The organism is Methylobacterium sp. BI1, assembly GCF_056680125.1.
Genome location: NZ_CM155267.1, coordinates 3812445 through 3924066, shown reverse-complemented (window position 1 = coordinate 3924066; position 111622 = coordinate 3812445). Strand labels below are relative to the sequence as shown.

The window sequence follows — 111622 nt, the reverse complement described above, 5'->3', positions numbered from 1 at the left end:
AGGCGGTCGAAGATGCCGAGGATCAGCAGAGCGGCGATGCCCTGGGTGGGCGGCGGGAAGTTGTAGAGCGTCGCATCGCGCCGGCGGATCGAGAGCGGCGCGCGCTCGCGCGGCGCGTAGGCTTCGAGGTCGGCCCGGGTCATCGGCGTCCCCAGGCGGTCGAGGTCCGTGGCGATCTCGCGCCCGAGGTCCCCCTTGTAGAAGTCGTCGAGGCCCGCATGGGCGAGCTGCTCCAGGGTGCCGGCGAGCGCCGGCAGCTTGCGCAGGGCGCCGGCCGCGAACGGCTCGCCACCGTCGAGGAAGGTTTCCGCGAAGTTGGGCTGGTCGTGGAGCGTATCGAGTTCCTTCGGGACGTAGCGGGCCTCCGAAGGCGAGACCGCGACACCGTCCCGGGCATGGCGGATCGCGTCGGCGAGCAGGGTGGAGAGGGGCAGGCGACCGCCCAAAGCCTTCGACAGGTCGAGGGCGAGGCGCCAGCCGCCGATGGCACCCGCTACGGTGAGCGCCGCGTCCGGTCCCCGCGACGGCAGAACCTCGTAGCCTTTCTCACGGTAGCGCTGGATCGTCGCGTTCCGCCCGGCCGGGCCGCAGGCCTCGATGCCGCGCACCCGCCCGCCGCGCTCGCGCACCAGCCAGAAGCCGTCGCCGCCGATCCCGTTCATGTGCGGGTAGACCACCGCGATGGTGGCGGCCATGGCCGTCATCGCCTCGATGGCGTTGCCCCCCTGCGCCAGGACATGCTGCCCGGCCTGAGCCGCGAGGCGGTGGGGCGCCGCGACCGCGGCCGAGGCGAAGACGGGGGTGTTGGACATCGTGATCTCTGCGTGAGGTTGAGCCGAAGAATAATGTATTTTCGCGTGGCGTCGATCGATCCTGGACAGACAGGACGGCCGGCCCGCCGCCATGAACGGACGCAGCGGCTCCTCCGCACCGCCTGTCGTTCTAGAGGATTACGGACCAGCGCCGCGCTCGATTCGTATTAATTTCGCCACACTGTTGTGGCGACGCATCAGCGATGCCGTGGCTCCGCTCGTCCCACATTTCCAAGCCCTCCTGGGAGGGTTCAGGCTCCGCCGATCCGGCGGAAACAGACGGGGCCGAGCCAACACCTGCCTCTGTGCGTTCCCCACCGCGCGGCCCGGGTCTACTCGGTGCGCTGGTGGTGATCACGGCTCTGGTCTCCGCCATCACCACCTTCCTGATCCTGGCCGGTGTGATCCGGGTCACGCCGACACCGACGGTGGGCCTGACTCTTCTCGGCATCAACGTCTTCCTCGTCCTCGGCCTCGTCGTGATCATTGCCTGGGAGGCACGGGTCTTTCTCTATGCCCGGCGGACGAATGCCGCGGTGGCTCGGTTGCACACCCGCATCGTCGGGCTGTTCAGCCTGATCGCCATCCTTCCGACCGTGCTCCTGGCGGTTGTGGCGGCAGTGACCATCGATCGCGGCTTGTCGCTCGGCTTCACCGACCGAGTCCGAGACGTGGTGCTTAAATCGGTGGAGGTCGCCGACGCCTACCAGGAGAACCAGTGCCAGAGCCTCGCCCGCGAGATCCGCATCCTCGCTGACGACCTGACACGGGCGCGGCCGAACTTCGACGTGAACCGTGCCTGGTTCGAAAGCTTCCTCACCACCCGTGCCACGGCCCTCGGCCTGCCGGTGGCCGAGATCATGCGCGGTCCCAACGAGGTGGTGGCGCGCGCCAGTATCGACGCCCTGAAAGAACGGCGCCTGCCCTCGGCGGCCGCCTTCGAGGACGCGGCAAAATCGACGGATCCGATCTGCCTCGTGCCGAGCGAGGGGCGCATCTTCGCCGCACTTTTCCGGATGACCGCCTATGACGGTGCCGTGCTGCTGGTGCAGCGCGAGGTGAGCCAGCTTGCCGTCGAGTTTCCGGGTGTGTCGCGGGCCGCCGCCGCCGAGTACCTGACCTACGACTCGCTGAAGCGCTCGATCCAGATCAGCTTCGCCTCGGTCTTCGTGCTGATCGCCCTGATCGCCCTGCTCTCCGCGGTGTGGTTCGGCCTGAACTTCGCCAACCGCTTCGTTGCGCCGATCCGACGCCTGATCAACGCCGCCGATCAGGTCGCCTCGGGGAACTTCTACGCCCAGGTCCCGGCCCGGAAGAGCGACGGCGACCTCGCGCACCTGTCCGAGAGCTTCAACAAGATGACACAGGAGCTGCGCCGCCAGCATGACGGGCTGACGGCGGCCAGCGACCTCATCGACCGGCGCCGTCGGTTCACCGAGGCCGTGCTGGCCGGCGTCTCGCCCGGCGTCCTCGGCGTCGACGCGGCGGGGCACGTCACGATCGCCAATCCGTCGGTGGAGCGCACCCTCGGGCTCTCGGCCGACGAGATCGTCGGCAAACCCCTGACTCAGGTGGTGCCCGAGTTGCAGGCCTTGTTCCCGGAAGGCGGCGAGGCGCGACTGCGCACGATGCAGCAGCAGATCCAGCTTACGCGGGACGGCCGCGAGCGCACCGTGACCGTGCGGGTCACCAGCGAGCAGGCCCAGGGCGGCGCCCGCGGCTTCGTCGTCACCCTCGACGACATCACCGACCTCGTCTCGGCCCAGCGCACCTCGGCCTGGGCTGATGTGGCCCGGCGCATCGCCCACGAGATCAAGAATCCGCTGACCCCGATCCAGCTCTCCGCCGAACGCATCCGGCGCAAGTACGGCAAGGTTATCACCACCGACAAGGAGGTGTTCGACCAGTGCACGGCGACGATCGTGCGCCAGGTCGACGAGATCAAGCGCATGGTCGACGAGTTCTCGTCCTTCGCGCGGATGCCCAAGCCGGCGATCGCGCAGAACGACCTCAGCGAAATCACCCGCCAGAATCTGTTCATGATGCGCGTCGCGCATCCCGACATGGACTTCTCGTTCGGCGAGGACGGCGACCAGCCGATCCTGGCAGCCTTCGACATCCGCCTGCTGTCCCAGGCGATCACCAACATCCTGAAGAACGCCGTCGAGGCAGTACAGGCCGTGCCGGAGGCCGAGCTCGGGCAGGGCAAGGTCGACGTACGCCTCGTCCTCGAAGAGGGGTTCGTGGTCATCGAAGTCACGGATAACGGCAAGGGATTTCCCACCGAGGGGCGTCAGCGGCTCTTGGAGCCCTATATGACCACCCGCGAGGGTGGCACCGGCCTGGGGCTGGCCATCGTCAGCAAAGTCCTCGAAGAGCATGGCGGCGGGATCGAATTGAACGACAATCCGGAAGGTCGGGGAGGGCGCGTGCGCCTGCGCGTCCCACGCGACACCAGCGTCGCCCCCGTCCGTGACTCAGCCAACCACACGCCGCCGGAGGGCAAACCCTCCGCGCAGGATGAGAAGGGCGCCGCGCGGACGGCCCCCCCAATCGCGGAGATCCAGTCATGAGCGCCGATATCCTGATCGTCGACGACGAAGCCGACATCCGCGACCTCGTGGCCGGTATCCTCGACGACGAAGGCCATCGCACCCGCACCGCCGGCGGTTCGGACGAAGCCCTGGCGGCGATCGAGTCGCGCCGGCCCCACCTCGTTTTCCTCGATATCTGGCTGCAGGGCTCGCGCCTCGACGGCCTCCAGGTGCTTGACCAGATCAAGGCCGGCCATCCGGACCTGCCGGTGGTGATGATCTCGGGCCACGGCAACATCGAGACGGCCGTCGCGGCGATCAAGGCCGGCGCCTACGACTTCATCGAGAAGCCGTTCAAGGCCGACCGCCTGATCCTCGTGGCCGAGCGCGCCCTCGAAGCCTCCCGCCTCAAGCGCGAGGTCCGCGACCTCAAGGCCCGGTCGGGCCAGGCGAGCCGGCTCGTCGGCGCCTCGGTGGTGGTCAACCAGCTGCGCCAGACCGTGGAGCGAGTGGCGCCGACCAATGCCCGCGTGATGATCCTCGGAGCGCCGGGCTCGGGCAAGGAGCTCTCGGCGCGCACCCTGCACGCCATGTCGGCCCGGGCGAACGGACCCTTCGTGGTCATCAACGCCGCCACCATCACGCCGGACACGATGGAGGCCGAGCTGTTCGGCGTCGAAGCCGGGGAGGGCCGGGCGCGCCGGGTCGGTGCTCTCGAGGAGGCCCATGGCGGCTCGCTCTACATCGACGAAGTCGCCGACATGCCGCGCGAGACCCAGAACCGCATCCTGCGTGTCCTCGTCGATCAGAACTTCCAGCGCGTCGGCGGCACCACGCGGGTACACGTGGACGTGCGCATCATCTCGTCCTCGTCGCGCGATCTCGCCGAGGAGATCGCCGGGGGCCGGTTCCGCGAGGACCTGTTCCACCGCCTCTCGGTCGTGCCGATCCGGGTGCCGTCCCTGTCGGAGCGACGCGAGGACGTTCCTGAGCTGATCACCTTCTTCATGGAGCAGATTTCGGGGGCCACGGGACTGCCGCGCCGGCGCATCGCCGAGGACGCCATGGCGGTCCTCCAGTCGCACGACTGGCCCGGCAACGTCCGCCAGCTGCGCAACAACGTCGAGCGCCTGATGATCCTGACCCACACGGATCCGGATCAGGAGGTGACCTCCGAGATGCTGCCCACCGAGATCGGCGCCTTGGTGCCGACCACGCCGAACGGCTCGGGCGGCGAGAAGCTGATGAGCCTGGCGCTGCGCGAGGCGCGCGAGATCTTCGAGCGCGAGTACCTGATCGCGCAGATCGCCCGGTTCTCCGGCAACATTTCTCGCACGGCAGAGTTCATCGGCATGGAGCGCTCCGCGCTCCACCGAAAACTCAAGTCGCTCGGCATCGGCCCCTGAGAACGCGACGGCGATGCACTTGCATCGTAGCCGCGATACACGTGTAATGTTCCTGCACCGGTGCTCTGCTGCGCAGCGCGTCGGGGCACGCGAGACCAACGGACGAGAACCCGTCATCACGGCGGGCGGCGATGCGAACCAAGGATAAGAAAAAATGGCGGGCGAGCGCGCTCAGAACCTCCAGGACACGTTCCTGAACCATGTTCGCAAGAACAAGATTCCGCTCACGATCTTCCTCGTCAACGGCGTCAAGCTCCAGGGCGTAGTGACGTGGTTCGACAACTTTTGCGTGCTCCTGCGGCGGGACGGTCATTCGCAGCTTGTCTACAAGCACGCGATCTCCACGATCATGCCGGGGCATCCGGTTCAGCTGTTCGAACCGGACGAGACGGCGCCGGACAAGGCCTGAGCGCATAGGAAACTGCGTCCGGCCGACCGGAAAGGTTTGCCGCGCCCTTGTCTGGGGCCGGCAAACGCCCATTGTCCTGAAGACACGCAGGACAGGGTTGAACAAAGAACTTCATGACTGAACCGATGACGCCCGGCGAAGCCCGGCTCCAGGCGATGGCCGCCCCCGAGGGTGACATCGCGGCGGCAACCCACACCCTCGTCGTCGGACCCTATCTCGGCCGCGTCGCCGCCGCGGCCCGGGGCAACGCAAACGGTAGCCCCGAGGCCTTGCGCTCCACCGAGGCGCGGCTTGACGAGGCCGCAGGCCTCGCGGCCGCCATCGAACTCGATGTGGTCGAGGCCATCGTAGCGCCGGTGCAGCGGATCCGCCCCTCAACCTATCTCGGCAAGGGACGCGTCGAGGAGCTGGCCGGCGTGATTCGTGCCCGTGAGATCGGTCTTGTCGTGATGGACTGCGCCCTGTCGCCGGTGCAGCAGCGCAATCTCGAGAAGGCCTTCGGCTGCAAGGTCATCGACCGTACCGGCCTGATTCTGGAGATCTTCGGCCGCCGCGCCTCGACTCGCGAGGGCACGCTGCAGGTCGAGCACGCCCATCTCGCCTACCAGAAAAGTCGGCTGGTCCGGTCCTGGACTCACTTGGAGCGCCAGCGCGGCGGATTCGGCTTCCTCGGCGGTCCCGGCGAGACGCAGATCGAGGCCGACCGCCGCATGATCCAGGAACGGATGACCAAGATCGAGCGCGAACTCGACAGCGTGACCCGGACCCGCGGCCTGCACCGGCAGAGCCGCGCCCGGGTGCCGTACCCGATCGTCGCCCTCGTGGGCTACACCAATGCCGGCAAGTCGACGCTGTTCAACACCCTCACCAAGGCGCAGGTGATGGCGCAGGACATGCTGTTCGCGACCCTGGACCCGACGGCGCGGGCCACGAAGCTGCCACATGGCGAGACGGTGATCCTCTCCGACACGGTGGGCTTCATCTCGGAACTGCCGACCTCCCTGATCGCGGCCTTCCGGGCGACCCTGGAGGACGTGATCCACGCAGACATCCTGCTCCACGTTCGCGACGTCTCCCACGTCGACAGTGCCGCGCAAGCGGAGGATGTGAGCTCGGTGCTGCGCGAACTCGGGATCGAGACCTCGGCCTCGCGCATCATCGAAGTCTGGAACAAGGCCGACCTTCTGGATGCAGACGAGCGGACACGCCTGCTGAATCTCAGCGGGCATGGGCGCAGCGATCGGGACAGCGATGCCCCGGTCCTGGTCTCGGCGCTCACGGGCGAAGGGCTCGGCGTCCTGACGGCGCGCATCGAGGCACGAATCGCGCGCCAGCGCTCGACCTTCGCGGTGATCCTGCCGCCGGAGGACGGCGCTGCCCTTCACTGGCTCTACGAGAATGCCGAGGTGCTCGACCGGCGTGAGGAGGAGGGTGGCACGATGCACCTCGCCATTCGCATCGCTCCGGAGAAGGAGCCGCGGTTCCTGAACCGTTTCGAGGGCGCACGCCGCCTGAACCGGGTGAGCTGACGCTCCCTCGTTTCGTCCAATCTGAAAAGGGTGACGCCCGCGATCCTTCCGGATCGCGGGCGTTTCCGTCAGTCGCGCGACGGGCCCGGAACGATCAGGGCTGGAGCACACCGTTGATGACGTGGATGACGCCGTTCGACTGCATCACGTTGGCGGTGGTGACGGTGGCGGTGCTGCCCTTGGCATCGGTCACGTAGACCTTCTTGCCCTTGGTCTGAACGATCAGCGGCTCGCCCTCGACCGTCTTCAGCTGCGCTTCGCCACCGCCGTCCTTGGCGAGCTTCATCAGGTCCTTGGCGGTGTAGGTGCCGGGGACCACGTGGTAGGTCAGGATCTTGGTGAGGGTCGCCTTGTTCTCGGGCTTCACCAGGGTCTCGACGGTGCCGGCCGGCAGCTTGGCGAAGGCGGCGTTGGTGGGCGCGAACACCGTGAACGGGCCGGGGCCGGCCAGCGTATCGACGAGGCCGGCAGCCTTCACGGCGGCGACCAGGGTGGTGTGATCCTTCGAGTTCACCGCGTTCTCGACGATGTTCTTCGAAGCGTACATCGGCGCACCGCCGACCATCGGGTTCTTGGCGGAGGCCGCAACCGGGAAGGCGGCGCCGACGGAGAAGGCGAGCACGACGGCGGCGATCTTGGAAGCCACCGGGCGATGGGCGTGACGAGTGATCATGAAGCGTATCCTCTCAAACGATTGCCCCTTTCGTGGGGGTCGTCGTTCGGTACGGAGGACGGCCGGGAAAAGTTTCAGAGACGGGCGGATTGCATGGCCGACCGGTTGGGGTCGCGCTCGGGAACAAGGCTCCGGCTCGAATTCGCGCTCGGAATGTCGCCACCGCCGAAAAAGCGAAAGCCCGCCCGACAGGTGTCGGACGGGCTTTGCCTGATCCTATCGGCGGCGGAGCCAGGCCCCGCCGCAAAAGATCGGATCAGTACTTGCGGATGATCGGCGCGGGAGCGGCGGCGACCGGGGTCGGCGAGTACAGCGGCACGATCAGGCGGCCCGAGATCTCGGTGCTGTCGAAGCTGGTGGTCGCGACGGTGCGGGCGACGTAGACCTGCGCGGTGACGGGCCCGAAGTCGTAGCCGACGAGGCCGCCCATGAGGAACCGGCCGCGATCGTTGAAGGCGGCGTTGACGGTGCCGACGCGACCGAGGCTGGTGTCGAAGTTGACGGTGCCGTAGGCGATGGCGCCGATCTCGAACTTGCCGAACTTCTTAGTCGCGGTCAGGTCGAGGTTGAGCGAGTCGGACAGGGTGTAGACGGTCCCGAAGTTCCGGCCACCACCGAAGGACGACGGCGAGTCGTAGAAGTTGGCGGTCAGGTTGGCGGTGATGTTCCAGCCATCAGCCGTGTAGCTGCCTGCGATGCCGGCGCGGTAGGTGTTCGAGGAGAGCTGGGGGAGCACAGCGCCGGCGCCGAGGACACCGTTGTTCTGCACCAGAACGCCGCGATCGCCGTTCAGCTCGTTCAGGTAGACACCGCCGAGCAAGCTGACGCCGAAGCCGCCGCCCAGATCGAAGGCCCAGATACCGCCGACGAAGGTACCGACGTTGATCGACAGATCACGCACGCCGGTGGGGCCACCGCGCTTGCCGAACGCGAACACGGTCGGGGGAGCGACGAGGAGCTCGACACGGCCGCCAAAGGGGACGAACGGGGTCGACCAGACCAGCACCGGGATGTTCACACCGACGTCGACGGCCGACGGATTGTCACGCGACTGGAAGACGAAAGTGTTCAGCGCGTAGATGCCCTCGGGCAGCGGAGCGCCGGTGGCCAAGCCGACCTGCTCACCCGGAACCGTCGTGGTCTGCGCGTAGGATGCGGTGGCGGTCATGCCGACCGTGAGCGCGAGCGCTCCGGCAACGAGCCAGTTCTTCGACATTTTTACTCTTCCTTCCCAAGGATTTCAGGCGTCCGCCACGCAGCCGTCCGAACCATTCTGCCGATGCGCCGCTTGTTCGCAGCTTGTTTGCAGTTGGTTCGGCGGCCCCCCTTGCGGCCCGTTCTCAAGTCTCAACGTCGAGAACTATTCTACAGGACGCCGCGGAAGGACAGAGGAATGCTTGGAAACGGGGCAGTTCGGATCCGACCGTTGCGCAAAAGTCGCATTTTCGATGCAGTGCAGCGGAAGGATTTGTTAACCTTTTGAGCAGGTTGGCGGAAGTTTCTGCGCCCCTGAAAGGACCCGGAACGGCAAAATACCGCTGATCACTCAAGCTGTTATGGTTACGGTTCCGCCTCAGGACGATCCGGCAAACGCCTTCGGACCATTGCGCAGACGGCGGCCTCTGCCGGACCGGATCGGGCTTCCGACCGCCGGTTTGGTGCGCCGCGCCGCCCGCCCGGATCGGTCGATTCAGCGAATCGCCGGGCATCACGGCTGCGCGACGTGCTATTCGGCGGCGGCCCGGCCCTTGGCAGGCGCCGCGGCCGGCCGTCGCGCGAGGACGTCGCGCAGGAATCGGCCCGTATGGCTGGCCCGTGACTTGGCGATCTGCTCCGGGGTTCCTTCGGCTACGACGACGCCACCGCCGTCGCCCCCTTCGGGGCCCATATCGATGACCCAGTCGGCGGTCTTGATGACTTCGAGGTTGTGCTCGATCACCACAACGGTGTTGCCCTGGTCGACGAGCTCGTGGAGCACCTCCATCAGCTTGGCGACGTCGTGGAAGTGAAGCCCGGTGGTTGGCTCGTCGAGGATGTAGAGCGTCCGGCCGGTGGCACGCTTGGACAGCTCCTTCGAGAGCTTCACCCGCTGCGCTTCGCCACCCGACAGGGTAGTCGCCTGCTGCCCGACCTTGACGTAGCCGAGGCCGACCCGGGCCAGGGTCTCCATCTTCTCGCGGATGGTAGGCACAGCCTTGAACAGGTCGGCAGCCTCCTCGACGGTCATGTCGAGGACGTCGGCGATGGAATGTTCGCGGTACTTCACCTCGAGGGTCTCGCGGTCGTAGCGACGGCCCTTGCACACGTCGCAAGTGACGTAGACGTCCGGCAGGAAGTGCATCTCGATCTTGATGACGCCATCACCGGAACAGGCCTCGCAGCGCCCGCCCTTCACGTTGAAGGAGAACCGACCGGCCTGATAGCCACGGGCCTTGGCCTCGGGCAGCCCGGCGAACCAGTCGCGGATCGGCGTGAAGGCCCCGGTGTAGGTGGCGGGGTTCGAGCGCGGCGTGCGACCGATCGGCGACTGGTCGATGTCGATGACCTTGTCGAGGTGCTCCAGCCCTTCGAGCCGCTCGAAGGGCGCCGGATGCTCCAGGGCGCCGTTCAGGGATTTCGCCACCGCCTTGTAGAGCGTGTCGATGATCAGGGTCGACTTGCCGCCGCCGGAGACGCCGGAAATGCAGGTGAAGGTGCCCAGCGGAATGTCGACCGAGACGTTCTTCAGATTGTTGCCGCGGGCGCCGACGAGGCTGAGCTTGCCCTTGCGGCCCTTCCGCCGCGCGGTCGGAACCCGAACGCTCATCTCCCCGGTGAGGTACTTGGCTGTGAGCGAGGCCGGGTTCTTCAGCACCTCCTCAGGCGTCCCCTGGGCGATGATCTGCCCGCCATGGATGCCCGCGCCGGGGCCGACATCGACGACGTAGTCGGCTTGGAGAATGGCGTCTTCGTCGTGCTCGACCACGATCACCGAGTTGCCGAGGTCGCGCAGGCGCTTCAGCGTGCCGAGCAGACGCTCGTTGTCGCGCTGGTGCAGGCCGATGGACGGTTCGTCGAGGACGTAGAGCACGCCGGTGAGGCCGGAGCCGATCTGCGAGGCAAGGCGGATGCGCTGGCTCTCGCCCCCCGAGAGCGAGCCGGAGCCGCGCGCGAGGGTCAGGTATTCGAGCCCGACATCGATCAGGAAGGTCAGCCGGTCGCGGATCTCCTTGAGGATGCGGTAGGCGATCTCGTTCTGCTTGTCGGTGAGCTTGCCCGGCAGCTCCGAGAACCACGCATGGGCGTCGCGCACCGAGAGGGCGGTGATCTCGCCCACGTCCTGCATGGCGACCTTCACCGAGAGCGCTTCGAGCTTCAGGCGCTTGCCGCCGCAGGTGGCGCAGGGCGTCTCGCTCATGAAGCGCGCGATCTCCTCGCGGGAGCTGTCGCTCTCCGTCTCCTTGTAGCGCCGCTCCAGGTTCGGGACGACGCCCTCGAAGGGCTTGTTCACCTCGTAGGCGCGCATGCCGTCGTCGTAGGCGAAGCGGACCGCTTCGGAGCCGGTGCCGAACAGGACCACATCCCGGGCCTTCGCCGGCAGGTCGGCCCAGGCGACGGTGGTCTTGAATCCGAAGTGGCGCGCCAGGGCGTCGAGGGTCTGGCCATAATACGGGGAGGTCGATTTCGCCCAGGGGCCGACGGCACCGCGCTTCAGGCTGAGCTTGGCATCCGAGATCACGAGTTCGGGGTCGATCCGCATCTCGTGGCCGATGCCGCCGCAGGTCGGGCAGGCGCCGAAAGGATTGTTGAACGAGAACAGCCGCGGCTCGATCTCCGCGATGGTGAAGCCGGAGACGGGACAGGCGAACCGCGACGAGAAGGTGATGGCCTCCCGCGGCGCCTCGCCGTCGAGCGTGTCGGCGAACTCGATCAGGGCGATGCCGTCGGCGAGTTCCAGCGCCGTCTCGAAGGAATCGGCCAGCCGCGCCGCGATGTCCGCCCGCACGACGATCCGGTCCACCACCACGTCGATGTCGTGCTTCAGCTTCTTGTCGAGCTTCGGCACGTCGTCGATGGCATAGTACACGCCGTCGATCCGCAGGCGCTGGAAGCCCTTCTTCTGGAACTCCGCGATTTCCTTGCGGTACTCGCCCTTCCGGCCGCGGATCACCGGCGCCAGGAGGTAGAGCCGGCTCTTCTCCGGCAGTGCCAGGACGCGGTCCACCATCTGGCTTACGGTCTGGCTCTCGATCGGCAGCCCGGTCGCGGGCGAGTATGGGATGCCGACCCGCGCCCAGAGCAGGCGCATGTAGTCGTAGATCTCGGTAACGGTGCCGACCGTCGAGCGCGGGTTCTTCGAGGTGGTCTTCTGCTCGATGGAGATCGCCGGCGAGAGACCGTCGATCTGGTCGACGTCGGGCTTCGACATCATTTCAAGGAACTGGCGCGCATAAGCCGAGAGGGACTCGACGTAGCGGCGCTGGCCTTCCGCGTAGATGGTATCGAAGGCGAGCGACGACTTGCCGGAGCCGGACAGACCCGTGAAGACCACGAGGCGATCGCGCGGAATCGTCAGGTCAATGTTCTTCAGATTGTGCTCGCGCGCGCCGCGCACCGATATGACGCGCGCATCACGCGCGCCATCGAACAGTGCCTCGATCTTGGCTTCGACCCGCTCGGCCTCGGCTTGCGATTTCTTGGCAGCGGCTTTGGCTTTGGCCATGGAGTCTCTTCGGAACGTCTTCGGCGCGGATCTCGGTGGGACTCGATGAAAGCCCCTGCGGGATGTCGGGCGCACCACCGCGTCGGGCAAGGCGCACACCACGCATAGCCGCTCCTCAGCTAGAACAAAAAGCGTACGCGGACAATATCGCGGACGACCGGCGGCGTCCTGAACCGTTGTAGCCCCACCGGACGGCACCCGGGGACTTCGACGCCGATGCGCTACAGGTAACGAATCCGCGCAGATCTTCCTCGGGGTCGGGCCTGGAGACGCTACCCACGTGGATGCCGAGGTGGCTTCGCGGTCCGCCGGACGAGCGAGCCGGAGTTCCAAAGCAATCGGATGAACTGGGACAGCTCCCTATCCATCCTGCCTAAAAGTTGAAACGACCGACTAAAAATCGATCAAAGGCTAAATCGGAAATCAAACCTTTACCCGCCGCTTCGACAGTGCCGAAACGTTTCGAAGCAGGTTTCATGTGATGTCCGCCGGTCTTTTCTCATCGTTGCGCATTCGGATTCTTTTAGTTGCGTTGGCGCCCTGCCTTGCATTTGCGATGGTCGTTGGACTTGCCATCACGGAGCGAATGAATGCTCGGACCCGGATGGTCCAGGTGCAGGACCTCGTCGGCATGGCCGGCCAAGTCAGCGCCCTGGTGCACGAGGCCCAGCGCGAGCGCGGGGCGTCGAGCCTCTATCTCGGCGCCAAGGGCACCAAGTTTCGGGCCGAACTCGACGCGCAGCGCGTGAGGACCGATGCCGCCCGGGCGGCCCTGGACGCCGGCCGGGCCGGCCTCGATCTCGCCGCCTTCGGGCCCGGCGTCGCACGTCGCGATGCGGCGCTGACCGGGCAGTTGGCGGCCATCGCCCCGCACCGGACGGCAGTGGATGGCCTCGGTCGCACACCGGCCCAGAACATGGCCCTGTATTCGGGCGTGATCGCCAATGCGCTCGACCTGGTGCGCGAGGTCTCCCAGGTCGCCGCCAGTGCGGATCTCGCCGCCCGCATCAGTTCCTACTCGTCGTTCCTCGCCCTGAAGGAGCTCGCGGGCCAGGAGCGCGCCACCGCCTCGGCGATCTTCGGGGCCGGCCAGATCGACCTGGCCGGCCACGAGCGTCTGGCGGGTCTGAGCGCGGGCCAAAGCACCTATGAATCACTGTTCCGCCTCGGGGCCGAGCCGGCCCAGGCGGCACTCCTCGATGCCGGCAAGGCTGCGCCCGCGGCCCGGGAGGTCGACCGCCTCCGCCGCCTCGTTCTCGACACGCCTCCCGGGACCCCGCTCGCCTTCACCGATGCGCCCGCCTGGTTCGGCCTCGCCACCCAGCGCATCGATACGCTGAAGACGATCGAGGACCACCTTACCGCGGATCTCGGCGCTGCCGCCGGTGCCGCCCGTGCCGACGCCGAGCGGAGCGTCATAGTCTGGATGGCCGTCGGCCTCGCGACCCTTGGCCTGTCCTGCGGCCTCGCCTTCGCCTTCGGCACCGCCATCGCCCGTCCGCTCACCCGCATCGCCGCCTCGCTTACGGCCATCGGGCGGGGCGAGGAAACCGGCCCGATCCCGCAGAACGGCGCCCGCGAGGTCCGCGCCATCGCGGCGGCGGCGGTCGACTTCCAGGCCAGCGTCACCGAGCGTCGGCGCATCGCCGCCGAGGCCGACCATCTCACCGCCCATGCCGCCGCGGCCCGTCGCGCCGAAATGGTGGCGCTGGCCGATCGCTTCGAATCCCAGGCCAGCGGAATCGTCGAGGCGGTCTCGGCCGCCGCGAGCCAACTCGAGACGGCGGCCTATGCCCTGACCCAGGCCGCGAGCGACACGTCATCCCTCAGCGGGTCCGTGGCCGCAGCCTCGGCGGAAACCGCCGCCACCGCCGACACCGTGGCGGCGGCCACGGAGGAGCTCAGCGCCTCGGTGCGGGAGATCGGCAACCGGGTCGAGGCCTCGACCGCGGTGGCCGGCGAGGCGGAGCGTGACGCGGCGCGAATGGCGGAGGACGTCCAACGCCTCGCCCAGGCCGCGAACAGCATCGGCGAGATCGTCGGCCTGATCACCAGCATTGCGGCCCAGACCAATCTGCTCGCGCTGAACGCCACCATCGAGGCGGCCCGGGCGGGCGAGGCCGGGCGCGGGTTCGCTGTGGTCGCCGCGGAGGTGAAGAGCCTGGCGACCCAGACCGCCAAGGCAACGGAAGAGATCGCCGCGAAGGTCGGGGAGATCGCTCACTCCACCGACGCATCCGTGACGGCGATCGGCGGCATCACCGACGTCATCCAGCGCCTGAGCCGGATCTCGGGGGATATCTCGGCGGCCGTCGACCAGCAGGAGGCAGCGACGCAGGAGATCGCCCGGAACACCGTCCTGACGTCCGAAGGCACCCGAGCAGTTTCCGGCCACATCGTCGGTGTTCGCGAGGCAGCGGAAGCCGCCCGCAGCGGATCGGCTCAGGTGCTCTCTGCAGCGAGCGACCTCGCCCGTCAGGCCACGGCCCTACGCCGGGAAGTCGACGGCTTCCTGGTCACGGTTCGGGCGGCCTGACCTCGGGCTCCTGACCCGGGCTACGGGTTGGTCTTCCAGGGATTGATGACGCGCATCGCCGTCAGCTCCGGCTTCACGGACTGGTCGACGCTGGCGGGCATCACCTTGCGCGCCTGCGCCATCAGCTTGCGGGCCTGATCGGCCGGTAGGGCGCCGATCGGCAGCATCATCGCGGCGAGTTGGTTGCGGGTGCGCCGATCGACGAAGTCGGAGCGGCCGACGCTCTCGAAGTCGCGGGCGGTGTGCCGGTCGTCCGGCCGCCCGGTGAAGACCTTCGCACCGTCCTTCATCACCACGATATCGCCGGGTCGAAGGGTCTCGTCCTTCATGAAGGCGGCCGCGGGCCCGGCCTTCATGTCGAGCGGAGTCTGGCGATCCGTGACCTTGATCTGCAGGGGTTCGGATTTCGGAAGCGCGGCGTAGCGGATCTTCGGGCGCTGGCGGGTGGCCTTCCGGATCGAGCGACGGGCCTGCTGGTAGTCGAAGCCCGGATCGGCCATGGGCGCGGGCGCCACTTGCTGGGCCGGTCGTGCGGGCGCAAAGAGCAGATCGAACAGGCCGCCATCGGCGCTCTGGGCACTCGCCGGCAGCGTGAGCAACATCAGTCCGATCACGGGGGCGGCCACGGCGCGCGAGGCTGCGGAGAGCGGGATCGTCGGCATCGATGTCTCCGAATGGGGCGCCCGACTGCGCGCCGAGATGACCCCTTAACAAAAGCACAACCTGAACAGTTCCAAGGTTTTCAAAAGATGGTGAGGGCTGTGCCAAGACTTCGCGAGCATGCTTTCGGAGCCCGGAAGAGAATAAAGTCCGTCGCGCACTGCGTCCTCGGACCGATCGCCTGATGGTCGCCGGCGATCCTCTCGTTCCGCGCCCGCATCAGCGTTCGGCGCGCGACGCGATTCTGGCCGCGCGCGCGGCCGGACGTACTGGATTTCTGCTCGGTGACACGACCGGTCTCGGCAAGACCCTGTCGGTCTGGAGCGCGGTCGCGGCGATGCCGGAGCGCGAGGTCCTCATCGTCTGCCCCAAGGGCGCGATGCCCCAGTGGCGGCGCACGATCGCGCTGTCGGGTCTCGGCGCGAAGGCGGTGACGCTCACCAACTACGAGCGGACGAAGGCGCTGATGGCACCGCCCCCCGCCGGCAACCGGCGCTCGATCCGCGCGAAGAACAACGCGCTCGCCCGGCACGGCACCCCGAAGCGGACCTGGCCCCTGGTGATCTTCGACGAGAGCCACCGCATCCGGAATCCGTACGCCCAGCAGAGCCTGGTCTGCCGGCAGATCGCCGAGGCGGCCGCCTTCACGATCTATCTCAGCGCCACCGCCGGCCAGGCCCCGCACGAGCTCTCCTATCTCGGACGCCTGCTGGGCGAGGCCGCGGGCCAGCCCAGCGAAACCCTGGCGGAATTCCGGACCCTGATGCAGCGGCTCGGGATCGGGCGGGCCAAGGGCCGGTGGACCAACTGGTCTTGGGACGCGAACCCCCGCGACTGCACGGTGATGGCCGATCTGCTGTTCAAGGGAGAGCGGGCGATCGGTCTGCGTCGGCGTCCCGGCGACATCGCAGGCTGGCCCGAGGTGCAGCGCGCCCTCAGCGCCGTCGCCCTCACGCCGTCCGAGCGCCGCCTCTACGATGCGACCTGGCGCGAATTCCGCTGGGAATGGGGCCTTCTCGGCGGCAGCACCCGCAAGCCGGCCGGTTGGGCGGCGGACCTGCGCTTCCGCCAGAAAGCGAGCCTGCTCCGGGTCTCGGGCACCACTGCCTTCGCTGATCTCCTGGTGGAGGACGGCCACGCGGTGGCGATCTCGGTGGCCTTCCTGGAGACGGCCGCCGCTCTCGTAGAGACCCTGCGCGCGGCGGGCTGGCGGGCTGAGGCGATCACCGGCACCCAATCGGGCGAGGCGAACGAGGCGGTGCGCCTCGCTTTCCAGACCGGCGGTCTCGACGCCGTCGTGTTCACGGTCACGGAATCGATCTCCCTGCATGCCCACGAATTACCCGGGGGCGAGAAGCCCCGCGCGCTCATCGTCCACGATCTGCGCCACAGCGCGATCCAGCTGACGCAGATCGAGGGCCGCTGCCATCGGGACGGACAACAGGCGACGATCTACTACGCCCTCGCCGAGGGCACGGTGGAGGAGAGCGTCGCCGCCACCGTGGTCGGCCGCATGGCCGCGATGGACGCGATGGCCGGCGAGGACACCACGCTGATCGACGCGATCGCCAGGGCCATCGCCGAGGTGCAGGCGGCCTAGCCGAATCGCGTCGGCCTGGAACGGGATCGTACCGCCACGGTTGTGGCCATCAGGGTCCCATCGAGCGGACGACCCGGACGCGATGAGAAGAGGACCGCCCCGATGGCACGACCGACGCCGAGCCTTGCCCGCCTGATCAGCGAGGGCCTGCGCCATGGCGGCGATCTCGTCGGCCAGGAACTCGAGCTGATGCGGCGGGAGACGGACGGCAACATCCGCGCGATCCTCGGCCTCGTTGCCCGGTTCGGAACCGCGCTCACCCTCGTGGTCGCCGCCCTGGTGATGCTATTCGTGGCGCTGGTGAAGGGGATCGCCGCCCTGATCGGATCGGAGATCCTAGCGGCGCTGATCGTGGGGGCGCCCTTCGCCGGGATCGCCCTCCTTCTTATGGTCCTGGGCCTGCGCCGGATGGACCGCTCCAACCTGCTGCCCCGCCGCTTCGAGCGTCAGGTGGAAAAGGACGCCGCCCTGGTGACGGGCCGCGTCGCCGACTAAGCCTCAGGTCCTCCGGACGGTGCCGAGCAGCGCGTCCTTGTCGACGCCGAGCGCCGCGGCGATCTCGGCCAGGGCGGCATGCTCCGGCTCGCTGATCCCGGCCTGGTCAGCCACGTCGGCGGCGATGAGGAACACGCTGGTGCGCTGGGCGATCTCGCGCTCCGCGATGGCGGCGACGAACTGCAGGTTCTCGGCGCGGCCGGCACGGGTGCGGGCGCGGGCGATGCCTTCGAACAGCTCGGCTTCCAGCTTCAAGGTGTCGTAGCCCCGCTCGAGGATCGGATTGGCGCGCATGCCGGCGAGTGCCACCTCGATCTCTTCCTCGTCGATCTCGTAATCCGCCAGGATCACGTTGGCCGAGGCCGAGACCGCCGCCTCCATCAGGGGCCGGTCGCCGAGATAGGCGCCCATGGTCTGGGAAAAGCGCCCGACGAACTCCTGAAATACACCCATCCGGTTCCCCGACGACTTTCAAAGTGAGTGGCACCCGGAATCGACCGGGCGATCCCGCGACAACGCTTTCGTATCAAAAGCTTGGCGCCGGAGGCGTGTCAACGCACCCGGCGCCTCACGGCTGCCGAGGCTTGGGCGGATAGTCATGGACCGCCCCCTGGGGGTCGGTCACCCGCCACCCGGCATCGGCTTCGGCAAGGTAGTCGGGCCCGACCGGGACCTTGCCGTGGCCGCCCGGAATGTCGAGCACGTAGAGGGGCTGAGCGAGGCCCGAGAGGCGACCGCGCAGGGACCGGACGAGGTCGCGGCCCGCGCCGAGATCCGTGCGCAGGTGGCTGGTCCCGGGCGCGAGATCGCCGTGATGCAGGTAGTAGGGCTTGATCCGGTTCTCCACGAAGCGCCGCATCAGCAGGGCCAGGGTCTCCGGATCGTCGTTGATCCCGGCGAGCAGGACCGTCTGGCTCACCATCGGGATGCCGGCATCGACGAGGCGCGCCACCGCCGCGCAGGCGGCCGGGGTGAACTCGCGCGGGTGGTTGGCATGCAGGGCGACGAAGACCGCCCCCTCGAAGCGCTTGAGGGCGGCGACAAGGTCCGCGCCGACAGCGCCCGGGTCCACGACAGGGACCCGGGTGTGGAATCGCAGTACTCGCACGTGCGGGATCGCCGCGAGGGAGGTCGCGATCTGGGCGAGCCGGCGCGGTGCCAGGGCGAAGGGGTCTCCCCCGGTGACCACCACCTCCCAGATTTCGGGCCGTCCGGCGATGTAGGCGAAGGCCCGGGCGAGATCGGCCTCGCTCAAGGTGCCGAGGCCCTCCGGCCCGACCATCTCGCGCCGGAAGCAGAAACGGCAATAGACCGGACAGACATGCAGCGGCTTCAGGAGCACCCGATCGGGATAGCGGTGGACCAGGCCGGGCAGGGGACTATGGGCCCCGTCGCCGATCGGGTCGGCCTCCTCCAGATCCCGGGTCTGCAACTCCTCGACGCGGGGCAGGAACTGGCGAGCGATCGGATCCGCTGGATCGTGGTGGTCGATCAGCTCGGCCATGTCCGCGGTGACCGAGACGGCATAGCGCGCCGCCACCGCCTCCAGGGCCGGAAGGTCGGCAGGGGCGACCAGTCCGGCGCGGACGAGGTCGGCAGGTCGGCGCAGGGACGCGCTCATCGTCCCGACCCCGCCACTGGCGTCCAGAGTACGTCCTCGATGTGGCGGGCATCGGTCGCCAGCATGACGAGGCGGTCGAGGCCGAGGGCGATGCCGCTCGCTTCCGGCATAATCGCCAGGGCGTCGAGGAAATCCTCGTCGATCGGGTAGGTCTCGCCGTAGACCCGGGCCTTCTCGGCCATCTCGAGCGTGAAGCGCCGGCGCTGCTCCTCCGCATCGGTGAGCTCGCCGAAGGCGTTGGCGAGTTCGACGCCGCAGGCATAGAGCTCGAAGCGCTCGGCCACGCGCGGGTCGCGCGGGCTGGGCCGGGCCAGGGCCGCCTCGCTCACGGGGTACTCACACAGGATCGTCGGACGCCCGAGCCCGAGATGCGGCTCGATCCGCGCCACCAGCACACGGCTGAACAGGTCGGCCCAGGTGTCGTCCTCGGCGACCCGCAGCCCCGCACCGGACACGGCGGCCGCGAGCGCCGCACGATCGGTGGTCCCATCGGCGGCGATGGTGGCGAGGAGGTCGATGCCGGCCCGCGTGGCGAAGGCCTGCGCCAGGGTCACCCGCTCGGGCTCCGCGAAGGGGTCGGCCGTGCGACCGCGATGGCTCAGCATGGACACGCCGGCCGTCTCGGCGGCGAGCGCCAGGAGCTCGGCCCCGTCGCGCATCAGGGCGGTGTAGTCGGCCCCCGCCCGGTACCATTCGAGCATGGTGAATTCCGGATGATGCAGGGGGCCCCGCTCGCGGTTGCGATAGACGCGGGCGAAGCTGACGAGGCGCGGCTCGCCGGCGGCCAGGAGCTTCTTGCAGGCGAATTCCGGCGAGGTGTGGAGATACAGCGCTTGGCGCGTGCCGTCGGGACGAAGGGCCTCGGTGCTGAAGGCCGAGAGGTGGGCTTCGTTGCCGGGCGACACCTGCAGCGCGGCGGCCTCGACCTCGACGAAGTCGGCTGCCGCGAAATGCGCCCGGAACGCTGCGATAATACGGTTGCGCACCATCAGGGCCGGCCGGCGGTCGGCATGGCGATGGGGCGCCCACCAGGGGGAGGGGGTGTTCATGCGGCGAGCTTTGCGACCTGCTTCAGACCTGAATTCGACGTCCCGATCGACGGCGTGGACGTGCCGTCTCGCGGTGCGACTGGCAACGGTGGCGCGGATAGGTTAGTGGCGGGGCCAAGATGTCGCTCCCGCGGAGAGATCCGCGTCGGGGCGCCGAGTCCGTTTCTACCAACGAACACAGCAGGACCAGACCCCGTGAAGGTGATCGCCTCTACGCTCCGCAAGGGCAACGTCGTCGACAAGGATGGCAAGCTCTACGTCATCCTGACGGTCGAGAACATCCATCCCGGCAAGGGCACCCCGGTGACCCAGCTCGACATGCGTCGCATCACCGACGGCGTGAAGGTGTCCGAGCGCTACCGCACCACCGAATCGGTCGAGCGCGCCTTCGTCGAGGACCGCGAGCACACCTTCCTCTACGAGGACGGCGAGGGCTTCCACTTCATGAACCCCGAGAACTACGACCAGGTCGCGATCCCCAAGGACGTCGTCGGCAGTGCCGCGCCGTACCTGCAGGAGGGCATGGCCGTGATGGTCTCGACCCATAACGGCGTGGCGCTCACCCTCGAGCTGCCGCAGCGCGTTGTCCTCGAAGTCACCGAGACCGAGCCGGCGATGAAGGGCCAGACGGCCTCTTCGTCCTACAAGCCCGCGATCCTCTCCAACGGTGTCCGCACCGCCGTGCCGCCGCACATCGCCGTCGGCACCCGCGTGGTGATCATGACCGAGGACGGCTCCTACGTGGAGCGCGCCAAGGACTGAGCGTACCCCGGGATCGCGCGTCCGGCCTCACGGAGCCGGCGCCGTTCCCTCCGCCGCCGCGTAGCAGCCCTGGGACAGGCCCTGGGCCCGCAGGCGCTCCTCGGCGGTGAAGCTTCGCGGGCGATCCGCCCAGAGGTTTTCCCGGCGGAACGCATCCGAGACGCAGGCCGCCGCCCGGGTACAGGCCGCGGTCTCGCCCCCCGTCGCGACACAGTTGCGCACGTAGAGCGCCCGGAACTCGGCCACCCCCGCCTCCGGATGCGGGCCCGTCAGGCTGACGAGGCCCGTGAACAGTCCGATCAGGATCGGCTGGTGGATCAGGTAGATCGCCAGGCTGTGACGGCCGGCCCAGGCCAGCCCGCGCGCGAAGCGGCCGGTGGCGGTCCAGTTCGCGAGCCGCGAACGGCGAAAGGCGGCGAGGCCATACAGCGCCATCGCAACCCCGGCGAGAACCATCCCGAACCAGGGAAACAGCGGCACGTAGTCGTTGGTCTGGGGAACGGCGCGGCCGAGCCCCAGGAAGGACAGCGTCGGCGCATCGAGGAGCCCGCCCGAGACCAGGTACGGCCCGGCCAGGACGAATACCGCGGCGAGGCCGGAGGCCCAGCGCGGCAGGACCCGTACGAAGGGCAGGGCCAGCACGCTCGAGACGGCGATGCAGTGCAGGATGCCGAAGAAGATGTAGCTCGACGGATCGGTGACGACCGTTGCAGCGGTCACCAGCAACGCCGCCCCGGCGATCCGGGCCAGCCGAAGGGCGAACGGCCCCGCCGCGAAGCGCTCACCGTTCATCAGCACGAGTCCGATCCCGACGAGGATCAGGAAGCATCCAGCGATTCCGTGCGCGGCGAGGCGGCCCGAAGGCGTCAGCGCGTAGTTCTCGGGCGTGAGCCGCAGGGCGCCGAGATCCCAGGTGGCGTGGTAGAGCGCCATCGCCACGAGAGCGAGCCCGCGGGCGACATCGAGGGCGGCGTACCGGAAGCGGGACTCGGCGGGGGCGGGGAACGGGCGGATCATCGCGCAGGCCCTAGCATCGATCCGGCGACGTCGCGACGTCCGTGCTCCGCGCGTAGAATTCGCGGCTTTCCGCACCGTTGGCTAACAAATTTTGACCGCCGTCAATTTGAGCCCAAAAATACTAAAGCTTGACCGGAGCTTGCGGCACGATCGCGGGAGGCAGGCTGTTGCCGCCGCACCGCCCTGCCGAACAATGCGGCATCGAAGTCCGGCACGGATCGCCAAACGGGCTTCCGCCGAGTCATGACTTTGTTAATCTCTGGTGCGGGTCGCGAGACGTGATTCGGTGTGGGTTGCTTACATGTCTGACGATTTCGGTTCAGGCCCCTTCGGGCAGCGTTCGTCGGGAGAGCAGGACGACACCCGCGCCGTCGAGGGCCAGGGCGCCGAGGCGCAGCGCCCCCTCGACCTCACGGAGGTGTCGGGTCGGATCAAATGGTTCGACGTGGCGAAAGGCTTCGGCTTTATCGTGCCGGACGATGGCTCGGCCGACGTGCTCCTTCACATCACCTGCCTGCGCCGGGACGGGCATCAGAGCGCCAGCGAAGGAGCCCGCGTGGTGGTGGAGGCCACGGAACGGCCCCGGGGCTGGCAGGCCTTCCGCGTCATCTCCCTCGATCAGTCGACCGCCCTGCATCCGTCCGAACTGCCCCTGCCGCGCACCCACGTCACCGTCACGCCGACCAGCGGCCTCGAAACCGCCGTGGTGAAGTGGTTCAACCGCCTGCGCGGCTTCGGATTCCTCAGCCGCGGCGACGGGACGCCGGACATCTTCGTTCACATGGAGACGCTCCGCCGCTACGGAATCGCTGAGCTCAAGCCGGGCGAGACGGTTCTCGTCCGCTACGGCGATGGTTCCAAGGGCAAGATGGCCGCCGAAGTCCGGCTGCTCGACGGTGCGCTGCCCGCCTCACACTGACGGATGGTCCGGTGGTCACGCGACGTTTGATCGATTGGCGCGATGGGTTTCGCGCGCTCCTCGCCCTCGCCCTGTTCGGGCTGATCCTCGGCCAGGCAACGGCGCAGGATGCGGCCTCCGGGCCGACCGAGGAGCTCAGCATCGTTGGCCGGGAGGGACGCCACGTCTTCGCCGTCGAGGTGATGCGCACCGATGCGGAGCGCTCGCGCGGCCTGATGTACCGGCGCGCCATGGCGCCCGACCACGGCATGCTGTTCGACTTCCAGGCCTCCGCGCCGGTGGCCATGTGGATGAAGAACACCTACCTGCCGCTCGACATGCTGTTCATCCGGGCCAACGGCACGATTGCCAAGATCGCTGCCGATACGGAACCGTTGTCCACCAAGGTGATCCCCTCGAACGAACCGGTCCTCTCCGTGCTGGAACTGAACGCCGGCACCGCCGCGCGCCTCCGGATCCACACGGGCGACCGCGTGGAGCATGCCCTGTTCGAGAGCAAGCCGCGCTGACCGCTCTTCCAGCGTTCTCGAACACACCGAGAACAAAGGCTTGACGCTCACGCGATTTGTCCCCACTGTTCCCTCAATGTTCTGATCCATTTCGGGACGGCCATTCGGCGGTACCGAAGCTGGCGACGAGGGGACATCATGTTCGACCTGCATCCGGACGACTTGCCTCTAGACGATCTGCATCAGGACGAGGTGTCCGCCCGCGCTGGGTGCTGTGCACCCGCCATCCTGTTCGAGAATGCCGACTGGCGTGTCGCTGCGGACGGCCTAGAGCATCGTGAGACCGGCTACTTCATCGCACGGGACACGATCGCCCAACGGCGGGGTGATCTCTGGGAATGGCCGATGCATCTGGCCGAGAAGAGCTGGTGCACGCCGCGCAGCTTCCGGGACGCGTTTCTTGCTGCCGTAGCGGCCTTCGGGGTCGAGCTGGATTCCGGCCTCTCCCAGTCCTTCGCGGTCGCCTTCGGGCTGGTCGCCGGTGCCGGGACGCGACGGGGCGACGCGGGCTTCGTGGCCCTGGGCGATCTCGTTCGTCCGAAGCCAGTGAGTTCCGGTGCCGCCCGGAAGCGCAATCCGGCCGCCGAAGCCCGGCCGACAAAGCGGCGCCTGGGCTTGCCCGTCGAGGCACGGACGGGCGAAGCGGTACGCCAGCGCGTTGCCCTCTGAGACTGTTCGGCGCGGAACCGAGCCCTAACTTCCCGGCTGCGATCCAGGACGTCTTCGTCCCGCGAGATCGCTCCTGACAGATCGCCCCCGGGAACGTCATGTCGAACACGTCGGATCACCGCGCTGATACCACACCGCTCGAAGGCCTCGACGGCCTCCTGACGCCGCCCTTTTCCCGGCGGGGCTTCGTCATGACGAGCCTCATGACGGGGCTGACGCTGGCGACGAGTTCCGTCGAGGCTCAGGTGATCCGAACCGATTCCGACGGCATCGAGGCCGGCGAGGTGAAGATTCCCGCTGCCGACGGCCCGATGCCCGGATATCGGGCCATGCCGAAAGGGGCAGGACCGTTTCCGATCATCCTCGTCATCGAGGAAATCTTCGGGGTGCACGACTACATCAAGGATATCTGCCGCCGGCTCGCCAAGACCGGATACTGTGCGGTGGCACCCGAGCTCTATGCTCGCCAGGGCGATCTCTCGACGATGACGGACGCGAAGGTGATCATCCGCGACATCATCTCGAAGACTCCGGATGCCCAGTGGATTGCGGATCTGGATGCCGCCGCGGGTTGGGCGGTCTCGGCCTCGCACGGAGATCCGTCGCGCATCGGAACGATGGGCTGGTGCCGTGGCGGGCGCGGCGTCTGGCTCTATGCCGCGCACCGGAAGGACCTGAAGGCGGGTGTCGCGTGGTATGGGCCCGTCGGCGGGGAGCGGACCGACATTCAGCCGCGCACGGCCACGGATCTGGCGGCCGACCTCAACGCCCCGCTCCTGTGTCTCTATGGCGGCGCCGATACCGGCATCCCCGTCCCGGACGTGGAAGCGGCGCGCGACAAGGCCAAGGCCGCCGGTAAATCGGTGGAGCTCGTCGTGTATCCGGAGGCTCCGCACGGATTTCACGCGGACTACCGGCCAAGCTACCGTGAAGCCGACGCGAAGGATGGTTGGGCGCGGGCCCTAGCCTTTCTGAAATCTCACGGTGTTGGCTAAAAATCTCGCGAAAGCGTGGCGCTGAAAGCACAACGCGCCTGTCCGGAGCTCATCCGGGGCTATTGGTCGGTTCCGCCACATTGACAGCTTCGCGCCTCCGTGGCGCAAGATTGCACTTGGCCCGCCGTTCTGGCCCGAAGAGCGTACCGGACCCATGAGTGCTGTGACTCCATCTGACGCACGTCCCGTGATCCTCGTCGTCGAGGACGAGCCAGATGAGCGGTTCCTCGCGGCCGAACTCCTCGAAGAGACCGGCTTCCGGGTGATCGAGGCGGAGACCGCCGAACGCGCCCTGGCGATCCTCAACGACCGGGGCGACGAAGTCAGCGTCGTGTTCTCCGATGTGCGCACGCCGGGGCCGATCGGCGGCTTCGAGCTGGCCCGCATCATCGGCGTCACCTGGCCGCGCGTGCGAGTCCTGCTCACCTCCGGCGACGCCGGCGACCAGCCGAGCGATCTGCGGGTGTCGGCGACCTTCATTCCGAAGCCCTGGCGCGCCGCCGATATCCTGGCCTGGGTCGAGGAAGCTGCCGGACGGGCCGACGGCACGCCCTCCGGACCGGACGTCATCGGCTCGCCCCTGCGCGGCAATTAAAATTATCATAGATCAGCGGAAACATCGGGTCGCGAGTCCGTTGACGGGGTTCACGCAATCGAGAGGCCGCGCGATGGCCCGGAAGACGACGATGAACTTTGCCCCATCGGTCCGCGCCCAGCGTCCGGACGAAGCGTGGTCGTCCCTGACCGGCTTGCCCGAGGATCGCCTGCTGGCGACACTCGGAAGCAACCTTCGCGACGTCTACCAAGCCGTCACCGAGGCAGTTCAGCCCAACGATCTGATGCGGCTCGCCGCAATGATCGACGAGCGGCGCGGCCAGTCGAAGCACTGAGGCACACATTCCGCTCGCCCAGTGCGGCGGGAATACCGCACTCAGCCGCGCCGGATTGCCGTATGGTTCGGCGCAGAATTGATCCGTGCTTCGCGAGGACTGGCCTTCGAAGCTCACGGGCTGCGTCATCGGACTGTCCATGCGTTTCACACTGAGCCTCGGCGTCGCCGCTCTGGGCCTCGCCGCGCTGATGGCGGCGGCTGCGCCGGCCATTGCCGCCGCCCCGCCGAACCAGCCCGCGGAAGGGCCTGGCGGAATCGGCGATCGCGCCGCGACCATCGTGAAGCGTGGGCTCGGCAAGGCCGGCTCAGGCAGCTTCGTCTTCTACAAAGCGGGCGCCGCACCGGCCGAAGGCCGCCCCGTGGTGGTCTTCCTCCACGCCTGGGGGGCGCCCAATCCGCAGGCCTACGGGAGCTGGATCGACCATCTCGCCCGCAACGGCTCGCTCGTCATCTTCCCGCGCTTCCAGGACCTCAACCGGACCCGCCCCTCGGAGGCGAGCGCGATCGCGGAGCGTATCCTCAAGTCGACGCTGTCCGATCTCGCAAGCGATGCCGATGCCAAGCCGGACCTGAAGCGAGTCGCCGTGATCGGTCACCTCGCCGGCGCCCCGATCGCTGCCAACATCGCCGCCGACGCGGCCGAGCAGGGTCTGCCGATCCCTCGCCTCGTCTTCGGGATCATGCCGGGCGGCATCGCCAGCGACGCCCGCGCCCGCGGGATCGTCCTGCACGATCTCGGCCGCATCGCCCCCGAGACCCTGGTCATCACCGTAATCGGGGACCGCGACGCGCGGGCTGCCGACCTCGCCGGGCGACGCCTTCTGCGGGAAGCCAGCGCCGTGCCGAGCGAGCGCAAGCTGTTCGTGCGCGCCCTCTCGGACGACCATGGGTTTCCCGCCCTGGCCGCGACGCTGACGTCGCCGGCCGGTGTGGACGCCGCCTATGACGGATCGGCGATCAAGCTGCCGCCGGAGCCGCCGCGAGACCCGAAGCAGCCGGCCCCGCCCTTCAAGTGGTCGCCCGACATGGCCCTGACGGGCGAGCAGACCACCCTGGTCTCGCAGATCAACAATTCTCGCGCCGACAGCCTCGACTATCTCGCCTATTGGAAGACCTTCGACCTCGCGGCCGCGGCGGCTTTCGGCGGAACGGACGCCGCGGGCCTGAAAGCCAATCCGCGCTTCAGCGACATGGAGCGTTGGGCCGACGGCTGGCCGGTCAAGCGCCTCGTGGTGGAAACGCCGCGCCCGCCCGCGGCCCAACCCGCCGTCGCCGCGCCGACCCCGGCGGCTGCCCCCCGCCCCAAGCCGGCCGCGTCGCGCCGTCCCTGACGCCCGCTCATCCTCCGGCTTTCCAAGTTCAAGGCAAGACAATCGGCGGTGATCCCTGGTCGATGGGCTGGCGCAAGCTTTGCGTGATGCCATCCGGGTCAACCGGATCGCCGCCATGCCCGACTTCATCGCGTTCCTTGCCGCATCAGCGTTGTTCTGCGCCGCCGTCATCGTACTGAACGGCCTGACGCGACTTCTGCTGCAGCTCAGCGGGTCGTTCGGCGATCTCGCCGAGAACGGCTTTGCCCAATACGGGCTCGCCCTCGCCGTTGCGTGTCTCGTCTGGCGCCGCGCCATCCGCCGTAATGCTCTGTGACGCCGGCCCGAGTCTCCGTGACCCTGCGTCACCGAAGAGCCGAATGAAAAGCCCTGACCGTCGCCGGGGGAAAACGTGGCGAAGCTGTGACGAGCCCAGGAACCGTCCCGCTAACTTGGCGTTATGCTGTCATGAGGTCGCAGCCGATGCTGCACCGTACTTGATGAAGGGTTGAGTCACATGCTCGGATGGGCCGTTACGTTCCTGGTCGTCGCCCTCGTCGCGGCGCTGCTTGGTTTTGGTGGCATTGCCGGCACGGCAATGGAAGCCGCGAAGCTCGTGTTCTTCGTCGCCATCGTCCTGTTCGCCATCTCGGCCGTGATCGGCCTGATGCGCGGCCGTTCGCCGACGCTCTAAGGCCCCTCGGCGCCAAGGCGCCAGGCAACTGAGCCTACGAAAAGGGCCGCTCGCGATGAGCGGCCCTTTTCTATTGACACGCGGGATGTTGCCGGCCGGATATCCTTGCAAGATGGACCGCCGAGGCGAGGCCGCTCACGTCAATCCTGTGGATCGGACTTCCCGGTCGAGGCGTCGAGCTGAGCGATAAGGTCTCGGAATCGATCCGGCACCGGCTGCTGTACGATGGTGTCGTACATTGCCCGGAGGTGAAGTCCGATCCGCTTCTGGGTATGGTCACTCAGGCCCTGTCCGGACACAGCGTCGCCTGTCTTCGGGTCGGCGCCCTCGGGTGAGGGGCCGGCACCCGGTCCGTTTTCGTCCATACGTCGGTCCCCTTGGATGTCGACAAGCGACATCGCCGCGATTGTTTTGCGGCTTCACATAGGCCATGGCTGCACCTGCAACGCTGGTGTGAACAATCGGTTCCCGCCCAGCGGAACGGAGCCCTGCATTCCGCGTTGTGGCGGAGGCGCCCGATAGAACGGCAAAGCCAAGGGGATATAATGTCGACAGCTCAACTCGTCGTTCAGCATCTGCCGTACCTGCGCCGTTACGCGCGGGCGCTGACCGGCAGCCAGGTTGCTGGCGACGCCTACGTGGCGGCCACCCTGGAAACCCTCGTGAACGAGCCGGAGACGCTCGGCCGCAGCTCCAACGTGAAGGCTGACCTGTTTCGCGTCTTCACCCGGATCTGGAATTCACTGTCGGTGAATGGACAGAGCGAGCAGGTCCAGCATGATCTGCCGGCGGAGGTCCGCCTCGGCCAGATCACGCCGCTGCCGCGCCAGGCCTTCCTGCTTTCCTGCCTCGAGGGCTTCTCGGAGGAGGACGCCGCGATCATCCTCGACGTCGATGTCAGCCAGGTCCGTGACCTGGTGGACGAAGCCGGGCGCGAGCTCGCGGCCGACATGGCGACCGAGATCCTCATCATCGAGGACGAGCCGCTGATCGCGATGGATCTCGAAGCCCTCGTGGAAGGCCTCGGCCACAACGTGATCGGTGTCGCACGCACTCGCACCGAAGCGATCAAGATCGCCTCCGGTGGCACCCGCCCGGGCCTGATCCTGGCCGACATCCAGCTCGCCGACGGCAGCTCCGGCCTCGACGCCGTGAACGACCTCCTGAAGACCTTCGAAGTTCCGGTGATCTTCATCACGGCCTACCCTGAGCGCTTCCTCACCGGCGAGCGCCCTGAGCCGGCCTTCCTCATCGCCAAGCCGTTCCAGCCCGCCAACGTCTCGGCGGTGATTAGTCAGGCCCTGTTCTTTCAGCAGAGTGCCCGTCGACGCGAGGCGAAGTCCGCCTGATCGTCTCTCTGCAGGGGCGCCCGCCGCGCACCACGATCGACTTCCAAATGTCGAAACGAACCCCGGTCCAACGGCCGGGGATTTTTTTCATGCCGATGGATTTGAAGCCCCTCAGCTTACGGTGCGCGCACAAAAAAAACGGGTCGGAGAAACTCCGACCCGTCGAAAGGTTCCGGCCAATGCACAAGGGGAATGCGGGGGAGGACCAGGCGGCCGGGTGCAGGAACAACGACGGGCATTCCGGTCGGTTCCGATGGTACGATCCGAGGAGTGATTTTTCTCTTGTCCGATGCAGATTTGCCACGGGACCCGAGTGAACGGCGGCCCAACCCGACCGATCAAGAGAATGCGATGCATTGCCTTAAGGACTGGATATCCAGATCAAAAGGGTTAAGGAACCGTTGTTTTCGGTCTGCGTTGAACTGACAACCTGTCAAGCTCTGCGCGGAGATTACGACGATGTCTCGGTCTGGCTTCCTTCTCAGCGTGACTGGACCCGCCGCGATATTGACGTTGCTGATTCATCCGACCATCCGCCAAGCTGCTGATCAGTGGGCGCCGGTGGCAAAGCCCGCAATCTCACTCGCTCAGCAGGACATCCCTGACGTTCGTGTACTTCCGGCCACAGTCGGCCACGTCCATCTCGCGTCCGTTCCGAGCGCCGCACCGCGTTCGGAGCCGGTCACTCCGGCCTTGGGTCGGACGGCCAGCGACAAGGACATGCCGCGGATGCGCAAGCCGCTGCAGGAAGGTTGCGAGCGTGCCATCAGTTCCCTTGCCGGCCCGGAAGCTCGGCGCATGGTGCCGGGCCGCTGCATGACCTGAGCCGCCCGCGGCGGATCGAGGACGATAACGAAAACGCCCCGCTCCATTAGCGTCCGGACCCATAACGGTGGCGCGGACGGCGTAGGTGTGATTCACGGCTCCCATGGGAGGGGCCGATGGATCAGTTCTGGCTGACGGACGAGCCGTTTGCGCGGATCGCACCGCACCTGCCCACCGACACGCGGGGCAAGGAGCGCGTGGACGACCGGCGGGTGATCAGTGGTATCGTCCACGTGCTCAAGTCCGGCGGCCGTTGGACGGACGCGCCGCGGGACGTCTACGGGCCGAAGAAGACGCTCTACAACCGCTTCGTGCGCTGGGCGGCCAAGGGGGTCTGGGTCGGGTTATTCGAGACGCTGTCCCAGGCCGGCGGGCCGCCCTCCCAGGTGCTGATCGACTCCACCGCCGTGAAAGCCCACCGCTGCGCCGCCGGGGGTAAAGGGGGGAGCAAAACCAGGCCATCGGCCGCTCGCGGGGCGGGCGCACGACCAAGATCCATGCTCTCACCGACCGCGCCTGCCGCCCGCTCGCCTTCCTGCTGACTGGCGGGCAGGTCGCCGACTGCAAGGCCGGTGCGCTGCTGCTCGAACGCCTGCCCGCCTGCCGCGTCGTGCTGGCTGACAAGGGCTACGACAGCGATGCCATCCGCCGACAAATCGAGGCGGCCGGAGCCGCGCCCAACATCCCGCCCAAGGTCAACCGGCGCTGGAAGCCGTGCTTCTCGCCTGTGCTCTATCGGGGCCGCAACAGCATCGAGCGGATGTTCGGTCGCCTGAAAGACTTCCGCCAGATCGCCACGCGCTACGACCGCTCGGCGATCAACTTCCTCGCCGCCGTCTGTCTCGCCGCGACCGTCAGCTACTGGTTATGAGTCCGGACGCTAGGACGGGGCGTTTTCGTTAGTTCGAAGCAAAAAAGGAAGGCGCGCAGCCCATGAGGGCTACGCGCCGAACGACAGTCACTCGTCGCCGGGACGGCCCGAGCCGCTCGACTGTCCGCCCTTGCGGCCCGCATTCGAGGCCAACTCGCGATCCTGCGAGAACGAGCGCTTCTCGGCTGGCACGCTGCGGCCACCCTTGCTCGCGATCTCCCGCTGCCGTTCGAGGTCCATCGATGCGAAACCTCGCTTCGAGGTGGAATTTCCTGATGCCATCAGCGCCTCCTCAGCTTTGCGTTCACTGCCAAGACAACCTTTGCCAATATCGATGGTTCCTCATCTGATCGCTGAGCGAGCAGTCCAGGCCCCGACGATTGGCGATTAATTTAAGCTTAACCGTTAGATCTGGTGGCTGTTCTGGGGAGCCGGGACGCGCGGCGAATCGCTTCGCTGGGGGCGCCGCGGCCTATGGACGGGCGGGGTCTGGACAAAGCGGTGCCGACCCGCATTGGATGCTCCAGGATCGTGCCGTACCCGAAGGGACGTCGCGTCACGGGAGCACGCTCAATGACCCTCGAGACCGAGGTTTCGTCCCTTCGCCAGGTGCCCCTGTTCCGCGGCGTCGAGCCGTCGCGCCTGAAGCTTCTCGCCTTCACCAGCGAGCGCGTGCATTTCGAGGCCGGCCAGCAGCTCTTCGCCCGGGGCGACGCGGCCGATGCGGCCTATCTCCTCCTGGAAGGGTCGGCGGAGGTCTCCATCGACGGACCGCAGGGTCCTTTTCGCCTCGCTCTGCTCGGCGCGAACGCCCTCGTCGGCGAGATGGGAATCCTCGCGGACCAGCCGCGCTCGGCGACCGTCGCCGCCGTCGATCCGGCCACGGCCCTGCGCATCGACCGGACGGTCTTCCTGGAACTGCTGGCGCAGTTCCCGCCCATCGCGATCGCGGTGATGCGTGAACTGGCGCTGCGCCTTGAACAGACCAACCAGCAGCTTGCCCAGAGCCGCGGTTGACGCCGCGGGCCTGGGCGTGCCCGTGTCTACGAAGACGCCGGATAGGTGATGAATTCCATCAGGGAGCCGTCGGGGTCTCTGAAGTAGAGACTGACTCCGGCGCCCGCCGCCCCGTTGCGATCCACGGGACCGAGCTCGACCTCCACGCCCAGCGAGGCGAGGTGATTTGCGGCCTGCTCGATCGTCCCCGACCAGCGGAAGCACAGGTCACTGTTGCCCGGCTGTACGGGAATTCTGGCCAGCGGGGTCGCGTTCACGCCGGGACCGTGCACGTTCAGCTGGACGCCCCCGAAGCGATAGGCGAAGGCCGCGCCGCGCGGGATGATCTCGGCCCCCATCACGTCGCGGTAGAATGCGTTCGAGCGCTCCCAATCCGTGACATGGATGACACAGTGGTCGAGATGAACGGCAGGGGCGAGGTCGGCCAGAGGGGCGCCGGCATCGATCTCGGAAAGCACCTGCGTCTCGACCATCGTCATCCGTGCCCCGGGGCCTTGGGCGGCCTCGACCCATCATGGAAGTCCCGTTCCCGGGATGCAATGCGCGAGGCGCAGAGCGGCCCGGCCGGCCACCGGCTCCCGGCACGGCCCCACTCGCCGCGCGGTCGGCCAGGCACGCAATATCCTACCTGCGGCGGGAATGACACAACGTCGGCGGCCCGGGAGCGGTAGTCAGGGGACAGAGCCGTCCTCGGACGCATCGCAACGTGGAGATGTCCATGCCGTCCCGCCGCCTCATCCTCGGCCTGATCCTGATCGCGCCCCTCGCGGCGTGCCAGTCCCGCGGCGCCGTGAATCTGGCGCAGGACGACGAGGCGGCCTGGTACACCGGCACGATGCCGGACAAGCCCTACGACGTCCCCCTGGTCGACAAGTCCCGGCTCGATCCGAAGTACCGCCGACAGGTGGTGCGCTATACCGGGCCGGAGAAGCCCGGCACGATCGTCGTCGATATCGACAACCGGCAGCTCGCCCTGGTGCAGGAGGACGGCACGGCGGTGCAGTACGGCGTCGGCGTCGGCAAGCTCGGCTTCTCGTGGAAGGGCCAGGCCCGGGTCGGACGCAAGGGCGTCTGGCCGGACTGGAGCCCCACCACCACGATGGTCTCCCTCAACCCGGACCTGCCGCGCACGCGCAAGGGCGGCGTCGACAATCCCCTCGGCGCCCGCGCTCTGTACCTCTACCAGGGCAACCGCGACATCCTGTTCCGCATCCACGGCACCAACGAGCCGTGGAGCATCGGCGAGCAGATGTCCTCGGGCTGCGTGCGCATGCTCAACGAGGACATCGTCGACCTCTACGAGCGTGTGCCCGTCGGCACGCAGGTGCTGGTCAAGCGCAACGGCAAGTACCGGGTCTGACACCGTCCCTGCGCTGCGGCGCGATGCAGAGACGTCCTGAATCCGTGCCGGAGTGCGCCCCATGACCATCACGATTTCCAGCCTTCAGCCCGTCATCGCCCTGGCGGCCGGCGTGCTGATCCTGATCGTCCCGCGGCTACTGAACTTCATCGTGGCGATCTACCTGATCCTCGTCGGCCTGATCGGCCTCGGCGTCTTCCGCGCACTCGGCTGATCCGGCAACGGCTCCGTTACAGCAGGGCCGAAGCGTCACGCTGTCCCCGCCTGGACGAGCCGTTCATCTTGCGTTGCAGCAGAAGATGGTCCAACCCGCCGTGTTAGGCATGGGGCAGTGTTCACTCCTGCAAGCGGACGGATTCAGATGGGCAAGTGGGTCTACTCCTTCGGTGACGGCAAGGCCGAGGGCCAGTCGTCCATGCGCAACCTGCTGGGCGGGAAGGGCGCGAACCTCGCGGAGATGTCGAATCTCGGTCTGCCGGTACCACCCGGTTTCACCATCACGACCGAAGTCTGCACCTACTACTACGACCACGGACAACAGTATCCGGAAGAGTTGAAGGGCCAGGTCAAGGCCGCCCTCGACGCCGTCGGCGCGCTCACCGGACGCGGCTTCGGCGACCCGGCGAACCCGCTCCTCGTCTCGGTCCGCTCGGGCGCCCGCGCCTCGATGCCGGGCATGATGGACACCGTGCTGAACCTCGGCCTCAACGACGTCACCGTCGAGGCCCTGGCCCAGGGCGCGGGCGACCCGCGCTTCGCCTACGATTCCTACCGCCGCTTCATCACCATGTACTCGAACGTCGTCCTCGGCGTGGAGCACCACGCCTTCGAGGAGGCGCTGGAGCACTACAAGGAAGGCAAGGGCGTCAGCCTCGACACTGAGCTCGGGGCCGAGGACTGGAAGCACCTCGTCGGCAAGTACAAGGCCATCGTGAAGGCCGAGCACGGCTCCGACTTCCCGCAGGCCCCCGAGGATCAGCTCTGGGGCGCCATCGGCGCGGTGTTCGATTCCTGGATGATCCCGCGCGCCAAGAAGTATCGCGAGCTGAACAGCATCCCGGAGAGCTGGGGCACGGCCGTCAACGTCCAGGCCATGGTGTTCGGCAACATGGGCGACACCTCGGCCACCGGCGTCGCCTTCACCCGCAACCCGTCCACCGGTGAGCGTGCCCTCTACGGCGAGTTCCTGATCAACGCCCAGGGCGAGGACGTGGTGGCGGGCATCCGCACCCCGCAGGACATCACCGAGAAGGCCCGCATCGAGGCGAAGTCCGACCGTCCGTCGATGGAGCTGGCGATGCCCGACTCCTACGCCGAGCTGGTGCGGATCTACGGTCTCCTCGAGACCCACTATCGCGACATGCAGGACATGGAGTTCACCATCGAGAGCGGGAAGCTCTGGATGCTCCAGACCCGCAACGGCAAGCGCACGGCCAAGGCGGCCCTGCGGATCGCCGTCGATCTCGCCGCCGAGGGCCTGATCACCGAGGAGGAAGCCATCGGCCGCGTCGAGCCCGCCGCCCTCGACCAGCTCCTGCATCCGACCATCGACCCGAAGGCCGAGCGCAAGGTCATCGCCGCCGGCCTGCCGGCCTCGCCAGGCGCCGCCACCGGAGAGATCGTGTTCAACTCCGAGGATGCCGAGGCGGCCCGCAAGGCCGAGCGCAAGTGTATCCTGGTACGCGTGGAGACCTCGCCGGAGGACATCCACGGCATGCATGCCTCCGAGGGCATCCTCACCACCCGCGGCGGCATGACCAGCCACGCGGCCGTGGTCGCCCGCGGCATGGGCAAGCCCTGCGTCTCCGGCGTCGGCTCGATCCGCGTCGACTACAAGGCCGGCACCCTCTCGGTCGCCGGAACCACCCTGAAGGCCGGCGACAAGATCACCATCGACGGCTCGACGGGCCAGGTGCTCCTCGGCGAGGTGGCGATGCTGGAGCCGTCCCTGTCAGGCGAGTTCGCCACCCTGATGGGCTGGGCCGACAAGGTGCGCACCATGAAGGTCCGCACCAACGCCGACACCCCGACCGACGCGCGCGCCGCCCGCAACTTCGGCGCCGAGGGCATCGGCCTGTGCCGCACCGAGCACATGTTCTTCGAGGGTGACCGCATCGTCGCCGTGCGCGAGATGATCCTCGCCGACGACGTCGAGGGCCGCCGCGCCGCGCTGGCCAAGATCCTGCCCTACCAGCGCCAGGACTTCGTCGAGCTGTTCACGATCATGTCTGGCCTGCCCGTCACGATCCGCTTGCTCGATCCGCCGCTGCACGAATTCCTGCCGCACACCGACGAGGAAGTCCGCGACGTCGCCACCAGCACCGGCGTGTCGGAGGACAAGCTGCGTCGCCGCATGACGGAGCTGCACGAGTTCAACCCGATGCTCGGCTTCCGCGGCTGCCGCCTCGCGATCGCCTTCCCGGAGATCGCCGAGATGCAGGCCCGGGCGATCTTCGAGGCCGCCGTCCAGGCCGCCAAGGAGACGGGAGCACCCGTGACTCCCGAGGTGATGGTCCCGCTCGTCTTCACCAAGATGGAGTTCGACATCGTCAAGGCCCGCATCGATGCCATGGCGAAGGCCGTCGCTGCCGAAACGGGCGGCACGGTTGATTACCAGGTAGGCACCATGATCGAGCTGCCCCGGGCCGCGCTCCGGGCCGGCGACATCGCCGAGACCGCGGAGTTCTTCTCCTTCGGGACCAACGACCTGACGCAGACCGCCCTGGGCATCTCTCGCGACGACGCCGCGACCTTCCTGGGCGCCTACACCCAGAAGGGCATCCTGGCCGCGGACCCCTTCATCAGCATCGACCAAGAGGGCGTCGGCGAGCTCGTGCGCATCGGCGTCGAGCGCGGCCGGGCGGTTCGGCCCGACATCAAGCTCGGCATCTGCGGCGAGCATGGTGGCGACCCGTCCTCGATCGCGTTCTGCCAGGAGGTCGGGCTCGACTACGTGTCGTGCTCACCCTACCGGGTGCCGATCGCCCGGCTCGCGGCCGCCCAGGCGGCCCTCGCCGCGAAGACCGCGAAGACCGCCAAGTAGGCATCGGGTGCGGTGCCGCGGGGACCTCGAAGGGGTCGTCGCGGCCCGACGAACACGGATCGGGACGGCGGCGCGCCGTCCCGGACCGTCGGTCGAACGAACCGTTCAACAAATTGTCGAAAACGCGGCGAACCGATTACGCGCGGGCACGTTCAGTGCTAGTGCCAAACCGTTGCGCGCAGGCAACCCTGCTCACAGGGGAGGCAGCCAACGCGTGGGATCGCCGGCATGAACGACACCAGCCCACCCCCCCTGTTTCTCAACGAAAATCCCGTCGCCGTCCCGCTGCCCCGCATGATGCAGCAGGCGTATCTGTGGGTCGTGGCAGCCCTCGGCGGCCTCGCCACGGTCGCGTTGTTCGTCTTCGCCGTCGCCACGCAGAGCGGGGCCGATGCCGAACGGATCGCCGGCGCGCAGGAGAGCGGACGCTCCGGTCTCGCGACGCTGGTGGGCAACCTGGCCGCGATGCACGGGCGCCCCGGCGCGCTCTGACGCCTCCGCTTAACCGCTCCGCAACCATACCGCACGATAGTTGAGCGCAACGGCCGCTTCCGCGCCCTCTTGGGGCCGAGCGGTCTGAGCGTTTGGCATTCGGGTGCGAGTCGGTTGCGTGGGTAGGAAACAGGTACGGCGCGCGTCGCATCTGCGCTGGCTCAGCGCCGCGATGACACCCTGGGCGGCCGGAATCGGCCTGCTCGTCTCCTTCACCGCCACGGCCGGCACCGACCTCTCGCCGGGCGCCGCCGGACGGGCGGCGGGCAACGGCCGTCTTCTGGCGACGGCCTCGCCGGGCGCACGCCTCGCCGGAACGGAGACGCGCTCGCATGCTCCACACCGGGTCTACACCCGCGGCACCCCCGAGGGCTTGCCACTGGTCGAGGGCCGGGGGGACGCCCTGGTCGTCCGGACCAGCCTCGCGGATCCGGCGAGCGGCTTGCTGGAATCCGGCTCGGCCACCTGGAACCCCGACCTCGACGCCGGCTTCGTGCCGGCACCGGATCTTGGCCTCGATCCGAACGGGGAGGGGGAAGGTTCGGTGATCGTGGTGGAGGACGGAGCGACTCCGGCCATTCCCCGCGCGGAAGCCCTCTCCTCGACCACCCCGGCCCCGGCGGACGCGACGCCGATCGAGATCGCCGCGGCGAGCCTGGCCTTTCCGGGCCTGTCGCCCCGGGGATCCCAGGCGGACGGTGCCACGCCGGGTGCGACCGCGCCCCCGGACGTCGCACGCCATCGCTACGCCGACCTGATCGGTCCCGACGCCATGGACCGCGAGCAGCGCTGCCTCGCCGAAGCCGTGTACTTCGAGGCCCGCAGCGAATCCGAGGAGGGTCAGGCGGCCGTCGCCCAGGTCGTCCTGAACCGGGTGAAGAGCGGCCTCTATCCCGGCAACGTCTGCGGCGTCGTCTATCAGAACCGCCACCGCTACATGGGCTGCCAGTTCTCCTTCGCCTGCGAAGGCAAGTCCCTGCGCATCACCGACGGGCCGTCCTGGCAGAACGCCACCCGGATCGCCAGCGCGGTGATCGAGGGGCGCACCTACCTCAGCGAAGTCGGCGGAGCCACCCATTATCATGCGGATTACGTGAAACCGGGCTGGTCGCGGCGGCTGAAGAAGATGGATGTCATCGGGCGGCACATCTTCTACCAGCTCAAGCGTGGGCAAACCTGATTTTCTAAGCAGTTCCTCGAGTTTTTACCTAAGCAGTGAAACTTCTAAGTAGTCCTAAGCTTGGGTTAATTTTACCTTGAGTCTCGATACAGCTTGATCGAGCGGCAACTTGGCGGCCTCTGGAACGTCGAGATGCGCGCGGGCTTCGCGCGCCATCCCGTCCTGTACAGCGTCTCGAGCCGAGGAACCCGTCATGACCACGCCGGTCGCAGCCCGTATCAGTCTCGCCGCCATCGCCGGCGCCGTCATCACCCTCTCCTCCGCCCAAGCCGGCGGCTGCGGCGGCGCCGAGTGCTACCGCCACGTCAACACGCCTCCGGTCTACGGCGCCGTCTCCGAGCAGGTCCTCGTCCGCCCGGCCGAGACGGTCTATCGCACCATCCCCCCCGTCTACGAGACCGTCTCGGAGCGTGTCCTCGTCGCCCCCGGTGGCCGGGTCTGGCAGACCCGACGCGATGGCTATGGCGAGCTGATCGGCTGCTGGGTGGACGTCCCGCCGCAATATGCCGTGCGCCGCCGCCGCATCCTCGTACAGCCCGCGCAGACGATCCCCGAGACGATCCCGCCGCAATATGCCAGCGTCCGGCGCCGGGTCCTGGTGCAGCCCGCCCGGTCGGGCTGGGTCCCGGCCAATTACGGCCAGGGCGGCTATCCGGGCGCCTTCGGCCCCAGCCTCGCCGTCGGCTCGATCCCGGATGCCTTCGGCATCACCGGCGCCAGCTCGGCCGATGTCGGAGTCGGCCTCGGCTTCTCCTCCGGCAGCATCTACGACGGCTACTGAGACCCGCAGCGCCGACCCTGTATAGGCCCCGGACGCGAACGGCGTCCGGGGCCGCTTGATTCGAAGTGTCCGCGCCACACCTGAGACCGGTCAGCGGAGGTATGCCATGGGTCAGTTCAAGGCTTGGGTCGTCGAGAAGACCGAGACGGGGCAATCCCTCGCCTTCAAGGATTTCGACGACGCCGACCTGATGCCAGGCGACGTCACGGTCCGGGTTACCCATTCCACGGTGAACTACAAGGACGGTCTGGCCATGACCGGCAAATCGCCGGTGGTACGCCGCTTCCCCATGATCCCCGGCATCGACTTCGCCGGGATCGTCGAGACCTCGGACCATCCCGCGTACAAGGCGGGCGACGCGGTGGTGCTGACCGGCTGGGGCGTCGGCGAAACCCATCTGGGAGCGTATGCGCAGCGCGCCCGGGTGAAGGGCGACTGGCTGGTGCCGCTCCCGCCGGGCCTGAGCCCCGCCCAGGCCATGGCGATCGGCACCGCCGGTTATACGGCGATGCTCTGCCTGATGGCCCTCGACCACCACGGCGTCGCCCCATCCCAGGGACCGGTCCTCGTCACCGGCGCCTCGGGCGGCGTCGGGTCCGTGGCCGTCGCCCTGCTGGCCCGGGCCGGCTGGCACGTCATCGCCTCCACCGGCCGCGATTCGGAAGCCGCGTACCTGCGCGGCCTCGGCGCCTCGGAGATCCTCGACCGCGCGGAGCTGGGCCAGCCCGGCAAACCGCTGGCCAAGGAGCGCTGGGCGGCGGCGGTCGACGCGGTCGGATCGGTCACCCTCGCCAATGTCCTGGCGGGAACCAAGGCGGACGGCGCAGTCGCGGCCTGCGGGCTGGCGCAGGGCATGGACCTGCCGACCTCGGTCGCCCCCTTCATCCTGCGCGGGGTCTCCCTGCTCGGCATCAACAGCGTGACCACGCCGCAACCCAAGCGCCGGGCGGCCTGGGACCGGCTCGCCCGGGAACTCGATCACGACAAGCTCGCGGCGATGACCCGGACGGTGCCGCTATCCGGCGTCGACAGCGTGGCGCAGGCGATCCTCGCGGGCCAGGTCCGCGGACGCACGGTGGTCGAGGTCGCCGAAGCGTGACGGAACGCCAGGCGGGCGCCGAGCGTTTTTACCCCCATGAGTCAAGCATTTGTCCGTGAGCGTGATGGTGAGGAAGTGTTCGAGGATCTCCCCGAACGCACGATCTCGCCGCACCCGAATTTCGTTACCCCCGAAGGCTTGGCCCGGATCGAGGCCGAGGTTGCGCGCCTCCAGGCCGAGTTCTCGGCCCTGACGCCCGAGGCTCAGGCCGACGTCGCCCGGGTGAACCGCGACCTCGCCTACTGGACCGCGCGTCGCAGCTCCGCGCAACTGGTCGAGGCCGAGCCGGGCGACGTGGTCCGCTTCGGCTCGACGGTGACCATCCTGGCCGAGGACGACAGCCGTCGGACCTACCGGATCGTCGGTGAAGACGAGGCCGACCCGGCCCAGGGCACGATCTCCTACGTCTCACCGATGGCGCGTGCGCTGACCGGCAAGGTCGTCGGCGACGTCGTCGAGGTGAACGGTCACGAGAGCGAGATCCTGGGGGTCGCCTGACAGGCCACCTTCCGGGTCGCGCGACCAGGCAAGAAAAAAGGCTCGGATTGCTCCGAGCCCTGGAAGGGAAAAGGCCATTGGGGGCTGAACTGGCCTTCGTACGGGGACAACACCCGTCCGCCGGCTTGGTTCCGAAGGTTTCGAAAAAAAATTAGCGCGGCGCCGCGGCTCGTCGCAGGCGGTCGTTGATCGCCTCGCCGAGACCGCGCTCCGGGATGGGTGCCACCGCGATCACCGGCGCCCCGATGCCGTCGAGCTGGCGCAGGGCCGAGAACAGGCGGGCCGCCGCTTCCGCGAGATCTCCCGCGGGACTGAGATTCAACCGCGCCTGCGCCGCATCCGCGCCCGGCAGGGGCTCCGGGCCGAACAGCAGCACCACCTCGTCGGGCGCGGCATCGGTCGCGTCGAGGCGAACCTGCGCCCGCGGAGCATAGTGGGAGGCGAGCAGTCCCGGGCCGACGGGATGGATCGTGTCCGCGCGCTCCGGGCCGGCCAGGGCGAAGCCGAGGCGCGCCTCCAGGGCCCCCCGGGTGATGCCGCCGGGGCGGAGCAGCCGGGGCGGCCCGCCGAGGCAAGCCACCACGGTGGATTCGACGCCGACCGGCGTCTCGCCGCCATCCAGAACGGCGGCGATCCGGCCATCGAGATCCGCCAGGACGTGATCGGCACGGGTCGGGCTGACGCGGCCCGAACGATTGGCAGAGGGCGCCGCGACGGGCCGGCCGACCTGCGACAGCAAGGCCCGGGTCCGGTCGGGCGCCGGCACCCGCAGGGCCACGCTGGGCAAGCCGGCCCGGGCGAGGTCGCAGACGCGACAACCCGGTGCCGCCGGCACCACCAGCGTGAGGGGACCGGGCCAGAACGCCGCGGCGAGGCGGCGCGCCGCATCGTCGAACAGCCCCTCCGCGAAGGCCGCCTCCGCGTCGGCGAGATGCGCGATCAGCGGATTGAAGCGCGGCCGCTCCTTGGCGGCGTAGATCCTCGCCACGGCCGCCGGGTCGGTGGCATCGGCGCCGAGGCCGTAGACGGTCTCGGTGGGGAAGCTCACAAGCCGACCGGCGCGCAGCAGGGCGGCCGCCGTCGCGATCCCCGCGGCATCGTCGGTCAGCCGATCCGTCACCATAGCGGGGATCGCATCGGCAGGGACCGCATCGTCGGGGATTGACCCGAGATCGTTCATATCTAAACTATCTTCGCTGGCGCCCCTTCGACGGGGAAAGCCTGGGCCTAGCGCCCGGCCGGGCCATGCGTCAAACACGGGGCGACACGCGTCGATTCAACCAAGGCGCGGGAGGAAGCATCATGACCTATCGCGCTCCGGTGGCCGACATGCTGTTCGCCCTGCGCCACGTGGCCGGGCTCGAGGGCGCCCTGGCCGCGGGCCTGCACGGCGACCTCGCTGTGGACGATGCCCAGGCGATCCTGGCCGAGGCCGGAAAGGTCGCCGAATCGGTCATCGCCCCCCTCAACCGAGTCGGCGACCGTCACGGCACGCCGCTGAAGGACGGTGCCATCACCACGCCGCCGGGCTGGCGCGAGGCCTATCGGACCTGGATCGCCGGCGGCTGGAACGGCCTCAGCGCCGACCCCGACCATGGCGGGCAGGGCCTGCCCCTCGTGCTCAATGCCGCATGCAACGAGATGTGGAACGCGGCGAGCATCGCCTTCGGCCTGTGCCCGCTCCTGACCGCGGGCGGCATCGAGGCCCTGGCCCGGCACGGCTCGGACGACCTCAAGACCAGGTACCTCGACAAGCTGGTCTCGGGCGAATGGACCGCGACCATGAACCTGACCGAGCCCCAGGCCGGCTCGGACCTTGCCCTGCTGCGCAGCCGGGCCGAGCCCCTCGGCGACGGCCGCTACGGCATCGTCGGCGCCAAGATCTACATCACCTACGGCGAGCACGACCTCACCGACAACATCGTCCACCTCGTGCTGGCCCGGCTGAAGGACGCGCCCCCCGGCACCCGCGGCATCTCGCTGTTCCTGGTGCCGAAGGTGCTGCCGGACGGCAGCCTTAACGACCTGCGCTGCTCCGGCATCGAGCACAAGCTCGGCATCCACGGCTCGCCCACCTGCTCGATGGCCTTCGGCGACAACGGGGGCGCCATCGGCTGGCTCATCGGCGAGGAGAATCGCGGCCTCGCCTGCATGTTCACGATGATGAACTCGGCCCGGCTGAATGTCGGCCTGCAGGGCGTCGGCATCGCCGAACGCGCCTACCAGCAGGCCTTGGGCTACGCCCGCGACCGGCGCCAGGGCAAGGCTCCCGGCGCCGCCGAGACGAGCCCCATCCTGGACCACGCCGACGTGCAGCGCATGCTGCTGACGATGAAGGCCTTCACCCAGGCCGCCCGCGGCATCTGCTACCTCACCGCCGCCGCCCTCGACGCGGCGGAGGGCCCGGAGGGCCAAGCGGCCCATGACCGGGCCTCCCTGCTGACCCCCGTGGCCAAGGCCTTCTCCACCGACATCGCCAACGAGGTGACCTCGCTCGGCGTCCAGGTCCATGGCGGCATGGGCTTCGTCGAGGAGACCGGTGCCGCCCAGCACATGCGCGACGCCCGTATCCTCGGCATCTATGAGGGCACCAACGGCATCCAGGCCATCGACCTCGTCGCCCGCAAGCTGCCGCTGAACGGGGGCGCCACCGTGCGGGCGCAGATCGCCAGCCTGCGCCGGACCGCCGAGGGCTTCCTCAAGGACTCCGATCCGGCCTTCGGCAGCATCGGCGCCCGGCTGCGCGCCGGGATCGCCAGCCTCGACCGGGCGACGAGTTTCCAGCTCAAGGCCCTGGCCTCGAACCGGCCCGAGGCGGCGCTGGCCGGGGCGACGCCGTACCTGCGCCTGTTCGGCCTCGTCCAGGGCGGGGCCTGCCTCGGGCGCCAGGCGCTCGCCGCCAACGCGGCCCTGAAGGCGGGCGAGACCGACCCCGCCCATGCCGGCCGGATCGCCCTGGCACGCTTCTTCGCCGACAACCTGCTCACCGCGGCAGAGGGGCTGGAGGCGAGCATCCTGGCAGGCGGACACTTCACCGAGGACGCCGCGCTCGCCCTGGCGAGCTGACGGAAGCGACCCGTCGACGGGCCGCCGCGCAACGATCCACCATCATCCGGGGCAGGGCATCATGAGCGAGCACATCGCGATCGCGGAGACGGCCGCCGGCGTCCGCCTCATCCGCATCGACCGGCCCGAGAAGAAGAACGCGCTCACCGGCGCCATGTACGCCGCCATGCGCGCCGCCCTGGTAGAGGCCGACGAACAGGACGCGATCGGCGCGGTCGTGTTTGCCGGGGCGCCGGGAGCCTTCAGCGCCGGCAACGACCTCGCCGATTTCGTCGCGGGCGCGGGCAAGCCGTTCCGCGAGGCACCGGCCCTGCAGTTCATCCGCCAACTCGCCCGCACGCGCACGCCGATGATCGCCGCCGTGGACGGGATCGCGGTGGGGATCGGCACGACCCTGACCCTGCATTGCGACCTCGTCTATGCCAGCCCGGCCGCCCGCTTCCGCATGCCCTTCGTGGAACTCGGACTCGTTCCGGAGGCGGCGTCGAGCTACCTGCTGCCGCGTCGGGTCGGACGCCTGAAGGCCACCGAGATGCTGCTCTTGAGCCAGGGCTTCGACGCGGACGAGGCCCTGGGCCTCGGGCTCGTCAATGCGGTGATGCCGGCCGGCCTGCTGCTGGAGCATGCCCTGGCCCAGGCCGCGCGCCTCGCCGGGCTCCCGCGGGGCGCCGTACAGGCGACCCGGGCGCTGATCCGCGGCGACCAGGCCGCGATGGAAGCCGCCCTCGAAGCGGAAGCCGTGGCCTTCGAGGAGCGCCTGCGGGCGCCGGAAGCCCAGGCCGCCTTCGCACGCTTCCTCGGCCGGGCCAAGCCGGCGTGAGCGCCGGCCCTGTCCCTGCCGCGAAACCCGATCTGCGCGGACGGATCTGCCTCGTGGCCGGGGCCTCGCGCGGGGTGGGGCGGGGCATCGCCAGGGGCTTGGGAGAGGCGGGCGCCACCGTCATCGTCACGGGCCGTTCCAGCGAGACGGGGCCGCGCACGGAGGGACGGCCAGAAGTCGTCGAGGATGCGGCCCGCGCCGTCGATGCGGCCGGGGGCGAGGGCCACCACTATCTCTGCGACCATACCAGCGAGCGGGCCGTGGACGGGTTGGTCCACTGGACCTTACGCCGGTTCGGACGCATCGATCTCGCCGTTTCCAGCGTCTGGGGCGGCAACGAAGGCTATGACGGCGAGCGCTACGCGGACGGCGCCGCCTGGGGCACGCCGTTCTGGCGCCGCTCGGCCGAGCCGTTCTCGGACTTCTTCGGGAGCGGCCCCTATCCGGCCCTGATGCTCGCCCGCGCCGTCGCCCCCGCGATGGTCTCGGCGAAATCCGGCCTCATCGCCCTGGTCTCGTTCGACACCGCGCCGGGCTATCTCGGCGATATCTTCTACGACCTGACCAAGGCGGCCACGAACCGGCTCGCCTTCGCCTGCGCCCAGGAGCTGGCGCCGCACGGCGTCACGGCCCTGGGGCTCTCGCCCGGATTCGTGCGCACCGAGCGCGCCGTCGACATCGGCCACGCCGACCGGGCGACGGAGAGCCCGCTCTATGCCGGCCGGGCCCTCGCCGCCCTGGCGGCCGACCCCACCGTCGCGTCCCGGGCCGGCCAGATCCTGCATGCGGGCGATCTCGCCGCCGAATACGGCTTCACCGATGCGGACGGCACGCAGCCGCCCCGGTTCCAGATCGGTGCCGAAGAATCCTGACCGAAGAAACTTGACCGAGGAGACCTGAGACATGAGCGGATCGCTGAACGGCAAGACCCTGTTCATCACCGGAGCCTCCCGCGGGATCGGCCTCGCCATCGCCCTGCGAGCGGCCCGCGACGGCGCCAACATCGCCATCGCGGCCAAGACCGACACCCCGCACCGGAAACTGGAAGGTACGATCCACACCGCCGCCGCCGCCATCGAGGCGGCGGGCGGGCAGGCGCTGCCCCTCCTGGTGGATGTCCGCGACGAGGACAGCGTCGCCGCCGCGATCGCCCGGACAGCCGCGACCTTCGGCGGCATCGACATCGTGGTGAACAACGCCAGCGCGATCTCGCTGACCCGGACGCCCGAGACCGAGATGAAGCGCTTCGACCTGATGCACGGCATCAATACGCGCGGCACCTACATGGTCAGCAAGTACGCGATCCCGCACCTGGCCAGGGCTGAGAACCCCCACATCGTCATGCTGTCGCCGCCCCTCGACATGTCCCAGAAGTGGTTCGCGCCGCACCTGGCCTATTCCATCGCCAAGTACGGCATGTCGCTCTGCGTCCTCGGGCTTGCCGGCGAGCTGCGGCGCCAGGGCATCGCGGTGAACGCCCTCTGGCCGCGCACCACCATCGCCACGGCGGCGGTGAAGAACCTGCTGGGCGGGGAGGCGCTGATGCAGGCGAGCCGCACGCCCGAGATCCTGGCCGACGCCGCCCACGCGCTGTTCTGCCTGCCCGCCCGGGACGTGACCGGCCGCTTCCTCATCGACGACAGCTTCCTGGCGGAACAGGGTGTCACGGACTTTTCAAAATACCGCGTCACACCCGGCATCCCTCTTGCGCCGGACTTCTTCGTGCCGGATGCGAGCACACCGCCTCCCGGGGCCTTCGCCTGAGACATCCCGCGTGATCTTCATCCACCAGCCGGTCGCCGGCGCCGGGCAGACCCTGCTCGAGCGCCGTTCCCTCGAATTGCAGGAGCCGATCCCCGACGACACCGTCTGGCTCGACATGGTGCGGCCGAGCCGGGAGGAAGACCTGAAGGTCGAGGTCTTCATGGGCATCTCGGTGCCGACCCGCGAGGAGATGAAGGACATCGAGCCCTCCGAGCTCCTCTACGTCGAGGATGGGGCCCGCTACATGACCGGCCGGGTGCTGAGCAAGGTCAGCGAATCCGAGGAGCCGGGGCTGGCCGGCATCACCTTCATCCTGCGCGGAAACCGTCTGGTGACGGTGCGCTACGAGGAGCCGCAGGCCTTCCGGATGTACACCCAGCGGGCCGGCCGCTCCACGGGTAACGGCCCCTCCGCCGTGCCCTCGGGCGAGACCATCCTGGCCGGGCTGATCGAGACCGTGATCGACCGGGCGGCGGACGTGCTCCAGCTCCAGGGCGAGCGCATCGACCGCCTCTCGGGCAAGATCTTCGAGGAGAAGGAGGACCCGAGCGCCCGCAACACCGCCCTGCAGGACACCCTCCGGGCGCTCGGGCGCCACGGCGACCTGATCTCGAAGCAGCGCGAGAGCCTCGTCTCGATGGAGCGCATCCTCCTGTCGCTCTCGGCGACCTACCGCACCGCGAAGGCGCCGCGCGAGCTGCGGGAGGACGTCCGCTCCACCCTGCGCGATCTGCAATCCCTGGAGGAGCACGCCACCTTCCTGTCCTCCAAGATCCAGTTCCTCCTCGACGCCACCCTCGGGCTGGTGAACCTGGAGCAGAACAACATCATCAAGCTGTTCTCGGTCATGGCCGTGGTCTTCATGCCGCCGACCCTGATCGCATCCATCTACGGCATGAACTTCAAGGCCATGCCCGAACTTGACTGGGGCTTCGGATACCCGATGGCGGTCGTCATGATGGTCGTCGCGGCGGTCCTTCCATACGTCTTCTTCCGCTGGAAACGCTGGCTGTAGCGAGTATTCGATGCATCCCGTTAAGGATGCTGAGGCAATGTGATCGTGCTTGGCATGCCCCGGAAGGCGGACGCATGCTTTCGGAGCGATCTCATGTCCCTGAAGACCCTGACAATCCGAAGCCGCCTGGTCGCCAGCTTCACGATCATAACGTTCTTTATCGTCGCAATTGGCTGGCTCGGAACGTCTGGTATCGGACAGATCAAGACTCTACTCACCGACGTACAGACCAACTGGCTCCCGAGCGTGCAGGTCAGCGGCCGGATCGACGTGGCCCTGGCCCGTTACACCACGAGCCTGCTGCGCGTGACCCAGACCGCGGAAACAGGTGACCAGGCCAAGATCGAGGTCGACATGGCCAAGCGCCGGGAGCAGATCGGCACCCTGTCGAAGAGCTACGAGCGCCTGATCAGTTCGGAAACCGAGCGCAGCCACTTCCAAGCCTTCCAGCGGGAGGTCGCCGCCTTCTTCGGCGTCGCCGACCGGATCGTCGCCGCGGCCCGCAGTACTCCGAAGGGCGAGGCCTACGCCCTCTACCTCGCCGAGGGCGTCGAGCCGCGGCGGCGGGCCTCGACGGCCCTGGAGAAGCTCATCGAGATCAACGATGCCGGCGCCGCGAAGGCCGAGGCGGACGGCGCCGTACTGACGGCACAGACGCGGTCCGTCGCGCTGGCGGCCCTCGCCGTCGCGGTCGCCCTCGCGGCCCTGCTGGCGACCCTGATCATCCGCAGCGTCACCCGCGGCATCGACTCGGTGGTCCGGCCGATGACGGCGCTCACCGCCGGCGACCTCTCCGTGGCGATCCCGCACCAGGGCACGGGGACCGAGATCGGCCGCATCGCCGACGCCGTCCAGGTCTTCAAGGAGAGCCTGATCCGCATGAAGGCCCTCGAGGACGAGACGGCCCTGGCCCGGGCCGGGACCGAAGCCCAGCGCCGCCGGGCGATGCAGGAGATGGCCGACGGCTTCGAGCGCGCCGTGGGCGGCATCGTGACCTCCGTCGGCCGGGCCGCGGGCGAGCTGCAGGCCACCGCCCAGGCCATGAGCGGCACCGCGAGCGAGACCGCCGGGCGGTCCCTGTCGGTGGCAGCCGCCGCCGAGGAAGCCGCCTCGAACGTCGAGACCGTGGCGGCCGCGGCCGAGGAGCTCGGTTCCTCGGTGCAGGAGATCGGCCGCCAGGTCCAGGGCTCGGCCGAGCTCGCGGGAGCCGCCGTGCGCGAGGCCGGCACCACCGCCGCCCTGGTGCAGGAACTCAGCGGCGCGACGGCGCGGATCGGCGACGTCGTCAAGCTGATCTCCGACATCGCGGCGCAGACCAACCTCCTGGCGCTCAACGCCACGATCGAGGCGGCCCGAGCCGGCGAGGCGGGCCGAGGCTTCGCTGTGGTGGCGACCGAGGTGAAGGAACTCGCCGGGCAGACGGCCCGGGCCACCGACGAGATCAGCACGCAGATCGCGCGGATCCAGGGCGCCACGGCCGAGAGCGTGCACGCCATCGACGCCATCCGCGGCCGGATCGACGAGATCAGCGCGGTCGCGACCACCATCGCGGCGGCCGTCGAGGAGCAGGGCGCGGCGACCCAGGAGATCGTGCGCAACGTCGCCCAGGCCTCGACCGGCACCGGCGAGGTCACGGCCAACATCGCCGGCGTGGCGGGGGCGGCCGAGGAGACCGGCGCGGCGGCGAGCCAGGTCCTGGCCTCCGCCTCGGCCCTCTCCCGCCAGTCCGACCATCTCGGCCAGGAGGTCGGCCGCTTCCTCGCCAGCGTCCGCGCCGCCTGAGCCCGCGGCACCGGCCCCCGGCGATTCGACCTTGCCCATCGGGCCGGATTTGCCGATCGTCCGCGCATGTGTGGACGCTTCTTCATCGCCCAGGCCCCGGAGATCTTCCGGGCCTTCTACGGCTATCCCGAGCTGCCGAACTTCCCGCCCCGCTACAACGTGGCGCCGACCCAGCCCGTGCCGGTGGTGCTGTCCGAGGGCGGGCGGCGCCAGTTCCGGCTGGTGCGCTGGGGTCTGTGGCCGAGCTGGGTCAAGGACCCGAAAGACTTCCCCCTCATCATCAATGCCCGGTCCGAGACGCTGCGGGAGAAGCCGACCTTCCGCGGCGCCCTGCGCCACCGCCGCTGCGTCTTCCTGGCCGACGGCTTCTACGAATGGCGCCGGGAGGGCACCGGCAAGACCGCGACCAGGACCCCCTTCATGATCCGCCGCGCCGACCGGGCGCCGATGGCGCTCGCGGGCCTGTGGGAGAACTGGCTCGGGGCGGACGGCTCGGAGGTCGACACGGCGGCGATCGTCACCACCGACGCCAACGGCACCATGGCGGCGGTGCACGACCGCATGCCGGTGATCCTGGCGCCCGAGCAGGTCGCGCCCTGGCTCGACACGCGGGACGTCGAACCCGACGCGGCGATCACCCTCTGCCGCCCCTGTCCCGACGACTGGCTCACCCTCGATGCGGTGAGCGCGCGCGTGAACAACGCCCGCATCGACGCCCCGGACCTGATCGAACCCCTGGCCAGGCCGGAGCGCGGTGGGGCCGTGCAATCGGCGCCGCCCGCCGAGCAGCCGCGCTCCAGCGACGAGGATGCGCAGGGCGCCCTGTTCTGAGGGCAGGTCGCGCGAGACGACGCCGTCCTTGCGTTCGGCTCCCAAAGGCCGCATCGCTCCCGCGGCCCGGCCGGGTCGTTCAGGGGAGCACAGCATGACGGCGGAAGAGATCGATCAGATGAACCGGGCGCGGGCCAGCCTGGCCCGCCAGCGCCACGCGCTCGCCCGCCGGATCGCCAGCAGCGAGGTCGCGGCCCCCTCGGCGGCCGAGGACCTCACCCGGATCCTCCTGGCCATCGAGGCCGTGGACCGGGCCCTCGTGGATGCCGGCCGGCCCTACATGCGTCCCGAGAGCTGAGGGCGCGGGCGATGGACGAGACCCGGGATGCGAACGGCAGCAAGCTCGCCGACGGCGACGCGGTGACGCTGGTCAAGGACCTGAAGGTGAAGGGCACCTCGACGACCCTGAAGCGCGGCACGCTGATCAAGAACATCCGCCTGACCGACGATCCGTCCGAGATCGAGTGCAACGCCGAGAAGGTGAAGGGCCTCGTGCTGAGGGCCGAGTTCCTCAAGAAGGCCTGAGGCGGGAGCGGTCCGGCCCCGCGCGCAAAGCCGGTGGGACGCCTACTCGTCGGACGCCGTGGTGACGCGGGCGGGCGAGCGGGTCAGGCTGCGGATGGCCCGCAGGGGACGACCAGACTTCTCGGAAATGGCGCGGTCCTGGTCCTCGATGAGCTGGCGGGCCGGCTCGTCGCCGTCGAGGCCGCCGAGGATCTCCATGGGAACGCGCCGGTTCGAGGCGCGGGACTCGTCGTCGTAGACGACGTCGAACAGGACGGAGCCGCGCTCCTGCGGTTTCGACTTGGTACGCTTGGCCATGACGGGACGGTGCTCGAACTGCAGGGGTGAGGAAGAGACGCCGACGGCCACGCAGGGGCGGGGCGGGTGCGCGTACATCCGGCGTCACCCAGGCCCGGCCTCGTGGCCGTCTCCGATCGAGCGACGCGGGGTCGCGATCGGCATGCTCCCTAGATGGTGCCGCCGCTCCCGCTTGGCAACCCGTTTCGCCGGCACGCGGCGCCTGTCCGGCGAGCGCGGCGTCTGGCACGATGCGTGCGCCGGGCGGCACCGGGCGGCCCAGCCGCACGCCGATTCCCAAGTCTCAAGTCTCAAGTCTTAAGTCCCAAGTCCCAAGTCTCAAGGCCCCGGGAGACCGCATGACCGACACGCGACCGCTGACGCGCTTCTCCGTCGAACCCTTGAGCCGGATGACGCGCCACCTCTCGGCCGTGGCCTCGGGCCGGGCGGAGCCCGACCGCGTGCTCACCGGCGCCCGCCTGCTCTCGACCTATTCGGAGCGTATCTTGCCGGATCGCGAGGTCTGGATCGCCGGCGGGCGGATCGCGTCGGTGAGGCCGGCCGGAACCTACCGGGGGAGCGCCCCCCGGCACGACCTCGGCGGCGGCCTCCTGGCGCCCGGCCTCGTCGACCCGCACCTGCACATCGAGAGCAGCATGGTCACGGCCTGCGCCTATGCCGAGGCCGCGCTCCTCAACGGCACCACCACCATCGTCTGCGACAGCCACGAGATCGGCAACGTCCTCGATGCCGATGGCATCGCCTGGATGCTGGAGGATGCCCGCGCCGCGCCCCTGAACATCTACCTCACGGTACCCAGCACGGTACCGGCGACCTCGCCCGAACTGGAGACGGCCGGCGGCGACCTCGACGCGGCCAAGATCGCGGCCCTGTTCGATGCCTGGCCGGAGGCGATCGGCCTCGGCGAGAAGATGGACTTCGTCGCGGTCTGCGAGGGCGATCCCCGCGCCCACGCCATCATCCGGGCCGCTCTGGAGCGCGGTCGCCCGGTCTCGGGCCACATCTACGGGCGCGATTTCGTCGCCGCCTACGCCGCCAGCGGCGTCACCGACACCCACGAGGCCATCGACCGCGACATCGCCGACGATCTCCTGGAGGCCGGGATCTGGATCTATCTGCGCGGCGGCCCTCCGACCACGCCCTGGCACAGCCTGCCGAAGGCCATCGGCACCATCCTAGACTACGGCGCCGCCGCCAAGCGCATCTGCGTCTGCACCGACGACCGCGACGCGCAGGACCTCCTCGCCTTCGGCCTCGACTGGGTGGTGCGCGAGGCGGTGCGCATGGGCATCCCGAAGGTCCAGGCTTGGTCGATGGGCTCGCTGCACCCCGCCACCCGCTACGGCCTCGACGGCGAGATCGGCGGCTTCGGTGGCGGCCGCCGGGCCGACCTCGTGCTCCTCGACGACGACCTCGTACCCCGGTCCACCTGGTACGGCGGCGAACTGGTCGTCGAGGACCGCCGGATCACGCCATTGCTCGACGCCGCCCTGTCGCGCCCCTACCGCTACCCGGCACCGGCCTACGCCACGATGCATCTGCCCGACCCGCTGCCCGCCCTGACCCCGGACCTGCCGGCGGGCCCCTGCCGGATCAACGCGATCCGCACGACGCTGCCAGGCATCGAGCTTACCCACGAGGTCGTCGACCTCGTGCCCGGCCCGGACTGGCCCTCGACCCTCGCGGACAACGACCTGTGTTTCGTCACCGTGATCGAGCGCCACGGCCGCGCCGGCAACGTCGCCCACGGGCTGCTCCGGGCCTTCGGCTTGAAGCGGGGTGCCGTGGCGAGCAGCGTCGGACACGATTCGCACAACGTCATCGTCGCCGGCCTGAACGCCGACGATATGCGCGTCGCCCTCGATGCGCTCAGCGCGATCCAGGGCGGCGTCTGCGTGGTCGAGGACGGGTCCGTGGTCGCACTTGTGCCGCTGCCGGTGGCCGGTCTCCTGTCGGACAAGCGCGTCACGGCCGTGGCGGAGGAGGTGCGGGTGCTGAAGGAAGCCTGGTCGCGGGCCGGCTGCACCATCCCGTATATGGGCTTCAACCTGATCCCGCTCTCGGTCATCCCGGAGATCCGCATCACCGACAAGGGCCTCGTCCTCGTGCCGGGGATGCGGATCGTGCCGCTGTTCGAGGCGGCCTGACGCCTTTTCCGGTTTCGCGCCTGGGAACCACGGCGGGATCCGTCCGTTGTCAGGCAGGTCTCAACAGCCTCTCGATCCTCCCAAGCTTACACAGCCTGCATGCCGGCATCGGCGCGCGGGCTGTTTCTTTGTCCCGGACTCTCCGGGACGGGAACGCGCCGGACTTTCTTTGTCCCGGGCTCTCCGGGGCGGGAACGCGCCGGACTTGGGATCGCCCGGACCGCCGGGTGGTTGGAAGGGGCTCCGGACCGGTCCTGGGAGTTGCCCCGATGCGTAGTCTTCTCACCCTCATCATCGTCGGCGCCGTCGCCTTCGTGCTCGTCGGCATGTACGTCGCCCCCGGCCAGCCGGAACTGCGGGCGTGGTACCTGCGCAATGCCTGCGAGCATCTCGACAAGGTCTCGCCGCAGATCTGCGCCCCGGCCCGCAAGGCCGACAGCGGGGTGCCGACCTGAACGCGATCGACTGGTTCTTTCGCAACCGCCAGACCGGCGCGATCACCATCGGGCAATGGCCGAACGCACCGCTGCTGATTTTCATCGGCTGCGCGCTGGTCGGCTGGCTCGACGGAGCCGGCGGGCGAATCGGCCCCTATCTCCGCGTCCTCGGTGCGGCGGCCCTCGTGTGGTGGGCTGTCGACGAGGTCGTGCGCGGCGTGAATCCCTGGCGTCGCTGCCTCGGCGCCGGTGTTCTGGCCTTTCTCGTCTGGAAGTTGGCACGTGCGGCGCTCTGAAGGCGGCGTTCCGCCCTGGTTTCGTCTTGCCGAACCCCGCGCGTCACCTATTCTCGGTGGCGCGCGCGGCGCGCCGGAGGATTCGCAGGCATGACGTTCTTCATCGGGATCGCGGGGCCCTGGATCGTCATCGCCGTGCTCGAGATGCTGTCCCTCAGCCGCCAGCGCGAACTGGACTCGGAAGGTCTGACGCCGGGCGGTGCGTCGTCGCTGAGCGTTGCCCACAGCGCCTACCTCGCTTAACCCGCATTCATCCGCGGCGCGCCGTCCGGCGCCCGCGCGGAATGCGAGGAACGACGTGGTGCGAGCAGGCCAACTGGCGAGCGGCGCGATCCCCGGACACCGGGGCGTGCGGATCTGGCTCTACGTCCTGGCCGCCCTCGTGGTCGGCATGGTCGCCGTCGGCGGCGCCACGCGCTTGACCGGCTCCGGGCTGTCCATCACCGAGTGGCGCCCCGTCACCGGCGCGATCCCGCCCGTCTCGGCCGAGGCCTGGGCGGCGGAGTTCGACAAGTACCGCGACACGCCCCAGTACCGCATCCTGAACCAGGGCATGGGCCTGTCGGACTTCAAGGTCCTGTACGCCTGGGAATGGGGCCACCGTCTCCTCGGCCGCATCGTCGGCCTCGTCTTCTTCCTGCCGCTGCTCTGGTTCTGGTGGCGCGGCGCCCTGACCCGTCGCCTCGGCCTCGGCCTGCTCGGACTCGGAATCCTGGGCGGCCTCCAGGGCGCCATCGGCTGGATCATGGTCGCTTCCGGCCTGCAGCCCGGCATGACGGCCGTGGCGCCCCTGAAGCTCGCCCTGCACCTCACCACTGCCAGCCTGATCCTCGCCGGCCTGGTCTGGCTCGCCGCCGGCTTGCGGACGCCCGACGGTACCGCCGAAGCCGATCCGCCGCGCCTGCGCCGGACGGCCCTGGCCATCATGGCCCTCGTCGTCGTCCAGATCTTCCTCGGCGGCCTGGTGGCGGGCTCGAAGGCGGGGCTCCTCTACAACACCTGGCCGACCATGGACGGGCATCTCGTGCCGCCGGTCGCGGAGCTCTTCGCCGGGACGCCCTGGATCGAGAACTTCGTCGACAACCTCGCCCTGGTGCAGCTAAATCACCGCCTGACCGCCTACCTGCTGCTGGCGGTGGCCCTCGTGCATGCGTTCGATGCCCGCCGGGCGCTCCCGGGGTCGGGCATCGCCCGCCGGGCGACCGGCATCGCCGCCCTCGTCCTCACCCAGGCCGTCCTCGGCATCACAACCCTGCTGCTGGCCGTGCCGCTCTGGGCCGCGCTCGCGCACCAGGTCTTCGCCATGGCGGTCCTGACGATGGCGACGGTCCATGCCCGACGGGCGGCCCAGTCCCCAGTCGCCGCGCCCCTCGGCCGTCCGTCGACCCCGTTCGGCTACGAAGCGCTGACCGGCAGGACGGCCTGATCGATCGGGCGGCCCGAGCGGTCGGCCTGGCTCGTCCGAGGGGCCGCGCCCGATACCGTCCCCCCGGGTCGCTGGGCCGATGCCCCCATCCGGGGTCGTTGGTCAGGATGTGCGGATCACCACATCGCGACCGCACTGCAACGAACCACCCTGGTCCCCGCACGTTCGACCCCCGTCACGATGCCGTCGGAGCCCTCGGGCTGCGCTGCGTCCGACACCCCTGAACCGCGAGAGGACGACCCCTGCATGCAGGATACCGAGACCCGGCGCACGCCCGCATCCGAGCCGACAACCGCCGAGACCCGCACCGCCCACGGCGGGGCGAACCGGCCCGGTGTGAACCCGCCGCCCGCGACGCGCCGTCACGGCAAGCACGCCTGGCTGGCCCTCGGCCTGACGGGATTGCTCGGAGCCGTCTGGGCCGTCGCCATCGCGAACCGCTATCCGAACATCCTTCCGGGCTAGTCCTCGCCCGAAGAGATTCCTGTTGATGGCTCCAACTCGGTAGTTGTCGCGCGGAACGCGACAACCGGTTGAAGCGTAGCCTCTATGGAAATACCGGAGGTCGGCGATGCTTTTAGCGGACGACGGACGCCCAACGGGAGTGACCTGGAACTATACCCGGAAAGAAATCCTGGCGGATGGCGCCGTGCACGTCGTGGGTGTCGCCCTCGGCGTCGCGGGTGCCATCGCCATCGTGGTGATCGCCGCCCTCTCGCCGCTCTCGCTCCTTGAACGCGCGGGGGTCACGATCTACGCGGCCGGCCTCGTCTCGATGCTCGGCGTCTCGGCCACCTACAACATGTGGCCCGTGTCTCGGCGCAAGTGGCTGCTGCGGCGTGCAGACCACGCCCTGATCTACCTGATGATCGCCGGCACCTACACGCCCCTCGTCGCCCTGGTGGGCGACGGCCTGCCCGCCTGGAGCCTGCTCGGCACGGTCTGGCTGGTGGCCGCGATCGGCATCGCCCTGAAACTGCTCCTGCCCGGCCGCTACGATCGGGCATCGATCGGGCTCTACCTGACCCTCGGTTGGAGCGGCGTCGTCGCCTACGATGCCGTGATCGGACGGCTCAGCGCCGACGCCCTCTGGATGCTCGCACTAGGCGGAATCCTGTACTCGCTCGGCGTCATCTTCCACGTCTGGCGCAGCCTGCCATACCAGAACGCGATCTGGCACGCCTTCGTCCTGATGGCGACGGCCTGCCACTACGGGACGGTGATGGCCACGGTGATGAGCGCGGGCGCCTGACGGGTGCCTCCGTGCTGCAGAGGGTGTGGCCGGATCGACCGGCCACCGCTTCGTGCCCGCCGTGACCCTTATGGGTCACGGGAGGGTCATTTGCCGGTGCAGAGCCCGCGATCGGCGAGGTTGCGGTGCTCGCGCGGATCGCAATCCGTCGACAGGAACGAGGCCCACTCGGCCGGGGTGCCGTAGAACGCGTTGCGGTCGACGTCGCCGCGCACGCCGGGCACCCGTCCGGTCGAGGTGAACTGCCACAGCATCCACTTGCGCTTGGCGTAGCGCTGCTCCGGCTCGGCGGCCGTGGAGCGGACCCAGTGCGGGTAGTCCGGCAGCTCGTCCTCGAGCACGTCCTTGTGGAAGGTGATGTCGGTGTAGATGATCGGGCGCTTGCCGGTGTAGCGCTCCATCTCGTCGAGCATGTAGCGGATCATCGACAGCGCCTGGGCCTTGGGCAGCTTCTTCGGGCAGAGCTGCGAATGGCCGTTCCACTCCACGTCGAGGACGGGGGGGAGGGCGGTCGGATCGTTGGGGACGTTCTTCTTGAACCAGGCCATCTGGTCCTGGGCCGAGCGGCACCAGAACACGAAGTGATAGGCGCCCCGCGGCACGCCGGCCTGCGCCGCGCCGTCCCAGTTCGTCCGGAAACGCTCGTCCACGTGGTCGCCGCCCTCGGTCGCCTTGATGAAGGCGAACTGGGTGCCGGCCGCCCGCACCGACATCCAGTCGACGGGGCCCTGCCACTTCGAGATGTCGATGCCCTGGACCGGATGCTGCTTGGCCCGCGCGACGCCGGGATGGGGCTTGGCGTCGCCCTTGGTGGGGTAGAAATCCGTGGTGCCCGAGCAGGCCGCCAGGGCGGACAGCACGGCGACCGCCACGCCGCGCCGCAATCCCGTGCGCAGGGCCGTCAGGCACGCCGTCCGAATCCGACGTGCCGGGGCAGTCCCGTTCCTCAGCCGCATCGTTGCCCGACCCACCAGAATTGACGCGTTACCAATGGCTAAGGGATGACCCGGCCGCGGTTAACAGACCTTTGACGGCAATGCGGCGGATTTCCGGAAGCCGTGTCGGGCAAGCCACATAGGCGGTGGACATCCACCCTGGCCCCCACGGGCTCCACCCCCTAAGTGCAGGCCATGCCTGCGGGTTTGGGACACAGGAGCGTGCCGTGAAGGTTCTGTTCACCATCGGGTACGAAGGCCTCGATTCCGAGCGCCTGATCGCCGCCCTGCGGGACGCACAGGTGGGGACCCTGGCGGATGTCCGCGCCGTGGCGAATTCCCGCAAGCGCGGCTTCTCCAAGACGGCCCTGCGTACCAGCCTGGAAGAGGCCGGCATCGGCTACGCCCATGCCCGCAGCCTCGGCACGCCGAAGGCCGGGCGGCAGGCGGCCCGGGCGGACGACGCGGCGCTGATGCGGCGCATCTATTGCGAGGAGGTGCTCGACACCGCCGATGGCGGCCTCGCCCTGGACGAGCTCTGTGCCCTGGCCGAACGCACCCCGATCTGCCTGCTCTGCTTCGAGCGCGAGCCGGCGCGCTGCCATCGCCGGGTCCTCGCCGAGCGGATGCAGGCGCGCGGCTTCACCGCCGTGGACCTGTTCGGCTGACGCCCGACGCCATCGCCGCGCGCATAAGCCCCGCGCGTTGACAATCTAAGGTTATCCGGCTTTCACTCGCCCCGGGTGACGATGTCGGATTTGTGATGACGCGCAAGGCGCTGGACCAGACGTTGGGCTTCCTCCGGGCGCTCGACCGGACCGCGAGCACCGACGATGTGGGTCGCCTGCTGGTGACGGAATTCGCGGCCCACGGCGTCTCCCATGCCATGGCGGGGACCATTCCCCGGAAGGGGACCCCGGCGCGGCAGCAGCACGGGCACATCCTCGTCAACACCTTCCCGGAGGAATGGGGCCGGCGCTACCTGGCGCGGGGCTACGCCTTCCACGATCCCACGGTCCGGCACCTCGCCCACAGCGCCGCACCCTTCGCTTGGAGCGAGCTCGCCGAGCGGTTCGGCGACGATGCCGATGCCCGCCGCGTGATGGCGGAAGCGGGCGAGTTCCACCTGCGCGACGGGATCACGGTCCCGCTGATGACCCTCGACGGCGACGTGGCCGGGTTCAGCCTCTCCGGCGAGCGCCTCGCCCTGAATCCCGGCGATCGGCCGATGCTCCAGCTCATCGCCACCTACGCTTTCGGCCACCTGCTGCGCCTGCGCGGGCCGGACGGGGCGGCGCGGGCCGCCAAGCTCGCGCCGCGGGAGCGCGAGGCCCTGCAATGGGCGGCGGAGGGCAAGACCGACTGGGAGATCGGCGAGGTCATGGGCATCTCGACCCACGGGGTCGACTTCCACCTGCGCTCGGCCCGGACGAAGCTCGGCACGACCAACCGGACCCAGGCGGTCGCGGTGGCGTTGCGGCGCGGACTGATCACCTAACGCATCCCCATCGGGGCGCCATCGCGACGAACGCCGCGCGGGCCGCCGGCGCCGATTCCGCGCGTCGCGACGCGTCGACCTACGGGTTCCCGTAGGTTTGTGACTGTCACGGTCATGTCAGAAACGACCTCGCAACGGAGGTTTCGACATGATCCAGATCGTGACACCCGCTAACGAATACTGTTTTCGCGAAGAAATGGAACAAGTCTGGCGCCTGAGACACGCAATCTTCGTCGAGGAAAAGCGCTGGGTCGACCTCGCGCGGCCCGACGGGCGCGAAATCGACCAGTTCGACACGGCCCACGCGATGCACTTCCTGGCCATCGAGTCGGGGCGGGTCATCGGCTACAGCCGGCTCCTGCCGACGACCCGGCCGCACCTCCTCTCCGACGTGCTGCCGCAGCTCTGCGAGGGCGCGCTGCCTCGCGGCCACGACACCTGGGAATGGACGCGCCAGGCCGTGGCCCGCTCCCATCGCGGACGCGGCAAGGCGGTCAATCCGGTGTCGCTCGCGCTGCTCTCGGGCATCGTCGAGTGGGGCCTCGCCAACGGCGTGCGCCAGCTCGTGCTGCAGATGCCGACCCTCTACCTGCTGCACGTGGTGCAGCTCCATTTCCGGGCCCGGCCGCTCGGCCTGCCGCAGTCGATCAGCGGCGAGGACATCATCGCGGCCACCGCGGAGTTCGACGACCGGACCCTCGCACGCCTGCGCGCCCTCACGGGGCGTACGGAGTCCGTCCTCGCCCCGACCTACCCCTACCTCGCCGCCTGACGCGCGGCCGCAAAGGACCTGTCATGCTCACCCTGATCCCGCCACCCAAGGGCGAGGCCCTCGACGTCCTCGCCGCCCACTGCATCGCGGCGCGTGCCGTCATCGAGGAGACCGGGACGCCGGTGATGCGGCGGCTGATCGACCTGCTGCTGTTCGAGATCGCCGTGGCCATGGCGGACCCGTCGGACAACCCGGCCCTCGCCCTGGAGCCGGTCGCCTGAGGGGCAAGAGCCTGAGGACAAGGACCCGATGAGAAGGACCCGCCGGAGGCTCAGCGCCCCATCAGCGCATCCACGTGGGCGGCGACGGAGAGGCCGAGGCCCTTGAGGCTGTAGCCCCCCTCCAGCACCGAGACGACGCGCCCGCCGGCATGGCGATCGGCGACCTCCATCAGGCGGCGCGTCGCCCAGCCGAAATCCGCCTCGGTGAGCTCCACATGGCCGAGGGGATCGAGGTGGTGGGCGTCGAAGCCCGCCGAGATGATGATGAGGTCGGGGGCGAAGGCGTCGAGGCGGCGCAGGATGCCGGCCTCGAAGGCCTCGCGGAAGATCGGGCCGTCGTCGCCCGCCCGCAGGGGCACGTTGACGATGGTGTCGTGGTTGCCCCGCTCCGATGTCGTTCCCGTGCCCGGGAACAGCGGCATCTCATGGGTGGAGGCGTACAGTACCGAGCGGTCGTCCCAGAAGATGTCCTGCGTGCCGTTGCCGTGGTGGACGTCCCAATCGACGATCGCCACCCGGCTCGCCCCGTGGGCCTCGCGAGCGTGGCGCGCCGCGATGGCGGCGTTGTTGAAGACGCAGAACCCCATCGCGGTCATGCGCTCGGCGTGATGCCCCGGGGGCCGCATGGCCACGAAGGCGTTGGCGCACTCGCCCGCCATCACCGCATCGACCGCGTGCACGGCGCCGCCGACCCCGCGCAGGGCCGCCTCGAGGGTTCCGGGGGAGAGCAGGGTGTCGCCGTCGATCTGGACGTATCCCTCCGTCGGGGCCGCCTCGATGATCGCCTGCACGTAGGGCACCGGATGGACCAGGGTCGGAACCGACGCCTCGGCCTTCGGGGCCTGGCCCCGGATCAGCCCGGCGAAGCGCTCGTCCTCGAGGGCCCGCTCCACCGCCCGGATCCGGTCGGCGCGCTCGGGATGCCCCTCCGGCATGGCGTGATCGAGGGCGGACGGGTGGCTTACGTACAGCGTCGTCACGATCATCCCTTTGCGGCCACCGATCTGTCGCTTCGATACAACAGATGATGCCAAAGTATCACATCTTGCGCGTGATCACGATGCCGGGATGCGCGCTCGGCTCGGGTTGTGCAAGACCTGTCAGAACACGAATCGATCAGACCGCGCCAGGTGCCTGGCGGGTCGAGACAGGCCCTGACCCATGCGCGCGCCCGCCCTTCTGCTCATGATCGGCACGCTGCTGCCCCTCGGCGCCTGCAACACCCAGACGGGTCCGGGGGCGACGGGACCGGCGACCGGCCCGCTCGCCGCGGCGCCCGCCCTGCTGACCGGTCCGGAGCGCGACAAGGCGTGGATGAAGCTCGCGCCGACCGCCCCCGTCGATCCGAAGATCGCCCGCGCCACCGTCGAGTATCCGACGAAGGAAGCCCCCGGGACCGTCATCGTGGTGACCAAGGAGCGGCGACTCTACTACGTGCTGCCCGACGGCAAGGCCGTGCGCTATCCCGTGGCGGTCGGCCATGCCGGCATGGCCTGGTCCGGCACGGCGGAGGTCGACCGCAAGGGCGAATGGCCGGACTGGAACCCGCCGCCGGAGATGCTGGCCCGCCGGCCCGACCTGCCGAAGCGCCTGGAAGGCGGCCCGACGAGCCCGATCGGGGCCCGCGCGCTCTACCTCGCGGAGGGCAAGAAGGACACGCTATTCCGCATCCACGGCACCAACGAGCCGGAGAAGATCGGCCAGGCGGTGTCCTCGGGCTGCATCCGCATGCTCAACGACGACGTCGTCGACCTCTACGACCGGGTGCCGATCGGCGCCAGGGTGGTGGTGCGCTGACACCCAGCGGCGAAAGCCGGTCGTCCGTCGGTCGGGGCGGGTCGTTTGTCGGCGCCAGCCTCCCAGGTCGCGTCCAGCCGTAGGCTCGGCGCGGAGGTCCGTCGCCGGAACACTGGCTGCACGCCCCGGCGCATCCCGTAAAAAACGCTCACGAACACGTGGCGTGCCTGCGACCCTCGCGTGTGCCAATCCCTGCCTGCAAGGCAGGCGCGGGGCGCGCGGGGATGGCGATGCGGGCAGGATCATCGCAGCGCGTGCCACCTCCGCGCGAGCATCGGACGCCCCTGGTCGACACGTCCGATGTGCAGCGGCCGGTCGTCAGCCACGCCGTTTCCCCACAGAAGACATCCCCACAGAAGACATCGCCGCAGAAAACATCGGTGGAGGATGCTTCGTTCGCAGCCGCGCCCGACCGCTTCGCCACCTATCACGATCTCTACGCGGTCGGCTCGACGGTCTCGCGGATCGGCGACCGCTTCCAGGCCGCCGTGCGGGGACGTCGCGCCGCCGGCCTGCTCCTGTTCGACCGGCAGATCGCCGGCGCCGTCCACCAGCGCGAGGCGCCGCGCGTCCGGCGCGACGATCTCGAGCACGTCAACGTTCAGGTGCTGCGCTCGGGCCGAATGCTGGCGGGTGAGCCCGGAGCCGAACGCCTGCTGGCGGCGGGCGACGCCGTCCTGTTCGATACGACCCGTCCGCAGCGCACGGTCCTGTACGACGCGGATTACGTCACGGTCGCCCTGCCGCGCGACGTGGTGGAAGGGGCGGTGCCGAACCTGCGCGCCCTGCACGGGCGGGTGCTCCCGCAAAGGGCGTTCCCGGCCCTCGCCGAGGCGGTGCTGTCCCTGGCCCGGGGGGTATCCGGCACCACGGACGTCTTTCAGGGCGGCAACCGTCTGATCGCCGGCCTGTTGCGCCCGGCCGGCGACCTGCCGGCCTGGCAGGCGGGCGACGACGACGAGGCGGACGCCGCTCGCCGCCTGCGGGCCCTGCTCTTCATCGACGCGCATCTCGGGCGGCGCGACCTCGACGTGCACGCGGTGGCCTCCGGCTCCGGCATGTCCCGCAGCTCCCTCTATCGGGCCTTCGCCCCCGTCGGCGGTGTCGGGCGCGAGATCGTGCGCCGGCGCGTGGCGCGCCTGCGGTCGGCCATCCTGCAGAGCGGCGGGGACGCGCGGATCTCGACCCTGGTCTGGACCCTCGGGTTCGCCACGCCGAGCCACGGCTCGCGGGCCTTCAAGGCCGCCTACGGCCTCGCGCCGGGGCAGCTCCGCGCGGAGATCCGGGCCCCGGAGGGACGGTTCCTGGAGGGACGGTCCCTGGAAGACCTCGAACCCGATCACCTGCGGGACTGGATCCGGGCCCTGAACGGATCGTCCCGGACCTCCTGAACGCTCCCGGCCCCCTCAGCCCTCACCGGGCCGGCGTTTCGGACGGCGCCGAATGGACTGGCGACTCACGACGGCGCCGACTAACAACGCGGCCGCACGAGGGAAAGCCAGACCGATGCAGAGTTTCGTCCGCGCCAAGTTGCACGGCCTCCGGGTGACGGGGGCCGACCTGAACTATCACGGCTCGATCACGCTCGACGCGGAGTTCTGCCGGGAGGTCGGCCTCGACCCCCTCGAATTCGTCGAGATCTGGAACAAGATGTCGGGTGCCCGGATCAGCACCTACGTGCTCTACGGCGCGGCCGGATCGCGCTGCTGCATCCTGAACGGGGCCGCCGCCCGCACCTGCCAGGTCGGCGACGAAGTCATCATCGCCTCCGCGACCTACGGCTCCATCGAGGACGTGATCGCGCGCAAGCCGAAGGTGCTGATCTTCGGCGCCGACAACACGATCAGCGACCGGGTGACCTACGACGTCTTCCGCGACGCCGAGGGACGCCTCGACATGCGGATTCTCGGCCCCGGGGTCGCGGGCTGACCGCACCGGCGCCGCGCCCGCGACGGGCGGGGGAGGGCGCTCCGCCGCCACGGGATGGAGGGCGGGGCGGGTTTGCCCGCCCCGGAACGTCATGATTTCGAAAGGCTCATTCGTGAGCAGGCTTTAACCTGAACATTGATTCAGATTTGCCCGTTAACCGCCTGAACGATGCCGCCCTGCATAGTCGAACCATCGACAGAGACACAGACCGGCCAAGACAAAGCCGGGGAGGCATCAAGAGATGATCAACCTTTCGCTTCAGGTTTTCTGTAACCGTATCGTCGCCGCCGACTGCATCACCGCCGAGGACGTCCAGATCCTGGCGCGTGATATCCTCCCCGACGGCTTCCTTTGCCGCGACGAGGCCGACATGCTGATCGCCCTCGACCGCATCGTCAGCTTCGCGGATACGAGCTTCGGCGACTACCTCGTCGCGACGGTGGTGGATTTCGCCGTCTGGGGCGAGCGTCCCACCGGCTACATCGATGCGGGCGTGGCCTCCTGGCTGGTGAGCAGCCTGCGCGCCGGCAGCGGCCCGACCCGTCTCGCCGCCCGCCTCGCCCGCGAAGTCGTGCGAGAGGCCCAGGCCAGCGACGAAGCCCTCATCGCCTTTGCGCTGTCGGCCAACCGCGCCGCGGCCGAGAGCGACCGGATCCGCGAATTGCTGGCGGCCTAAGAGCTGCCAGCTCCTGATATTTCGCATTCAAAATCATATGGTGCATCGCACCGTAAGATTGTCGGTCGAGTCCCTGCATAAACACGGCCCTCGCCTGGATCGATCAGCTTCCCGAAGCCGCATAACTGCTTTAACGGGAACGAGCTTGGGCGTTTGCAAGACGCCGCATGTTCCCTGACGGACCAGAGTGCGCGGAAAGATGTTCGACAAGATCCTGATCGCGAACCGTGGCGAAATCGCCTGTCGCATCATCAAGACCGCCCGGCGCATGGGCATCAAGACCGTGGCGGTCTACTCGGATGCCGACCGCGACGCCGTGCACGTCGCCATGGCCGACGAGGCCGTGCATATCGGTCCGGCCCCGGCGGCGCAGTCCTACCTGCTGATCGACAAGATCATCGACGCCTGCAAGCAGACCGGCGCGCAGGCCGTGCATCCGGGCTACGGCTTCCTGTCCGAGCGCGAAGCCTTCCCTCGCGCCCTGGAGGCGGCCGGAATCGTCTTCATCGGCCCGAACCCCGGCGCCATCGCGGCGATGGGCGACAAGATCGAATCCAAGAAGGCCGCCTCGGCCGCGAAGGTCTCCACCGTGCCGGGCTTCCTCGGCGTGATCGAGAGCCCCGAGCACGCCGTCACCATCGCGGACGAGATCGGCTATCCCGTGATGATCAAGGCTTCCGCCGGCGGCGGCGGCAAGGGCATGCGCATCGCCCACTCGTCCGGCGAAGTCGCCGAGGGCTTCGCCCGCGCCAAGTCGGAGGCCGCCTCGTCCTTCGGCGACGACCGCGTCTTCGTGGAGAAGTTCATCACCGACCCGCGCCACATCGAGATCCAGGTGATCGGCGACAAGCACGGCAACGTGATCTATCTCGGCGAGCGCGAGTGCTCGATCCAGCGCCGCAACCAGAAGGTCATCGAGGAGGCGCCGTCGCCGCTCCTCGACGAGGCCACCCGCCGGAAGATGGGCGAGCAGGCCGTCGCGCTGGCCAAGGCCGTGAACTACGATTCCGCCGGCACCGTCGAGTTCGTGGCCGGCCAGGACAAGTCCTTCTACTTCCTCGAGATGAACACCCGCCTCCAGGTGGAGCATCCGGTCACCGAGATGATCACCGGCCTCGACCTCGTCGAGCTGATGATCCGGGTCGCGGCCGGCGAGCCCCTGCCGCTCGGCCAGGCCGACGTGAAGCTCGACGGCTGGGCCGTCGAGAGCCGCGTCTACGCCGAGGACCCGACCCGCAACTTCCTGCCCTCGATCGGGCGACTCACCACCTACCGGCCGCCGGCCGAGGGCGAGTTCGGCGGGGCCACCGTCCGCAACGACACCGGCGTGGAGGAGGGCGGCGAGATCGCGATCCACTACGACCCGATGATCGCCAAGCTCGTCACCTGGGCCCCGACCCGGGCCGAGGCCATCGAATCCCAGGGCGAGGCGCTGGACGCCTTCGCCATCGAGGGCATCCGCCACAACATCCCGTTCCTCGCCGCGCTGATGGCGCATCCGCGCTGGCGCTCGGGCAACCTCTCCACCGGCTTCATCGCCGAGGAGTTCCCCGAGGGCTTCGTCGCCCCCGAGCCGAAGGGCGCGATCGCCCAGCGCATGGCGGCCGCGGCCGCCGCCATCGACCACAAGATGAACCAGCGTAAGCGCGGCATCTCGGGCCAGATGCGCGATCCGGCCCTGCTGCATTTCGAGCGCGACCGCGTCGTGGTCCTGGCGGGCGAGTCCTACCCGGTCACCGTCGACGCCGTCGGCGGCACCCTGATCGTCACCGGTGCCGACGGCACGACCTGGCCGGTCTCCTCCGACTGGCGCCCGGGCGAACCGGTCTGGCAGGGCGAGATCGGCGGGGCCCGCGTGGCGATGCAGGTCCGCGGCCTCCTCAACGGCGTCGCCCTCCAGCACGCCGGCGCCGCGGCCGAGGCCCGGGTCTACACCCAGCGCGAGGCGGCCCTCGCCGCCCTCATGCCGGTCAAGGAGGATGCCGGCTCCGGCAAGCAGGTGCTCTGCCCGATGCCCGGCCTCGTCAAGGCCATCCTGGTCAAGGAAGGCCAGGAGGTGAAGAACGGCGAGCCCCTGGCCATCGTCGAGGCGATGAAGATGGAGAACGTGCTCCGCGCCGAGCGCGACGCTACCGTCGCCAAGATCGCCGCCAAGGAAGGCGACAGCCTCGCGGTCGACGCGGTCATCCTCGAATTCGCTTGACGCGTCGCCGGCTCCGGAGCGCCGCCCCGTCCCCCGCGGATGGGACGGCGCTTCGATTCGCAGGTCCAGGGACGGCTCGATGCCCCTCTACTTCGCCTACGGCGCGAACATGGACGCCGTCGCCATGGCCGCGCGCTGCCCGCGCTCGACCCTGGTTGGGCAGGGTCGCCTGAACCGGCACCGTTTCATCATCATGCGCGAGGGATACGCCTCCGTGGTGCGCGACCCACGCGCGACCGTGCATGGTATACTGTGGGATCTGGCACTGGGGGACGTTCCGGCCCTCGACCGCTACGAGGGCGTCGCGTCCGGCCTCTACGTCAAGGCGATGCAGCCGGTCTCGGTTTCGGGCGGCGCGAAGCGGGCGCTGATCTATCTCGGCGGCACCACCGTCACCGGCGCGCCCCGCCCGGGCTACCTCGAAGCCGTCCTGGCTGCAGCCGCCGCCGCACAGTTGCCGGCGGCCTATCGTGCAGAGTTGCAGACCTGGCAGCGCGGTCGCGCCGGTTGAGGCGCGAGCCAGGGTGGTCCTCGCTTGCCCAAACCCTGTTCGGGAGCTTCGAAAACCTGCCGATCTCGAACGGCATCCTGCGCGGTCGGGCCTCTCTACATCAGTGTCGTGCTATCGCGTCTTTCGGCCTCCCGCTGCCCATCGACGCCACGAAGGACAAGACTACGATGCCCGAGAACCGAACCGTCGCCGCGATCATCCAGGGCCGGGTCCAGGGAGTCGGCTACCGGGTCTGGACGCGGAACGAGGCGGATCGCCAAGGCCTCTCCGGTCATGTCCGCAACCGCCCGGACGGGTCCGTCGAGGCCCTGTTCTCGGGAGCTCCCGACGCCGTGGCGCGGATGCTGGAGGCCTGCCGCCAGGGGCCGCCGGGCGCCCGCGTCACCGACATCGCCGTGACGGAGGACGCAGCAGCACCACCGGAGGCCGGATTCGCGATCCGCTGACGCTTCGTCCCGGGTGAGACACATCCGGCCCCCCTTCGTCTGGACAGGGCCTCGCCTTCCGCGCTAGCGCCCCGGCGGGACGCCCGGCGATCGGTCGTCGAGAGACCGGACGCGATGCTGACCGCCGACTTCTCCTATCTCGACCTCGGGGCCCTCAGCTACTTCGTGGCGGCCTGGGCCGGCTACGGCATCGCGGTGGCACGCATGCGCGGCCGTCGCACCAGCCTCAGCCAGATCATGAACGCGCAACGGGCGGAGTGGACGCGCCAGCTCATCGGGCGCGACAACCGCGTCGTCGACACCACGATCAACGCATCCCTCCAGAACGGGACGGCCTTCTTCGCCTCGACCTCGCTGATCGCCCTCGGCGGCGTGCTGACCCTCTCGCGCTCGGGCGACGATGTCCTGACCCTGTTCGGCACGCTCCCGTTCGGCGCCGTCGCCACGCGCCTGACCTGGGAGATCAAGGTGGCGGGCCTCGCGGTCGTCTTCGTCTATGCCTTCTTCAAGTTCTCCTGGGCCTACCGGCTGTTCAACTACGGTGCGATCCTCCTCGGTGCGGTGCCGCCCAAAGGGTCCGGCGCGACGCCGGAACAGATGCTCCGCGCCGCGCGCAAGGCAGCCGCGATGAACATTGCCGCAGGAAGTCACTTCGCGCGGGGCCAGCGCGCCTTCTTCTTCGCCCTGGCCTATCTCGGCTGGTTCGTGAGCCCCTGGCTGCTCATGCTGACCACGACCGCGGTGGTGCTGGTCATGTGGCGACGGCAATTCGCGTCGCGAATTCGCGCCGCCCTGCTGGCGGAAGACGACGGGACAGGGCAGGGATGGCAGCCATGACGATTCCCAAGAAGCCGACGCGCCAGCGCACCTCCTCTCCGAAGATCCCCGCCGCGAAGGCGCCACCGGCAGCGCCTCCGAAGGCCGCAGCGAAGGCGGAGCCGAAATCGACGGGCCGTCCCGAACGCAAGGGGCCGTCCGAGGCGCTGATCGCGGAGACGATCCTGCGCCTTCTCGCCGCCCGCGATCCCGGCAAGACCATCTGCCCGTCGGAGGTAGCCCGGGAGCTCGGCGGCCCTCAGCCGGACGACTGGAGCCCGCTGATGCAGCCGATCCGACGGATCGCCGTGCGGATGACCAAGGCCGGTGAAGTCGCGATCCTGCGCAAGGGCAAGCCGGTCGAGGATCCCGACGATTTCCGCGGTATCTACCGGCTCGGCGCCGCGGCCACGGCATCGGACGAGGCCTGAGGCGCCGGCAGCAGGGCGTCGGTGTAGCCGCTGAGCCGGTAGGCGATCAGGCCGAACCACTCCTTCGTCACAATGTCCAGGAGCGCCAGCCCCTCGGACGCGAAGGCGTTGACGCGCAGGACGTCTTTCCAGCCGCCGGTGCGATAATCCACCGGATAGGCCGTGACTCCGAACCCGGCCTCGCGGAAGCATCCGATCGCCCGAGGCATATGCCAGGCCGAGGTGACGAGAAGCCAACGGTCTCCCGGCTGCGGCTTCACCATGTCGGCCGTGAATTGCGCGTTCTCGCGCGTATTGCGGGAGCGATCCTCGAGGATCAGGCGGGTGCGCGGAAGGCCCATCGTGTCGGCGTAGCGTCCGACGATCTCGGATTCCGACGCCTTGCTGCCCGTGAGACTGCCGCTGCCGCCAGTGAAGACGAGGCGGCTCTGCGGATAGCGACGGGCTAGATCTGCCATCGCGACCTGTCGCTCGGCCGCGTCGTTGAGGAGCAGCTGCCCTCGATCCGCCGAGAGCCGGGTCTCGATCGCGCCGCCGAGAACGATGATCCCGGTGATCGGGGCACCATCGTCGACGAAGGCGGGAAACCGCTCCTCGAGGGGAAGGGCGATGAGGACGGCCAAGGGTGACAGGCCGGCGATCAGGAGAACCATGGCCGCCAGGCCGCCGATCCAGAGCCCGCTCCGAAGCCATCCCCCAGCCGCCAGCCCGATCCCCATCAGCACGAGAAGGGCGAGGGCGTTCGAAGGCGTCACGAGGAAGTACAGCAGCTTCGACAGCGGAAAGAACATGCGCGGGCAACCTGAGCGGGCGGGCAGGTGAGGCGTGATACCGCAACGGCCGCCGCCTTGTCCCGCGCGTTACTGTGGTGTGCGAACCGAGGCGGCGGCACTCAGTCGTCGGACAGCGGCAGATCGAAACACTGTCATCGCCGGGCTCTGCGACGGGGCTGACAAATCCGTCCCGTATAAGACCTAAGCAGGGACCACCGATTGCACTTGGTCCGCGAACGGCTTAGGTTAACCCTATGGAGTGGGATAAATTCCCACGGGTAATATTGTCAATGCCACGCTTCTTTATCGACCTCCACGACGGAGCCAACTTCGTCAAGGACAAGGTCGGCTTCGAATTGCCCAACGAGGACGCGGTGCGCACGAAGCTCGTGCGCATCATGGCCAAGATCGCACAGGAATTCAGCGTCGATACCGAGCGACAGGACTATCTGGCGATCGTGCGCGGCGAGGAGGCGCAAGTTCTGTTTCGGGCCCATCTCTCGCTCGATATCGAGCGGGTCGACGGTGCGGTCGAGGTCGTTCCGGAAGAGCCCTGAAACGTTCGCCTCACTGGGAGACGCCTGTCACGAACCAGCGAGGATTGACCGGGCCGCGTTCCGTGTCGGACGGGCTCGCGCGATTTGAGCGTATATCCGGGGCCCAACGGCGCCGTGACGCTCACACGATCGAGTGATCGTTCGGCAAGGGGCAACCGACCGACGCCTGTCGAAAACCGAAGACCGTTCATCAGCTTTGCCGAGACATCCTGGGGACACGCACGCGTCTCACCGTCCGTAGATATCCTCGACGCGGATGATGTCGTCCTCGCCGGTGTAGGAGCCGACCTGCACCTCGATCAGTTCCAGGGGGATCTTGCCCGGGTTGGTCAGGCGGTGCATCGAGCCGATCGGCAGGTAGATCGCCTCGTTCTCGTGCACCAGCACCACCGCCTCGTTGAGCGTGACCTCCGCCGTGCCCTTGACCACCACCCAGTGCTCGGCCCGGTGGAAGTGCTTCTGCAAGGACAGCCGCCCGCCCGGCGTCACCATGATCCGCTTGACCTGGAAGCGCTCGCCCAGGTCGATCCGCTGGTACCAGCCCCAGGGCCGGTACATCCGCCGATGCGCGTCCGCCTCCGGGTGGCCCTGCGCGCGCAGGCGCGTGACCAGGTCCTTGACCTCGCCCGAGCGCGCCTTCGAGGTCACCAGCACGGCGTCGGGGGTCGTGACCACCACCACGTCGTCGAGCCCCACCACCGTGGTCAGGTGCTCGCCCTCGCTGTGGATCAGGCTGCCATGGGTGTCGATGGTCTCGACCCGGCCCCGGACGGCGTTGCCGTCCGCATCCTGCGCCAGCACCGCCCAGACCGCGTCCCAGGTGCCGACATCCGACCAGGGGAACGAGACCGGGCGCACCCCGGCATGCCGGGTCCGCTCCATCACGGCGTAGTCGATCGAGGTCTTGGGCGCCCGCCCGAAGGCCGCCGCGTCGAGGCGCACGAAGTCGAGGTCGGTCACGGCCGCATCGAGCGCGGCGCGGGTGGCCGCCAGGATCTCCGGGGCATGGGCCTCGAGCTCGGCCAGCATCACGTCGGCGCGGAACAGGAAGTAGCCCGAGTTCCAGAGGGCGCCCTCGTCGATCAGCCGCAGGGCGCCGGCGTGATCGGGCTTCTCCACGAAGCGCTCGACCGCGTGGTTGCCCGCGCCGCCCGAAAGGGCGGCACCGACGCGGATGTAGCCGTAGCCGGTGGCGGGCGCGGTCGGGGTGATCCCCAGGGTCATGATCGCCCCGGCCCGGGCGCCGGCCGCGGCGGCCTGGGCGGCGGCCACGAAGGCGGGGGTGTCGCCGATGACGTGGTCGGCGGCCATGATCAGCACGACGCTCTCGGGGTCGCGCCGGGCCGCGTGCAGGGTGGCGACCGCCACCGCTGCGGCCGAGTCGCGCCGCTCGGGCTCCAGGATGATGTCGGCCTGGATGCCCGCCTGCTGCAGCTGCTCGGCGACGATGAAGCGCGCGTCGCTGCTGGTCAGCACGGTGGGGCGGGCGAACACGCCCGTATCGGCCAGGCGCTGGGCGGTGGCCTGGAAGGTCGAGGTCTTCGGGTCCACCAGCGGCGTGAACTGCTTGGGCATGCTCTCGCGCGAGGCCGGCCACAGCCGCGTGCCCGAACCGCCGCAGAGGATGATCGGATGGATCAGTGCGCCAGCAGACTCGGACATTCCAGGGGTCGCCTCATTGTGAGCTGCACGCATCGGGTGGGCCGCCATGCCGCAAACCCCGTACCGACCGGCCCGTTACCGAACAGTCTACACCATTCTCCGCCAGCCGAGACACGCAGGCGACGATGGGCTTGCCACCGGTCAGCTCAAGGTTGGCATCGCTTTGGCGGCAGCGGTCCGAAGGCGATTCAGCACCCCCGGACTTCCCGAGCTCAACGTCGTGGCTTCAGGGGTTTGCGCGCCATCGGCTGCGGCCGGCCAATCGGCTTGCGGGGTGTCTGCGCAGCGAGGGCTGCGCGTGCGATGTCCTGCGGACGCGGTGCCCCGCTCGCGATCCGCTTGAGCGCTTCCGCCATCTCCTCAATCATCTGGGCCGATTCACCCTCGAGGGTTTCCTCCGCCCTGATCCCGTTCAGTTCCGGGGCGATCTCCTCCGCCGCCTCGCGCAGTTCATCGACGAGTTCGGCGGGCGACCAACGGGGATAGGACGTTTGCGGCATGCCGTATCATGCCAGGACGCCCGGGCTCCGACAACGCCGGTGCAGCCGAACGGAGACCGGAATCAAGCCGCATGCGGGCCGATCGACGACGAAAAACCCCGCCGCGACGATCGCCGGGCGGGGTCCTCTGCGGTCACGGGACCTCAGCGGCCGCCCGGTCCACCATTGGCGCTTCCGTTGGGGAAGGCCTGCTCTGGCCGGCTCGCATTGCCACCGGCGGCCGAGTTGGTGGTCACCGTATCGGCGCCCGTGGCCCCATACGAGATCACCAGGTCGCCGCTATTCCCGGTTGTGTTGGGCTGATTCTGAATGACGACGCCGCGTCGACCGTCGGGGGGCAGCAATCCCTGCGCCAGCGCGGATGACGTCATCAGGATGGCGAGCGCACCCGCGCTCAGCAAGGGAGCGGACATCTTCGTGGAAATCCTCAGGGAATCGATCTGACACGTCAACCCGCGCGATCGGACGGCTGTTCCTGTGACGAAGCCGCACCCTGCGGCGCGGATCCGTGTCGTTCGATCACTCGCCCGCCCGGATCCTGTGCGCGCCGTGGAGCGGCGCAGCCCGGGTCCGGAAGGCGCGGGTCAGCGGCGCCGATCCGCGTTCTCAGTTCGGCCAGCAGCGGCGACCGTAAGGTCCCAGATGGAACCCGATCGGACAAGCGCGGCCGCGGCGATAGCCGCCCCATTGTCCACCGGGCCGGCACCCGCCGTAGGGGCCACGGTGGGCGTAGGGGCCACATCCGCCGAAGACCCGGATGATCTGCGCACCGCCTTCGTTGATGGCCATCGCATTCTGGACGAGGGGAGCGGCCGAGGCGGGAACCGACAGGACGGCCAGGATGACGGCGGGAATGAGGGTTTTGAACATCGCGGATTCCTTCTGCCCACGGAGGGAGCGGTCACGGCGCACGCCGTCGCTGGCGCGGCCGATGCAGTCAGAATCCGTGCGCCATCCTTCCGCGATGTGACCGATCCCTTCGACAAAGTCGCGTTTTGTAACGGCGATACCGAGGGCCGGTCCGACTGTCAGGCGATGGCGGGCAGGGTGACGACGACCTTGGCACCGCCGAGCTCGGACGCTTCGGCCACGATGGTGCCACCGTGGGCTTCCGCGATCTGCCGGGCGATGGCCAGCCCCAGGCCCGATCCGCCCGTGCCACGATTGCGGGAGCGCTCGACCCGATGGAAGGGACTGAAGACCGCCATCCGCTCCGCCTCCGGGATTCCCGCGCCGTCATCCTCCACCACGACGTGGCACAGCATGCCTGTTCGTCCCACGGAGACGGCGATCCGGGTACGACCGAACTTGACGGCATTGCCGATGAGGTTGGCGATGACCCGGCGCAGGGCCCCCGCATCGCCCGCGACCACGGCGTCGGAGACGTCCTCTCCGGTCAGGTGGATGTTCGCACCCTGGGCCGCGTGTTCGGCGATCTCGACGGCGACGACGTCGGCGAGGTCGACCGCCGTCCGTCCCACCTCGACGGCGGTGCCCCTGGCGAAGGCGAGGGATGTGTCGATGAGCGTCGTCATCGCGTCGAGATCCTCGATCAGGCGGTCGCGACGCTCCGGGTCCGAGACCCCTTCGGCCCGAAGGCGCAAACGGGTCAGGTAGGTCTTGAGGTCGTGGGAGATCGCCCCGATCAGGAGCGAACGCTCGCTCAGGAGACCGACGATCCGCTCCTGCATATCCTGCACCGCACGCGAGAGTCGCCGGATCTCCGGCGCACCCTGCGGGGAAACCACGGGCTCGAGAGCGCGGCCATCGAACCGGGTCACCGCGGTCGTGAGGCGGCGCAGCGGCGCCAATTCATGGCGCGTACCGACGAGGACGAGCCCGGCCACAACGACGCCGAGGGCGGCGACCCACCGGCTCAACGGCTGTCCCAGCATCCATGGCATCAGCGAGCGATGGCGCTCGATGGCCGTCACGATGAGGGTTCGACCATCCGGAAGAGTATAGGTGGCGGCTGCCAGCCGACCCAGCACCCGCCGACCTTCCTCCTTCGGAACCGCGGCAGGATCGACGCCGCGACGCAGCATCTCCGCCTCCGTGAAGGCCTGGATCCGGCCGCTCTCGTCGCCGGTCAGCCAGCGTAGACGGGCCTCCAGGCGCGGCTCCCGAATAAGATCGGCATCCAGGGGAGGGGTATCGGCGATCTCCGCCCTCAGTGCCTCACCGCTCACCGCCTTCAGGATGGCCAGTCGCTGGGCCGGGTCCGCATCCCGCAGCAGGGTCATGATGCCCGCGGCTTGGTTGAGGCGCGGAAAACGCGTGGCATAGGGATAGCGCTCCTGGCGTCGCTGCCAACCGTCGAGCGCCACGGTGGCGAGCACCAGGAGCGAGAGCGCGCCCAGCAGAAGCAGCATGATCCGCCCGAGCAGACCGACCCGGCCCATCATCCGGCGGGCTTCACCGACGCAGCCAGGATGTAGCCGGCGTTGCGCACGGTCTTGAGCAGTGCCGCAACCGCGCTGCCCGAGGCGTCCAGTTTGTGGCGAAGCCGACTCACCTGCACATCGATGGTGCGGTCGAAGGCCTCCGCCGTCCGGCCGCGGGTCCAGTCGAGGAGCTGGTCGCGCGAGAGCACCCGCTGCGGCCGGGTGACGAAGCATTGGAGCAGATCATACTCAGCGCTGGTCAGGGCCACCTCGGTCCCGTTCTGCCCGATCAGGACACGGCGCGCGGCGAGGTCGACCGAGAGGTCGGCAACGCACAGGATTTCCGGATCGGCCTCGACCGTCCGGGACCCACGCCCCTGGGTCCGGCGTAGGACCGCACGGATACGGGCCAAGAGAACACGCGGGTTGAACGGCTTCGAGACGTAATCATCCGCGCCCATTTCGAGGCCGAGCACACGGTCGATATCCTCGTCCTTCGCGGTCAGCATCACGACCGGGGGGCCGCCGGCGTCGCGCAGGCGACGGCAGATCGAGAGCCCATCCTCACCGGGCAGCATCCAATCGAGAAGGATCAGGTCCGGTACGGGGCCGGCTGCGAGATGGCGGTCGAGGCTGGTGCCTCCGCTCAGGCCGACCACGCGTAGACCCTCGCCCTCAAGATACTGGGTGAGTTGCGCACGGATATCGCCGTCGTCCTCGACGATGACGATGCTGGGAGGCTCGCTCATGGGGCGAACTTAAGCCGACGCGGGAGAGCGGCAACGGGAAAAATCCCCTCGTTACAAATCGTTACATGCTCTCGAAGCGCGGCACCGCGGAGGCAGCACGTCCCGGAAAACGGGGCTTCGGACGCTTCCCCGGAGACCGGGTCTTACGGTGTGGCAGCCTGACGGGGGCGCTGCCGAGAGCGGCCGTGCGTGCGGTCGATCCAATCGGGCTCTCAGCCTATCGCGCAGTTGCACCCCGGTGCCGGCACGCGCCTCTCGATGCCCCCGGGCCTGCGGAATGCAGCCCCTCAATCACGGTGTGGGCAGCCGCAACCCCACCTCGTTCCGGCGCAGGAACGGCACCGAGAAGGGTGGGTCGTATCCCATGAAGACCGGTCCACCCGTCCATGGCCGGGCAGCCGCCTGCAGCACATCCTCGAGAATACGGGCCTGATCCCGCCGTACCTCGGGGGATACCCGGCCGGAGAATCGGAGCACCGCCATCCGCTCGGGTGGAACCCGCACCAACCGGACCCCGGCCTCCGTCGGCTCGGGCGCGCCGGCCTCCGATACTTTCCGTGGCAGATAGAAACGCATCGTTCCGCCATCGCCCTGCTCGACCGGCACCGTCATGGCGATCAAACGTCCGTCGGTCTCCACCGGAGCTGTCATGGCGATGCGGGCGGACCCGGTGTTTGCGCCGGTGATGTAACGGAACAGCCGGCCGAATGCCTGCCCGTCCATGGCTCCATGCGCGTCCGTCTCCACGGCGATACGACCGTCGTAGGATCGCACTTCCACGCCGCGGTCGAGTCGCTCGACGACCGTGTAGCGCGGTTGCTCGTAGACCGAACGAATACCGACGACCGAAAGCACCGACTCGAAGACAGTCACGAGGTAGTAGAGAAACTTGTCCATGGCAGCGGCCCCGAGCCCGTGGTCCGAAGCGTCAAGCCACACGATCGGATGCCGTTCCGGGACGTTTCGAACCAGCGGCGCAGAAGGACCACCGGCGCATGAGGAGCGCCAACTCGTCTTCCTGTCCCTCAGACCTTGTCCACGAAGCGGACGGTGCAATCCGGGTATCCCGCCACGAGTCCGGCTCCCCGGGTTCGGCCGAGGGCCATGCAGGCGGTGGAGAGGCCGTCCGCGAGAAGCCCTGTCGGAGCCGTGACGGTGACGGACGACAGGCCCCTCGGCGAATGCCCGGTCGTGGGATCGAAGATATGGTGGTCGGCATGATCAGGTGAGAAGCTCATGCTGTAGTCGCCCGACGTGGCGGCGAAGCCCGTGAAGGGGGCGATCACGCCTCCGAGCGCTTCGGGCCGGCGCGGGTCGGCGATGCCGAGCCGCCAGGGCGTTCCGTCCGGATGCCCGCCGACGGCCCCGAACTCTCCGGTATCCACGAAGGCGTTCGCGATGCCCCGGCTCCGCAGAGCGTCCATCACCCGGTCGGCGGCGTAACCCTGGATCACGGCGTTCAGCGTCAGCGCCATCCCGGGCTCCAGGACGATGCGATCCGGCGCCAGGACGACGCGGCGCCAGCCGATGCGGGCGACGGCGGCCCGGAGTGCGGAGGCCTCCGGGCTCTCCCCCCGGGCGGCGGCCTCGGCCCAGACCGGCCAGAGCGGCTGCACGGTCGGGTCGAAGGCGCCCTCCGTCCGGGCGGCGAGGGCGAGGGCGAAGGCGAGCATCCGGGTCAGGGCCTCGGGCGGATCGTCGAGGCGTCCGACGCGATTGAGGTGCGACAGGGCGCTGTCGGCCCGAAACAGGCTCGCTGCGGCCTCGACCCCGCGCATGGCCGCGAAGGCGTCGCCGAGTGCGGCCTCCAGGGTTGGAACGTCGGGCCCGGCGACGGTGAGGGAGACGACGGTCCCGAAGGCGAGACCCGCCCGGCTGCGGCTTACGAGGCCACGCCGTTCCGCGAGGGCGCGAAACGCGCGCGGACCGCCGGCCGCCCCCGCGGCGAGCGCCGCGAGGCCGAGGAGGACGGGACGCCGCCGGAGACGTGGACGTCGTCGCATCGCCGTCACTCCGCGGCCATCGGTTGGGATTCGCGGCGGCGCCGCTTGGCGGCCACCACGTCGGGCACGCATTGCCTGGGATCGTGAATGATCGTCACGCAATCCATGCATTGGAAACATTCGGGGTAGTCGATCCCGCCGTCCGGGCGGATCGCCCCGTAGCGGCAGCGAACCTTGCAGAGCTGGCAGGGACTGCCGCACTCGACCCGCCGGGGAATCCAGTCGAGCATCCGCAGGCGGCCGAGCAGCGCGAGGCTTGCGCCGAGCGGACAGAGATAACGACAGAAAGCCTTGTAGACGAAAAGGTTGAGCACCAGCAGCCCGACCGCGTAGGCGACGAAAGGCCAAGCCCGTACGAAGAACAGAGTGATGGACGTCTTGAACGGCTCAACCTCGGCGAGGCTGTCGGCGAGGGGTGAGCCCGTCGCGGCCGCCACGACGAGGCCGGCCAGAAGACCGTATTTCAGCTGCCGCAAGGCACGGTCGAGCCAGAGCGGCACCGCGACCTGTCGGATGCGCAGGGGTTTTGCCAGCAGTGCGACGAACTCCTGCAGCGCGCCGAAGGGACAGAGCCAGCCGCAGAACGTACCGCGTCCCCAGACGATGAGGCTCGCCAGCGCGAAGGCCCAGATCAGCAGCGACGGTGGGTCGTAGAGCAGGAACGAGAGGTCGCGGGTCGAGACCGCGGCCCGCGCGAGACCGATCACGGTGACGATCGAGAGCTGTGCCTGGGCGTACCAGCCGAGGAACGCCAGGGTGAATGCCAGGAAGGCGAGGCGGAACGGCGTGAACCGTCGCTGGTCCGCGACGAGGCCGCGCTGACGGACCAGCACCGGAACCAGCAGCCCGAAGGCACAGGTGACGATGCCGAGTTCCCAGGACCGGGCCCGCCACGGGTCGGTCCAGGTCGGCCCCGCCTCCGCAGCCTCGCGCTGGAACAGGGTTTCGGGCAGGAGATACGCCGCCGTGAACTCGCGGGACAGGCGCTCCACCAGGATCTGACCGCGCTCGCGCGTGATCTTCTGAGTCAGGGTCCAGGGCGAAGACGGATCGAAGCCGGCCTGCTGCACGATCCGCAGGATCGTCCAGGGGCCCGCCGGCAAGCCATCCATGCCGGCTCCGCGGCGCTCGATGGCCATGTCGCGGGCATTCACCGCCAGTCCGTCCTGGACGATGCCGAGGCGGTCCGGGATCGAGCCGAGGACGAAGTCCTCGCCGAGCGGGTTCAGAGGGCCGGCGCTGAGCACCATGACGGCATGGTCTCCAGTCCCGAGTTCGCGAATCAGGGATTCGAAGCGCGCCGTCCCGAGGAGGTTCTGCCCGATGGCCGGCACGTTCAGGTAGGCGAGGTACAGGTCGGTCAACGGTGCCTCGGGCGGGCTCTCGCCCTGACCTTCCATGGCCGTACCCTTGAAGGCGGCCTCCACCGTGGCGTTGCTGAGGGTGATGCGCCGGACCCAGCCGCGTTCCAGCAGCTGCGCCAAGGTCAACGGTTCGAAACCATCCGGTTTCGCCAGGACCCTGAGGGCAACCTTGCCGGCCGCACCGAAGCCGAGCTTGGCGCGGGCGACCGCGAGGGAGGCGGCCAGGATCGACTCGTTGATGACCCGGGTGGAGGCGGTCGCCATCGAGATCCCGTCCACCACGGCCAAGGGCGAGGCACCGGCTGCCCGGGCGTTCGGCCGTCCGACCCGGATGGAGCGGCGGGTGGAGAGGCCGACATACTGCTCCACGAAGGCGAAGAGCGGCTCGGAGCCGAGACCTTCGAGGAAGACGGGTTCGTGGTGGGAGAGCACCTTCACGTCACGGAAGCTGCCGTCGGGCGCCAGCGCGACGAGGAGATCCGGCGGCGTGCCGCCGAAGCCCGGGATCGGCGCGAGATCGATGGACTCGAACGCGTAGGCGAAGACTTCGTAGTTGCCGGCCTCCTGCTTGAGGATCGGCCAGACGGGCACGGCCTCGTCCTTCTCGCCGACCACGAGGGGGGCCGGGAACAGGGCCTCGACCTTCGCCCGGTCGAGGATGCCACCCTGGGCCGCCGGCGCGAACCATGGGAGGAGGAGGGCCAGCAGGACCGGGACAACGTGTCGGGTGATCCGGGTCCGCCAGGGCCTCATCGCGCGCTACCGGTCGCAACGGGCTCGGGCCGGGGGCGTACGGCCGCCCCCCAGGGGAAGCGGCCGACCTTGATGCTCTTGATCGCCCGCTGGGTCGCGAGGTCGACAACCGAAACGTCGCCGGAGACGCCGTTGGTGGCGAGGAGGCGGGTCTCGTCCGAGGTCAATGCGAGGTGCCAGACCCGGCGGCCGACCAGGATCATGTTCACCACCTTGCGGGTGGCGACGTCGACGACCGCCACCCGGTCGGACGGGCCGAGGGCCACGAAGGCGAAGCGTCCGTCCCGCGTGAGCACGATGCCCACGGGCTGGATCCGATCGGCCGCGACGCCCTTGATGGCGAATTCGATCGTCTCGACGACCTTTCGGGAGGCGACATCGATCACCGAGACGTCGCCGCCGATCTCGGAGGAGACCCACAGGGTGGCCCCGTCCCGGCTGAAGACGGCGTGGCGGGGTCGCTGGCCGACGGGTGTCGCATCCATCGCCTTGAGGGTCGGCACGTCGATCCAATGGACCATGTTGGTGGTCTCCGAGGTCGTCACGGCGATCCGCCCGTCCGGACTCACGGCCATGCCCTCAGGCTCGATGCCGACGTCGATCTGAGCCAGCACCTTGCGCGTCTCGGCATCCACGACGGTCGTCGTGGCGTTCTCCTCGTTGGCGATGAACAGCGTGCGCCCGTCGGGACTCAGGGCGAACTGCTCGGGGTCCTCGCCGGAGGGCAGGTTGTGCAGCAGCGTGCCGGTATCGGGATCGATCACCTGCACGGCATCGGAATCGCTCGCGCAGACGTAGAGGTGGCGGCCGTCCCGGGAGAAGATGACGCCGCGCGGCCGGCGGCCCACGGGGAAGGTCCGCACCACTTCGAGGGTCGCGGTGTCGATGACCGAGACGGTGTTGTCGCGCTCGTTGGAGACGAAGACCTCCTCGGCCCTGGCGCCGGTGGCCAGACACGCGAGGGCCGCGAGTGCGAGATGCCGGAGGATCGATGGCGGGTGCGTCATCCCTGTCCTTTCATCGCCCGGCAGGCGCTCTCGGGCTGGTCCAGGCCGAGGGTATCGAGGTCGCTGCGCTGGTGCAGGAAGCCCTCCAGCGGTGCAGAGGCTACCACCGCGCCAGGCCAGAGCAGGAACACGGGCTGGCGCATCTGACCGTTCCAGGACCGGAAGCTCAGGGGCCGGCCCTTGAACCCGCCGACTTCGAAGCGCGGCGAGAGGAGGCGGTCGCGCAGAACGGCGGGGTCGTCGCTGCGCGCCTGGATCGCCGCCTCCGCCACAGCGTGCACGCCGAGCCAGGCGGCGTAGTCGAGGGGGCGCATCGGCCGGCCGGCCCGCTTGCGGAAACGCCCCTGCAGTTGAACCGCGGCCCAGGCCTCGACCGGCCGACCCCAGGTGGCGGGGGTCAATCCCTGCGTCCCGACGACCGGCCGCGCCGCTGCGGTGTTGTAGACCAGGCTCGCGCCGAACTCGCCGCGCTCGTCGGACACCGCGACGACGTCGTGCTCAGGCCCCCGCGTCGCGAGTGCGAACTCGCGCAGGGCACTGTCGCGGATATCGGCGCCATGCGCGTCGAAGCGGGCCTCGGAGACCACCTTCACGCCGAACTTGCGGGCGCTGCGCCGGAGCGCCTCGGCGTACAAAGCATCCTCCGGGTTGGCGCCGGAAAGCAGCAGGATGCGACTCCAGCGCTTGAACGTGAGGAACTGCAGCAGCGCGTCCGTCAGCATGTCGCGCGAGGGCAGGACGTGCAGCAGGTTGGCCCGGCAATCTCCGTCTCGCAGGCGCGTGTCGGGCGCACCCGCGTTGAGGAAGAGGGTCTGGTCCGCGCCCTCCGCGTCCGTCAGGGACAAGATATCGTCGGCGGGCGCATTCACCACCACGAAGCGGGGCGCTGCGAGACCCGCAAGGGCGACGCGGATCGCTTGGCCCGGCTCGACGATAGTCGTGTCGAGAGTGAAGTGCAGACCGAGGAAGCGCCCGGTGACGTTGGCCTCCGCGAGGGCGAGTTCCGCACCCCGACGGCCCTCGTCCTCGGGCACCGCTTCCTCGTTGTTGAGGGGCGTCGGGCGTTCGATGCGCCGCTCGAGGTAATGCAGGGCAATCGGGGCCGCGGGATCGGCCAGGGCACGATGAGCGCCGAAGCCCAGCAGGACGCCGACAAGGACACAGGCCGATAGAGCGCCGGTGTGCCATGCACGCCGAGCCCGTCTCGCGCCGATCCGCCGAAGCTCCGTCTGCGTCCGCATCGCAGCCGTTCCTATTTCCACCCCGAAGCGCTTTGTTGGCGTCAGGATAGAAGGGCGATGCCATCCTCGGTATTGGACCAAGGTGCATGATGATCTCGTTGTGATGATCTCTTCGTAATCTCGCACTGCACAACAACACGAGGTGTACCAAAGCATAATGGGTTTGCGGGGAAGCGCCTGTTACCGTTCCTGCAAAGATCAGGAGGAAACGGCAATGCGGACTGTCCCCACCTATGCGGGGGGCGCGCTGATCGCGCTCGGGCTCATCTTCTCGGCATCGGTGGTGTTCGGCCATGGCGACGTACAGCCCCAGCCCGTGGACACCACCGGCCTCGAACCGCTTGGAACGGAATGGCGCGACGCCAACCCCTATCGGGGCAATGCCCGCGCCATCGAGATCGGCAGCTCCGGCTACGGCCAGAACTGCGCCCGGTGCCACGGCCTCCAGGTCATCTCCGGCGGCCTCGCTCCCGATCTGCGCTACCTGGAAAAGGGCCAGGAGGGCGACACCTGGTTCCAGGAGCGGGTCCGCCACGGAGCGATCATCAACGGCGTCACCAAGATGCCGGTCTTCGACGGCGTGCTGTCCCAGGAAGCACTCTGGGCGATCCGCAGCTACCTCGAATCCAAGCACGAGGACTGACCGTGGCCCGCCGTACTCCCTGGCTCGCCGCCCTCGTCCTGATGCTCCCGGGCGCGGTGCTGGCCCGTCCCCTCGACGAGGTGAAGGCTGCGGGCGACCTGCGCGTCGCGGTCTATTCCGACAACGCGCCCTTCTCCGAAGAGCGCGACGGGCGTCGCCAGGGCATCGACATCGATCTCGCCAAGGTCGTCGCCGAGAAGCTCGGCCTCCGGCTGGACCTGCGCCTGGTGGATGCGGGCGAGAACGTCGACGGCGATTTCCGCCTCAATCTCTGGCGCGGCGACCTCGCCGGCACGCCCCTCGCCGATCTCATGCTGCACGTCCCGCACGACAAGATCCTGGCGACGCGCAACGAACAGATCTTCCTGACCACGCCGTACTTCGACCAGCACCTGGCCTATGCCTATCGACGGGACAAGCTGGAGGGCTTCGACGCCTTGCGTGACGTGGAGGGCCACGACGTCGCCGTCGAAGGCGCGAGTGCGTCCGACATGGTTCTGTTGATGGCCGAAGGCGGGCGCTTCCGCACGAACCTCAAGCATTTCCGCAGCTTCGAGGACGCCGCAAAGGCCTATCTCGCCGGCGAGGCGCCAATCCTGGCCGGCGCCCGCCCGGGCATCGAGGCGGCACTGCACGACGCCAAGGCGCCTGCCGAAGCCAACCCGGTAGTTGAGATCGCCAGTCCCGGCATGGTCAAGACCCGCTGGGACCTCGGGGGGGCCGTGCGCTCGGATTCCCGCGACCTCGCCTACGCGGTCGGCGACGTCCTGACCGGCCTCATCGCCGACGGCACGATGGCGGCGATCTGCGCCAGATACGGCGTCGTCTACCGGGCACCGCAAGGCTACTGAAAGGACCCACGCCCTTCGAAATCGGATCCAAAAAGGCGGGTCCGAACACGAATTTCTCACCCGCTGCGCGGCCTGAGGATGCTCTGGCCGCGCAGGATACTGCGTTTTGCTCGGACTTATTGATTTGTTTCGGATTTATATTGGACTAAAGGCGAATAATAAATCTTAGGAACTTATCATAGACTTCGCGTCATAGGGCAGCTTCAATCCAAAACGGAAAGCGACCCTGACGGCCCGGAACCAACCGGTGCCGCATCCAGGAGACGGAAGGGAACGTCATGAGAATGCGCCATCAATTCCTCGGGGCCGTCGGCGCGTCGGCGCTGATCGCCGCGACCGCCATCGCGCCGGTGCGGGCGGAGGTGACGGAAGCCGACATCGCCAACGACGCCAAGTCCACCGGCGACGTCGTCACCTACGGCCTCGGCCTGCAGGCCCAGCGTTACAGCCCGCTGAAAGCGCTGAACCGCGACACGATCAAGCGGATGGTCCCGGCCTATTCCTTCTCGTTCGGCGGCGAGAAGCAGCGCGGCCAGGAGAGCCAAGCGCTCGTCAAGGACGGCGTGATCTACGTCACCGGTTCGTATTCGCGCCTCTACGCGATCGACTCCCGCAGCGGCGAGAAGCTCTGGGAATACAACGCTCGCCTGCCCGAGGGCATCCTGCCCTGCTGCGACGTCGTCAATCGCGGCGCCGCGCTCTACAAGGACAAGGTCTACTTCGGCACCCTCGACGCCAAGCTGGTGGCCCTCGATGCCAAGACCGGCAAGGTCGTGTGGCGCAAGGACATCGACGACTTCAAGGCCGGCTACAGCTATACGGCCGCCCCGCTGATCGTGAAGGGCAAGATCATCACCGGCGTATCCGGCGGCGAGTTCGGCGTCGTCGGCCGCGTCGAGGCCCGCGATGCCGAGACCGGCGAGATCATCTGGAAGCGCCCCGTCATCGAGGGCCACATGGGCGAGCTGAACGGCAAGCCCTCCACCATGACGGGCAAGGTCAACGAGAGCTGGCCGGGCGATATGTGGAAGTTCGGCGGCGGCGCCACCTGGCTCGGGGGCACCTACGACGCCGAGACCAACCTGCTGTACTTCGGCACCGGCAATCCGGGCCCGTGGAACTCGGCCATGCGACCGGGCGACAACAAGTGGTCCTCCTCGCGCCTCGCCCTCAATCCGGAGAACGGCGAGATCGTCTGGGGCTTCCAGACCACGCCGCATGACGGCTGGGACTTCGACGGCGTGAACGAGTTCGTGCCCTTCGACATGCAGAAGGACGGCAAGACCGTGAAGGCCGGCGCCACCGCCGACCGCAACGGCTTCTTCTACGTCCTCGACCGCACCGACGGAAAGTTCATCTCGGCGACGCCGTTCGTGGATAAGATCACCTGGGCCAAGGGCATCGGCAAGGACGGTCGCCCGATCTACAACGACGACTTCCGTCCCGGCGACCCGACCAAGTCCGAGGACGGCAAGAAAGGCAAGACGGTGTTCGCGGTGCCGAGCTTCCTCGGCGGCAAGAACTGGATGCCGATCGGCTACAGCCCGGAGACGAAGCTGTTCTACGTGCCCTCGAACGAGTGGGGCATGGACATCTGGAACGAGCCCGTCGCCTACAAGAAGGGCGCGGCCTATCTCGGCGCCGGCTTCACCATCAAGCCGGTCTTCGACGACCATATCGGCTCGCTGAAGGCCATCGACCCGACCACCGGCAAGGTGGTGTGGAACTACAAGAACAAGGCCCCACTCTGGGCCGGCGTCCTGACCACCGGCGGCAACCTCGTCTTCACCGGCACCCCCGAGGGCTTCCTCAAGGCCTTCGACGCCAAGACCGGCGAAGAAGTCTGGAAGTTCCAGGTCGGGACCGGCGTCGTCTCCTCGCCGATCACCTGGGAGCAGGATGGCGAGCAGTGGGTCGGCATCACGGCGGGCTGGGGCGGCGCGGTTCCGCTTTGGGGCGGTGAGGTGGCGAAGTCCACGGCCGGCATCAACCAGGGCGGCAGCTTCTGGGCCTTCAAGCTGCCCAAGACCGTCGCCGCGCGCTGAGCGACCGTACCCCGGGCGGGGGACGGCCCCGACCGCATCACGAAGCCGGGCCGCCGCTCAGTGGCCCGGCCTTGTTCCGTCAGTCCGGGATCTCGGCCGCGCCTGTCGGCTCGCGCTGCGGATTGCCGTTCTGACGCTGCCGGAAGGCGTAGAGAGCCGGGTAGGTCCGCAGGCGGGCCCGCATCAGCGAGCCAAGCGGTCGGTGCGCCGCTAGGCTGTGTCCGGGGCGAAACGACATCACGTCGTTCATGAAGTGTCGGCGCGCCGTGCCCATGGCCTCCTGCCGGGGCAGCACGAGGCGGGCCACCGGCCGATACGGACTCTCCGCTTCGGACCATTGCACCGAAGCGTCCTCCACCGGCATCGTCTCGAGATCCGTACAGAGCTGGACCCGGATCTCGAAGGCGGCCTCCTGCTCGTGGAAATACGCGACGGTGGCGTCCCGGAAGACGTCCGGATTAGCGGTATCCAGGGGATCCCGGCCCAACGCATCCTGCCCGGGCGAGACCGGTACGGCGACGATCTTGGCGACGTAGTCGCCATAGCGCAGGGCGGCCTGCGAATAGTAGCAATCCGTCAGGGGATGCCGGGCCGAGTGCCCGAAGAAATCCAGCAGGGGGCTGTCGCCGCCGGTCACGGCCTTCACCACGCTGTTGAGCGCGCCCGCCGTCGCCGCCACGGCCGCCTTCACCCCATCGGGTACGCTCCCGCCCGCGCCGGCCTCCAGGCCTTTCATGGCACCGAGAAAGCTCGCGGCCGTGCCGTTTGGGAAGACCGGTCCCGTGGCGAGGACGAAATCCTGCGTGTCGGCGTCATGGTCCGGCAGGGTCTCGCCCTCCACGCCGAAGACCTTGATCGCCAGGCCGCGGTGCGTGTGCACCTTGTCCGGCAAGTGTTCGCCCGGCCCCTGCGCGAGCCGAACGGCAGCCTCGTAGCGGCCCGGTTTCGCGAAGACGCCCTGACGCAAATCGGGCGGGAGGTCGTCGTACACCTGCAGCGTGCCCTTCAGGAAAGCCGACGCCTTGGCGTGAGACGCCCGGACCGCGCAATGTTCGCGCGCCTGGACCTTCTCGCTCGCGTGGGTCATCGCCGCGATGATCTTGGCGATCGTCTCGTCCTCGTCGGGCGCTCTGACTTCGAGGCTGTCGCTGTAGCGCAGGGGCGGGCGGGTCTCGGTCATACCGGAATCCTATCTGGGTGCCTTTCCCAGCGAACCACGCTGCTCGGCGCCGGTTTCCCGCCATGCCGCCGGGCCCTCTCACGATCGCGGCACTCAGATCGTTCCGCGTCCGCCGAACGTCCGACACTCCTGATGAACCGGACCGGATGGGGCTTGCCCTCGGGGGATTCCGGGAACACCCGGGGAGGCGTTGCGCTTCTCGAATCGGACAGGTCGGAACTGCCCGACGGACGACGGAGACTTCGAGCGCATGCCCATGCACGCCCCCCTCATCGCAGGCGCGATCCTGATCGGCCTCGCAGGATCCGCGAGCGCCGCAGAGGGCTCGGACAGGGCGGGCGAAGGGTCCCGACCGGCAGCGACCGCCCCGACGGAGTCCGAGACGACCAGCATCGGGGCCGGCGGCCTGACCGGCTCCGGTGCGATCGAGGATGGCAGCCATCGCGCCGGCCCGGACGCGACCTCGGACAAAGGGTCCGCGTCGCCCCGCCCCGGAGCCCCGGGGGCGCCGGCCGCCGGAACCACCCGCTGAGCGGGGATCCGGCGGCGAAGGCGCCTACTGGCTCCGGCGTCCGAACGAAACGGCGTAAGCCTGGACCCGCGCGTCGATCAGGGGATCGTCGGAGACCTCGACGCCGTCCGTGAGCGCGTTGGGCATGAACAGCAGCGCCTTCTCGGCCTCGGCGCTGTCGGGCACGACCTTCGAGACGGTGAGGACGCCCAGGTCGACGATCATCCGGTCCTCCGGCCAGGGCTTGGTGGCGTCGTTGGTCGGGTCGCCCGGCGCGGCGAGCTGCGCCTGGACGGTGAAGCGCGCCGGCTCCTTCGCCACGCGGGGACCGATTTCAGCCATCAGGTAATCCGGTTCGCGCTTGGCGGCCTCCTCGGGCGACAGGATGTCTTCGCCCTGGACCGGGACGAAGCGGAAGCGGAACGGTTGGCGCTTGCCGTCCTTGTCGACAAAGATGAAGGCATTCACGCCGTTGTAGGTCTGTCGCGCCAGGCTCGACGGGGTCTTGGCCGTGCCGCCGGCCGTGGCCGCGGCCGGATGGGCCGCAGTGAAGCGCTCCAGCGCGGTCGGATGCGCCGCGTCCGGACCGCTGTCCGCCACCGCCTGGAGCAGGTCGCGGAACGCCTCGCCGGTCGCGACCGGGAAGTACTTGAGCGCGTTCAGGACGACGTCCATCTCCGAGCCGTCCACGAGCTTGAACTTCAACGACATCCCGTGCGGATTGGCGTTCTTCGAGCCGTCGGGGATCGTCGGCACGCCGGTCGCATCTGAGAACCGGATCGTCACCGGAACGGCCGGCCCCTGGAACAGCGACGCCTTGCTGATCCGCGCGGCGTCGGCCGATGGGGTGAAGCTGCCTTCCGCCACCACGCCCTTGGCGTGGTTGGCGCGCTTGCCCGGATGCGACCCGAACAGCTTGTTCATGACATTGATGGTCTGCTCCGCTGTCGTCGCCTCCTCGGCAAAGGCCGGCGAAACCGTCACGACAGCAAAGGCGACACCGGCCGCGAGGGTGTACTTGATGCTCGATGAACGCATGACGATCCTTGAGGCAGCGTCGACGCTGGATGCGTCGACCGGCTGGGGTTGGAAACGTTCTTAAGCGCGAATGATGACGGTCGACAATGCCGTGATTGCTTCGCTAGGGTCGCTTCGCATCCGGCCATCGGCAACGCATTACCATCGCGCCGCGGTCAGCCGATCTCGACAGCCGGCGAGCCCGCTGCCACCATCGGGGTCCTGGCCGGGACCTCCATCACCGGCACGGATCACGCCCCCTGCAGGGCCGGTGCGTCGTGCCGGCGAGTCGGACAGGTTCAGAATGAACGTATCAGCATCCCGCGCGGTGATCGTTCAGCCCGGCGGCGGCTTCGATGCCGTCGGCTTCGGCGAGCGACCGGTTCCGGCGCCCGGCCCCGGTGAGATCACCGTTCGCCTGCGGGCGAGTTCGCTCAACTATCACGACTACGCCGTGGTCAGCGGCATGTGGGGCCCGAGCGAGCCGCGCGTGCCGATGTCGGATGGGGCGGGCGAGGTCGAGGCCCTGGGCCCGGGGGTCGAAGCCTTCGCGGTCGGTGACCGCGTGGTCAGCACCTTCTTCCCGACCTGGACGGAGGGAAGCCCCCTGGTCGAAGGGTTCGCGACCGTACCGGGCGACGGCATCGACGGGTACGCCCGCGAGCGCGTCACCGCCTCCGCCATGGCATTCACCCACGCACCGCGGGGCTGGGACCACGCCGAGGCGGCGACGCTGACGACCGCCGGGCTCACCGCCTGGCGCTCCCTGCACGGGGATGCGGGCCTGAAGAGCGGCGATGTCGTCCTGGTTCAGGGCACCGGGGGCGTCTCGCTCTTCGCCCTGCAATTCGCGAAGGCCGCCGGCGCCACCGTGATCGCGACCTCGTCGAACGAGGAGAAGCTCGAGCGCCTGCGCGCACTGGGGGCGGATCACGTCCTGAATTATCGCTCCGACGCCGCCTGGGGCGAAGCGGCCCGGCGCCTGACCGAGGGGCGCGGCGTGGACCACGTCCTCGACGTCGGAGGTCCGGCGACCCTGGAACAGTCCATGGCCGCCGTGCGGGTGGGCGGCCACATCTCGGTCATCGGCATCCTGACCGGTGTCGCCGGGCCGCTTCCCCTGGTGCCGGCCCTGCTCCGGCAGATCCGCCTGCAGGGCGTGCTCGTCGGCAGTCGACGCCAGCAGATCGAGATGGTTCGCGGCATCGAGGCCTGCGGGCTGCGTCCGATCGTCGATCGACGCTATCCCCTGGCGGACCTCGTCGCGGCGTTCCGGCACCAGGAGAGCAACCGGCACTTCGGCAAGATCTGCATCGAGATCTGATCCGCCGCCGGGCGCCTCAGCCGACGCGCAGCAGCAGGGCGATGGCCGCCACGGCGACGACCGCGAAGGTCGCCAGGATTCCACCCCCGCGGCAGGCGAACTGCCGTGGCGAGTTCTTCGGGGCGAACATCCCGAACGGATGCAGCACGCGGGCGGCGAGCAGGACGATCAGAAGGCTGCGCACCAGGGTCGGGCTGCCTCCGCTGGCCTCGAGCAGGGCGACGAGGAGGAGCGCCAGCGGCACGTACTCGCCGAAATTGCCCTGCGCGCGGATGCGCTTCTCCAGATCCTGGTTTCCACCGTCCCCATGCAGGACATCGGCGCTCAGGCGGCCGGCGACGACCCATGACGACAAGCCGACATACAGGAGGGCGAACAGGGCCGCGTAGAAGGCCGTCAGAGCGGGGTAGGTCACAGGATCAGTCCTTCGGGAATTGGTCGGATCGGCGCTCCGCAGCGGGCGCCGGCGCGGTTGTCGTCAGCGCGCCGGGGACCGAATGGTCCCAGCGCATCGACCGGGTGTCCGATGCGCCCTGTCGCTGCCATCGCGGGATCCGATCCTCGCGTCCGAAACCCCGCCGACGGATCTCAGCGCCCCGCACCGGGTTCGTGGATGGGGCATCCATTGAAGCGCTGGCGAAACTCGGCCGAGTGCTTGTACGGGGCGTTGCGGGCGCGGTTGATGTTGCCCAGGGGCTGATGGGCGGCCAGTCCCGTCCAGATGCTGAAACGCATCTCCTCGTCGACCGCCTGAACCCGCGACGGATCCCAGCTGTCCTGCGGCCGGACGGTGATCAGCCCGACCCGCTGAAAGGGGGCTTCCGTCTCGTCCCATTCCACCGTCGGATCCTCGACGGGCTGGCGCGCGAGGTCGCGGCAGAGTTGGACGCGGAACTCCCAGACGCCCTCGATGCCGCGCATCTCGGACTGCACCGTCTCGCGGATCGCATTGGGGCGACCGGAGGCATCGATCTCGGTCCCGGTCAGCGCGGTGAGCGCCGGGGCAACCGGAGCGACCGAGAACTTGGCGATGTAATCGCCGTACCGGAACGGGGTGACGCTGTAGTAGGTCTCGCCGAGGGGGTCGACGTTGGGGGCACCGCCGAGGGAGGCCAGCGTCGTGCTCTCGACGCCCACGGCCTGGAGCGCCTTGTTGACGCCCCGCAGCACCGTCGAGGCCGCGACCTTCAAACCCTCGGCCCGGTCGGTCGTGCCGGCCAGCAGCTTCAGGCTTCCGAGAAACTTCTCGGCGCTCGGAGCCTGGAAGACCTTGCCGTTGACCATGATGAAGTTCTGGGAGGCGCCCTCGGCGCCGGCCAGGCGCTCGCCCTCGACGTCGAGCACCTTCAGCGCGAGCCCCCGCGGCAGGGAGACGGCGTCGGGCAGGATGTCGCCCGCATTGGTGGACAGGCGCATGTAGACCTTGTGCGTCCCGGGCCGGGCGAACAGGCCCTGCGCGAGTTCCGCGGGCAGACCCTCATCGATCCGGAGCTCGCCCTCCAGGATGCCGTGCGACTTCGCGTGCACCGATCGCACGGCATGGCCCGAGTCCTCGGCCACCGTCTGCAGGATCTTGTCGAAGGTCTGGTTGAGCTGCGCGATGGTCTCGCCCTCGTCGGGCGTCACCACCTCGACATCGGGACTGTAGCGGACGGGGGCTTGCAAGGGCACGAACTCCGGTCGGGATCAATCCTCACATGAACCGACCGGCCCGATCTCCGTTCCGGGTCGTACCCCTTCAACGCTCCGTGAGCGCGACACCGCGGACGCCTCCGGTACCCATCCGCCCGCACGCATGCGCCCGCACGCGCGACGGCTTTCCTACTGAAGCGGGGGCGGGCGCCCTTTCAGCGCGGTGCGTGGATGTCCTCGTGGCTGCGTAGAAGCCCCGGCAGGAATACGGGGCGCTGGTCGGCGGCCATCGCCCATTCCCAGAGTGCGCGATCCAGATCCTGGAGGGAGACGCCGCAGCTTCGCGAGAGCTCACGACAGAAGGCGAGGTAGTGGAGGTAGAGGTCGAGCGGCAGGGACGCCTTCGCGCCGATCTCGAGCGGGCCGCAGCCCAAAGCCTTCAGCCCCCGCGGGTCGATCACGGCGTAACGGTCCGGGCGGATGACGGCCAGTATCGCCGACGCGACGGGCACGGCAACGCCGGACAGGCCGGTCAGGACTGACACCGCCACCCGTGGTGTCGTGGCGAGCAGCGCCGTGCGCAGGGCGTCGGCGACCTCCTCGTCGCTGTTCCGGAGTTGACGGGTCCGGCCACGGTCGCTGACTTTCCAGGTGAGGATCGGCGCGAGGTTCTCGCGCGTGCAGGCGCCGCTCCGGATGCGCGCGCCGGCGGCGAAGGCCGCCCGCTCCTTCGCGTCGATCCGATAGCCGGCTGCGAGGCGCGGGATGTCCGAGGGTGAGAATTGCAGGCGGAGCGGAAGCGCGGCATCGCGCTCCGGGCGCGACGGCCCGAACGCACGCGTCGCTCGAAGTGCGAGGGCCAAGATCAGGCCTTCGCGTTGCTGGAGGTGATGTCACAGCTCCCCGGCCCGGCATCGTGCGCGGCACGAACCACCATCGGCGCACCACCCGCCCGATCTGTCTGGTCGCGCCTCATGCGATCAAGTCCCATCCTCTGCAGCCGCCCTCGGCAAGCGTGCCCGTCGCAAATGCGTAGAAAGATGTTATGAACGTTGCAATATGACGCAAACATCCAATAACCCACCCCTGAGCATCGACCTCGCCCTCGGCGGCACGATCACCGTTGGGTCTCACCGCATCTCGGTCGCCGAGACCGTCACATTGCTCGATGCGATCGCGGATACGGGCTCCGTCCAGGGCATCGCTACCGCGCTCGGCCTTTCCTACCGGGCGGCCTGGGAGCGGCTTCGGGCCCTCGAAGCCGGACTGGGGCACCAGCTCGTACAGAAGACGCGGGGGCACGGCAGCGCGTTGACGGCCACGGGCGTGCTGCTGCGCGAGTCCCTGGGGGCGGCCGCGGCCAGCCTCGCCGCGCCGATGGCCCGGGAAGCGCGCGCCGTCGGCGCCCGCCTCGCGCCCATCCTGACGGGCGCCCCGCGCCCCGTCACGCTGGTCGCCAGCCACGACCTGCTCCTCATGGACGCGGCCGCGACCTGGCCGGGGCTCGCCTTGGCGATTGCCGGCAGCGAGGACGCCGTGGCGCGCCTGATCGAGGCGCGCACCGACGCGGCCGGATTCCACTGCGGCGGCGTCGCGTGGCCGACGGCCGGTCCCGCCTTCGCGGAACTCGCCGCCCATCCTGGTTTCCAGGTCCGGGTTCTGTTCGAGCGCGAGCAGGGGTTGATGCTCGCGGCCGGCAATCCCCTCGGTATCCGGGACGTCGCCGACCTCGCCACGGGGAGCGCCCGGTACGTCAACCGCCAGAAGGGGTCGGGCACCCGGGTCTGGTTCGATCGCCTCCTCGCCCAGCACGACATTCCCGCCGACCGGGTTCGGGGCTACGCCACCGAGGAATTCACCCATCAGGCGGTCGCCGCCGTGATCGCCTACGGTGCCGCCGATGCCGGGCTCGGCGCGCGCGCGGCGGCCGACCGCTTCGGACTCGATTTTCTCTCCGTGGGCTGGGAGCGCTACTACCTCGCCACCGCGCATTCGCTGGTCGACGCGACCTTCGACGGCTTCGCCGAGGCCCTGGCCGAGCGTGCGGGCCGGACCTCCGGCTACCGGCCTGCCCAGAGCTCGCAGGATCCGGCGAAGCAGTCATCCGGTCCCGGACATCCGCTGCCTTAGTCAGGCAGGAGCGGCGCGCAGACCGCATGGCCATGACCCGGGAGCGGCACGACCGCGACGGCGACGCCGTAGATGCGCGCCAGGGTCTCGGGCGTGATCGTCGCGGCGGGCGTCCCGAGAGCGAGGAGGCGGCCCTCGTGCAGGAGGGCCACCCGGTCGGCGCACAGGAAGGCGTGGTCCGGGTCGTGCGTCGAGAGGATGACCGCGATGCCCGATCGCGACAGGCGCCGGATCTGACCGAGAACCCGGGCCTGGTTGCCGAAATCGAGGCTGGCGGTGGGCTCGTCCATCACGACGATCCGGGGCTCGCCGGCGAGCGCGCGGGCGATCAGCACCATCTGGCGCTCCCCGCCGCTGATCTCGGTATAGACCCGGTCCGCGAGGTGCCCGATCTCGAGGGTTTCGAGGACCCGCTCGGCCACGGCAAGATCGGTCGGGCCGGGGCTCGCGAAGGCGCCCAGCCGGCTCGCGCGCCCCATCAGGACGACGTCGCGGACCCGAAACGGGAAGAAGCCGCCCTGCGCCTGGGGGACATAGCCGAGGCTCGCTGCCAGCCGGCGTCGGGACCAGCGGCCGATCGCCTCCCCGTCGAGGCGAATGCAGCCGCCGAGCGGTGGGAGCAAACCCAGGAGCGTCTTGAACAGCGTGGTCTTGCCGCCGCCGTTCGGTCCCAGCAGGCACAGCACCTCGCCAGGCTCCACGGTAAGAGCGAGTCCGGCGCCGATGCGACGGCGTCCGTAGCCGAAGGCGAGATCCTCGACGCTGAGCATCAGGCCCAGCCCCGCCGCCCGCTGGCGAGGAGCCAGAGGAAGAACGGCGCACCGATGAGCGCCGTCAGGATCCCGAGCGGCACCTCGATGGGGGCGATGGTGCGGGCCACGAGGTCGACGGCGAGCAGGTAGCCCGCGCCGAGGACGAGGGAAGCCGGCAGCAGCCGGCGGAAATCCGGTCCCACCAGCAACCGGGCCACGTGCGGCACCAGCAATCCGATCCAGCCGATCACCCCCGTCACCGACACCGAAGCGGCCGTAACCAGGGTCGCGGTCGAGATCAGGACCGGACGCAGGACCCGGGTCTCGACGCCGAGGGCGCGGGCTTCCTCCTCTCCGAGGCTCATCAGGTTCATGCGCCAGCGCAGCAGCACCAGGGGCGCCAGCCCGAGGCCGATCGCCGGCAAAATCGCGCCGATGTCTCCCAAGGTTACGGACGCGAGACTGCCGAGAAGCCAGTAGGTGATGGCCGGCAACTGGTTGTAGGGGTCCGCCAGGACCTTCAGCAGCGAAATGGCCGAGCCCAGCACGGCACCGATGGCGACGCCCGCCAGGACCAACGTCAGCACCGGATCCTGCCCGCGCACCGCCGCACCCACGGCATAGACGGCCGCGACCGCGCCGAGGCCGCCGGCGAAGGCAAGCCCCTGGATCGCCGCCACGGGCAGGGACAGGAAGATGCCGAGCACCGCCCCGAGGCTCGCGCCTGCCGAGACCCCAAGGATATCCGGCGAGACCAGGGGGTTCCGGAACAGGCCCTGGTAGGTCGCCCCGGCCGCGGCGAGGCTCGCGCCCACCACCAGGGCCGCGAGGACACGGGGCAGGCGGATCTGCAGGATGACGGTCTGCATCGCCGGGTCGGCCCGCGCGGTCAGGCCGAGGAGCCGGGCGCCGAGGATCTCGACCACGTCGCCGAGGGGAACGGCGAAGCGACCCGTCGCCAGGGCCAGGACCACCAGGGCGAGGAGCCCCAGCATCGGCACCAGGACGGGCCAGATCCGCGCCCTGGGATGGCGTCCCGCCTTCTCGGGTAGGCTGAGGGCCTCGGTTTGCGGCGTCACGGCGTCGGCCTGGCCGCGGCGCCGGAGAGCAGCGCCGCCACCTGCCCGTCGTCGAGATCCACGTGGTAGAAGCGCCGGTAGAAGTCCCGCGTCGCCGCCTCCAGGCCCGTCGGGAACAGGTCCGGGTAGAGGACCTGCGCCAGCCAGCGGATGCCGATCAGGCGGTTGGCCCCGGGCGGCGCGTCGAACCAGCCGAAGGGCAGGGCCGGCACCTGATAGACCCGGCCCGCGCGCACGGCCCGGAGCCCGGACCAGAGCGGATCTTGCGCGAGTCCCCGCCGGAAGCCGGCATCCTGGGTGAGGATCACGTCCGGGTCCCAGGCCAGCACCTGTTCCGGCGAGACCGTGGCGATCCCGCCGGGGCCGGCCGCGGCCGCGACATTGCGGGCTCCGACCACGCCGAGGAGTTCGACGTTGATCGAGCCCCCGAGGCCGGTTTCGAGTCCCTTCGGCCCGCGGGCGTAGTAGACCCGGGGGCGTCGCTCCTCCGGTACCGTCGCGATCACCCGGGATACGTCCGCCACCGCGGCCTCGGACGCGCTTGCAAGATCCGCCGCCGCGGAGTCTAGGCCGAGGAGGGCGCCGAGCCGCCGATAACTCTCCGCGGTCTTCTCGAAATGCCCATCGAGGAGCACGTAGGGGATACCGGTCTGGGCCTGGACCCGATCGGCGAGGGACACGTAGGTCGGCGCCGTGCTGCCGACGTCGAGGATGAGATCGGGCTTGAGGCCGAGGACGGCCTCGGCGTTCGCGGTCCCGCCGCGACCGGTCAGGCGCCCCGTCGCGGGCAGATCGCGGGTCGCGGGTGCGAGGTAGGGCTTTTCCGCCGCGGTCGGGCTTCGGATCCAACCAACCATCCGGTCCGGCGCCAGCGTGTAGAGCAGGACCGAGGCGGGCGGCCCGGCCGCCAGGACGCGGGCGGGTCGCTCGGGCACCTCGACGGTCCGGCCGGCGGCATCGGTGAAGGGCCGCGCCGTGACGGGCCCGCCGAGAGAGAGGCCCGCCAGCACGGGAACGACGCGAAGGAAAGCGTGGAGCGCACGGCGAAGACCGCCATACGGACGTGGAAACGATGCCGTGTTCACAGGAGAACCATCCCCAGCCGCGCGGGTGTCCGCGCCAGTCTAGTCGGTCCGATCGGCGGCGCCTATGGACCGGAGAACGACACGGCCGCGCATATACTGCGACGCACTCTACGCCGCACGGGAGCGGTCGGCGCTGCAGGCGGGCAGAAGGGACAATCTCACGACCGGTCTCTCCGTCCGAAGGCTGATCGGCGCCACGGACCGCTGCAACTGCGCCGTGATCGTCCGGCTCGCCCGGAACGAGACGATGCGTTTCTCGCCAACCAGGACCGGCTCTCCGGAAGCCAGGTTTCGCCCCGGGCGCGGCGCACGGGCGACGGCCGAGAAGACTCCCAGGCCCCGCAGTTCGACCCGGTCATCGGCCGCCAGGGCATCGGCGATCCGCCCCAGGATGGCACTCACGACAGCGTCCACCTCCGCGGGTCCCAGATGGGGGTATCGCTCGGAAACACGGGCGATCAGGCCAGACTTGATCATGCGGGACACTCATCGCGTACGCGTTGTCGAGCGGATGGGAGCGTTTCGCGTCCCGCTGCGCCGAACGCGGAAGACGGTCTCCGCCACGCTCGGGTTTTCTGGATCCCGGAATCCGGTCACCGCAGGCGCGCGCGTCATCGAAGACTGTCCTGGCGCGCGTCGACGGCGCAGGCCCGGGACGCGTCCGCGGGTCCGATCCGCCCGTCCAGGGTCCGCGCCACCTGCCGGCCGATGCCCACGAGAGCGGCGACCATCGGCGTCGCCGGTTCGCGCTGCGGCACGACGAGGCCAATCGTGTGCGCGATATCCGGCTCGACGATCGGAATCGTTCGGAGGCCCGGCATCGGCCCGAGGGCGTCGGTCAGCGCCGCCGGCATGATGCTCGACCAGTGCAGGGTGCGCACATGGCTCATCAGGACGATCATCGAATTCGACTCGAGGGTCGGCGCGGGGTCGCCCCCCGAGGCGCGAAGCTGCTGGTCGACGATGCGCCGGTTCTGCATGTCGGGCGTCAGCAGGCAGAGCGGCAGCCGGCTGACCTCGGACCAGGTGATGCTGGCGCGGCCGTCGTGCTCGCCGCCGGCCGCGGTGAGAAGCTGGTAGCGTTCCTGGAAGAGCGGGATCGTCGTGACCCGGCTCAGCGGCTCATGGTCGAGATAGGTGAGACCGGCATCCGCCTCGAGATTCTCGATCAGGTCGAGAATGTTCGCCGAGGTCGCCGACAGAACGCTGAGACGGACGTCCGGGTAACGGAGGTGATAGGGCGTGGTCAGCGCGGAGATCATCGGCAGGACGGTCGGGATCGCGGCGATCCGCAGGTGTCCCGCCGGCCCCCGGCGCAGGGTCGCGACGTCCTCGCGCATCGCGCGCGTATCGGCGACGATCCGCCGGGCCCAGGCGAGGACCCGCTCGCCCTCGGGGGTGAATCCCTGAAACCTCGAGCCGCGCTGCACCAGCCGGGTCCCGAGCTGGTTTTCCAGGCTCTTCACCCCGGCCGACAGCGTCTGCTGCGTCACGCAGCAGGCTTCGGCGGCGCGCCCGAAATGATGCTCTCGCGACAGGGCGAGGAGAAGGTCGAGTTTGTCGATCACGGGTTCGCGGGAGGAAGCTTGGTGCCGTCAGGCCCCGAGACGACCGGTGGTATACCTTCGTTGCGAGGGCCTCAATAAGTCGTGGACTTCCGTTGAGGACCCGGGATCTGCGCGTCGATCCGGGCTCCGTGCCCCTGCCGAGGTCACGCGTCGCTGGCTTCGACCGGCTCCAACCGGTCGATGCGCGCCGGGCCGGCGGCGCGCATGACGGTCGCCGATTCAGCCCGTATGGTGCAGCCCGGAGATTGAGCATGGCGCACCCTCACGATCACGACGACCATCCGCATGGAACCCACACGGGGAGCGCGCTCTCACCGATGGAGCTGCGGGTCCGTGCCCTCGAATCCGTGCTCGTGGAGAAGGGCTACGTCGACCCGGCCGCCCTCGATGCGCTGATCGAGACCTACGAGACGAAGGTCGGCCCGCATAACGGCGCCCGGGTGGTGGCGCGGGCCTGGGTCGATCCCGGCTTTCGCGCCCGCCTCCTCGCGGACGCCACGCCGGCCATGCGCGAGCTCGATATCGGCGGCCGGGGCGGGGAGCACATGGTCGTCGTCGCCAACACACCCGAGGAGCACAACCTCGTCGTCTGCACCCTGTGCTCCTGTTATCCCTGGCCGGTGCTCGGCTTGCCGCCGGTCTGGTACAAGTCGCCCCCGTATCGCTCGCGCGCCGTGATCGAGCCGCGCGCGGTGCTGGCGGATTTCGGGGTGATACTCCCGGCCGAGCAGCGCATCCGGGTCTGGGATTCCACCGCCGAGCTCCGCTACATGGTGCTGCCGATGCGCCCAGCCGGAACGGAAGGCCTCGACGAGGCCGCCCTCGCGGATCTCGTCACCCGGGATTCGATGATCGGCACCGGCCTCCCGCGCACGCCGGGAACGCTCGCATGAACGGGGGGCAGGATCTCGGCGGCATGCACGGCTTCGGCGCCGTCGCGCCGGAAGCCGAAGAGCCGCGCTTCCATGCGCCCTGGGAGAAGCGCGTCTTCGGCCTCGCGATGGCCCTGGGCCTCTCCGGCACCTGGAACCTCGATGCGAGCCGGTCGGCCCGGGAAGCGCTGCCGCCGGGCGAGTACCTCACCTCCAGTTACTACGCGATCTGGCTCAAGGCGCTGGAACGCCAGGTGCAGTGCCACGGCCTCGTCATGCCCGAGGAGCTGTCCACCGGCAGGGCGTCGGCCCCGGCCGCGCCGGTCAAGCGCGTCCTGCGGGGCGAGGAGGTGGCGCCGCTCTTCGCGCGGGGGTTCCCGAGCGACCGGCCCGTTCCGGACCGGGCGCGCTTTTCGCCGGGCGACCGCGTCCGCGCCCGGACCATCAATCCGGTCGGACATACGCGCCTGCCCCGCTACGTGCGAGGCCATATCGGGACCATCGAGACGGTCCATGGCGGCTTCGTCTTTCCCGACACGAACGCGCAGCTCGCCGGCGAGGCGCCGCAATGGCTCTACACGGTCCGCTTCTCCGGGCGTGACCTCTGGGGTGACCAGGCCGAACCCGGCCACGCCGTCTCGGTGAACGCCTTCGAGAGCTACCTCGACCCCGCCGCCCCGGGGCAGTCCGCATGAGCGCCGATCGCATCCCCCGGGACGACGCGGCCGACCCGGTCTTTGCCGAGCCCTGGGAGGCACAGGCCTTCGCCCTCGTGGTGGCGCTCCACGACCGCGGCGTGTTCGACTGGAGCGAATGGGTGGAGGCGCTCGCGGCGCAGACGCGGCACACCGGACAGGCCGCGGACTATGCCGCCTGGCTCGCGACCCTCGAAGGCCTGCTGGCGGCACGCGCGGTCGCGCCGCCCGAACTCCTCGCCGAGCGCCGGGCCGCCTTCGCCCGGGCCGCCGCGGCGACACCGCACGGCGAGCCGATCCTCCTGGCGAACGATCCGCTCACGGCCGCCCACCGGGGGTGAGCGGCGAGACCGGACGGTCACCGGAGCGGCTTTCGGTCCGTCGGGAACCGCGTAGTCCGCGATGGTGTCCGTCCTGTGGTGTGACGGGGGTTCCGGCCGGCGCGTTCCGATGACCGCGCCGGCCAGACGCTCCTGTCAGTTCTTGGTCCGGTTGCGGATCATGAAGCCGTCATAGGTGTACTCGGCGACCTGGAACCAGAGGTACTCCTCGCCCCGGAAGGCCCGCAGGCTGTCGATGCCCTTCTTGAAGTCGGGGTTCTTGGCGGAGATCTCGGCATAGACCTCGTTCGTCGCCTTCAGGGCGGCTTCCATGATCTCGTTCGAGTAGGGCCGCAGCTGTGCCCCGGTGCCGATCAGGCGCCGCAGCGCGGCCGGGTTCTTGGCGTCGTACTTGGCCAGCATGTCGACATTGGCCGCCATCGCCGCCGCCTGGAGAACGGACTGGTAGTTCTTCGGCAGGCTCTCCCACTTCGCCTTGTTGATGTAGAAGTGCAGCGTGAGGCCGCCCTCCCACCAGCCGGGATAGTAGTAGAACGGCGCCACCTTGTTGAAGCCGAGCTTTTCGTCGTCGTAAGGGCCGATCCATTCGGCGGCGTCGATGGTCCCGCGCTCCAGCGCCGGATAGATGTCCCCACCCGCGACCTGCTGCGGCACTGCGCCGAGCTTGGCCATGACCTGTCCGGCGATGCCGGCGATGCGCATCTTCAGGCCCTGAAGGTCGGCGACGGTCTTGACCTCCTTGCGGAACCAGCCGCCCATCTGCGTGCCGGTGTTGCCGCCGGGAAGCGCGTAGATGTTCTGCTTGGCCATGAACTCGTTGACGATCTCATTGCCGCCGCCGTGATAGAGCCAGGCGTTCTGCTGGCGGCTGTTGAGCCCGAAGGGCACGGCAGCGCCGAGGGCGAAGGTTGGATCCTTGCCGACGTAGTAGTAGCCGGCCGTGTGGACCATCTCGACGGTCCCGTTGCTGACCGCGTCCGCCGCCTGGAAGGTCCCGACGATTTCGCCCGCGGCGAAGGGCTGGATCACGAACTTGCCGTCCGTGGCGTCCGAGACGAACTTGGCGAGGACGTCGGCCGCCCCGTAGATCGTGTCGAGGGATTTCGGAAAGCCGGAGCTCAGGCGCCAGCGCACCTCGGGGGCCGACTGGGCGATGGCGGGGGCGGCGACGCCGCCGGCCGCGACCGCGCCGAGACCGGCACGCTTCAGGAATTCGCGTCTCTTCATCGTTTCCTCCGTTCGTTTCTGGGTCGCACTCTGCGGAGGACGGCGCAGGCCTCCGGGCAGGTCAGTCGATGCGCGGGCTCACTCGATCTTCGGGGGGCCGAGATCGATCGGGGGTGCGTCGTCGCCGGAGCCGCCGCCCAGACCCTGCAGGTTGTCGAGCTGCTGCTGGACCGCGGCGGGATCGACCTTGGTGCCGCTCGACTTGTAGTGCGTGACCATGCCGGGGAAGAGGATCACCAGGGCGACCATGATGCACTGGATGATCACGAAGGGGATCGCCCCGTAGTAGATCTGCCCGGTGGTGATCGGCTCCATGCGCTTGCCGGTGACGCGGTCGAGGTAGGGGACCTTGGCGGCGACGGAGCGCAGGTAGAACAGGGCGAAGCCGAAGGGCGGATGCATGAAGCTCGTCTGCATGTTCACCCCGAGCATCACGCCAAGCCAGATCAGGTCGATGCCGAGCTTGTCCGCCGCCGGGCCGATTAGCGGAATGATGATGAAGGCCAGCTCAAAGAAGTCGAGGAAGAAGGCCAGCAGGAAGATCAGGATGTTGACGAAGATTAGGAAGCCGATCTGGCCGCCCGGCAGGCTGGTGAGCAGGTGCTCGACCCAGACGTGCCCGTTGACGCCGTAGAAGGTCAACGAGAATACGCGCGCGCCGATCAGGATGAACAGCACGAAGGTCGAGAGTTTGGCCGTCGATTCCGTCGCCTGCTTCACCAGGGCGAAGTTCAGGCGAGCCGGATTGCGGTCGAGGACGCGCTTGATGCCCGCCAGGACCAGGGAGCCGACCGCACCCATGGCGCCGCCCTCGGTCGGCGTCGCGATGCCGATGAAGATTGTGCCCAGCACGAGGAAGATCAGGAGCAGGGGCGGCACCATGACGAAGGTGACCTGCTGCGCCATGCGCGAGATCAGGCGTAGCCCGGTCAGGCGCTCCACGATCCCGACCACCAGCGCGTAGAGGGCGCCGGCCGCGCCGAGCTCGGCGACGAGACTCCACGTGCCCGCCTCCGTCGCGCGAAGGTAGACGCTGAGGGCCACGAGGCCAGCGGCGAGGACCACCGAGACGATGACGCGCTGCGCGCCGAGGAAGCGGTTCATCACCGCGCAGACCAGCGCCACCACGGTCGCGATACAGATCGTCAGGATGACGTAGTCCGCCCCGGCCTTCGTGCCGGTCTGGGCCATCACGGCGATGCCGATCGCGGCGGAGAACAGGACCAGGACGCCGAGCTGCCAGACGCCCCGGGCGCCGTTCTCTTCGCGGTAGCCGATCGCGTCCTTGGGCAGGCCGGGCGCAGCCTTGGGCCAGATCAGCGTCACGAGGAGCACATAGCCGGCATACATCGCCGAGAGGACGAGACCGGGGACGAAGGCGCCCTCGTACATGTCGCCCACCGAGCGGCCGAGCTGGTCGGCCATGACGATCAGCACCAGGGAGGGCGGGATGATCTGCGCGAGCGTGCCCGAGGCCGCGATCACGCCGGTGGCGAGGCGCCGGTCATAGCCGTAGCGCAGCATGATCGGCAGCGAGATCAGGCCCATGGAGATCACCGAGGCCGCGACCACGCCGGTGGTGGCGGCGAGCAGCGCCCCGACGAAGATGACCGCGTAGGCGAGGCCGCCGCGGATGGTGCCGAAGAGCTGGCCGATCGTGTCGAGCAGGTCTTCGGCCATGCCGGACCGTTCGAGAACCAGCCCCATGAAGGTGAAGAACGGGACCGCCAGCAGCACCTCGTTCGACATCACCCCGAAGACGCGCTCCGGCAGCGCCTGCAGCAGGGGCCAGGACAGGGTGATCGTATCCGGCGCGTAGGGCGCGAGTTCGACCGCGACTACGAAGAACAGGAGACCGTTCGCGGCGAGCGCGAAGGCCACCGGGTATCCGAGCAGCAGGAACACGACGAGCGTCGCGAACATGATCGGCGCGAGGTTGTGGGCGATCAATTCGGCGAACATCGGACCTAGGTGGGTTCGAGGGCGGTGGAGGGCTTTTGGCTAGGGCCGGTCTTGTGTCCGGTTCAGGCCATGTGTTTCGCTCAGGCCATGTGTCTGGCTCAGGCCATGTGTCTTGCTCAGGCGTTGGGCGCCGGCTTCGGACCCGCCTTCGGGTCGGCCGCGAAAGCTGCCTTCGCGGGCTCGCCCGCGAGTTCCGCCACGAGGCGCTCGGCCTCCGACTCGGCCGCGGCGTGATGGCCGCCCGCGCTCGTCGTGTCCTCGATGCGGCCGGACAGGATCAGCAAGCGCTTGATGAGCTCGGAAAGCCACTGCAGCCCGAGCAGGACGAAGCCGACGAGAATCAGTCCCTTGGCCGGCCAGATCAGCAATCCACCGGCATTGGTGGAGACTTCGCCGGACTTGTAGGAATTCAGGAAGAACGGCACCACCAGCCAGATCATCACCGCCAGGAACGGCAGAAGAAAGAACAGGTGTCCGAACACGTCCATCAGGTCGCGACCACGCTTCGACAGCCGGCTCGAAAGGATGTCGATGCGGATGTGTTCGTTGTCCTTGAGGGTCCAGGCGGCGCACAGCATGAAGACAGCGCCGAACAGGTACCATTGCAGCTCGAGCCAGGCGTTCGAGGATGTGCCGAACAGCTTGCGCACGATCGCGTTCAGGGTGGAGACGATCACCGCAGCCACGATCGCCCAGGCGGCGATCTTGCCGATGCGCTCGTTGAGCACGTCGATCCAGTGGCTCAAGCGGAGCATGCACGTCCTCCTCACGGGGTCGTTATTCGACGCCCTTCCAAGCTTCCTAGCGCGAAGCTCGGCCGAGATCAGCACGCGATGAGAGATTTCACAGTCTTTGTCACGGTTGTGGGCCTTCAGGCTGGGGTCCCGCGCTGCTCCCCGGCCCTTGCGACCCGATCGGCACGGGAGGCGAGGAGGAGAACGAGGGCGCCGGCGAGCATGCACGTGCCCGAGCCGAGCAGGACGCCGATCTTAACCTCGGCCTCGAGTTCGGGGCTGCTGGCAAAGGCCAGGAGGCCGACGAACAGGCTCATGGTGAAACCGACGCCGCACAGGAGCGACAACCCGTAGATCTGCCACCAGCCCGCATGGGCGGGACGCTGGGCGAGGCCGAGCTTGACCGCGGCGAGGATCGCCCCGAACACGCCCGCCTGCTTGCCGAGGAACAGGCCGAGCGCCACACCGAGCGTCACGGGATCGAGCAGCATCTGCGTGCTCATCCCGGCGAACGAGACGCCGGCATTGGCGAAGCCGAACACCGGCAGCACGAGGTAGGCGGACCACGGATGGATCGCGTGCTCCAGCCTGTGCAGGGGCGAGGTCGGATCGTCCGGCTCGCCCAGGCTGAGACGCAGGGGGATCGTCAGGGCGAGCAGGACGCCCGCGATGGTGGCGTGGATGCCGGACTTCAGAACCAGGAACCACAGGAGGGCGCCGAGGACGAGGTAGGGCGTCAGAGGTTTCACCCCGGCCTTGTTCATGCCGAACAGGACCGCGAAGACGGTGGCGGCCCCACCGAGCATCGGCAGCGACAGGTCGGCCGTGTAGAAGGCGGCGATGATGACCACCGCGCCGAGGTCGTCGATGATGGCGAGGGCGGTGAGGAAGATCTTGAGCGAGACCGGGACGCGCGATCCCAGCAGGGCGAGCACCCCCAGCGCGAAGGCGATGTCGGTGGCGGTCGGGATCGCCCAGCCGCGCAGGGTTTCGGGCGAGTGCCGGTTCACCGCGACGTAGACCAGGGCCGGGGCGAGCATGCCGCCGAGGGCGGCGATACCGGGCAGGAGCCGGTCCGGCCAAGTCCGCAGGCGTCCGTCGAGGACCTCGCGCTTGATCTCCAGGCCGACCAGCAGGAAGAAGACCACCATCAGGCCGTCGTTGATCCAGTGCAGGATGCTGAGGCCGCCGACATAGGTCTTGAGCGTGGAGAAATACGCGTCGGACCAGGGGGAATTCGCGATGGCGAGGGCCAGGGCCGCGCTCGCCATCAGGATCATGCCGCCGCTCGCTTCGCTCGTCAGGAAGCTGCGCAGGACCGAGGCGGGACGAAAGCGACGGGGCATGGGCACAGGTCTCCGTCGCTGGCGGCCCGACCAGCGCTGAACCCTGCCGATCCGATCGTCGGATCACGCACCCACGCGGTCTATGCCATCGGCAGGACCGATCCCGCAACATGTGCTCGGCCGATCCGGCCGGTTTGCAGGCCAGGATCGCCCCTCTCCGGGAGGACGGCGCCGATCCGGCCGCGCCGTTCATCGCACCGACCGCGAATCCGGGCGGTCGATGCTGATCGGATCGGCAAAGGCACGGAACGCGTCACCGAGGCAGGAACCGCATCGCTCTTCGTGGCGGACGCCCTTCGCGAGGAAAGGGGAACAACCGTCCGCGCGGGTCGCGTGTGGGTGAGATCGGGCTTCCCCGATCCCTCACTTCAGGCCGAGCTGCGACTTGCTGGTGAGATGGCCGTTGCGGAACGAGGCGGTGAGGTTCGCGCCGTAGGTGCCGGTTCCGCGCCACGCATAGGTCTCGCGCCGGCTTTCGCCGATGGTCATGCGGGTCACCGCCCGGCCCGGGCAGCCCAGGATCGTGACGGCCCGCCGGTAGCTCATGCCGTGCTTGAGGGCGCCATAGGCCGCACGCGTGGCCCGGCAATCCGAGGCGGACGCGGACGTGGCGGCCAGGGCGAGCAGGAGGGCGAGGGCGGTCGCGTTGCGCAGATTGGGCATGGATGGTCCGGCGATGGCGCGGCGGAGATGCGGTCGAAGCGGCTCAGGACGCGACGCTCAGCCGGGCTCGCCCGCTGCCGGCGCGTTCGCATCGCCGGGCTTCGGATCCGCCGTCACGTCGCCCCCGGGCCGGGCCAGCACCTTGAGGTCCTGGCGCATCTCCTGGAGATGGTCGACCACGACGCGGTCGCCGTCGGAGAGACCGTCGAGGATCGCGGTGTTCTCGCCGTAACTGTCGCCGGTTGTGACCGGCTTCTGCTGCACCTTGCCGGCGGAATCGACCACGTAGACGATCTGCTGGGCCAGCTGCGCGTCGAGGGCGATGGTCGGAACCAGCAGCCGGTCCTTGGTGCCTGTGCGGATGCTGGCACGCACGAACTGGCCGGGCAGGAAGCGCTCGTCGGCATTGGGCATCAGGGCCCGGACGAGCCGGCGGGCGGTGCGCGGGTCGAACCGGTTGTCGAGCTGGTAGATCTTCGCCTCGCGCACGGGCTTGCCCGCCACGTCGAGGACCTCGACCGTGACGCTGCCGGCCTTCGCGGCCGCGCGGACCGTCTCGGAATCCTCCGCCGAGAGCGCCATCTGGATATCGATGGGGTCGAGCTGCACCACGGAGACGAGCTGCGTCTGGTTCTCAATGACGAGGTCGCCGGGATTGATCGTCGAGAGACTGGCCCGTCCGTCGAAGGGCGCATTCACGATCGCGTAATCGAGGTTGAGGTTCTGGCGGGCGATGGCGGCCTCGGCACCCTGGACCTGCGCGACCGCGGAGGTGCGGTTCGACTGCAATTGCTGGAAGCGCTGCTCGGTGGCGTAGCCCTTGTCAGCGAGGGACTCGGTGCGGTCGACCTCGGCCTGGGCGAAGGTGAGTTGGGCCTGGGCCTGGGCCTGCTGCGACTTGGCGGTCTGGAGCGCCACCTCGAAGGGGCGCGGATCGATCCGGAACAGCACCTGCCCCTTCTTCACATGTCCGCCCGGCTCGAAGGGGCGTTCCATCACGTTGCCGGTCACCCGCGCCTGGAGGGTGGCGTCCTGCTGCGCGATGATGGTCCCGGTGTAGATGAAGCGGATCGGCACCGGCACCTTGCGGGCGGTGACGACCCGGACCTCCAGCGGCGGGTCCTCCGCCGCGGTCGCCGGCTTGTCGGCGGTGAAGGGCAGCGCCGAGACGATTCGTTCAGGCGAGGGGCGCCCGGCCGCGAGCCATCCACCCGCGCCCGCCAAAACGACGAGGCCCGCTCCGATCCCCACCTTGACCGCTGTCCGCACCGATGATGCTCCCGGAACCGCCGGGTCGGTCCACCGCGACCGCCCAGCGGCAGAGGAACACGCCTGGAGACCGGACGTTGCATCGCGGGGTCGACGAGAGCGGCCCGAACGCCTGCGATCCACGATCGATCGCGCTCCAGGACCGGAAGTCTCGATCCCGCATGTTCGCTCGATTCGTCGATCGGCCGGTGCTCGCCGCCGTCATCTCGGTCCTGATCACGCTCATCGGCGCAGTCGCGGGCCTGACTCTGCCGATCGCGCAATTCCCCGAGATCGCCCCGCCGATCATCAACATCCAGGCGACCTATCCGGGCGCCAGCGCGCAGCAGGCCTACGAGGCCATCGCCATCCCGCTGGAGCAGGAAATCAATGGCGCGCAGAACCTTCTCTACATCAGCTCCACCAGCAACACGGACGGCAGCGTCAGCATGGACGCGACCTTCGAGGTGGGATCGGACCTGGACGCCGCCGCCGCGGAGGTTCTCACCCGCGCCAATCGTGCGGAATCGAAGCTCCCACCCTCGGTGAATGCGCAGGGCCTGGAGATCACGAAGAGCTCGCGCCAGCGCCTGGGCAACATCGTGCTCTATGCCGAGGACGGAGCCCCCTACGACGAGTTGTTCCTCGCCAACTGGGCCGAGACCCAGGTGATCAAGCCCCTGCGGCGCGTGCAGGGCATGGGCCGCATCGTCAACTTCTCCAACAAGCGCTACGCGATGCGGATCTGGCTCGATCCGCTGAAGATGGAGGCCCTCGGCATCAGCCCCGGCGCGGTCACCGCCGCCGTCACCGCGCAGAACGCCCAGATCACGACGGGCACCCTCGGCAAACCGCCGGTGGACCAGGCGACCGCCTTCGAGCTGCAGCTCGTGACCCAGGGGCGCCTGCGCCAGCCCGAGGAATTCGGCAACATCCTCCTGCGCGCGAACCCGGACGGCTCGGTGGTGCGCATCCGCGACGTCGCCCGGGTCGAGCTGGGCTCGGAGCAGTACGGCGTCCGCTCGAGCTTCGACGGTGCCCCCTCGGCCACCCTCGGGCTCTACCAGAACCCGGACGCCAACGCCGTGCAGGTGATGGACGGCGCCCGCGCCACCATGAAGGATCTGGCCAAGCGCTTCCCGCCGGGGCTGAAGTACCGGATCGCCCTCGACCGTACGGAGTTCGTCAAGGAGGCGATCTTCGAGGTGGTGCGGACCCTGTTCGAGGCCCTCGCCCTCGTCGTCATCGTCACTTACCTGTTCCTGCAGAACTGGCGCGCGACCCTGATCCCCGCCATCGCGGTGCCGGTCGCCCTGGTGGGCACCTTCGGGCCGATGGCCCTGCTCGGATTCTCGTTCAACACCCTGAGCCTCCTCGGCATGGTGCTGGCGGTGGGGCTCGTGGTCGACGACGCCATCATCGTGGTCGAGAACACCGAACGCCTGATGGACGAGGGCATGGCGCCCCGCGAGGCCTCCCGCGAGGCCGTCACCGAGGTCGCCGGTCCCGTCATCGCCACCACCCTGGTGCTGGCCGCCCTGTTCGTGCCGGTGGCCTTCATCCCCGGCCTCACGGGCAAGCTCTACAACCAGTTCGCCCTGACGATCGCCATCTCGGTGATGATCTCGGCGGTGGTCTCCCTCACCCTGACCCCGGCCCTGTGCGGCCTGATCCTGAAGCACCGCGACCCGGACGCGAAGGACGAGAGCCGCTGGCGCGCGCCGCTCCGCTGGTTCAACGCCGTGCTGGAGGGGGCGAGCCGTCGCCTGGTGTCGGCGATCGGCTGGCTGACGGGGCACATCGCCCTGGTGGGTATCGCCTTCGTGCTCTTCGCCGCCGTGACGGTCTGGATGACGATGCAGCGCCCCTCGGGCTTCGTGCCGGACGAGGACCAGGGCTATTTCTTCGCCGACGTGGTGCTGCCGAAGGGCGCGTCCGTGGCGCGCACCAACCGGATGGTCGACCGCGTCGGCGAGGCCCTGCGCGAGATTCCGAGCGTGGAGCACACCATCGGGGTGACCGGCCGGAGCATCCTGGCCGACGCCATCGCGCCCTTCTACGGCTTCCAGATCCCGACCCTGAAGCCCTGGGGCGAGCGCGACCAGAGCGTCAACGAAGTCATCGCCGCGGTCCAGAAGCGCTTCAAGCACGATCCCGACGGCCAGGTCCGGGTGGTGAATCCGTCGCCCCTGCCGGGCCTGGGCTCGCGCAGCGGCCTCACCCTGGAGCTGCAGGACCGCAGCGGCACCGGCGGAGTCAAGCTGGCGGAGGCGGCCAACCGCTTCATCGCCGAGATGGAGAAACTGCCCTCGGTGGGCCGCGCCATCCCGACGACCACCTACGGCGTGCCGCAGATGCGCCTCGAGATCGACCGCGCCAAGGCCGAGCAGCTCGGCGTGCCGCTCCAGAACCTCTTCGACGCGCTCGGCACCTATGTGGGCTCGAGCTTCGTCAACCTCTTCAACCGCTTCGGCTACGTCTACCAGGTCTACGTCCAGAGCGAGGCCTCGGGCCGGCGCACGATCCAGGACGTCGAGGCGCTCACGGTGCTCAACAGCCGCGGCGAGCCCGTGCGGGTGGGCTCGCTGATCCAGACGCACTTCGTCACCGGTCCGACGGCGGTCCTGTCCTACAACACCTACCCCACCATCGAGATCGCGGTGGACACGGCCGAGAATGCCAGTTCGGGCACCGCCATCGCGGCGATCGAGGCCCTGGCCGAGGCCAAGCTGCCGACGACCTATGCGGTGGAATGGACCGATGTCGCCTATCAGGAGAAGATCGCCGGTGGCTACGCGCCGCTGATCTTCGGCCTCGGCACGCTGATGATCTTCCTGCTGCTGGCCGGACAGTACGAATCCCTGCGCCTGCCCTTCGTCATCCTGCTCGGCACGCCGATCGCGATCTTCGGGGCGGTGGGCTTCCTGGCGATCCGCGGCCTGGCCCTCGACATCTTCGGGCAGGTCGGGCTGCTGCTCCTGGTCGGTCTCGCGGCGAAGAACTCGATCCTTCTGGTGGCCTTCGCCGAGGACCTCCGTAAGCAGGGCGAGGACGTGCTGAAGGCCGCGCAGGACGCCGCCCGCCTGCGCATGCGCCCGATCCTGATGACCTCGTTCGCCTTCATCATGGGCTCGGTGCCCCTGGCCATCGCCAGCGGGGCCGGCGCCAATGCCCGGGTCTCGATGGGTACGGTGGTGATCGGCGGTCTGCTGGTGGCGACCTTCATCACCCTGTTCGTGACGCCGACCTTCTACGTCGCCTTCGAGCGGCTCCTCGGCAAGTCGGAATCATCGGGGGCGAAGGCCGCCGATCCCCACGGGGCGCCGCAACCGGTGGAGTGAACGGCCGTCACGACGCAGTCCGACGGCACACTGTCAGGCGTGGTCCTCCGGGCGGTCCCGATGGGTCCGCGTGTCTCCTGCATCGGTCCGGATACCATCGAGCGCAGACCACCCTCCGCGACGCGTCGAGCGCGCAGGCGCGACGAGGATCAGCGGCGGGAGATACCGGCAGGATTTGAGGAGGGCTGGCGGAGACGGAGGGATTCGAACCCTCGATACCCCTTTCGGGGTATGCTCATTTAGCAAACGAGTGCCTTCAGCCGCTCGGCCACGTCTCCGCAGGCGGTCGATCTAGAATTTCGCATGGGGCGGGTCAAGCTGCGATTGGGGCGGCCGTGGGGAAATCGATGCCTTCCCGGGCGGCGTGCCGTCGGGGCCACAGGCCCGGTCGATGCCCGGGGGCGACGTACCCGCGGGACGGGGCCGCCGCCCGGCCGTCTCAGGCGTCGGTGCTGGCGCTGGCGAGGCGCTTGCGCTGGACCTTGCCGTTGGCCGTGCGCGGCAGCGCAGCGAGGAAGCGCACTTCGCGGGGGCATTTGTAGGTCGCGAGGCGGTCGAAGCACCAGGCCATGATGTCCTCGGCCTCCAGCACCGCATCGGGCTTCGGCACGACGAAGGCGGTGATGACGCTGAGGTCGGCCCGGACCGCCATTTCCGCGACGCCGACCTCGGCGACGCCGGGATGCTCGATCAGGACCCCCTCGATCTCGTTCGGCGAGACCCGGTAGCCGAAGGCGTTCATGAGGTCGTCGTTGCGGCCGTGGAAGGTCAGGTAGCCGTCCGCATCGAGGCTCGCGCGGTCGCCGCCGACGAACCATTCGCCGCGCATCACGGCGGCCTCCTCCTCGGGCCGGTTCCAGTAGCCCAGCATCAGGCCGGGCTCGGAGCGGTGGATGGCGAGCAGGCCGACCTGTCCGGGAGGCAGCGGCTCGGCCGGGCCCTCGTCCGGCAGGATCGCCACGCGGCGCCCGGGCTGCGGCTTGCCGGGCGAGCCGGGGCGCACGGGAATCGTCGGGCCGCTCGAGACGTAGGTCGAGCACTCGCTCATCCCAAGGGCCTCGTAGAGGGGCTTTCCGGTCGCCTGCGTCCAGGCGGCGAGGAGCTCGGGCGACAAGGCCTCGCCCGCCGTCACCCCGTGGCGCAGGGCGCCGAGATCGACGGCCCCGAGATCGGCATATTTCAGGATCTGGCGGTAGAGGCTCGGCACGGCGGCGAAGAGCGTCGCCCGATGCCGGGCGAGGAGGGTCGGCCAGATCACCGGATCGCGCGGACCGTCGTAGAGCACCGCGGTGGCGCCGCAGGCCCAGGGATCGGTGATCCCGACGCCCAGCGTGTAGGTCCAGTTCATCGTGCCGGCGTGGAGCATGACGTCGTGCTCCGAGAGGCCGATCCAGTGTGCATGCATCGGCCGGCGCCCGCGGATGGCCCGATGCGCGTGCAGGACGCCCTTGGGCCGGCTGGTCGTGCCGGACGTGTAGACCAGGGTCGCGGGGTCCTCGGCCCGGGTGTCCGCGTAATCGGGGAGCGGCGGGCCGGCCTTCATCGCGGCGATGTCGTCGGAGCGGAGCAGGATGCGGCCCGCGAGCCCGGCCGGATCGACCGAATGGCCGGCGCCCACGACCACGACCGACGCGCCCGAATTCTCCATCAGGAACGCGGCCTCGGGCTCGGTCAGCTGCGGGGAGGAGGGCAGGGCCACGAGGCCGGCGGCCAGGGCTCCGAAGTAGACCAGCACGTAGTCCGCTTCGTTGCCCATGCGGATCATCACGCGCGCGCCGGGCGCGAGGCCGAGGGACCGCAGCCCGGCGCCGATACCCCGGACCGCCCGATCGACCTCGCCGAAGGTCAGGGCGCGGACGTCGCCGTCGGCGCCCGCCATGATGAGCGCCGTCTTGTCGGCGCGCAGGCGGGCATTCTCGGCAAGGCAGAAGCGCGCGCCGTTGAACGGCGGGGCCTCGGCGGCAGCAGCGAAGGATGAGGTCAAGCGAGGGCTCCGTGGCGACCCGCGCAAGGAAGCCGAAAGCGGGCGCCCCGACAAGGGCACCCGCCTGCCTGTTCGCGGCTCGCTGCGCCGAAGCGCGGCGATCTCCTCGTCCGGCGATCTCCTTAGCCGGCGATCTCCTTGGCGGCGACCAGCATCTCCTTCATGGCTTCCGCGGCGGCTTGGTAGGCGGGGGTTCCG

Annotated in this window: 114 protein-coding genes and 1 tRNA gene (2 of these 115 only partly in view); 68 read left to right on the top strand and 47 right to left on the bottom strand. The window is 69.0% G+C overall.

Annotation, left to right across the window (positions count from 1 at the left end):
* On the bottom strand, positions 1-812 hold the 5' portion of the coding sequence (locus AC1MGR_RS18550) for a gamma-glutamyltransferase family protein (protein ID WP_480232507.1). It extends 787 nt beyond the left edge of the window; only the first 812 of its 1599 coding nucleotides appear in the window; its start codon is at positions 810-812; its stop codon lies beyond the left edge, outside the window.
* 203 nt (positions 813-1015) lie between these two features.
* Here AC1MGR_RS18550 and AC1MGR_RS18545 point away from each other — a divergent pair, with 203 nt between their 5' ends.
* The 4 genes from AC1MGR_RS18545 (at position 1016) to hflX (ending at position 6690) form a co-directional block, all read left to right on the top strand.
* On the top strand, positions 1016-3385 hold the full coding sequence (locus tag AC1MGR_RS18545; RefSeq protein ID WP_480232506.1) for a sensor histidine kinase NtrY-like: 2370 nt from the start codon (positions 1016-1018) through the stop codon (positions 3383-3385).
* Positions 3382-4752, top strand: coding sequence for a nitrogen assimilation response regulator NtrX (gene ntrX / locus AC1MGR_RS18540; protein ID WP_108034383.1), 1371 nt, complete (start codon positions 3382-3384; stop codon positions 4750-4752). The genes AC1MGR_RS18545 and ntrX overlap by 4 nt, the downstream gene beginning before the upstream one ends.
* A gap of 154 nt (positions 4753-4906) precedes the next feature.
* The gene (gene hfq, locus AC1MGR_RS18535; RefSeq protein WP_009866358.1) at positions 4907-5161 is read left to right on the top strand and encodes an RNA chaperone Hfq; all 255 of its coding nucleotides are present in this window, start codon (positions 4907-4909) and stop codon (positions 5159-5161) included.
* A 113-nt stretch (positions 5162-5274) separates the two neighbouring features.
* On the top strand, positions 5275-6690 hold the full coding sequence (gene hflX / locus AC1MGR_RS18530; RefSeq protein WP_480232505.1) for a GTPase HflX: 1416 nt from the start codon (positions 5275-5277) through the stop codon (positions 6688-6690).
* A gap of 94 nt (positions 6691-6784) precedes the next feature.
* Here the strand turns inward: hflX and AC1MGR_RS18525 are convergent, their stop codons facing one another.
* From AC1MGR_RS18525 to uvrA, 3 genes are all read right to left on the bottom strand, one after another.
* Positions 6785-7363 (bottom strand): fasciclin domain-containing protein, encoded by a 579-nt coding sequence (locus tag AC1MGR_RS18525; protein WP_480232504.1) that lies wholly within the window; start codon positions 7361-7363, stop codon positions 6785-6787.
* Between the two features lie 256 nt (positions 7364-7619).
* On the bottom strand, positions 7620-8579 hold the full coding sequence (locus AC1MGR_RS18520) for a transporter (RefSeq protein ID WP_108034386.1): 960 nt from the start codon (positions 8577-8579) through the stop codon (positions 7620-7622).
* Between the two features lie 510 nt (positions 8580-9089).
* On the bottom strand, positions 9090-12065 hold the full coding sequence (gene uvrA, locus AC1MGR_RS18515; protein WP_480232503.1) for an excinuclease ABC subunit UvrA: 2976 nt from the start codon (positions 12063-12065) through the stop codon (positions 9090-9092).
* Between the two features lie 481 nt (positions 12066-12546).
* Between uvrA and AC1MGR_RS18510 the strand changes: the two genes are divergently transcribed.
* Entirely contained in the window at positions 12547-14601 is a 2055-nt protein-coding gene (locus tag AC1MGR_RS18510) for a methyl-accepting chemotaxis protein (RefSeq protein ID WP_480232502.1), read from the top strand.
* A gap of 20 nt (positions 14602-14621) precedes the next feature.
* Here AC1MGR_RS18510 and AC1MGR_RS18505 read toward each other — a convergent pair whose 3' ends face one another.
* The gene (locus tag AC1MGR_RS18505; protein WP_480232501.1) at positions 14622-15263 is read right to left on the bottom strand and encodes a hypothetical protein; all 642 of its coding nucleotides are present in this window, start codon (positions 15261-15263) and stop codon (positions 14622-14624) included.
* Positions 15264-15445: 182 nt separating this feature from the next.
* On the opposite strand from AC1MGR_RS18505, the gene AC1MGR_RS18500 reads away from it, so the two are divergent.
* Positions 15446-16861, top strand: coding sequence for a DEAD/DEAH box helicase family protein (locus AC1MGR_RS18500; RefSeq protein ID WP_480232500.1), 1416 nt, complete (start codon positions 15446-15448; stop codon positions 16859-16861).
* Positions 16862-16963: 102 nt separating this feature from the next.
* On the top strand, positions 16964-17356 hold the full coding sequence (locus AC1MGR_RS18495; protein WP_108034390.1) for a phage holin family protein: 393 nt from the start codon (positions 16964-16966) through the stop codon (positions 17354-17356).
* A 3-nt stretch (positions 17357-17359) separates the two neighbouring features.
* Here the strand turns inward: AC1MGR_RS18495 and AC1MGR_RS18490 are convergent, their stop codons facing one another.
* The 3 genes from AC1MGR_RS18490 to epmA all read right to left on the bottom strand — a co-directional run bounded on the left by AC1MGR_RS18490 (position 17360) and on the right by epmA (position 20026).
* The gene (locus tag AC1MGR_RS18490; RefSeq protein ID WP_108034391.1) at positions 17360-17809 is read right to left on the bottom strand and encodes a Tellurite resistance protein TerB; all 450 of its coding nucleotides are present in this window, start codon (positions 17807-17809) and stop codon (positions 17360-17362) included.
* A gap of 115 nt (positions 17810-17924) precedes the next feature.
* Positions 17925-18977 (bottom strand): lysine-2,3-aminomutase-like protein, encoded by a 1053-nt coding sequence (locus tag AC1MGR_RS18485; RefSeq protein WP_480232499.1) that lies wholly within the window; start codon positions 18975-18977, stop codon positions 17925-17927.
* Complete coding sequence (gene epmA / locus AC1MGR_RS18480; RefSeq protein ID WP_480232498.1) at positions 18974-20026, bottom strand: EF-P lysine aminoacylase EpmA; 1053 nt, start codon at positions 20024-20026, stop codon at positions 18974-18976. The genes AC1MGR_RS18485 and epmA overlap by 4 nt, the downstream gene beginning before the upstream one ends.
* 195 nt (positions 20027-20221) lie before the next feature.
* Here epmA and efp point away from each other — a divergent pair, with 195 nt between their 5' ends.
* Positions 20222-20788 (top strand): elongation factor P, encoded by a 567-nt coding sequence (gene efp / locus AC1MGR_RS18475; protein WP_056474694.1) that lies wholly within the window; start codon positions 20222-20224, stop codon positions 20786-20788.
* 27 nt (positions 20789-20815) lie between these two features.
* Here the strand turns inward: efp and AC1MGR_RS18470 are convergent, their stop codons facing one another.
* Positions 20816-21805 (bottom strand): acetyltransferase domain-containing protein, encoded by a 990-nt coding sequence (locus tag AC1MGR_RS18470; RefSeq protein WP_480232497.1) that lies wholly within the window; start codon positions 21803-21805, stop codon positions 20816-20818.
* Positions 21806-22106: 301 nt separating this feature from the next.
* Here AC1MGR_RS18470 and AC1MGR_RS18465 point away from each other — a divergent pair, with 301 nt between their 5' ends.
* From AC1MGR_RS18465 to AC1MGR_RS18425, 9 genes are all read left to right on the top strand, one after another.
* Positions 22107-22724, top strand: coding sequence for a cold-shock protein (locus tag AC1MGR_RS18465; RefSeq protein ID WP_108034395.1), 618 nt, complete (start codon positions 22107-22109; stop codon positions 22722-22724).
* 11 nt (positions 22725-22735) lie between these two features.
* Positions 22736-23233 carry a DUF192 domain-containing protein gene (locus AC1MGR_RS18460; protein WP_480232496.1) on the top strand — a complete coding sequence of 166 codons (498 nt, stop codon included), beginning with the start codon at positions 22736-22738 and terminating at the stop codon, positions 23231-23233.
* A gap of 138 nt (positions 23234-23371) precedes the next feature.
* Positions 23372-23902: a hypothetical protein gene (locus AC1MGR_RS18455; RefSeq protein ID WP_480232495.1), complete on the top strand. Its 531-nt coding sequence runs from the start codon at positions 23372-23374 to the stop codon at positions 23900-23902.
* Positions 23903-24000: 98 nt separating this feature from the next.
* Complete coding sequence (locus AC1MGR_RS18450; protein WP_108034397.1) at positions 24001-24897, top strand: dienelactone hydrolase family protein; 897 nt, start codon at positions 24001-24003, stop codon at positions 24895-24897.
* A gap of 154 nt (positions 24898-25051) precedes the next feature.
* Positions 25052-25492, top strand: a complete 441-nt coding sequence (locus AC1MGR_RS18445; protein WP_108034398.1) for a response regulator — start codon at positions 25052-25054, stop codon at positions 25490-25492.
* A 73-nt stretch (positions 25493-25565) separates the two neighbouring features.
* A complete protein-coding gene (locus tag AC1MGR_RS18440; protein WP_108034399.1) occupies positions 25566-25787 on the top strand; it encodes a hypothetical protein in 222 nt (73 codons plus the stop codon).
* Positions 25788-25926: 139 nt separating this feature from the next.
* The gene (locus AC1MGR_RS18435) at positions 25927-27120 is read left to right on the top strand and encodes an alpha/beta hydrolase family protein (protein ID WP_108034473.1); all 1194 of its coding nucleotides are present in this window, start codon (positions 25927-25929) and stop codon (positions 27118-27120) included.
* Positions 27121-27235: 115 nt separating this feature from the next.
* Positions 27236-27436: a hypothetical protein gene (locus AC1MGR_RS18430; RefSeq protein WP_108034400.1), complete on the top strand. Its 201-nt coding sequence runs from the start codon at positions 27236-27238 to the stop codon at positions 27434-27436.
* A 180-nt stretch (positions 27437-27616) separates the two neighbouring features.
* A complete protein-coding gene (locus AC1MGR_RS18425) occupies positions 27617-27793 on the top strand; it encodes a DUF1328 domain-containing protein (protein WP_003599466.1) in 177 nt (58 codons plus the stop codon).
* Positions 27794-27933: 140 nt separating this feature from the next.
* On the opposite strand, the gene AC1MGR_RS18420 is transcribed toward AC1MGR_RS18425, so the two are convergent.
* On the bottom strand, positions 27934-28158 hold the full coding sequence (locus tag AC1MGR_RS18420) for a NepR family anti-sigma factor (RefSeq protein WP_480232494.1): 225 nt from the start codon (positions 28156-28158) through the stop codon (positions 27934-27936).
* 180 nt (positions 28159-28338) lie between these two features.
* On the opposite strand from AC1MGR_RS18420, the gene AC1MGR_RS18415 reads away from it, so the two are divergent.
* The 3 genes from AC1MGR_RS18415 (at position 28339) to AC1MGR_RS18405 (ending at position 30838) form a co-directional block, all read left to right on the top strand.
* The gene (locus AC1MGR_RS18415; protein WP_055953119.1) at positions 28339-29142 is read left to right on the top strand and encodes a response regulator; all 804 of its coding nucleotides are present in this window, start codon (positions 28339-28341) and stop codon (positions 29140-29142) included.
* Between the two features lie 513 nt (positions 29143-29655).
* Entirely contained in the window at positions 29656-29967 is a 312-nt protein-coding gene (locus tag AC1MGR_RS18410) for a hypothetical protein (RefSeq protein WP_480232493.1), read from the top strand.
* 116 nt (positions 29968-30083) lie between these two features.
* Positions 30084-30838, top strand: a protein-coding gene (locus tag AC1MGR_RS18405) for an IS5 family transposase (RefSeq protein WP_480232492.1) whose coding sequence is annotated in 2 segments (ribosomal slippage) — positions 30084-30414 and positions 30414-30838 — 756 coding nt in all. Because the reading frame shifts where the segments join, the coding sequence is not laid out codon by codon here.
* Positions 30839-30925: 87 nt separating this feature from the next.
* Here AC1MGR_RS18405 and AC1MGR_RS18400 read toward each other — a convergent pair.
* Positions 30926-31120 carry a con-10 family general stress protein gene (locus AC1MGR_RS18400; protein ID WP_055953126.1) on the bottom strand — a complete coding sequence of 65 codons (195 nt, stop codon included), beginning with the start codon at positions 31118-31120 and terminating at the stop codon, positions 30926-30928.
* A gap of 291 nt (positions 31121-31411) precedes the next feature.
* On the opposite strand from AC1MGR_RS18400, the gene AC1MGR_RS18395 reads away from it, so the two are divergent.
* On the top strand, positions 31412-31855 hold the full coding sequence (locus tag AC1MGR_RS18395) for a cyclic nucleotide-binding domain-containing protein (protein WP_108034401.1): 444 nt from the start codon (positions 31412-31414) through the stop codon (positions 31853-31855).
* Between the two features lie 26 nt (positions 31856-31881).
* On the opposite strand, the gene AC1MGR_RS18390 is transcribed toward AC1MGR_RS18395, so the two are convergent.
* The gene (locus tag AC1MGR_RS18390; protein WP_480232491.1) at positions 31882-32328 is read right to left on the bottom strand and encodes a VOC family protein; all 447 of its coding nucleotides are present in this window, start codon (positions 32326-32328) and stop codon (positions 31882-31884) included.
* Between the two features lie 245 nt (positions 32329-32573).
* Between AC1MGR_RS18390 and AC1MGR_RS18385 the strand changes: the two genes are divergently transcribed.
* The 8 genes from AC1MGR_RS18385 (at position 32574) to greA (ending at position 40308) form a co-directional block, all read left to right on the top strand.
* The gene (locus AC1MGR_RS18385; RefSeq protein WP_480232490.1) at positions 32574-33215 is read left to right on the top strand and encodes a L,D-transpeptidase; all 642 of its coding nucleotides are present in this window, start codon (positions 32574-32576) and stop codon (positions 33213-33215) included.
* Between the two features lie 61 nt (positions 33216-33276).
* A complete protein-coding gene (locus AC1MGR_RS18380; RefSeq protein WP_082487738.1) occupies positions 33277-33429 on the top strand; it encodes a DUF3096 domain-containing protein in 153 nt (50 codons plus the stop codon).
* Between the two features lie 147 nt (positions 33430-33576).
* On the top strand, positions 33577-36258 hold the full coding sequence (gene ppdK / locus AC1MGR_RS18375) for a pyruvate, phosphate dikinase (RefSeq protein ID WP_480232489.1): 2682 nt from the start codon (positions 33577-33579) through the stop codon (positions 36256-36258).
* A 228-nt stretch (positions 36259-36486) separates the two neighbouring features.
* Positions 36487-36750 (top strand): hypothetical protein, encoded by a 264-nt coding sequence (locus AC1MGR_RS18370; protein WP_108034405.1) that lies wholly within the window; start codon positions 36487-36489, stop codon positions 36748-36750.
* A 172-nt stretch (positions 36751-36922) separates the two neighbouring features.
* A complete protein-coding gene (locus AC1MGR_RS18365) occupies positions 36923-37930 on the top strand; it encodes a cell wall hydrolase (RefSeq protein ID WP_480234833.1) in 1008 nt (335 codons plus the stop codon).
* A 193-nt stretch (positions 37931-38123) separates the two neighbouring features.
* A complete protein-coding gene (locus AC1MGR_RS18360; protein WP_480232488.1) occupies positions 38124-38711 on the top strand; it encodes a hypothetical protein in 588 nt (195 codons plus the stop codon).
* Between the two features lie 106 nt (positions 38712-38817).
* Complete coding sequence (acuI, locus tag AC1MGR_RS18355) at positions 38818-39810, top strand: acrylyl-CoA reductase (NADPH) (RefSeq protein WP_480232487.1); 993 nt, start codon at positions 38818-38820, stop codon at positions 39808-39810.
* Between the two features lie 36 nt (positions 39811-39846).
* Positions 39847-40308, top strand: coding sequence for a transcription elongation factor GreA (gene greA / locus AC1MGR_RS18350; protein ID WP_108034409.1), 462 nt, complete (start codon positions 39847-39849; stop codon positions 40306-40308).
* A gap of 151 nt (positions 40309-40459) precedes the next feature.
* On the opposite strand, the gene AC1MGR_RS18345 is transcribed toward greA, so the two are convergent.
* Positions 40460-41488: an L-threonylcarbamoyladenylate synthase gene (locus AC1MGR_RS18345; protein WP_480232486.1), complete on the bottom strand. Its 1029-nt coding sequence runs from the start codon at positions 41486-41488 to the stop codon at positions 40460-40462.
* Between the two features lie 122 nt (positions 41489-41610).
* Between AC1MGR_RS18345 and AC1MGR_RS18340 the strand changes: the two genes are divergently transcribed.
* The 9 genes from AC1MGR_RS18340 to AC1MGR_RS18300 all read left to right on the top strand — a co-directional run bounded on the left by AC1MGR_RS18340 (position 41611) and on the right by AC1MGR_RS18300 (position 50111).
* Positions 41611-43374, top strand: a complete 1764-nt coding sequence (locus AC1MGR_RS18340) for an acyl-CoA dehydrogenase family protein (protein WP_480232485.1) — start codon at positions 41611-41613, stop codon at positions 43372-43374.
* Positions 43375-43435: 61 nt separating this feature from the next.
* Positions 43436-44194, top strand: coding sequence for an enoyl-CoA hydratase-related protein (locus tag AC1MGR_RS18335; RefSeq protein WP_480232484.1), 759 nt, complete (start codon positions 43436-43438; stop codon positions 44192-44194).
* Positions 44195-44247: 53 nt separating this feature from the next.
* Positions 44248-45066 (top strand): SDR family NAD(P)-dependent oxidoreductase, encoded by an 819-nt coding sequence (locus tag AC1MGR_RS18330; RefSeq protein WP_480234832.1) that lies wholly within the window; start codon positions 44248-44250, stop codon positions 45064-45066.
* A gap of 31 nt (positions 45067-45097) precedes the next feature.
* Positions 45098-45958 (top strand): SDR family oxidoreductase, encoded by an 861-nt coding sequence (locus tag AC1MGR_RS18325; RefSeq protein WP_480232483.1) that lies wholly within the window; start codon positions 45098-45100, stop codon positions 45956-45958.
* A 10-nt stretch (positions 45959-45968) separates the two neighbouring features.
* On the top strand, positions 45969-46973 hold the full coding sequence (locus AC1MGR_RS18320; RefSeq protein ID WP_055953169.1) for a magnesium transporter CorA family protein: 1005 nt from the start codon (positions 45969-45971) through the stop codon (positions 46971-46973).
* Positions 46974-47066: 93 nt separating this feature from the next.
* Entirely contained in the window at positions 47067-48755 is a 1689-nt protein-coding gene (locus AC1MGR_RS18315; RefSeq protein ID WP_480232482.1) for a methyl-accepting chemotaxis protein, read from the top strand.
* Positions 48756-48821: 66 nt separating this feature from the next.
* The gene (locus tag AC1MGR_RS18310; protein ID WP_480232481.1) at positions 48822-49586 is read left to right on the top strand and encodes an SOS response-associated peptidase; all 765 of its coding nucleotides are present in this window, start codon (positions 48822-48824) and stop codon (positions 49584-49586) included.
* 94 nt (positions 49587-49680) lie between these two features.
* Positions 49681-49884, top strand: a complete 204-nt coding sequence (locus tag AC1MGR_RS18305) for a hypothetical protein (RefSeq protein WP_480232480.1) — start codon at positions 49681-49683, stop codon at positions 49882-49884.
* Positions 49885-49895: 11 nt separating this feature from the next.
* The gene (locus AC1MGR_RS18300) at positions 49896-50111 is read left to right on the top strand and encodes an alkylphosphonate utilization protein (protein WP_108034417.1); all 216 of its coding nucleotides are present in this window, start codon (positions 49896-49898) and stop codon (positions 50109-50111) included.
* A gap of 42 nt (positions 50112-50153) precedes the next feature.
* On the opposite strand, the gene AC1MGR_RS18295 is transcribed toward AC1MGR_RS18300, so the two are convergent.
* Positions 50154-50408: a hypothetical protein gene (locus AC1MGR_RS18295; RefSeq protein WP_108034476.1), complete on the bottom strand. Its 255-nt coding sequence runs from the start codon at positions 50406-50408 to the stop codon at positions 50154-50156.
* Positions 50409-50746: 338 nt separating this feature from the next.
* On the opposite strand from AC1MGR_RS18295, the gene AC1MGR_RS18290 reads away from it, so the two are divergent.
* The 7 genes from AC1MGR_RS18290 to trhA all read left to right on the top strand — a co-directional run bounded on the left by AC1MGR_RS18290 (position 50747) and on the right by trhA (position 55966).
* On the top strand, positions 50747-52555 hold the full coding sequence (locus AC1MGR_RS18290) for an adenine deaminase C-terminal domain-containing protein (RefSeq protein WP_480232479.1): 1809 nt from the start codon (positions 50747-50749) through the stop codon (positions 52553-52555).
* Between the two features lie 269 nt (positions 52556-52824).
* Positions 52825-53010, top strand: a complete 186-nt coding sequence (locus AC1MGR_RS18285; RefSeq protein ID WP_108034419.1) for a hypothetical protein — start codon at positions 52825-52827, stop codon at positions 53008-53010.
* Entirely contained in the window at positions 53007-53288 is a 282-nt protein-coding gene (locus tag AC1MGR_RS18280) for a hypothetical protein (protein WP_480234831.1), read from the top strand. The genes AC1MGR_RS18285 and AC1MGR_RS18280 overlap by 4 nt, the downstream gene beginning before the upstream one ends.
* 90 nt (positions 53289-53378) lie before the next feature.
* On the top strand, positions 53379-53531 hold the full coding sequence (locus tag AC1MGR_RS18275) for a hypothetical protein (protein WP_181259560.1): 153 nt from the start codon (positions 53379-53381) through the stop codon (positions 53529-53531).
* Between the two features lie 55 nt (positions 53532-53586).
* Positions 53587-54714: a COX15/CtaA family protein gene (locus AC1MGR_RS18270; RefSeq protein ID WP_480232478.1), complete on the top strand. Its 1128-nt coding sequence runs from the start codon at positions 53587-53589 to the stop codon at positions 54712-54714.
* Between the two features lie 246 nt (positions 54715-54960).
* The gene (locus tag AC1MGR_RS18265; protein WP_480232477.1) at positions 54961-55179 is read left to right on the top strand and encodes a hypothetical protein; all 219 of its coding nucleotides are present in this window, start codon (positions 54961-54963) and stop codon (positions 55177-55179) included.
* A gap of 106 nt (positions 55180-55285) precedes the next feature.
* Positions 55286-55966 (top strand): PAQR family membrane homeostasis protein TrhA, encoded by a 681-nt coding sequence (trhA, locus tag AC1MGR_RS18260; RefSeq protein ID WP_108034422.1) that lies wholly within the window; start codon positions 55286-55288, stop codon positions 55964-55966.
* A gap of 86 nt (positions 55967-56052) precedes the next feature.
* Here the strand turns inward: trhA and AC1MGR_RS18255 are convergent, their stop codons facing one another.
* Positions 56053-56922, bottom strand: coding sequence for a glycoside hydrolase family 25 protein (locus AC1MGR_RS18255; RefSeq protein ID WP_480232476.1), 870 nt, complete (start codon positions 56920-56922; stop codon positions 56053-56055).
* A gap of 215 nt (positions 56923-57137) precedes the next feature.
* Here AC1MGR_RS18255 and AC1MGR_RS18250 point away from each other — a divergent pair, with 215 nt between their 5' ends.
* The 4 genes from AC1MGR_RS18250 to AC1MGR_RS18235 all read left to right on the top strand — a co-directional run bounded on the left by AC1MGR_RS18250 (position 57138) and on the right by AC1MGR_RS18235 (position 59392).
* The gene (locus tag AC1MGR_RS18250; RefSeq protein ID WP_108034479.1) at positions 57138-57569 is read left to right on the top strand and encodes a DUF488 domain-containing protein; all 432 of its coding nucleotides are present in this window, start codon (positions 57138-57140) and stop codon (positions 57567-57569) included.
* A gap of 95 nt (positions 57570-57664) precedes the next feature.
* The gene (locus AC1MGR_RS18245) at positions 57665-58399 is read left to right on the top strand and encodes a LuxR family transcriptional regulator (RefSeq protein WP_108034423.1); all 735 of its coding nucleotides are present in this window, start codon (positions 57665-57667) and stop codon (positions 58397-58399) included.
* A 148-nt stretch (positions 58400-58547) separates the two neighbouring features.
* Positions 58548-59171, top strand: a complete 624-nt coding sequence (locus AC1MGR_RS18240) for an acyl-homoserine-lactone synthase (protein WP_480232475.1) — start codon at positions 58548-58550, stop codon at positions 59169-59171.
* 23 nt (positions 59172-59194) lie between these two features.
* Positions 59195-59392, top strand: a complete 198-nt coding sequence (locus AC1MGR_RS18235; protein WP_108034425.1) for a hypothetical protein — start codon at positions 59195-59197, stop codon at positions 59390-59392.
* A gap of 50 nt (positions 59393-59442) precedes the next feature.
* Here AC1MGR_RS18235 and AC1MGR_RS18230 read toward each other — a convergent pair whose 3' ends face one another.
* Positions 59443-60372: a histone deacetylase family protein gene (locus AC1MGR_RS18230; RefSeq protein ID WP_480232474.1), complete on the bottom strand. Its 930-nt coding sequence runs from the start codon at positions 60370-60372 to the stop codon at positions 59443-59445.
* Between the two features lie 181 nt (positions 60373-60553).
* Here AC1MGR_RS18230 and AC1MGR_RS18225 point away from each other — a divergent pair, with 181 nt between their 5' ends.
* From AC1MGR_RS18225 to AC1MGR_RS18185, 9 genes are all read left to right on the top strand, one after another.
* Positions 60554-61189, top strand: coding sequence for a L,D-transpeptidase (locus AC1MGR_RS18225; protein WP_480232473.1), 636 nt, complete (start codon positions 60554-60556; stop codon positions 61187-61189).
* Between the two features lie 380 nt (positions 61190-61569).
* The gene (locus AC1MGR_RS18220; RefSeq protein WP_480232472.1) at positions 61570-62580 is read left to right on the top strand and encodes a helix-turn-helix domain-containing protein; all 1011 of its coding nucleotides are present in this window, start codon (positions 61570-61572) and stop codon (positions 62578-62580) included.
* Between the two features lie 115 nt (positions 62581-62695).
* Complete coding sequence (locus AC1MGR_RS18215) at positions 62696-63118, top strand: aspartate 1-decarboxylase (RefSeq protein WP_108034428.1); 423 nt, start codon at positions 62696-62698, stop codon at positions 63116-63118.
* A gap of 241 nt (positions 63119-63359) precedes the next feature.
* Complete coding sequence (locus AC1MGR_RS18210; protein ID WP_108034429.1) at positions 63360-63794, top strand: hypothetical protein; 435 nt, start codon at positions 63360-63362, stop codon at positions 63792-63794.
* A 199-nt stretch (positions 63795-63993) separates the two neighbouring features.
* Positions 63994-65997: an acetyl-CoA carboxylase biotin carboxylase subunit gene (locus tag AC1MGR_RS18205; protein ID WP_480232471.1), complete on the top strand. Its 2004-nt coding sequence runs from the start codon at positions 63994-63996 to the stop codon at positions 65995-65997.
* Positions 65998-66076: 79 nt separating this feature from the next.
* A complete protein-coding gene (locus AC1MGR_RS18200; RefSeq protein WP_480232470.1) occupies positions 66077-66508 on the top strand; it encodes a gamma-glutamylcyclotransferase family protein in 432 nt (143 codons plus the stop codon).
* A 167-nt stretch (positions 66509-66675) separates the two neighbouring features.
* Positions 66676-66954 carry an acylphosphatase gene (locus AC1MGR_RS18195; protein WP_108034432.1) on the top strand — a complete coding sequence of 93 codons (279 nt, stop codon included), beginning with the start codon at positions 66676-66678 and terminating at the stop codon, positions 66952-66954.
* A gap of 114 nt (positions 66955-67068) precedes the next feature.
* Positions 67069-67791 (top strand): DUF599 domain-containing protein, encoded by a 723-nt coding sequence (locus tag AC1MGR_RS18190; protein ID WP_480232469.1) that lies wholly within the window; start codon positions 67069-67071, stop codon positions 67789-67791.
* A gap of 146 nt (positions 67792-67937) precedes the next feature.
* Positions 67938-68201 (top strand): DUF3253 domain-containing protein, encoded by a 264-nt coding sequence (locus tag AC1MGR_RS18185; RefSeq protein WP_480234830.1) that lies wholly within the window; start codon positions 67938-67940, stop codon positions 68199-68201.
* Here the strand turns inward: AC1MGR_RS18185 and AC1MGR_RS18180 are convergent.
* Positions 68159-68992: a YdcF family protein gene (locus AC1MGR_RS18180; protein ID WP_480232468.1), complete on the bottom strand. Its 834-nt coding sequence runs from the start codon at positions 68990-68992 to the stop codon at positions 68159-68161. The genes AC1MGR_RS18185 and AC1MGR_RS18180 overlap by 43 nt on opposite strands.
* Positions 68993-69264: 272 nt before the next feature.
* Here AC1MGR_RS18180 and AC1MGR_RS18175 point away from each other — a divergent pair, with 272 nt between their 5' ends.
* Entirely contained in the window at positions 69265-69531 is a 267-nt protein-coding gene (locus tag AC1MGR_RS18175; RefSeq protein ID WP_108034435.1) for a DUF6894 family protein, read from the top strand.
* Between the two features lie 228 nt (positions 69532-69759).
* On the opposite strand, the gene AC1MGR_RS18170 is transcribed toward AC1MGR_RS18175, so the two are convergent.
* From AC1MGR_RS18170 to AC1MGR_RS18120, 11 genes are all read right to left on the bottom strand, one after another.
* Positions 69760-71193, bottom strand: coding sequence for a mannose-1-phosphate guanylyltransferase/mannose-6-phosphate isomerase (locus AC1MGR_RS18170; protein WP_480232467.1), 1434 nt, complete (start codon positions 71191-71193; stop codon positions 69760-69762).
* A 212-nt stretch (positions 71194-71405) separates the two neighbouring features.
* The gene (locus tag AC1MGR_RS18165) at positions 71406-71693 is read right to left on the bottom strand and encodes a hypothetical protein (RefSeq protein ID WP_480232466.1); all 288 of its coding nucleotides are present in this window, start codon (positions 71691-71693) and stop codon (positions 71406-71408) included.
* Between the two features lie 143 nt (positions 71694-71836).
* Positions 71837-72106, bottom strand: a complete 270-nt coding sequence (locus AC1MGR_RS18160; protein WP_108039713.1) for a hypothetical protein — start codon at positions 72104-72106, stop codon at positions 71837-71839.
* Between the two features lie 193 nt (positions 72107-72299).
* On the bottom strand, positions 72300-72563 hold the full coding sequence (locus AC1MGR_RS18155; RefSeq protein WP_108039617.1) for a GCG_CRPN prefix-to-repeats domain-containing protein: 264 nt from the start codon (positions 72561-72563) through the stop codon (positions 72300-72302).
* Positions 72564-72721: 158 nt separating this feature from the next.
* The gene (locus tag AC1MGR_RS18150) at positions 72722-74098 is read right to left on the bottom strand and encodes a sensor histidine kinase (RefSeq protein WP_480232465.1); all 1377 of its coding nucleotides are present in this window, start codon (positions 74096-74098) and stop codon (positions 72722-72724) included.
* Positions 74095-74826: a response regulator gene (locus tag AC1MGR_RS18145; protein ID WP_480232464.1), complete on the bottom strand. Its 732-nt coding sequence runs from the start codon at positions 74824-74826 to the stop codon at positions 74095-74097. The genes AC1MGR_RS18150 and AC1MGR_RS18145 overlap by 4 nt, the downstream gene beginning before the upstream one ends.
* Positions 74827-75117: 291 nt before the next feature.
* Positions 75118-75723, bottom strand: a complete 606-nt coding sequence (locus tag AC1MGR_RS18140; protein ID WP_480232463.1) for an SOUL family heme-binding protein — start codon at positions 75721-75723, stop codon at positions 75118-75120.
* Positions 75724-75851: 128 nt separating this feature from the next.
* Positions 75852-76829: an FAD:protein FMN transferase gene (locus AC1MGR_RS18135; protein ID WP_480232462.1), complete on the bottom strand. Its 978-nt coding sequence runs from the start codon at positions 76827-76829 to the stop codon at positions 75852-75854.
* Between the two features lie 5 nt (positions 76830-76834).
* Positions 76835-78946, bottom strand: coding sequence for a 4Fe-4S binding protein (locus tag AC1MGR_RS18130; protein WP_480232461.1), 2112 nt, complete (start codon positions 78944-78946; stop codon positions 76835-76837).
* Positions 78943-79953 (bottom strand): YVTN family beta-propeller repeat protein, encoded by a 1011-nt coding sequence (locus AC1MGR_RS18125; RefSeq protein WP_108039626.1) that lies wholly within the window; start codon positions 79951-79953, stop codon positions 78943-78945. Before AC1MGR_RS18125 ends, AC1MGR_RS18130 begins: the two co-directional genes overlap by 4 nt.
* Complete coding sequence (locus AC1MGR_RS18120; protein WP_480232460.1) at positions 79950-81194, bottom strand: ABC transporter substrate-binding protein; 1245 nt, start codon at positions 81192-81194, stop codon at positions 79950-79952. Before AC1MGR_RS18120 ends, AC1MGR_RS18125 begins: the two co-directional genes overlap by 4 nt.
* Before the next feature lie 214 nt (positions 81195-81408).
* Between AC1MGR_RS18120 and pedF the strand changes: the two genes are divergently transcribed.
* The 3 genes from pedF (at position 81409) to AC1MGR_RS18105 (ending at position 84733) form a co-directional block, all read left to right on the top strand.
* Positions 81409-81837 carry a cytochrome c-550 PedF gene (gene pedF / locus AC1MGR_RS18115; RefSeq protein WP_108039630.1) on the top strand — a complete coding sequence of 143 codons (429 nt, stop codon included), beginning with the start codon at positions 81409-81411 and terminating at the stop codon, positions 81835-81837.
* 41 nt (positions 81838-81878) lie between these two features.
* On the top strand, positions 81879-82688 hold the full coding sequence (locus AC1MGR_RS18110) for a substrate-binding periplasmic protein (protein ID WP_480234829.1): 810 nt from the start codon (positions 81879-81881) through the stop codon (positions 82686-82688).
* Positions 82689-82966: 278 nt separating this feature from the next.
* Entirely contained in the window at positions 82967-84733 is a 1767-nt protein-coding gene (locus AC1MGR_RS18105) for a PQQ-dependent methanol/ethanol family dehydrogenase (RefSeq protein ID WP_108039632.1), read from the top strand.
* Positions 84734-84812: 79 nt separating this feature from the next.
* Here the strand turns inward: AC1MGR_RS18105 and AC1MGR_RS18100 are convergent, their stop codons facing one another.
* Both AC1MGR_RS18100 and AC1MGR_RS18095 read right to left on the bottom strand, forming a co-directional pair.
* Positions 84813-85913, bottom strand: a complete 1101-nt coding sequence (locus AC1MGR_RS18100) for a catalase family protein (RefSeq protein WP_480232459.1) — start codon at positions 85911-85913, stop codon at positions 84813-84815.
* 556 nt (positions 85914-86469) lie between these two features.
* Positions 86470-87462, bottom strand: a complete 993-nt coding sequence (locus AC1MGR_RS18095; protein ID WP_108039638.1) for a catalase family peroxidase — start codon at positions 87460-87462, stop codon at positions 86470-86472.
* Positions 87463-87745: 283 nt separating this feature from the next.
* Here AC1MGR_RS18095 and AC1MGR_RS18090 point away from each other — a divergent pair, with 283 nt between their 5' ends.
* The gene (locus AC1MGR_RS18090; RefSeq protein WP_480232458.1) at positions 87746-88765 is read left to right on the top strand and encodes a zinc-dependent alcohol dehydrogenase family protein; all 1020 of its coding nucleotides are present in this window, start codon (positions 87746-87748) and stop codon (positions 88763-88765) included.
* 16 nt (positions 88766-88781) lie between these two features.
* Here the strand turns inward: AC1MGR_RS18090 and AC1MGR_RS18085 are convergent, their stop codons facing one another.
* The 3 genes from AC1MGR_RS18085 to AC1MGR_RS18075 all read right to left on the bottom strand — a co-directional run bounded on the left by AC1MGR_RS18085 (position 88782) and on the right by AC1MGR_RS18075 (position 91260).
* On the bottom strand, positions 88782-89180 hold the full coding sequence (locus tag AC1MGR_RS18085; RefSeq protein ID WP_480232457.1) for an MAPEG family protein: 399 nt from the start codon (positions 89178-89180) through the stop codon (positions 88782-88784).
* A 173-nt stretch (positions 89181-89353) separates the two neighbouring features.
* A complete protein-coding gene (locus tag AC1MGR_RS18080; RefSeq protein WP_480232456.1) occupies positions 89354-90430 on the bottom strand; it encodes a catalase family protein in 1077 nt (358 codons plus the stop codon).
* A gap of 182 nt (positions 90431-90612) precedes the next feature.
* Positions 90613-91260, bottom strand: a complete 648-nt coding sequence (locus AC1MGR_RS18075) for a hypothetical protein (protein ID WP_480232455.1) — start codon at positions 91258-91260, stop codon at positions 90613-90615.
* A gap of 196 nt (positions 91261-91456) precedes the next feature.
* Here AC1MGR_RS18075 and AC1MGR_RS18070 point away from each other — a divergent pair, with 196 nt between their 5' ends.
* The gene (locus AC1MGR_RS18070; RefSeq protein WP_480232454.1) at positions 91457-92527 is read left to right on the top strand and encodes a substrate-binding domain-containing protein; all 1071 of its coding nucleotides are present in this window, start codon (positions 91457-91459) and stop codon (positions 92525-92527) included.
* Here AC1MGR_RS18070 and AC1MGR_RS18065 read toward each other — a convergent pair.
* The 5 genes from AC1MGR_RS18065 to AC1MGR_RS18045 form a co-directional block, all read right to left on the bottom strand.
* Positions 92524-93300 (bottom strand): ABC transporter ATP-binding protein, encoded by a 777-nt coding sequence (locus tag AC1MGR_RS18065; protein WP_108039649.1) that lies wholly within the window; start codon positions 93298-93300, stop codon positions 92524-92526. The genes AC1MGR_RS18070 and AC1MGR_RS18065 overlap by 4 nt on opposite strands.
* Positions 93297-94274, bottom strand: coding sequence for a FecCD family ABC transporter permease (locus AC1MGR_RS18060; protein ID WP_480234828.1), 978 nt, complete (start codon positions 94272-94274; stop codon positions 93297-93299). The genes AC1MGR_RS18065 and AC1MGR_RS18060 overlap by 4 nt, the downstream gene beginning before the upstream one ends.
* Positions 94275-94354: 80 nt before the next feature.
* On the bottom strand, positions 94355-95368 hold the full coding sequence (locus tag AC1MGR_RS18055; RefSeq protein ID WP_480232453.1) for an iron ABC transporter substrate-binding protein: 1014 nt from the start codon (positions 95366-95368) through the stop codon (positions 94355-94357).
* A gap of 183 nt (positions 95369-95551) precedes the next feature.
* Positions 95552-95920, bottom strand: coding sequence for an HU family DNA-binding protein (locus AC1MGR_RS18050; protein WP_480232452.1), 369 nt, complete (start codon positions 95918-95920; stop codon positions 95552-95554).
* Positions 95921-96054: 134 nt separating this feature from the next.
* Positions 96055-97011 carry a LysR family transcriptional regulator gene (locus AC1MGR_RS18045; RefSeq protein WP_480232451.1) on the bottom strand — a complete coding sequence of 319 codons (957 nt, stop codon included), beginning with the start codon at positions 97009-97011 and terminating at the stop codon, positions 96055-96057.
* 251 nt (positions 97012-97262) lie between these two features.
* Between AC1MGR_RS18045 and nthA the strand changes: the two genes are divergently transcribed.
* From nthA to AC1MGR_RS18030, 3 genes are read left to right on the top strand one after another with little or no spacing between them, the layout of a single operon-like run.
* Complete coding sequence (nthA, locus tag AC1MGR_RS18040) at positions 97263-97904, top strand: nitrile hydratase subunit alpha (protein ID WP_480232450.1); 642 nt, start codon at positions 97263-97265, stop codon at positions 97902-97904.
* Positions 97901-98578: a nitrile hydratase subunit beta gene (nthB, locus tag AC1MGR_RS18035; protein ID WP_480232449.1), complete on the top strand. Its 678-nt coding sequence runs from the start codon at positions 97901-97903 to the stop codon at positions 98576-98578. Before nthA ends, nthB begins: the two co-directional genes overlap by 4 nt.
* A complete protein-coding gene (locus AC1MGR_RS18030) occupies positions 98575-98919 on the top strand; it encodes a nitrile hydratase accessory protein (RefSeq protein ID WP_480232448.1) in 345 nt (114 codons plus the stop codon). Before nthB ends, AC1MGR_RS18030 begins: the two co-directional genes overlap by 4 nt.
* 135 nt (positions 98920-99054) lie before the next feature.
* Here the strand turns inward: AC1MGR_RS18030 and AC1MGR_RS18025 are convergent, their stop codons facing one another.
* From AC1MGR_RS18025 to AC1MGR_RS18000, 6 genes are all read right to left on the bottom strand, one after another.
* Complete coding sequence (locus AC1MGR_RS18025) at positions 99055-100146, bottom strand: TRAP transporter substrate-binding protein (protein WP_108039665.1); 1092 nt, start codon at positions 100144-100146, stop codon at positions 99055-99057.
* A 78-nt stretch (positions 100147-100224) separates the two neighbouring features.
* Positions 100225-102108: a TRAP transporter large permease subunit gene (locus AC1MGR_RS18020; RefSeq protein ID WP_108039667.1), complete on the bottom strand. Its 1884-nt coding sequence runs from the start codon at positions 102106-102108 to the stop codon at positions 100225-100227.
* 116 nt (positions 102109-102224) lie between these two features.
* Positions 102225-102863: a TRAP transporter small permease subunit gene (locus AC1MGR_RS18015; RefSeq protein WP_108039669.1), complete on the bottom strand. Its 639-nt coding sequence runs from the start codon at positions 102861-102863 to the stop codon at positions 102225-102227.
* A 116-nt stretch (positions 102864-102979) separates the two neighbouring features.
* Positions 102980-104188 carry a Na+/H+ antiporter NhaA gene (gene nhaA, locus AC1MGR_RS18010; RefSeq protein WP_480232447.1) on the bottom strand — a complete coding sequence of 403 codons (1209 nt, stop codon included), beginning with the start codon at positions 104186-104188 and terminating at the stop codon, positions 102980-102982.
* Positions 104189-104551: 363 nt separating this feature from the next.
* Entirely contained in the window at positions 104552-104851 is a 300-nt protein-coding gene (locus AC1MGR_RS18005) for a DUF3862 domain-containing protein (RefSeq protein WP_108039673.1), read from the bottom strand.
* 57 nt (positions 104852-104908) lie between these two features.
* Positions 104909-106120 carry an efflux RND transporter periplasmic adaptor subunit gene (locus AC1MGR_RS18000; protein WP_480232446.1) on the bottom strand — a complete coding sequence of 404 codons (1212 nt, stop codon included), beginning with the start codon at positions 106118-106120 and terminating at the stop codon, positions 104909-104911.
* Positions 106121-106281: 161 nt separating this feature from the next.
* On the opposite strand from AC1MGR_RS18000, the gene AC1MGR_RS17995 reads away from it, so the two are divergent.
* Positions 106282-109440 carry an efflux RND transporter permease subunit gene (locus AC1MGR_RS17995; protein ID WP_480232445.1) on the top strand — a complete coding sequence of 1053 codons (3159 nt, stop codon included), beginning with the start codon at positions 106282-106284 and terminating at the stop codon, positions 109438-109440.
* A 186-nt stretch (positions 109441-109626) separates the two neighbouring features.
* Here the strand turns inward: AC1MGR_RS17995 and AC1MGR_RS17990 are convergent.
* The 3 genes from AC1MGR_RS17990 to AC1MGR_RS17980 all read right to left on the bottom strand — a co-directional run.
* Positions 109627-109718 (bottom strand) — tRNA-Ser (locus tag AC1MGR_RS17990).
* Positions 109719-109879: 161 nt separating this feature from the next.
* Positions 109880-111424, bottom strand: a complete 1545-nt coding sequence (locus tag AC1MGR_RS17985; RefSeq protein WP_480232444.1) for an acetate--CoA ligase — start codon at positions 111422-111424, stop codon at positions 109880-109882.
* Between the two features lie 122 nt (positions 111425-111546).
* Positions 111547-111622, bottom strand: partial view of a methyl-accepting chemotaxis protein gene (locus AC1MGR_RS17980; protein WP_108034680.1) — the 3' portion only. The gene runs 1298 nt beyond the window's last position; only the last 76 of its 1374 coding nucleotides appear in the window; the start codon falls outside the window, past its right edge; its stop codon occupies positions 111547-111549.

Coding starts and splice junctions, on each gene's coding strand:
- epmA (WP_480232498.1), bottom strand. CDS start 20,026: ATGAACACCCCCTCCCCCTGGTGGGCGCCCCATCGCCATGCCGACCGC.
- AC1MGR_RS18340 (WP_480232485.1), top strand. CDS start 41,611: ATGACCTATCGCGCTCCGGTGGCCGACATGCTGTTCGCCCTGCGCCAC.
- AC1MGR_RS18255 (WP_480232476.1), bottom strand. CDS start 56,922: ATGCGGCTGAGGAACGGGACTGCCCCGGCACGTCGGATTCGGACGGCG.
- AC1MGR_RS18450 (WP_108034397.1), top strand. CDS start 24,001: ATGTCGAACACGTCGGATCACCGCGCTGATACCACACCGCTCGAAGGC.
- AC1MGR_RS18025 (WP_108039665.1), bottom strand. CDS start 100,146: ATGAAGAGACGCGAATTCCTGAAGCGTGCCGGTCTCGGCGCGGTCGCG.
- nhaA (WP_480232447.1), bottom strand. CDS start 104,188: ATGCCCCGTCGCTTTCGTCCCGCCTCGGTCCTGCGCAGCTTCCTGACG.
- trhA (WP_108034422.1), top strand. CDS start 55,286: ATGCTTTTAGCGGACGACGGACGCCCAACGGGAGTGACCTGGAACTAT.
- AC1MGR_RS18005 (WP_108039673.1), bottom strand. CDS start 104,851: ATGCCCAATCTGCGCAACGCGACCGCCCTCGCCCTCCTGCTCGCCCTG.
- AC1MGR_RS18120 (WP_480232460.1), bottom strand. CDS start 81,194: ATGCGGACGCAGACGGAGCTTCGGCGGATCGGCGCGAGACGGGCTCGG.
- AC1MGR_RS18365 (WP_480234833.1), top strand. CDS start 36,923: ATGACACCCTGGGCGGCCGGAATCGGCCTGCTCGTCTCCTTCACCGCC.
- AC1MGR_RS18205 (WP_480232471.1), top strand. CDS start 63,994: ATGTTCGACAAGATCCTGATCGCGAACCGTGGCGAAATCGCCTGTCGC.
- AC1MGR_RS18090 (WP_480232458.1), top strand. CDS start 87,746: ATGAACGTATCAGCATCCCGCGCGGTGATCGTTCAGCCCGGCGGCGGC.
- AC1MGR_RS18335 (WP_480232484.1), top strand. CDS start 43,436: ATGAGCGAGCACATCGCGATCGCGGAGACGGCCGCCGGCGTCCGCCTC.
- AC1MGR_RS18395 (WP_108034401.1), top strand. CDS start 31,412: ATGACCCTCGAGACCGAGGTTTCGTCCCTTCGCCAGGTGCCCCTGTTC.
- AC1MGR_RS18165 (WP_480232466.1), bottom strand. CDS start 71,693: ATGCCGCAAACGTCCTATCCCCGTTGGTCGCCCGCCGAACTCGTCGAT.
- AC1MGR_RS18465 (WP_108034395.1), top strand. CDS start 22,107: ATGTCTGACGATTTCGGTTCAGGCCCCTTCGGGCAGCGTTCGTCGGGA.
- AC1MGR_RS18200 (WP_480232470.1), top strand. CDS start 66,077: ATGCCCCTCTACTTCGCCTACGGCGCGAACATGGACGCCGTCGCCATG.
- AC1MGR_RS18345 (WP_480232486.1), bottom strand. CDS start 41,488: ATGAACGATCTCGGGTCAATCCCCGACGATGCGGTCCCTGCCGATGCG.
- greA (WP_108034409.1), top strand. CDS start 39,847: ATGAGTCAAGCATTTGTCCGTGAGCGTGATGGTGAGGAAGTGTTCGAG.
- AC1MGR_RS18095 (WP_108039638.1), bottom strand. CDS start 87,462: ATGCGTTCATCGAGCATCAAGTACACCCTCGCGGCCGGTGTCGCCTTT.
- pedF (WP_108039630.1), top strand. CDS start 81,409: ATGCGGACTGTCCCCACCTATGCGGGGGGCGCGCTGATCGCGCTCGGG.
- nthB (WP_480232449.1), top strand. CDS start 97,901: ATGAACGGGGGGCAGGATCTCGGCGGCATGCACGGCTTCGGCGCCGTC.
- AC1MGR_RS18235 (WP_108034425.1), top strand. CDS start 59,195: ATGCTCACCCTGATCCCGCCACCCAAGGGCGAGGCCCTCGACGTCCTC.
- AC1MGR_RS18505 (WP_480232501.1), bottom strand. CDS start 15,263: ATGCCGACGATCCCGCTCTCCGCAGCCTCGCGCGCCGTGGCCGCCCCC.
- AC1MGR_RS18305 (WP_480232480.1), top strand. CDS start 49,681: ATGACGGCGGAAGAGATCGATCAGATGAACCGGGCGCGGGCCAGCCTG.
- AC1MGR_RS18050 (WP_480232452.1), bottom strand. CDS start 95,920: ATGATCAAGTCTGGCCTGATCGCCCGTGTTTCCGAGCGATACCCCCAT.
- AC1MGR_RS18130 (WP_480232461.1), bottom strand. CDS start 78,946: ATGAGGCCCTGGCGGACCCGGATCACCCGACACGTTGTCCCGGTCCTG.
- hfq (WP_009866358.1), top strand. CDS start 4,907: ATGGCGGGCGAGCGCGCTCAGAACCTCCAGGACACGTTCCTGAACCAT.
- AC1MGR_RS18435 (WP_108034473.1), top strand. CDS start 25,927: ATGCGTTTCACACTGAGCCTCGGCGTCGCCGCTCTGGGCCTCGCCGCG.
- AC1MGR_RS18195 (WP_108034432.1), top strand. CDS start 66,676: ATGCCCGAGAACCGAACCGTCGCCGCGATCATCCAGGGCCGGGTCCAG.
- AC1MGR_RS18360 (WP_480232488.1), top strand. CDS start 38,124: ATGACCACGCCGGTCGCAGCCCGTATCAGTCTCGCCGCCATCGCCGGC.
- AC1MGR_RS18190 (WP_480232469.1), top strand. CDS start 67,069: ATGCTGACCGCCGACTTCTCCTATCTCGACCTCGGGGCCCTCAGCTAC.
- AC1MGR_RS18180 (WP_480232468.1), bottom strand. CDS start 68,992: ATGTTCTTTCCGCTGTCGAAGCTGCTGTACTTCCTCGTGACGCCTTCG.
- AC1MGR_RS18150 (WP_480232465.1), bottom strand. CDS start 74,098: ATGATGGGCCGGGTCGGTCTGCTCGGGCGGATCATGCTGCTTCTGCTG.
- AC1MGR_RS18420 (WP_480232494.1), bottom strand. CDS start 28,158: ATGGACGAAAACGGACCGGGTGCCGGCCCCTCACCCGAGGGCGCCGAC.
- AC1MGR_RS18470 (WP_480232497.1), bottom strand. CDS start 21,805: ATGATCCGCCCGTTCCCCGCCCCCGCCGAGTCCCGCTTCCGGTACGCC.
- AC1MGR_RS18440 (WP_108034399.1), top strand. CDS start 25,566: ATGGCCCGGAAGACGACGATGAACTTTGCCCCATCGGTCCGCGCCCAG.
- uvrA (WP_480232503.1), bottom strand. CDS start 12,065: ATGGCCAAAGCCAAAGCCGCTGCCAAGAAATCGCAAGCCGAGGCCGAG.
- AC1MGR_RS18100 (WP_480232459.1), bottom strand. CDS start 85,913: ATGACCGAGACCCGCCCGCCCCTGCGCTACAGCGACAGCCTCGAAGTC.
- AC1MGR_RS18145 (WP_480232464.1), bottom strand. CDS start 74,826: ATGAGCGAGCCTCCCAGCATCGTCATCGTCGAGGACGACGGCGATATC.
- AC1MGR_RS18105 (WP_108039632.1), top strand. CDS start 82,967: ATGAGAATGCGCCATCAATTCCTCGGGGCCGTCGGCGCGTCGGCGCTG.
- AC1MGR_RS18315 (WP_480232482.1), top strand. CDS start 47,067: ATGTCCCTGAAGACCCTGACAATCCGAAGCCGCCTGGTCGCCAGCTTC.
- AC1MGR_RS18390 (WP_480232491.1), bottom strand. CDS start 32,328: ATGGTCGAGACGCAGGTGCTTTCCGAGATCGATGCCGGCGCCCCTCTG.
- AC1MGR_RS18445 (WP_108034398.1), top strand. CDS start 25,052: ATGAGTGCTGTGACTCCATCTGACGCACGTCCCGTGATCCTCGTCGTC.
- AC1MGR_RS18015 (WP_108039669.1), bottom strand. CDS start 102,863: ATGCTCCGCTTGAGCCACTGGATCGACGTGCTCAACGAGCGCATCGGC.
- AC1MGR_RS18125 (WP_108039626.1), bottom strand. CDS start 79,953: ATGACGCACCCGCCATCGATCCTCCGGCATCTCGCACTCGCGGCCCTC.
- nthA (WP_480232450.1), top strand. CDS start 97,263: ATGGCGCACCCTCACGATCACGACGACCATCCGCATGGAACCCACACG.
- AC1MGR_RS18310 (WP_480232481.1), top strand. CDS start 48,822: ATGTGTGGACGCTTCTTCATCGCCCAGGCCCCGGAGATCTTCCGGGCC.
- AC1MGR_RS18400 (WP_055953126.1), bottom strand. CDS start 31,120: ATGGCATCAGGAAATTCCACCTCGAAGCGAGGTTTCGCATCGATGGAC.
- hflX (WP_480232505.1), top strand. CDS start 5,275: ATGACTGAACCGATGACGCCCGGCGAAGCCCGGCTCCAGGCGATGGCC.
- AC1MGR_RS18385 (WP_480232490.1), top strand. CDS start 32,574: ATGCCGTCCCGCCGCCTCATCCTCGGCCTGATCCTGATCGCGCCCCTC.
- AC1MGR_RS18060 (WP_480234828.1), bottom strand. CDS start 94,274: ATGCTGGGGCTCCTCGCCCTGGTGGTCCTGGCCCTGGCGACGGGTCGC.
- AC1MGR_RS18210 (WP_108034429.1), top strand. CDS start 63,360: ATGATCAACCTTTCGCTTCAGGTTTTCTGTAACCGTATCGTCGCCGCC.
- AC1MGR_RS18245 (WP_108034423.1), top strand. CDS start 57,665: ATGACGCGCAAGGCGCTGGACCAGACGTTGGGCTTCCTCCGGGCGCTC.
- AC1MGR_RS18265 (WP_480232477.1), top strand. CDS start 54,961: ATGCAGGATACCGAGACCCGGCGCACGCCCGCATCCGAGCCGACAACC.
- AC1MGR_RS18425 (WP_003599466.1), top strand. CDS start 27,617: ATGCTCGGATGGGCCGTTACGTTCCTGGTCGTCGCCCTCGTCGCGGCG.
- AC1MGR_RS18175 (WP_108034435.1), top strand. CDS start 69,265: ATGCCACGCTTCTTTATCGACCTCCACGACGGAGCCAACTTCGTCAAG.
- AC1MGR_RS18170 (WP_480232467.1), bottom strand. CDS start 71,193: ATGTCCGAGTCTGCTGGCGCACTGATCCATCCGATCATCCTCTGCGGC.
- AC1MGR_RS18370 (WP_108034405.1), top strand. CDS start 36,487: ATGAACGACACCAGCCCACCCCCCCTGTTTCTCAACGAAAATCCCGTC.
- AC1MGR_RS18285 (WP_108034419.1), top strand. CDS start 52,825: ATGCGTAGTCTTCTCACCCTCATCATCGTCGGCGCCGTCGCCTTCGTG.
- AC1MGR_RS18545 (WP_480232506.1), top strand. CDS start 1,016: ATGCCGTGGCTCCGCTCGTCCCACATTTCCAAGCCCTCCTGGGAGGGT.
- AC1MGR_RS18155 (WP_108039617.1), bottom strand. CDS start 72,563: ATGTTCAAAACCCTCATTCCCGCCGTCATCCTGGCCGTCCTGTCGGTT.
- acuI (WP_480232487.1), top strand. CDS start 38,818: ATGGGTCAGTTCAAGGCTTGGGTCGTCGAGAAGACCGAGACGGGGCAA.
- AC1MGR_RS18500 (WP_480232500.1), top strand. CDS start 15,446: ATGGTCGCCGGCGATCCTCTCGTTCCGCGCCCGCATCAGCGTTCGGCG.
- AC1MGR_RS18295 (WP_108034476.1), bottom strand. CDS start 50,408: ATGGCCAAGCGTACCAAGTCGAAACCGCAGGAGCGCGGCTCCGTCCTG.
- AC1MGR_RS18380 (WP_082487738.1), top strand. CDS start 33,277: ATGACCATCACGATTTCCAGCCTTCAGCCCGTCATCGCCCTGGCGGCC.
- AC1MGR_RS18485 (WP_480232499.1), bottom strand. CDS start 18,977: ATGAGCGCGTCCCTGCGCCGACCTGCCGACCTCGTCCGCGCCGGACTG.
- AC1MGR_RS18455 (WP_480232495.1), top strand. CDS start 23,372: ATGTTCGACCTGCATCCGGACGACTTGCCTCTAGACGATCTGCATCAG.
- AC1MGR_RS18240 (WP_480232475.1), top strand. CDS start 58,548: ATGATCCAGATCGTGACACCCGCTAACGAATACTGTTTTCGCGAAGAA.
- AC1MGR_RS18300 (WP_108034417.1), top strand. CDS start 49,896: ATGGACGAGACCCGGGATGCGAACGGCAGCAAGCTCGCCGACGGCGAC.
- AC1MGR_RS18030 (WP_480232448.1), top strand. CDS start 98,575: ATGAGCGCCGATCGCATCCCCCGGGACGACGCGGCCGACCCGGTCTTT.
- ppdK (WP_480232489.1), top strand. CDS start 33,577: ATGGGCAAGTGGGTCTACTCCTTCGGTGACGGCAAGGCCGAGGGCCAG.
- AC1MGR_RS18325 (WP_480232483.1), top strand. CDS start 45,098: ATGAGCGGATCGCTGAACGGCAAGACCCTGTTCATCACCGGAGCCTCC.
- AC1MGR_RS18070 (WP_480232454.1), top strand. CDS start 91,457: ATGACGCAAACATCCAATAACCCACCCCTGAGCATCGACCTCGCCCTC.
- AC1MGR_RS18495 (WP_108034390.1), top strand. CDS start 16,964: ATGGCACGACCGACGCCGAGCCTTGCCCGCCTGATCAGCGAGGGCCTG.
- AC1MGR_RS18520 (WP_108034386.1), bottom strand. CDS start 8,579: ATGTCGAAGAACTGGCTCGTTGCCGGAGCGCTCGCGCTCACGGTCGGC.
- AC1MGR_RS18110 (WP_480234829.1), top strand. CDS start 81,879: ATGCTCCCGGGCGCGGTGCTGGCCCGTCCCCTCGACGAGGTGAAGGCT.
- AC1MGR_RS18225 (WP_480232473.1), top strand. CDS start 60,554: ATGCGCGCGCCCGCCCTTCTGCTCATGATCGGCACGCTGCTGCCCCTC.
- AC1MGR_RS18160 (WP_108039713.1), bottom strand. CDS start 72,106: ATGTCCGCTCCCTTGCTGAGCGCGGGTGCGCTCGCCATCCTGATGACG.
- AC1MGR_RS18140 (WP_480232463.1), bottom strand. CDS start 75,723: ATGGACAAGTTTCTCTACTACCTCGTGACTGTCTTCGAGTCGGTGCTT.
- AC1MGR_RS18275 (WP_181259560.1), top strand. CDS start 53,379: ATGACGTTCTTCATCGGGATCGCGGGGCCCTGGATCGTCATCGCCGTG.
- AC1MGR_RS18135 (WP_480232462.1), bottom strand. CDS start 76,829: ATGCGACGACGTCCACGTCTCCGGCGGCGTCCCGTCCTCCTCGGCCTC.
- AC1MGR_RS18215 (WP_108034428.1), top strand. CDS start 62,696: ATGCAGAGTTTCGTCCGCGCCAAGTTGCACGGCCTCCGGGTGACGGGG.
- AC1MGR_RS18415 (WP_055953119.1), top strand. CDS start 28,339: ATGTCGACAGCTCAACTCGTCGTTCAGCATCTGCCGTACCTGCGCCGT.
- AC1MGR_RS18490 (WP_108034391.1), bottom strand. CDS start 17,809: ATGGGTGTATTTCAGGAGTTCGTCGGGCGCTTTTCCCAGACCATGGGC.
- AC1MGR_RS17995 (WP_480232445.1), top strand. CDS start 106,282: ATGTTCGCTCGATTCGTCGATCGGCCGGTGCTCGCCGCCGTCATCTCG.
- AC1MGR_RS18290 (WP_480232479.1), top strand. CDS start 50,747: ATGACCGACACGCGACCGCTGACGCGCTTCTCCGTCGAACCCTTGAGC.
- AC1MGR_RS18510 (WP_480232502.1), top strand. CDS start 12,547: ATGTCCGCCGGTCTTTTCTCATCGTTGCGCATTCGGATTCTTTTAGTT.
- AC1MGR_RS18430 (WP_108034400.1), top strand. CDS start 27,236: ATGCCCGACTTCATCGCGTTCCTTGCCGCATCAGCGTTGTTCTGCGCC.
- AC1MGR_RS18525 (WP_480232504.1), bottom strand. CDS start 7,363: ATGATCACTCGTCACGCCCATCGCCCGGTGGCTTCCAAGATCGCCGCC.
- ntrX (WP_108034383.1), top strand. CDS start 3,382: ATGAGCGCCGATATCCTGATCGTCGACGACGAAGCCGACATCCGCGAC.
- AC1MGR_RS18020 (WP_108039667.1), bottom strand. CDS start 102,108: ATGTTCGCCGAATTGATCGCCCACAACCTCGCGCCGATCATGTTCGCG.